Source organism: Brevibacterium luteolum, from assembly GCF_013004595.1.
GTDB lineage: Bacteria > Actinomycetota > Actinomycetes > Actinomycetales > Brevibacteriaceae > Brevibacterium > Brevibacterium luteolum.
On sequence record NZ_JABEMC010000001.1, the window covers coordinates 229049 to 343561 of the forward strand.

104 protein-coding genes, 1 pseudogene and 1 riboswitch (2 of these 106 only partly in view) are annotated in these 114513 nt (G+C 67.6%); of the genes and pseudogenes, 79 read left to right on the forward strand and 26 right to left on the reverse strand.

The window, feature by feature from the left end:
• The 11 genes from HLA91_RS01100 to HLA91_RS01150 form a co-directional block, all read left to right on the forward strand.
• Positions 1 to 67 carry the 3' end of a hypothetical protein gene (locus HLA91_RS01100; protein ID WP_170273182.1) on the forward strand. Its footprint begins 878 nt before the window's first position, so the window shows 67 of its 945 coding nt (coding positions 879–945); its start codon lies beyond the left edge, outside the window; the stop codon is at positions 65 to 67.
• Positions 64 to 987: a phosphotransferase gene (locus HLA91_RS01105; protein ID WP_170273183.1), complete on the forward strand. Its 924-nt coding sequence runs from the start codon at positions 64 to 66 to the stop codon at positions 985 to 987. Before HLA91_RS01100 ends, HLA91_RS01105 begins: the two co-directional genes overlap by 4 nt.
• Positions 984 to 2276: a hydantoinase/carbamoylase family amidase gene (locus HLA91_RS01110; protein ID WP_170273184.1), complete on the forward strand. Its 1293-nt coding sequence runs from the start codon at positions 984 to 986 to the stop codon at positions 2274 to 2276. The genes HLA91_RS01105 and HLA91_RS01110 overlap by 4 nt, the downstream gene beginning before the upstream one ends.
• A 111-nt stretch (positions 2277 to 2387) precedes the next feature.
• Positions 2388 to 3785: a glutamine synthetase family protein gene (locus HLA91_RS01115; protein ID WP_170273526.1), complete on the forward strand. Its 1398-nt coding sequence runs from the start codon at positions 2388 to 2390 to the stop codon at positions 3783 to 3785.
• A complete protein-coding gene (locus HLA91_RS01120) occupies positions 3766 to 4569 on the forward strand; it encodes a gamma-glutamyl-gamma-aminobutyrate hydrolase family protein (protein WP_170273185.1) in 804 nt (267 codons plus the stop codon). The genes HLA91_RS01115 and HLA91_RS01120 overlap by 20 nt, the downstream gene beginning before the upstream one ends.
• Positions 4566 to 5936 (forward strand): aldehyde dehydrogenase family protein, encoded by a 1371-nt coding sequence (locus HLA91_RS01125; protein ID WP_170273186.1) that lies wholly within the window; start codon positions 4566 to 4568, stop codon positions 5934 to 5936. The genes HLA91_RS01120 and HLA91_RS01125 overlap by 4 nt, the downstream gene beginning before the upstream one ends.
• Positions 5937 to 6002: 66 nt before the next feature.
• Complete coding sequence (locus HLA91_RS01130; RefSeq protein ID WP_170273187.1) at positions 6003 to 6782, forward strand: 3-oxoacyl-ACP reductase; 780 nt, start codon at positions 6003 to 6005, stop codon at positions 6780 to 6782.
• A 130-nt stretch (positions 6783 to 6912) separates the two neighbouring features.
• Complete coding sequence (locus tag HLA91_RS01135; protein ID WP_170273188.1) at positions 6913 to 7584, forward strand: GAP family protein; 672 nt, start codon at positions 6913 to 6915, stop codon at positions 7582 to 7584.
• Between the two features lie 27 nt (positions 7585 to 7611).
• Positions 7612 to 8907, forward strand: a complete 1296-nt coding sequence (locus HLA91_RS01140; RefSeq protein WP_249361998.1) for an amidohydrolase — start codon at positions 7612 to 7614, stop codon at positions 8905 to 8907.
• Positions 8908 to 9265: 358 nt separating this feature from the next.
• Positions 9266 to 9583, forward strand: coding sequence for a putative quinol monooxygenase (locus tag HLA91_RS01145; RefSeq protein ID WP_170273189.1), 318 nt, complete (start codon positions 9266 to 9268; stop codon positions 9581 to 9583).
• Positions 9584 to 9641: 58 nt separating this feature from the next.
• Entirely contained in the window at positions 9642 to 11054 is a 1413-nt protein-coding gene (locus tag HLA91_RS01150) for a hypothetical protein (RefSeq protein WP_170273190.1), read from the forward strand.
• 237 nt (positions 11055 to 11291) lie between these two features.
• On the opposite strand, the gene HLA91_RS01155 is transcribed toward HLA91_RS01150, so the two are convergent.
• Positions 11292 to 11558 carry a hypothetical protein gene (locus tag HLA91_RS01155; RefSeq protein WP_170273191.1) on the reverse strand — a complete coding sequence of 89 codons (267 nt, stop codon included), beginning with the start codon at positions 11556 to 11558 and terminating at the stop codon, positions 11292 to 11294.
• A gap of 104 nt (positions 11559 to 11662) precedes the next feature.
• Positions 11663 to 13353, reverse strand: a pseudogene (locus HLA91_RS01160) (AMP-binding protein).
• Positions 13354 to 13571: 218 nt separating this feature from the next.
• Between HLA91_RS01160 and HLA91_RS01165 the strand changes: the two are divergent.
• From HLA91_RS01165 to HLA91_RS01220, 12 genes are all read left to right on the forward strand, one after another.
• Positions 13572 to 16169, forward strand: a complete 2598-nt coding sequence (locus HLA91_RS01165) for a sigma-70 family RNA polymerase sigma factor (protein ID WP_170273192.1) — start codon at positions 13572 to 13574, stop codon at positions 16167 to 16169.
• A 75-nt stretch (positions 16170 to 16244) separates the two neighbouring features.
• Positions 16245 to 16799, forward strand: coding sequence for a MaoC family dehydratase (locus tag HLA91_RS01170; RefSeq protein WP_239557126.1), 555 nt, complete (start codon positions 16245 to 16247; stop codon positions 16797 to 16799).
• Positions 16799 to 17617, forward strand: coding sequence for an HpcH/HpaI aldolase/citrate lyase family protein (locus HLA91_RS01175; RefSeq protein WP_170273528.1), 819 nt, complete (start codon positions 16799 to 16801; stop codon positions 17615 to 17617). Before HLA91_RS01170 ends, HLA91_RS01175 begins: the two co-directional genes overlap by 1 nt.
• Positions 17614 to 18330 (forward strand): peptide deformylase, encoded by a 717-nt coding sequence (locus HLA91_RS01180; protein ID WP_170273193.1) that lies wholly within the window; start codon positions 17614 to 17616, stop codon positions 18328 to 18330. The genes HLA91_RS01175 and HLA91_RS01180 overlap by 4 nt, the downstream gene beginning before the upstream one ends.
• A gap of 57 nt (positions 18331 to 18387) precedes the next feature.
• Complete coding sequence (locus HLA91_RS01185; RefSeq protein WP_170273194.1) at positions 18388 to 19368, forward strand: hypothetical protein; 981 nt, start codon at positions 18388 to 18390, stop codon at positions 19366 to 19368.
• Positions 19369 to 19457: 89 nt separating this feature from the next.
• Positions 19458 to 19670: a hypothetical protein gene (locus tag HLA91_RS01190; protein ID WP_170273195.1), complete on the forward strand. Its 213-nt coding sequence runs from the start codon at positions 19458 to 19460 to the stop codon at positions 19668 to 19670.
• A gap of 10 nt (positions 19671 to 19680) precedes the next feature.
• Complete coding sequence (locus tag HLA91_RS01195) at positions 19681 to 19920, forward strand: hypothetical protein (protein WP_102161271.1); 240 nt, start codon at positions 19681 to 19683, stop codon at positions 19918 to 19920.
• A 246-nt stretch (positions 19921 to 20166) separates the two neighbouring features.
• Positions 20167 to 20688: a peptide-methionine (S)-S-oxide reductase MsrA gene (gene msrA, locus HLA91_RS01200; protein WP_170273196.1), complete on the forward strand. Its 522-nt coding sequence runs from the start codon at positions 20167 to 20169 to the stop codon at positions 20686 to 20688.
• Entirely contained in the window at positions 20688 to 21440 is a 753-nt protein-coding gene (locus HLA91_RS01205; protein ID WP_239557127.1) for a nitroreductase family protein, read from the forward strand. Before msrA ends, HLA91_RS01205 begins: the two co-directional genes overlap by 1 nt.
• Positions 21441 to 22697, forward strand: coding sequence for an MFS transporter (locus HLA91_RS01210; RefSeq protein WP_338076803.1), 1257 nt, complete (start codon positions 21441 to 21443; stop codon positions 22695 to 22697).
• 213 nt (positions 22698 to 22910) lie between these two features.
• Positions 22911 to 26561, forward strand: coding sequence for an efflux RND transporter permease subunit (locus HLA91_RS01215; protein ID WP_170273197.1), 3651 nt, complete (start codon positions 22911 to 22913; stop codon positions 26559 to 26561).
• Entirely contained in the window at positions 26558 to 27340 is a 783-nt protein-coding gene (locus HLA91_RS01220; RefSeq protein ID WP_170273198.1) for a CPBP family glutamic-type intramembrane protease, read from the forward strand. Before HLA91_RS01215 ends, HLA91_RS01220 begins: the two co-directional genes overlap by 4 nt.
• Positions 27341 to 27363: 23 nt before the next feature.
• Here the strand turns inward: HLA91_RS01220 and HLA91_RS01225 are convergent, their stop codons facing one another.
• Together HLA91_RS01225 and HLA91_RS01230 are read right to left on the reverse strand one after the other, a co-directional pair.
• Complete coding sequence (locus HLA91_RS01225) at positions 27364 to 28005, reverse strand: VOC family protein (RefSeq protein ID WP_170273199.1); 642 nt, start codon at positions 28003 to 28005, stop codon at positions 27364 to 27366.
• A 234-nt stretch (positions 28006 to 28239) separates the two neighbouring features.
• Positions 28240 to 28728, reverse strand: coding sequence for an inorganic diphosphatase (locus tag HLA91_RS01230; RefSeq protein WP_170273200.1), 489 nt, complete (start codon positions 28726 to 28728; stop codon positions 28240 to 28242).
• Positions 28729 to 28888: 160 nt separating this feature from the next.
• On the opposite strand from HLA91_RS01230, the gene dacB reads away from it, so the two are divergent.
• From dacB to HLA91_RS01310, 16 genes are all read left to right on the forward strand, one after another.
• Complete coding sequence (gene dacB, locus HLA91_RS01235; RefSeq protein ID WP_170273201.1) at positions 28889 to 30331, forward strand: D-alanyl-D-alanine carboxypeptidase/D-alanyl-D-alanine endopeptidase; 1443 nt, start codon at positions 28889 to 28891, stop codon at positions 30329 to 30331.
• On the forward strand, positions 30328 to 31467 hold the full coding sequence (locus tag HLA91_RS01240) for a zinc-dependent metalloprotease (RefSeq protein WP_170273202.1): 1140 nt from the start codon (positions 30328 to 30330) through the stop codon (positions 31465 to 31467). The genes dacB and HLA91_RS01240 overlap by 4 nt, the downstream gene beginning before the upstream one ends.
• A complete protein-coding gene (gene tilS, locus HLA91_RS01245; protein ID WP_170273203.1) occupies positions 31464 to 32579 on the forward strand; it encodes a tRNA lysidine(34) synthetase TilS in 1116 nt (371 codons plus the stop codon). The genes HLA91_RS01240 and tilS overlap by 4 nt, the downstream gene beginning before the upstream one ends.
• A gap of 71 nt (positions 32580 to 32650) precedes the next feature.
• The gene (hpt, locus tag HLA91_RS01250; protein ID WP_102161284.1) at positions 32651 to 33202 is read left to right on the forward strand and encodes a hypoxanthine phosphoribosyltransferase; all 552 of its coding nucleotides are present in this window, start codon (positions 32651 to 32653) and stop codon (positions 33200 to 33202) included.
• Positions 33203 to 33366: 164 nt separating this feature from the next.
• Positions 33367 to 35574 carry an ATP-dependent zinc metalloprotease FtsH gene (gene ftsH / locus HLA91_RS01255; RefSeq protein WP_212753876.1) on the forward strand — a complete coding sequence of 736 codons (2208 nt, stop codon included), beginning with the start codon at positions 33367 to 33369 and terminating at the stop codon, positions 35572 to 35574.
• A 1-nt stretch (position 35575) separates the two neighbouring features.
• A complete protein-coding gene (gene folE, locus HLA91_RS01260; RefSeq protein WP_180964730.1) occupies positions 35576 to 36139 on the forward strand; it encodes a GTP cyclohydrolase I FolE in 564 nt (187 codons plus the stop codon).
• A gap of 26 nt (positions 36140 to 36165) precedes the next feature.
• Positions 36166 to 37062 (forward strand): dihydropteroate synthase, encoded by an 897-nt coding sequence (folP, locus tag HLA91_RS01265; protein ID WP_170273205.1) that lies wholly within the window; start codon positions 36166 to 36168, stop codon positions 37060 to 37062.
• A gap of 66 nt (positions 37063 to 37128) precedes the next feature.
• A complete protein-coding gene (gene folK, locus HLA91_RS01270) occupies positions 37129 to 38097 on the forward strand; it encodes a 2-amino-4-hydroxy-6-hydroxymethyldihydropteridine diphosphokinase (protein ID WP_170273206.1) in 969 nt (322 codons plus the stop codon).
• Positions 38094 to 38555: a DUF3180 domain-containing protein gene (locus tag HLA91_RS01275; RefSeq protein ID WP_102161292.1), complete on the forward strand. Its 462-nt coding sequence runs from the start codon at positions 38094 to 38096 to the stop codon at positions 38553 to 38555. Before folK ends, HLA91_RS01275 begins: the two co-directional genes overlap by 4 nt.
• A complete protein-coding gene (locus tag HLA91_RS01280; protein WP_165884587.1) occupies positions 38552 to 39106 on the forward strand; it encodes a PH domain-containing protein in 555 nt (184 codons plus the stop codon). The genes HLA91_RS01275 and HLA91_RS01280 overlap by 4 nt, the downstream gene beginning before the upstream one ends.
• Entirely contained in the window at positions 39106 to 40941 is a 1836-nt protein-coding gene (locus tag HLA91_RS01285) for a PH domain-containing protein (RefSeq protein WP_170273207.1), read from the forward strand. The genes HLA91_RS01280 and HLA91_RS01285 overlap by 1 nt, the downstream gene beginning before the upstream one ends.
• Positions 40938 to 41837, forward strand: coding sequence for a Rossmann-like and DUF2520 domain-containing protein (locus HLA91_RS01290; RefSeq protein WP_170273208.1), 900 nt, complete (start codon positions 40938 to 40940; stop codon positions 41835 to 41837). The genes HLA91_RS01285 and HLA91_RS01290 overlap by 4 nt, the downstream gene beginning before the upstream one ends.
• A 97-nt stretch (positions 41838 to 41934) precedes the next feature.
• Complete coding sequence (gene lysS / locus HLA91_RS01295) at positions 41935 to 43467, forward strand: lysine--tRNA ligase (protein WP_170273209.1); 1533 nt, start codon at positions 41935 to 41937, stop codon at positions 43465 to 43467.
• Between the two features lie 132 nt (positions 43468 to 43599).
• Positions 43600 to 43860 carry a hypothetical protein gene (locus HLA91_RS01300; protein ID WP_102161302.1) on the forward strand — a complete coding sequence of 87 codons (261 nt, stop codon included), beginning with the start codon at positions 43600 to 43602 and terminating at the stop codon, positions 43858 to 43860.
• Between the two features lie 22 nt (positions 43861 to 43882).
• Positions 43883 to 44224, forward strand: coding sequence for a histone-like nucleoid-structuring protein Lsr2 (locus HLA91_RS01305; RefSeq protein ID WP_170273210.1), 342 nt, complete (start codon positions 43883 to 43885; stop codon positions 44222 to 44224).
• Positions 44225 to 44460: 236 nt separating this feature from the next.
• Complete coding sequence (locus HLA91_RS01310; protein WP_170273211.1) at positions 44461 to 47082, forward strand: ATP-dependent Clp protease ATP-binding subunit; 2622 nt, start codon at positions 44461 to 44463, stop codon at positions 47080 to 47082.
• A gap of 126 nt (positions 47083 to 47208) precedes the next feature.
• On the opposite strand, the gene HLA91_RS01315 is transcribed toward HLA91_RS01310, so the two are convergent.
• A complete protein-coding gene (locus HLA91_RS01315) occupies positions 47209 to 50094 on the reverse strand; it encodes a hypothetical protein (protein ID WP_170273212.1) in 2886 nt (961 codons plus the stop codon).
• Between the two features lie 223 nt (positions 50095 to 50317).
• On the opposite strand from HLA91_RS01315, the gene HLA91_RS01320 reads away from it, so the two are divergent.
• From HLA91_RS01320 to HLA91_RS01330, 3 genes are all read left to right on the forward strand, one after another.
• Entirely contained in the window at positions 50318 to 51166 is an 849-nt protein-coding gene (locus HLA91_RS01320; protein ID WP_239557129.1) for a hypothetical protein, read from the forward strand.
• Entirely contained in the window at positions 51166 to 51711 is a 546-nt protein-coding gene (locus HLA91_RS01325; RefSeq protein WP_170273213.1) for a hypothetical protein, read from the forward strand. The genes HLA91_RS01320 and HLA91_RS01325 overlap by 1 nt, the downstream gene beginning before the upstream one ends.
• Positions 51712 to 51858: 147 nt before the next feature.
• Complete coding sequence (locus tag HLA91_RS01330; RefSeq protein WP_170273531.1) at positions 51859 to 52359, forward strand: amino-acid N-acetyltransferase; 501 nt, start codon at positions 51859 to 51861, stop codon at positions 52357 to 52359.
• A gap of 34 nt (positions 52360 to 52393) precedes the next feature.
• Here HLA91_RS01330 and HLA91_RS01335 read toward each other — a convergent pair whose 3' ends face one another.
• On the reverse strand, positions 52394 to 53395 hold the full coding sequence (locus HLA91_RS01335) for an HhH-GPD family protein (RefSeq protein ID WP_170273214.1): 1002 nt from the start codon (positions 53393 to 53395) through the stop codon (positions 52394 to 52396).
• 38 nt (positions 53396 to 53433) lie between these two features.
• Between HLA91_RS01335 and HLA91_RS01340 the strand changes: the two genes are divergently transcribed.
• Positions 53434 to 54192 (forward strand): hypothetical protein, encoded by a 759-nt coding sequence (locus tag HLA91_RS01340; RefSeq protein WP_170273215.1) that lies wholly within the window; start codon positions 53434 to 53436, stop codon positions 54190 to 54192.
• 74 nt (positions 54193 to 54266) lie between these two features.
• On the opposite strand, the gene disA is transcribed toward HLA91_RS01340, so the two are convergent.
• Positions 54267 to 55379: a DNA integrity scanning diadenylate cyclase DisA gene (gene disA / locus HLA91_RS01345; RefSeq protein ID WP_170273216.1), complete on the reverse strand. Its 1113-nt coding sequence runs from the start codon at positions 55377 to 55379 to the stop codon at positions 54267 to 54269.
• Between the two features lie 143 nt (positions 55380 to 55522).
• Positions 55523 to 56914, reverse strand: coding sequence for a DNA repair protein RadA (radA, locus tag HLA91_RS01350; protein WP_170273217.1), 1392 nt, complete (start codon positions 56912 to 56914; stop codon positions 55523 to 55525).
• A gap of 367 nt (positions 56915 to 57281) precedes the next feature.
• Between radA and HLA91_RS01355 the strand changes: the two genes are divergently transcribed.
• The gene (locus tag HLA91_RS01355) at positions 57282 to 59489 is read left to right on the forward strand and encodes an HNH endonuclease signature motif containing protein (protein WP_170273218.1); all 2208 of its coding nucleotides are present in this window, start codon (positions 57282 to 57284) and stop codon (positions 59487 to 59489) included.
• A gap of 124 nt (positions 59490 to 59613) precedes the next feature.
• Here the strand turns inward: HLA91_RS01355 and amaB are convergent, their stop codons facing one another.
• Positions 59614 to 61146 (reverse strand): L-piperidine-6-carboxylate dehydrogenase, encoded by a 1533-nt coding sequence (gene amaB / locus HLA91_RS01360; RefSeq protein ID WP_170273219.1) that lies wholly within the window; start codon positions 61144 to 61146, stop codon positions 59614 to 59616.
• A gap of 51 nt (positions 61147 to 61197) precedes the next feature.
• Complete coding sequence (locus HLA91_RS01365; protein WP_170273220.1) at positions 61198 to 62355, reverse strand: NAD(P)/FAD-dependent oxidoreductase; 1158 nt, start codon at positions 62353 to 62355, stop codon at positions 61198 to 61200.
• 243 nt (positions 62356 to 62598) lie between these two features.
• Between HLA91_RS01365 and HLA91_RS01370 the strand changes: the two genes are divergently transcribed.
• The gene (locus HLA91_RS01370; protein WP_239557130.1) at positions 62599 to 63489 is read left to right on the forward strand and encodes a LysR family transcriptional regulator; all 891 of its coding nucleotides are present in this window, start codon (positions 62599 to 62601) and stop codon (positions 63487 to 63489) included.
• Between the two features lie 4 nt (positions 63490 to 63493).
• Entirely contained in the window at positions 63494 to 64093 is a 600-nt protein-coding gene (locus tag HLA91_RS01375; protein WP_170273221.1) for a class I SAM-dependent DNA methyltransferase, read from the forward strand.
• Positions 64094 to 64105: 12 nt separating this feature from the next.
• Here HLA91_RS01375 and HLA91_RS01380 read toward each other — a convergent pair whose 3' ends face one another.
• The 4 genes from HLA91_RS01380 to HLA91_RS01395 form a co-directional block, all read right to left on the reverse strand.
• Positions 64106 to 64909 (reverse strand): energy-coupling factor transporter transmembrane component T family protein, encoded by an 804-nt coding sequence (locus HLA91_RS01380; protein WP_170273222.1) that lies wholly within the window; start codon positions 64907 to 64909, stop codon positions 64106 to 64108.
• Positions 64906 to 66390: an ABC transporter ATP-binding protein gene (locus HLA91_RS01385; protein WP_170273223.1), complete on the reverse strand. Its 1485-nt coding sequence runs from the start codon at positions 66388 to 66390 to the stop codon at positions 64906 to 64908. Before HLA91_RS01385 ends, HLA91_RS01380 begins: the two co-directional genes overlap by 4 nt.
• Positions 66390 to 67031, reverse strand: a complete 642-nt coding sequence (locus HLA91_RS01390; RefSeq protein ID WP_239557131.1) for an ECF transporter S component — start codon at positions 67029 to 67031, stop codon at positions 66390 to 66392. The genes HLA91_RS01385 and HLA91_RS01390 overlap by 1 nt, the downstream gene beginning before the upstream one ends.
• A 29-nt stretch (positions 67032 to 67060) precedes the next feature.
• Positions 67061 to 67166, reverse strand: a riboswitch (TPP riboswitch).
• Positions 67167 to 67706, reverse strand: coding sequence for a DUF4916 domain-containing protein (locus tag HLA91_RS01395; protein WP_170273224.1), 540 nt, complete (start codon positions 67704 to 67706; stop codon positions 67167 to 67169).
• A 100-nt stretch (positions 67707 to 67806) separates the two neighbouring features.
• On the opposite strand from HLA91_RS01395, the gene HLA91_RS01400 reads away from it, so the two are divergent.
• The 11 genes from HLA91_RS01400 (at position 67807) to proC (ending at position 78388) form a co-directional block, all read left to right on the forward strand.
• On the forward strand, positions 67807 to 68748 hold the full coding sequence (locus tag HLA91_RS01400; RefSeq protein ID WP_170273225.1) for a hypothetical protein: 942 nt from the start codon (positions 67807 to 67809) through the stop codon (positions 68746 to 68748).
• A gap of 270 nt (positions 68749 to 69018) precedes the next feature.
• Complete coding sequence (locus HLA91_RS01405; protein ID WP_170273226.1) at positions 69019 to 70515, forward strand: MmgE/PrpD family protein; 1497 nt, start codon at positions 69019 to 69021, stop codon at positions 70513 to 70515.
• Positions 70515 to 71420 (forward strand): methylisocitrate lyase, encoded by a 906-nt coding sequence (prpB, locus tag HLA91_RS01410; RefSeq protein WP_170273227.1) that lies wholly within the window; start codon positions 70515 to 70517, stop codon positions 71418 to 71420. The genes HLA91_RS01405 and prpB overlap by 1 nt, the downstream gene beginning before the upstream one ends.
• On the forward strand, positions 71417 to 72541 hold the full coding sequence (locus tag HLA91_RS01415; protein ID WP_170273228.1) for a bifunctional 2-methylcitrate synthase/citrate synthase: 1125 nt from the start codon (positions 71417 to 71419) through the stop codon (positions 72539 to 72541). The genes prpB and HLA91_RS01415 overlap by 4 nt, the downstream gene beginning before the upstream one ends.
• 1 nt (position 72542) lies before the next feature.
• Positions 72543 to 73334 (forward strand): enoyl-CoA hydratase/isomerase family protein, encoded by a 792-nt coding sequence (locus HLA91_RS01420; protein ID WP_170273229.1) that lies wholly within the window; start codon positions 72543 to 72545, stop codon positions 73332 to 73334.
• A gap of 120 nt (positions 73335 to 73454) precedes the next feature.
• Positions 73455 to 73829 (forward strand): GntR family transcriptional regulator, encoded by a 375-nt coding sequence (locus HLA91_RS01425; protein ID WP_102161342.1) that lies wholly within the window; start codon positions 73455 to 73457, stop codon positions 73827 to 73829.
• Entirely contained in the window at positions 73826 to 74749 is a 924-nt protein-coding gene (locus tag HLA91_RS01430; RefSeq protein WP_170273230.1) for an ABC transporter ATP-binding protein, read from the forward strand. Before HLA91_RS01425 ends, HLA91_RS01430 begins: the two co-directional genes overlap by 4 nt.
• Entirely contained in the window at positions 74746 to 75441 is a 696-nt protein-coding gene (locus tag HLA91_RS01435) for a hypothetical protein (protein ID WP_170273231.1), read from the forward strand. Before HLA91_RS01430 ends, HLA91_RS01435 begins: the two co-directional genes overlap by 4 nt.
• Positions 75442 to 75620: 179 nt before the next feature.
• Positions 75621 to 76598, forward strand: a complete 978-nt coding sequence (locus HLA91_RS01440; RefSeq protein WP_170273232.1) for a Ppx/GppA phosphatase family protein — start codon at positions 75621 to 75623, stop codon at positions 76596 to 76598.
• Between the two features lie 22 nt (positions 76599 to 76620).
• Complete coding sequence (locus HLA91_RS01445) at positions 76621 to 77550, forward strand: TIM barrel protein (protein ID WP_170273233.1); 930 nt, start codon at positions 76621 to 76623, stop codon at positions 77548 to 77550.
• A 22-nt stretch (positions 77551 to 77572) separates the two neighbouring features.
• Positions 77573 to 78388, forward strand: a complete 816-nt coding sequence (gene proC / locus HLA91_RS01450; RefSeq protein ID WP_170273234.1) for a pyrroline-5-carboxylate reductase — start codon at positions 77573 to 77575, stop codon at positions 78386 to 78388.
• 43 nt (positions 78389 to 78431) lie between these two features.
• Here the strand turns inward: proC and HLA91_RS01455 are convergent, their stop codons facing one another.
• The 3 genes from HLA91_RS01455 to HLA91_RS13725 all read right to left on the reverse strand — a co-directional run bounded on the left by HLA91_RS01455 (position 78432) and on the right by HLA91_RS13725 (position 82324).
• Positions 78432 to 80102 (reverse strand): SulP family inorganic anion transporter, encoded by a 1671-nt coding sequence (locus HLA91_RS01455; RefSeq protein ID WP_170273235.1) that lies wholly within the window; start codon positions 80100 to 80102, stop codon positions 78432 to 78434.
• Between the two features lie 148 nt (positions 80103 to 80250).
• Entirely contained in the window at positions 80251 to 80928 is a 678-nt protein-coding gene (locus HLA91_RS01460) for a potassium channel family protein (protein ID WP_239557132.1), read from the reverse strand.
• Entirely contained in the window at positions 80921 to 82324 is a 1404-nt protein-coding gene (locus HLA91_RS13725; protein WP_338076806.1) for a TrkH family potassium uptake protein, read from the reverse strand. Before HLA91_RS13725 ends, HLA91_RS01460 begins: the two co-directional genes overlap by 8 nt.
• Positions 82325 to 82436: 112 nt before the next feature.
• Between HLA91_RS13725 and HLA91_RS01465 the strand changes: the two genes are divergently transcribed.
• The 14 genes from HLA91_RS01465 (at position 82437) to ccsB (ending at position 96820) form a co-directional block, all read left to right on the forward strand.
• Positions 82437 to 83639, forward strand: coding sequence for an acetoin utilization protein AcuC (locus tag HLA91_RS01465; protein WP_170273236.1), 1203 nt, complete (start codon positions 82437 to 82439; stop codon positions 83637 to 83639).
• 143 nt (positions 83640 to 83782) lie between these two features.
• Entirely contained in the window at positions 83783 to 83881 is a 99-nt protein-coding gene (locus HLA91_RS01470) for a 30S ribosomal protein bS22 (RefSeq protein ID WP_005504750.1), read from the forward strand.
• A gap of 90 nt (positions 83882 to 83971) precedes the next feature.
• Entirely contained in the window at positions 83972 to 84238 is a 267-nt protein-coding gene (locus HLA91_RS01475; RefSeq protein ID WP_170273237.1) for a glutaredoxin family protein, read from the forward strand.
• 60 nt (positions 84239 to 84298) lie between these two features.
• The gene (locus HLA91_RS01480) at positions 84299 to 85012 is read left to right on the forward strand and encodes a redox-sensing transcriptional repressor Rex (protein ID WP_278372765.1); all 714 of its coding nucleotides are present in this window, start codon (positions 84299 to 84301) and stop codon (positions 85010 to 85012) included.
• Positions 85009 to 87510: a glutamyl-tRNA reductase gene (gene hemA, locus HLA91_RS14140; protein ID WP_170273238.1), complete on the forward strand. Its 2502-nt coding sequence runs from the start codon at positions 85009 to 85011 to the stop codon at positions 87508 to 87510. The genes HLA91_RS01480 and hemA overlap by 4 nt, the downstream gene beginning before the upstream one ends.
• Complete coding sequence (locus HLA91_RS01490; RefSeq protein WP_102161362.1) at positions 87507 to 89111, forward strand: bifunctional uroporphyrinogen-III C-methyltransferase/uroporphyrinogen-III synthase; 1605 nt, start codon at positions 87507 to 87509, stop codon at positions 89109 to 89111. Before hemA ends, HLA91_RS01490 begins: the two co-directional genes overlap by 4 nt.
• Positions 89112 to 89119: 8 nt before the next feature.
• Positions 89120 to 90172: a porphobilinogen synthase gene (hemB, locus tag HLA91_RS01495; RefSeq protein ID WP_170273239.1), complete on the forward strand. Its 1053-nt coding sequence runs from the start codon at positions 89120 to 89122 to the stop codon at positions 90170 to 90172.
• On the forward strand, positions 90169 to 90696 hold the full coding sequence (locus HLA91_RS01500) for a MarR family winged helix-turn-helix transcriptional regulator (protein ID WP_239557133.1): 528 nt from the start codon (positions 90169 to 90171) through the stop codon (positions 90694 to 90696). The genes hemB and HLA91_RS01500 overlap by 4 nt, the downstream gene beginning before the upstream one ends.
• Positions 90697 to 90761: 65 nt before the next feature.
• A complete protein-coding gene (hemL, locus tag HLA91_RS01505) occupies positions 90762 to 92102 on the forward strand; it encodes a glutamate-1-semialdehyde 2,1-aminomutase (RefSeq protein WP_170273240.1) in 1341 nt (446 codons plus the stop codon).
• The gene (locus HLA91_RS01510) at positions 92099 to 92785 is read left to right on the forward strand and encodes a histidine phosphatase family protein (RefSeq protein WP_102161370.1); all 687 of its coding nucleotides are present in this window, start codon (positions 92099 to 92101) and stop codon (positions 92783 to 92785) included. The genes hemL and HLA91_RS01510 overlap by 4 nt, the downstream gene beginning before the upstream one ends.
• Positions 92782 to 93393 carry a TlpA family protein disulfide reductase gene (locus HLA91_RS01515; RefSeq protein WP_102161372.1) on the forward strand — a complete coding sequence of 204 codons (612 nt, stop codon included), beginning with the start codon at positions 92782 to 92784 and terminating at the stop codon, positions 93391 to 93393. The genes HLA91_RS01510 and HLA91_RS01515 overlap by 4 nt, the downstream gene beginning before the upstream one ends.
• Entirely contained in the window at positions 93390 to 94154 is a 765-nt protein-coding gene (locus tag HLA91_RS01520) for a cytochrome c biogenesis CcdA family protein (RefSeq protein WP_170273241.1), read from the forward strand. Before HLA91_RS01515 ends, HLA91_RS01520 begins: the two co-directional genes overlap by 4 nt.
• A 33-nt stretch (positions 94155 to 94187) precedes the next feature.
• A complete protein-coding gene (gene resB, locus HLA91_RS01525) occupies positions 94188 to 95741 on the forward strand; it encodes a cytochrome c biogenesis protein ResB (protein WP_239557134.1) in 1554 nt (517 codons plus the stop codon).
• A 5-nt stretch (positions 95742 to 95746) separates the two neighbouring features.
• Positions 95747 to 96820 carry a c-type cytochrome biogenesis protein CcsB gene (gene ccsB / locus HLA91_RS01530; protein ID WP_170273536.1) on the forward strand — a complete coding sequence of 358 codons (1074 nt, stop codon included), beginning with the start codon at positions 95747 to 95749 and terminating at the stop codon, positions 96818 to 96820.
• Positions 96821 to 96891: 71 nt separating this feature from the next.
• Here ccsB and HLA91_RS01535 read toward each other — a convergent pair whose 3' ends face one another.
• On the reverse strand, positions 96892 to 97485 hold the full coding sequence (locus HLA91_RS01535; RefSeq protein WP_170273242.1) for a PLD nuclease N-terminal domain-containing protein: 594 nt from the start codon (positions 97483 to 97485) through the stop codon (positions 96892 to 96894).
• Between the two features lie 136 nt (positions 97486 to 97621).
• On the opposite strand from HLA91_RS01535, the gene HLA91_RS01540 reads away from it, so the two are divergent.
• Entirely contained in the window at positions 97622 to 97918 is a 297-nt protein-coding gene (locus HLA91_RS01540) for a DUF4229 domain-containing protein (RefSeq protein WP_170273243.1), read from the forward strand.
• Between the two features lie 30 nt (positions 97919 to 97948).
• Here the strand turns inward: HLA91_RS01540 and HLA91_RS01545 are convergent, their stop codons facing one another.
• From HLA91_RS01545 to HLA91_RS01555, 3 genes are all read right to left on the reverse strand, one after another.
• Positions 97949 to 98884 (reverse strand): 1,4-dihydroxy-2-naphthoate polyprenyltransferase, encoded by a 936-nt coding sequence (locus tag HLA91_RS01545; RefSeq protein WP_170273244.1) that lies wholly within the window; start codon positions 98882 to 98884, stop codon positions 97949 to 97951.
• A 132-nt stretch (positions 98885 to 99016) separates the two neighbouring features.
• Positions 99017 to 100267 (reverse strand): AMP-binding protein, encoded by a 1251-nt coding sequence (locus tag HLA91_RS01550; RefSeq protein ID WP_170273245.1) that lies wholly within the window; start codon positions 100265 to 100267, stop codon positions 99017 to 99019.
• A gap of 19 nt (positions 100268 to 100286) precedes the next feature.
• The gene (locus HLA91_RS01555) at positions 100287 to 101204 is read right to left on the reverse strand and encodes a 1,4-dihydroxy-2-naphthoyl-CoA synthase (protein WP_102161382.1); all 918 of its coding nucleotides are present in this window, start codon (positions 101202 to 101204) and stop codon (positions 100287 to 100289) included.
• Between the two features lie 59 nt (positions 101205 to 101263).
• Here HLA91_RS01555 and HLA91_RS01560 point away from each other — a divergent pair, with 59 nt between their 5' ends.
• Positions 101264 to 102340 (forward strand): o-succinylbenzoate synthase, encoded by a 1077-nt coding sequence (locus HLA91_RS01560; protein ID WP_102161384.1) that lies wholly within the window; start codon positions 101264 to 101266, stop codon positions 102338 to 102340.
• A gap of 95 nt (positions 102341 to 102435) precedes the next feature.
• On the forward strand, positions 102436 to 102735 hold the full coding sequence (locus tag HLA91_RS01565) for a hypothetical protein (protein WP_170273246.1): 300 nt from the start codon (positions 102436 to 102438) through the stop codon (positions 102733 to 102735).
• A 43-nt stretch (positions 102736 to 102778) separates the two neighbouring features.
• Here HLA91_RS01565 and HLA91_RS01570 read toward each other — a convergent pair whose 3' ends face one another.
• Both HLA91_RS01570 and HLA91_RS01575 read right to left on the reverse strand, forming a co-directional pair.
• The gene (locus HLA91_RS01570) at positions 102779 to 104254 is read right to left on the reverse strand and encodes an alpha/beta hydrolase (RefSeq protein ID WP_170273247.1); all 1476 of its coding nucleotides are present in this window, start codon (positions 104252 to 104254) and stop codon (positions 102779 to 102781) included.
• A 97-nt stretch (positions 104255 to 104351) separates the two neighbouring features.
• Positions 104352 to 105311 carry a CPBP family intramembrane glutamic endopeptidase gene (locus tag HLA91_RS01575; RefSeq protein ID WP_170273248.1) on the reverse strand — a complete coding sequence of 320 codons (960 nt, stop codon included), beginning with the start codon at positions 105309 to 105311 and terminating at the stop codon, positions 104352 to 104354.
• A gap of 89 nt (positions 105312 to 105400) precedes the next feature.
• Here HLA91_RS01575 and menD point away from each other — a divergent pair, with 89 nt between their 5' ends.
• Positions 105401 to 107077 carry a 2-succinyl-5-enolpyruvyl-6-hydroxy-3-cyclohexene-1-carboxylic-acid synthase gene (menD, locus tag HLA91_RS01580; protein ID WP_170273249.1) on the forward strand — a complete coding sequence of 559 codons (1677 nt, stop codon included), beginning with the start codon at positions 105401 to 105403 and terminating at the stop codon, positions 107075 to 107077.
• A gap of 27 nt (positions 107078 to 107104) precedes the next feature.
• Here menD and HLA91_RS01585 read toward each other — a convergent pair whose 3' ends face one another.
• Both HLA91_RS01585 and HLA91_RS01590 read right to left on the reverse strand, forming a co-directional pair.
• Positions 107105 to 107620, reverse strand: coding sequence for a hypothetical protein (locus tag HLA91_RS01585; RefSeq protein WP_170273250.1), 516 nt, complete (start codon positions 107618 to 107620; stop codon positions 107105 to 107107).
• Entirely contained in the window at positions 107613 to 109082 is a 1470-nt protein-coding gene (locus HLA91_RS01590) for an isochorismate synthase (RefSeq protein WP_170273251.1), read from the reverse strand. Before HLA91_RS01590 ends, HLA91_RS01585 begins: the two co-directional genes overlap by 8 nt.
• A 113-nt stretch (positions 109083 to 109195) precedes the next feature.
• Between HLA91_RS01590 and HLA91_RS01595 the strand changes: the two genes are divergently transcribed.
• From HLA91_RS01595 to HLA91_RS01605, 3 genes are read left to right on the forward strand one after another with little or no spacing between them, the layout of a single operon-like run.
• On the forward strand, positions 109196 to 109942 hold the full coding sequence (locus tag HLA91_RS01595) for a demethylmenaquinone methyltransferase (RefSeq protein ID WP_170273252.1): 747 nt from the start codon (positions 109196 to 109198) through the stop codon (positions 109940 to 109942).
• Positions 109939 to 111258, forward strand: coding sequence for a geranylgeranyl reductase family protein (locus HLA91_RS01600; protein ID WP_170273253.1), 1320 nt, complete (start codon positions 109939 to 109941; stop codon positions 111256 to 111258). Before HLA91_RS01595 ends, HLA91_RS01600 begins: the two co-directional genes overlap by 4 nt.
• A gap of 38 nt (positions 111259 to 111296) precedes the next feature.
• Entirely contained in the window at positions 111297 to 112307 is a 1011-nt protein-coding gene (locus HLA91_RS01605; protein WP_170273254.1) for a polyprenyl synthetase family protein, read from the forward strand.
• Positions 112308 to 112328: 21 nt separating this feature from the next.
• Here the strand turns inward: HLA91_RS01605 and rarD are convergent, their stop codons facing one another.
• Complete coding sequence (gene rarD / locus HLA91_RS01610) at positions 112329 to 113312, reverse strand: EamA family transporter RarD (protein ID WP_338076808.1); 984 nt, start codon at positions 113310 to 113312, stop codon at positions 112329 to 112331.
• A gap of 121 nt (positions 113313 to 113433) precedes the next feature.
• Here rarD and HLA91_RS01615 point away from each other — a divergent pair, with 121 nt between their 5' ends.
• Positions 113434 to 114513: the 5' portion of an FAD-dependent oxidoreductase gene (locus tag HLA91_RS01615; protein WP_170273256.1), read on the forward strand. It continues 342 nt past the right edge of the window; the window shows 1080 of its 1422 coding nt (coding positions 1–1080); it begins with the start codon at positions 113434 to 113436; its stop codon lies beyond the right edge, outside the window.

Sequence of the window (114513 nt, forward strand, 5' to 3'; positions counted from 1 at the left end):
GACTCTGGCCGAATTGCTCTTCAATGAGGATGCAACCAGAAGAGAACTGAAAGGTGAACTGCTGTGACTTCTGCCAATCTGCCCGAAGCGCTTGTTAACGCTATCAGCACAAAGCCGGAGTGGACTGCAAAGCCTATAAAGGCTGAAATTGTACACGGTGGGATTACTAACTCTAATTATAAGCTCTGGATCGGCGGCGAGGGGCCGATTTTTGCAAAAGTGCCAGGTCCGGGGACCGAGAAGTTTATAAACAGGACTACGGCCAATCAAGCTGCCACTCAGGCGCATGCCGTTGGTATTAGCCCTGCTGTCTTACACTTCGACATCGAAACCGGGATTGAGTTTGCACAATTTGTAGAGGATGGATATCGCGCAGCGACGACTTTAGACTTTCAAAACGAATCGTTTTGCCACTCAGTAATGGAAACCTATCGAGCTTGGCACACCACGGATAGGCTTTCGGAGACCAAAACTATGGTCGATATGGTCGAAGAGCATCTGTCGCAGGTGCGTGACGAGAATATTGCGCTTCCTCATTGGTCTACGGACGTATTGAATAACTACGAGCTGGCAGTGAACGCGTTCATGAAGGACGGCCTCGAACTGGTGCCTGCGCATAATGACCCGATGCCAGGGAACTTTTTGCTTGGCCCTGGAGGCGACGTTAAGCTTATTGATTTTGACTACGCCGCAAATAACGAAGCTAGCTATGAACTTGGACTGATCCTTGCCGAAATGTTTGTTGACGTTGAACGGTCGCGTGATCTTGTTCAGGTCTATCGGGGTGAGCATGATGAGCGATTCTTTGCTAGGGCAATGCTCTCGCGAATGATTGCGGATACCAAATGGGGTCTTTGGGGATTGATCAATAACCATGCCCGTGATGTGGACTTCGATTATTACAAGTATGGCACCTGGAAGCTTTACCGTACCTTCTGGGTTTCCCGCCGCGATGAATATTCGTTCTGGTTGGAGGCTGCCAAATGACGCTACCTGATCTTCCTTCTTTGATGAGTACGTTCTCTTGCATTGGTGCAAAGAATAATACTGGCATTGAGCGGCTCGCGCTCAGCGCTTCGGATATTGAGGCGCGCCTGTTGCTCATTAAGACAATGCTTAATGACGGTCTCCATGTTTATATTGATGAAATCGGCAACATATATGGCCTCGTTAAGGCGCTAACGGACTCGGATCGACTTGTGTTGACCGGCTCGCATCTTGATAGTCAGCCTGACGGTGGGCGGTTTGACGGACAGGTTGGAGTGCTCGCATCGTTAAGAGTTGTGTCCGGTTGTAAAGAGCGTGTTTGGCAGCAATCCGGAATCAACCTCGGCGTTGTGAACTGGACTAACGAGGAAGGGGCTCGATTCCAGCCTAGCCTGATGGGAAGCTCCGTGTTTACCGGAGTACTTTCGATAGAGGACGCTGTCAATTGCATCGACGCTCAAGGTGTATGCGTCTCGGAAGCTCTCGATAGCTTTCGGTCGTCATTGGCTTCAGGATGTGATGGTCTCACACAGCACGAAATGACTTCCCGTGTGAGCTTTGCATCGGCGTCGACCCTGCGCCGGGCCACTGTGGGATACGCTGAGCTTCATGTGGAACAGGGTGATCGTTTGGAGTCTGCCGGCATCGATGTTGGTGTAGTTGACTCGATTTGGTCGGCTTATAAAACTGACATTACGGTTATTGGTGAGCAAACTCATACTGGCTCTACGCCGATGTGTAAGAGGCGAGACGCGCTGTACGCGGCAAGCCGAGCAGTTACTTCAATCTTTGAACTTGGTGCAGGTGATCCTGATGGCCTCCTGCATACCGCCGTAGCGTGGATGCAGATTGTTCCTAATTCTCCTAATGCGACGCCGTCTAAGGTCCGATTTAAAGTTGAGTTAAGGAGTGCATGCGAGGATCGGGTCAGGGCTGCCTTATCGTCGTTCACTGACCAGCTGGAAAGTCTTGGCGAAGCCTGCGGCGTGCAGTTTCAGGTTGAACCTTGGTCTGCGCGTCCCGCGAGCCAGTTGGCGGGATCGCTCTCCGAAGATGTGGCCTCGCTTCTTCGTGACAATGGTCTGAGTGTAATGAGACTTTCGACTATTGCAGGTCACGATGCTGTAGCTCTGAGTAACGCTGGCATACCTTCGATCTTGCTGTTTGTGACAAGCGTTGCAGGCATTACGCATAACCATCATGAGTTCACTTCGGATTCTGACTTAGTGAAGGGTGAAAGTGCCCTCGTGGTGGCCGTGAATCAGCTGATTTTTAACGGGCAGAATTGACGTCTTTTTCTTTTGGCTCCTTCCTGGCTGCTCGGTTACTTTTAGAACGACGCCCCGTCGTTTGTACTGTTATATATCTAATTAATTGAAAGGACTATCGTGGCAATCCCCATGAGTGTTTCGGATCGGCAACGAGTCACGACTGGCTCAAACCCAGCACCAGCCCTCACGCGCGAGGACCTCATCGGCCTCGTCGACGAAGGAACGATCGACACCGTCGTCGTCGCGTTCACCGACGTGCAAGGGCGGCTGCAGGGGAAGCGGCTCGGAGCGCGCTTCTTCGTCGACGACGCCATTGACCACGGTTCGGAAGGATGCAATTACCTCCTCGCCGTCGATGTCGACATGAACACCGTCGATGGTTACGAAATGTCGTCGTGGAGCACCGGTTACGGTGACCTCGTCATGAAACCGGATCTCTCGACACTGCGGCTCATCCCTTGGCAGCCGGGAACTGCGCTCGTCACCTGCGACATCGAATGGACCAACGGTGAGCCCGTCGTCGCCAGCCCGCGGCAGATCCTCGCGGCCCAGGTGAAGCGACTCGAAGAGCGCGGTCTCAAGGCTTTTGCCGGCACTGAGCTGGAGTTCGTCACCTTCGACACCAGCTATGAGGAGTCCTTCAACCGCGGCTATCGCGACCTCACTCCGTCGAACCAGTACAACGTCGACTACTCGCTGTTGGGTACCGCCCGCATCGAGCCGTTGCTGCGCGACATCCGCAACTCGATGGCCGGGGCAGGCATGTACGTCGAAAGCGCCAAGGGCGAATGCAACCTCGGCCAGCACGAGATCACCTTTAAGTACGACGAGGCGATCCGCTCCTGCGACAACCATGCCGTGTACAAGAACGGGGCGAAGGAGATCGCCTCCCAGCACGGCAAGGCGATCACGTTCATGGCGAAGTTCAACGAACTCGAAGGCTCGTCCTGCCACGTGCACCTGTCCTTCCGCGGACTCGACGGCGAACTCGCCATGGCCGGTGACGACGAGCACGGATTCTCCCCGCTCATGGGCCAGTTCATCGCCGGTCAGCTCGCCTGCATCGAAGACTTCACCTACTTCCACGCCCCGAACATCAACTCCTACAAGCGCTTCGTCGAAGGCTCATTCGCCCCGACAGCCGTCGCGTGGGGCTTCGACAACCGCTCGTGCGCCTTCCGCGTCGTCGGCTCCGGCCCGTCGCTGCGCGTTGAGTGCCGCGTCGGCGGTGCCGACCTCAACCCGTACCTCGCCGTCGCCTCGCTCATCGCCGCCGGCATCCACGGCATCGACAACGAGCTCGAACTCCCGCCGGTGACCGACGGCAACGCCTACGCCTCCGACGCCCGCCGCCTGCCGACGAATCTGCGCGACGCCCGCGACCGCCTGGCGAATTCCGAGATCGCCCGCGAGGCATTCGGCGAGGACGTCATCAAGCACTATGTCAACGCCGCGAACGTCGAGATCTCGCAGTTCGAGGCCGCCGTGACCGATTGGGAGCGCTTCCGTGGCTTCGAACGGCTCTGACGCGCCCGAGGCGGCGGTCCCGCCGCGGATCGGGATCACGACGTACATGCAGCCGGCTGACTGGAGTCACTGGCGCGGAGTCGAGGCGGCCCTCATCCCGGCCGAATACGTCCGCATGGTCACCGCGGCCGGCGGCGTGCCGATCCTGCTGCCGCCGCACGGCACCCACCCGTCGATGCTCGACGCGGTCGACGGGCTGCTCATCTCCGGCGGAGCAGACGTCGGCCCGGACACCTACGGGGCTGACGCCCACCCGACGACCGCAGCCCAGCCGTGGCGGGACGAACACGAATTCGCTCTGCTGAAAGAGGCCCGCGAGCGGGGCATGCCGGTGCTCGGCATCTGCCGCGGAATGCAGGTCATCAACGCGGCATTCGGCGGCACCCTGCACCAGCATCTGCCCGAGATCCTCGGCCATTCCGACTATCAGCCCGCCCCAGGCGTCTATGGCGAGGTGACCGTCCAGATCGATCCGGACACCACCGCCGCCGCGCTGCTCGGAACCGAGACGACGGCTCCGTGCTTCCACCACCAGGCCGTCGACCGCCTCGCCCCGGGACTGCACGTCACCGGGCGGGCCGCCGATGGGACGATCGAGATCCTCGAGCCGGCCACCGCCTCGGGAACGGGGGAGCAGGCAGGGCAGGCCACGCTGCCCGGCAACGGCTGGCTGCTCGCCGTGCAGTGGCACCCCGAACACAACAGCGCCGACGCGCGCGTCGTCACAGGACTCGTCGCCGCCGCCCGCAGCTACCGCACCGACATGTCCGGAGGAGGACAATGAGCACCTACGAGGTCATCAACCCCGCCACAGCCGAACCGATCCGAACCGTCGAACTGGCCGATGTCGCCGCTGTCGACGCCGCGATCGAACGGGCCCAGCGGGCATTCGAGCAGTGGCGGGCCGTCGCGCCGAGCGACCGCGCCCGCCTGCTGCGCCGCTTCGCCGCCGTCGTCGACGAGCACATCGACGAACTCGCCGAACTCGAAGTCGCCAACTCCGGGCACACGATCTCCAACGCGACTTGGGAGGCCGGCAACGTCCGCGACGTGCTCGAATACTCCGCCGCCGCCCCCGAGCGTCTCTTCGGCCGGCAGATCCCGGTCGACGGCGGTATCAACATCACCTTCGCCGAGCCGCTCGGCGTCGTCGGCGTCATCGTGCCGTGGAACTTCCCGATGCCGATCGCTGCATGGGGCTTCGGCCCGGCGCTTGCCGCCGGCAACACCGTCGTGCTCAAGCCCGCCGAGGTCACGCCGCTGACGGCCATGCGGATCGGTGAGCTCGCGCTCGAAGCAGGGATCCCCGAGGGCGTGCTCACGATCCTGCCGGGCAAGGGCTCGGTCGTCGGCGAGCGGTTCGTCACCCATCCTGGTGTGCGCAAGGTCGTCTTCACCGGCTCGACCGAAGTCGGCAAGCGGATCATGGCCGGCTGCGCCGACCAGGTGAAGAACCTGACCCTGGAGCTCGGCGGCAAGAACGCCAACATCGTCTTCCCCGACGCCGACCTCGCAGCCGCAGCAGCCGCAGCCCCCGGCGGCGTGTTCGACAACGCCGGCCAGGACTGCTGCTCACGCTCGAGGCTGCTCGTCCACGCCGATGTCTTCGACGACTTCCTCAGCGAACTCAAGGACGCTGTCAGCGGATTCCGCTGCACCGATCCGACCGACCCCGAGGCGGACATGGGCCCGCTCGTGACCGCCGCCCACCGCGATTCGGTCGCCGCCTATGTCGACGACGCCGAGGTGGCGTTCCAGGGTCAGTGTCCGACCGGCCCGGGCTTCTGGTTCCCGCCGACGGTCATCACCCCTGATGACATCACCGCCCGCGACTTCAACGAGGAGATCTTCGGTCCCGTGCTCTCCGTCGTGCCGTTCCGGTCGGAGTCCGAGGCGGTGTCGATTGCCAACAACACCGAATACGGGCTCTCCGGCTCGATCTGGACCCGCGACCTCGACCGGGCGATCCGCGTCTCGCGCGGCGTCGAGGCCGGGAACCTGTCGGTCAACTCCCACTCCTCGGTGCGGTACTGGACGCCGTTCGGCGGCTACAAGCAGTCCGGCCTCGGCCGCGAGCTCGGCCCCGATGCGGTCGCCGCCTTCACCGAGACGAAGAACGTCTTCATCGCCGTCGGCCCCGCCGCGGACTGACGGCACAGACGCAGCAGACTCAACCGAATGAACCCCACTAGCACTTCCTGACAGAAGGAGAATCACATGCACACACCAGTCGCCGGCCGGATGGACGGCAAGGTCTGCGTCATCACCGGCGGAGCCTCGGGCATCGGCCTGGCCAGCGCTCGCCGACTGACCTCCGAGGGTGCGATCGTCGTCATCGCCGACCTTGATGAGACCCGCGGCCCGGAGGTCGCCGAGGAGCTCGGCGGCCTGTTCGTCCGCACGAATGTCGCCGACGAGGACAGCGTCAAGGCACTGTTCGAGCAGACGGTCGCCGAGTACGGCCGCGTCGACGTGGCCTTCAACAACGCCGGCATCAACCCGACTGAGGACAACTCGATCCTCACCACCGGCATCGATGCGTGGGCGAAGGTGCAGACCGTCAACCTCACCTCGGTCTACCTGTGCTGCAAGTACGCCCTTGAGCACATGGTCAAGCAGAAGTCCGGCTCGATCATCAACACCGCTTCCTTCGTCGCCCTGCTCGGCGCGGCGACCTCGCAGATCTCGTACTCCGCCTCGAAGGGCGGCGTGCTGTCGATGAGCCGCGAACTCGGCGTGCAGTTCGCCAAGGAGGGCATCCGCGTCAACGCGCTGTGCCCCGGACCGGTCAATACCCCGCTGCTCGAGGAGCTTTTCGCCAAGGACCCCGAGCAGGCGCAGCGCCGGCTCGTCCACGTCCCGCGCGGACGCTTCGGCGAGCCCGAGGAGATCGCCGCGGCAGTCGCGTTCCTCGCCAGCGACGACGCCTCTTTCGTCAACGCCGCGACGTTCACCGTCGACGGCGGAATCTCCGCAGCATACGTCACGGCTGAGTGACGCACCGGCACACGCCCGCCGCCTGGGAGCACACACTTCCCGAAGCGGCGGGCGTGTCTGCTTCTCGGGCTGCGGCGAGCTACGAGACAAGCCGTGGGTTCGGGGGTCCGGTCGTGCTTGAATGGTGACGATGACTGCCACGCTGCTCCTCCTCGCCGGGCTTGCGCTGCTCGATGCCACGAGTATCGGCACACTCGGCATTCCGCTGTGGATGCTGCTGGCCCAGCGGGTGCGCATCAGCCTCGTGTTCGTCTACCTGGCAGTTCTTGCTGCGTTCTATTGGCTGGTCGGCATCGCGCTGTACTACGGCGGGCTGGCGGCCTTCGGCTGGCTCGGCGAATGGTCAGCCATTCCGTGGATCGAGCTCATCCTCGGTGTCATCTGCCTCGCCTCGGCATTCCTGCCCCGCAGACTGTGGGAGGGCCAGATGGGCTTCGCCAACCGATTCCAGGACAAGGTGGCCGTCACCGGCACCTTCGCCACCGCCTCGGGCCTGGCGCTCATCGCCGGTCTCATCGAGATCACCGGCATGTACCCGTATCTGGCCAGCATCGGCATCATCATCAACAAGAGCCTGCCCGGGGTCCTGACGCTGGCAGCCTACGCGGTGGTCATGGTGCTGCCGGCCCTCATCCTCACGATCATCCGGCTGCTCGTCCACGAGCGGATCGAGCCTGCGCTCGCCGGTTTCCGCGCCTGGGTTGAGCGCAACACCGGGACTGTCACCGCGGTGACCTTCTTCGTCATCGGTGCGCTGCTGATCTTCGACGCGGTGGTCAATCGGTTCGGGTGGATCGGGTAGCGCGGCAGATAGGCTGAAAGGACGCGCATGACCAGCGCTGACCAGACGAGCGCTGACTACGGAAACGGAGGACCTATGCCCATCGACGCGCCGCTCACCTCAGCCGAGATCGACCGTCAGCTCAGCGCCTTGCTGCCGCAGCTCGAAGAAGAGTACCGGGAGTTCCACGCGCATCCGGAACTGTCGATGCAGGAGGAGTGGACCGCCGCTCGCATCGAGGAGCACCTGCGCGCTCTCGACCTGACACCCCAGCGCTTCGGCGGCACCGGCGTCGTCGCCGTCATCGACAACGGCACCGGACCGGTGGTCGCCTACCGGGCGGACACCGACGGCCTGCCGATCGCCGAGGATACCGGCCTCGACTACGCCTCGACCGCCCGGGGCACCCTGCCCGACGGCACCGAAACACCGGTCATGCACGGCTGCGGGCACGACACCCACATCACAGTGGCACTCGGCATCGCCCGGCTTTTGACCGCAAACCGCGGGGCCTGGTCCGGCACCGTCGTGATGATCTTCCAGCCCGGAGAGGAGACCGCCCAGGGCGCACTCGCGATGCTCAACGACGGGCTGTGGGATCAGGTTCCCAAGCCGCAGGCCGTCTACGGCCAGCATGTGTGGCCCGGCCGGGCCGGCCACGTCAGCCTGTCGGTAGGCACTGCGATGGCGATGTCGGACTGTCTGCGCGTGACAGTGCACGGCAAGCAGGCGCACGGCTCCCAGCCCGAGGCGGCGATCGACCCGATCGTGTTGGCGGCGTTCATGATCACGCGCCTGCAGACGGTCGTGTCCCGCGAGATCTCCGCACGCGAAGCGGTGGTGGTGACGATCGCGACGGTCAAGGGAGGGCTGAAGGAGAACATCATCCCGGACTCGGCAGAGTTCACGATGAACATCCGCACCTTCAGCGAAGAGATCCGGGAAGAGGTCCTCGCCGCGATCGAACGGATCATCAAGGCCGAAGCCCAGGCCTCGGGGGCGCCGGAGCCGACGATCGAAGAGATGTACCGGTTCCCGCGCTGCTACAACAGCCCCAGCCATGCCGAGGAGCTGTTGGAGGTGTTCGCTGAGACGCTCGGCGAGGACAAGGTCAAGCAGACCGAGCCGGTGACCGGGTCCGAGGACGTTGGCTGGTTCGGCGACACCATCGACGTGCCCTACGTCTACTGGTTCTTCGGCGCCTACTCAGAGGAGAAGATGGCCACCGAAGGCGGCCCGGCCGGCAATCACTCGCCGTTCTTCGCCCCGGACGAGGTCGGCACGACGCTGGGCACCGGTGTGCGGACCGGGATCGCTGCGATCCTGCACGAACTGCGCCGCTAGAACGAAAGGCCCAAGCGTCGGGGCACAACTACGAGCGCAGCTCGGCTGCCAGGTACCCCATGTCAGCGTCCGAACTCGTCGACCGGGCCGTCTTCAGCCCGTGGAGCCATCCGGCAGGTGCTGGTGCACGGTGGCGATGGTCATCGGTACGGGCACTCATGGTGGTCAATGTGACATAGCTGCCTTGAGGCATCGAGTGTGCCATCGCATCTGATGATACCCGGCTGGTGACAGAGACGACTGTGGTCGGCTGCTGACAGAGACGACAGCGGTGTGGAATCGTGGTGGTTGCAGACATCTGCCGCAACTACCGCGTCTGTGCGGTGTTGCGTGTGATCACTGAGCCTAGGAGGGCACCATGTACTTCATCGTCGTCAAGTTCCCCGTCAAGGATGAGAGCGTCGAACAGTGGCCGGAGATCGTCCGAGAATTCACCGAGGCGACGCGCGCAGAACCGGGCAACCTGTGGTTCGAATGGTCACGCAGCCTCGAGAACCCGAACGAGTTCGTCCTCTGCGAGGCATTCACAGACGACGGCGCCGAACCGCACGTCACGAGCGACCACTTCGCCAAGGGCCTCGAAGCGATGAAGCCGCACCTCACCGCGACGCCGAAGATCCTGTCGCGTCAGTTCGACGGCGACGGCTGGGACGAGATGGGCGAGCTGCAGGTGTGAGCGTGCACTATCCAACTCCGGGCCTAGTCATGTGCCTGTTTCTCAAGGAGAGAAATAAATGCCGTCGATGATAATCGGCGCGGTGGCCGCATTCCTGTTAAAAGCCGTTTTTCAACTAGTCAAAATCCGTTGGCCCGAGAACTATTTTGATAGCTCAACTAGGTCAACTGCATGGTTTACCGATTCTCCCATTAAAGTGTTGCTGTGGAGGGCCGTCCCGTTCTCCTTGGGTGGCATGGTTCTGGTGAGCGTTGGCATCGATGTGAACCTTAATAATAATATATTGATACTTTCCTACTTGTTCTTCCATCTCCTGACTACGAATGGAGTCACGCTTTTCAGGGCGGTAGCAGTCGGCGTAGGCGTGGGGGGACAAGTATTGTACTTCGCGGTGACATTAATTTGCCTTGGGTTTATTTCCGTCTTAATGATTGTTGGAGATGACTACGCCCGACAGTTTTTCCCTAGCTGGGAAAACCTGATGTCCGGCGTTTGGACGGCAATATTAGTTGGAGTAGGTCTCGCTGCTTACAATGTCGCGACTAGATCCTCGCCTGAAGTGCCGGCTCCGGTCTTGGAGCCAAGCAACCTAAAAACGCCGATTTACTATATTGCGACGATTTGTCGGTTCGCCTATCAGAATAGAGTCGACCCATTATTATTGCTCGCAATAATTGAAGTCGAGGTTCAAAACAGGCCTAGTTTTGCCCGTCACGCAGAACTATTTCTTTGCCGAATTGCGCCGAAGTGCCTTCGTCCGTTAAGCCTCGGGGTCGCGCAGCAGCCATTTCCGGATCTTAAGAATCGTAGGGACTTCTGGTCGATTAAGCTTCGTGAACTTGATTTTCGATCGATCGAGATATTGTCTAGCCGGTTAAGTGGTATAAATCCGGGTGATTCCCGGCTTGTCCTCGGCTCTTTCGAGGTAAAAGCCGCTGCTAATAGAATCAATGGTTCTTCTGAAGTTATAAATTCGGTTGCGGAGACATACCGTCGTCTAGTCGATGCGGAAGGAGCTCTCTCAGAATATGTTGATCTAAATCCACCGGACGGAGATCTTGATGTGAATTCGCGGAATCTTTATCAAGGATTTTCGATGTCGGATGCTCTGACAATCACATCGCCGTGGGCGATTCGCTTTGAAGACTCAGTCTACGTTTATTTTCGGGTGGTGGGAGATCAGATTGAGGGAGTCCGTCTCCTTGCCGAGGATGTAGTCTCCGGTTCGATCGTGAGGCGATGGGAGTTTGATAGCTCGCATTGTGATTACATTTTTGGCCTGTACCGAATATCTGCTGTGGGGAGTGGGGTTGTGCTGATGATTGATACAGCCGATGGATCGTCATTGGAATTCGATACTTCCCCCGTGCATTACGAGCCGCCGTTGCGACTGGTTTACTCCGCGTCGTCTGATCTTGTGAGTTTAGGCTATAGCCTAAACGCGGAAGGTGTATCAATGCGTAGAGGGTGAGGAAATTGGCCTCATATGTCCAGGGCGTGGAAACTGTGCCGCCTAAGATACCTATTCCCTGCGCTTGTGAAAGTGAGGCGGTACGTTGGTAGGGCCCTGTCTGCATCGCACCGCTGAAATCGAGCCTTTGGGGCCGAGCGGTGTCGAAGCCACTCTCAGCATGCTTTGGACTGAGATTTTGAATGATTCCTGAGTAGTGAGAAGGCTCGAGTCCATTGTCAGGTTCGCGCCTTCTGCTCATCCTCGTTTCTGTCTGGCGCAGGCCCGAATCGCCTCCGAGACCGAGGTCCCAGGGTGCTCGGAGCGGTAGTTCTTGATGTCCTCCGGAGTGACGCCCTCAGGGAGCTTCGAGACGCCGGCAGGGTTGCCCAGGATCGGCCTGCTGAAGAAAAAGGCCGCCGCCAGCGCCGCGAGCGCTGCGAGCATGGCGGCCGTTGCGTTCCCGGCGAAGTGGAAACCGAGAGCGCCCAGCGATAAGAGGGTGACTGAGATCGCTCTGATCATGCTTCTCCTTCGCTGACGCACGGGTTCGTGATCGGGATAAAGCCGGGGAGCCAGCCCATCTGCGCCGCGCTCCGCTCTCGGTCGCTCGGCGCACGCCCACCCTACTACTTCACCAGCTCCTCAGCCTTCGCCCGCAGCTCGACCTTGCGGATCTTTCCCGAGACCGTCATGGGGAACTCGTCGGTGATCTGCAGGTAGCGGGGGATCTTGTAATGCGCCAGCTGGCCGGAGCAGAACTCGCGCAGCCGGTCGATCGTCAGCTCCTCAGCGCCCTCGCGCAGGATCACCCAGGCCATGAGCTCCTCGCCGTACTTCTCATCGGAGACCCCGACCACCTGCACGTCTCGGATCGCCGGATGCTGGTAGAGGAACTCCTCGATCTCACGCGGGTAGATGTTCTCCCCACCGCGGATCACCATGTCCTTGATCCGGCCGGTGATGTTGAGATACCCGTCGTCGTCCATGATCGCCAGATCCCCGGTGTGCATCCAGCGGGCGGCATCGATCGCCTCGGCGGTCTTGTCCGGCTCCTCCCAGTATCCGAGCATCACGCAGTAGCCGCGCGTGCACAGCTCGCCCTTCTCACCGCGCGGCACCGTCAGCCCGGTGATCGGGTCGACGACCTTGACCTCAGTGTGCGGCATCACCCGGCCGACGGTCTCGGTGCGGCGCTCCAGGCTGTCATCGGTGCGGGTCATCGTCGAGACCGGCGCGGTCTCGGTCATGCCGTAGCAGATCGCCACCTCGGCCATGTTCATATCGCTGATGACCCGCTTCATCACCTCGACCGGGCAGGTGGAGCCGGCCATGACGCCGGTGCGCAGCGTTGAGAGGTCGAAGTCGGAGAAGTTTGCCAGCTCCAGCTCGGCGATGAACATCGTCGGCACGCCGTACAGCGACGTGGCCTTCTCATCGGTCACCGCCTGCAGGGTCGCCTGCGGGTCGAAGCCAGGGGAGGGGATGACCGCGCACGCCCCGTGGGAGTAGATGTCGAGGTTGCCGATGACCATCCAAAACAGTGAAAGAACGGCACCGGCAGGCACACGATGTCCTCTTCGGTGTAGCCGAGCAGCTCGCCGATGAAGTAGCCGTTGTTCAGGATGTTGTGGTGGCTTAAGGTCACGCCCTTGGGGAAGCCGGTGGTTCCCGAGGTGTACTGGATGTTGATCGGCTCGTCGGCTCCCAGCTCGGCGCCAAGCGTTGCCAGCCGCACATCGGCTTTGACCGCTGGGCGGTCCATGAGCTCTCGACCGCGTTCGAGCAGGTGGGCGAACGATTCCGACTCGTCGAGGCCGCCGGCAGGGGAGGCGAGGACCTCCTCGGCGGCGGTGTCGATGAAGACCAGCCGCAGGTTCGCCACCGCACCGGCCACCTCGCGAGCGAGTGCCACGAAGTCCGAGTGCGGGGCGGCCATCTGTGAGATGAGCAGCGTCGTGCCGGACTGCTTGATGACGTATTCGAGCTCATGTGCCCGGTATGCGGGATTGATGTTGACGAGGATCGCGCCGATTTTCGCCGCCGCGTACTGCACGATCGTCCACTCCGGCAGGTTCTGCGCCCAGATGCCGACCCGGTCGCCCTTGGCGATCCCGCGGTCGATGAGGCTCATCGCCACCGCATCGGAGTCGCGATCGAGTTCGGCGTAGGTCCAGCGGCGGCCGGTCGGGGCGTCGACGAGGGCTTCGCGGTCGGCGAACCGGGCGACGTTCTTCTTGAAGTTCGCACCGATCGTGTCGCCGAGCAGCGGCTGGGACGACGTGCCCGAGGTGTAGGACAGTTCTCGTTGCGCACTCACGTGGGGCTCCTCTGAAGGATCGGGGTGTGACTGCCGTCACCGGGTTGTGGTGCTCATCATAAACACCCGAGACGCGACTGACGAGGGCGGGGAGGGTGGGGTGCCGGAGGGGGCTTCGGCGAGCGCTGCGTGCCGGAGTGAGTGTGATGTCCGCCGCGCCGCATACACTCACGTCTAAGTCGGCTGATATAGGTCGCCGGTTACGAAATGAGGTTGCGATGACCATCATGGATCCCACGCCGATCAGGCGGCAGCCCTCGGGGCGCCTTGACGAAATCGAGGCTGTGTTGCCGAGATTGCGAACAGAACCGGCTGAGCCTCACGACCCGTTCCTTGCTCTCGTGCGCGGACGGCCAGCGCGAGAGGTGAACCCCGGCCTGTGGGATTGGCAGGCAGAGGCGTTGGACCGCTGGCACGCATCAGATTGTCGAGGTGTCATCGAGGCAGTGACCGGTGCCGGCAAGACGATGGTCGGCATCACCGCTGCATACGAGGCGTGCCGAATGGGAGTCAAGGTCCTGGTGCTCGTGCCGACTATCGAGCTGCAGGAGCAGTGGTTTTCGCGACTGAACACGACCCTGCCCGATGCTCTCGTCGGCATGTTCGGCAACGGGCGCCGCGATTCGCTTCGGGACTGCGACATCGTCATTGCAGTCGTCCACTCTGCTGCCCGCAGCGAGCAGCTGGCAGATCACCACAGTGGTCTTCTCATCGCTGACGAGACTCATCGCTACGCGGCCCCGTCCTTCGTGCGTGCGCTCAGCGAGCGCTTCTCCTACCGACTCGGTCTGACTGCCACCTATGAGCGGCCGGATGAAGCACACAAGCACCAATTGGATCCCTACTTCGGCGGAGTCATCTTTCGCCTGTGGTACGACCGAGCCCTCGCTGATGGTGTGATCGCTCCGTTCGACCTCGCGTTCGTGCGCATCGATCTGAACGCCGAGGAGCGGTCAAACTATGAACGCTTCAGCAGCCGGATGAGCAAACTCGAAAGGCCACTGCGGCACAAGCTCGGACTAGTCGGCGCGCCGGTGGGGAAGTTCTTCACGGCAGTCTCTCGACTCGCCGGCCGGAAGGACGATCCCAGCCCGGCTGCGATGATGGCACGTCGCTATCTCGACGCGATGAACCGCAGGCAGTCTGTGCTGTCGAATGCCCGATCCAAGCTTCGGCTTTTGGAGGAGCTTGCTCCGGTTGTCGCGAAATCGGATGGAACCCTCGTTTTTGCCGACACGATCGACAGCTCAACTCAAGCCGGCGCTGTCCTCAGTTCGGCAGGGGTCAAGTGTGAGTCGATCAGCAGCGACTCTCCGCCGGAGACCAGGCGCGGGGCTCTCAGCCGCTTCGGCCATGGTCATGCGCAGGCGCTGTGCGCGCCCCGGATCCTCGACGAGGGAATCGATGTGCCCCGAGCCGACCTCGCGATCGTGGTTTCCGGGTCGAGACAGGCCCGTCAGACCATTCAGAGGCTCGGCCGAGTCATCCGGCGCAAGCCGAATGGCGGCAGAGGGCGCTTCGTTCACGTCTTCGCCGCACGGACTGCTGAGGATCCATTCGAGCGCAAGAGCCGCCAGTACGCTGACATCGAACAGTTCGCAGATCGTGTCGGGCACTTCACCGGTGACGAGGTGCGAAGCCTCAGACGCTTCCTCCTCGAAGACCGGCGACAGATGCGGCCACCTCTCGCTGAACCGCACTCCGAAGCGGAGGTGCCGCCGACAGTTGAAACGGTCCTTGTGCCTGAGCCCGTCGAGGCCCCGCACGCTGCGACACCTGAACCTCAGGCGCCCTCGCCATCACCGACAGAACCGGGGCCCGCTGAAGACGGGGCGTTTGAGATCGTCCTTCGGATACCGGATGAACGGAAAGTCGCCGCAGACGAGTTGAGGCCGCAGCTCGGCGGCAAAAGCTTGCACGACAGCACCAAGCTTTATCTGATCGGCATCGGCAAGGCGCCGTTGCTCACCGCTGAAGATGAGGTCGCGCTGGCGAAGACCATCGAAGCGGGACTCTACGCGGAACACCTCTGGCAGAATGAGCGCTACTCCACGCGACGCGGACGCCATGAGCTCGAAGCAGTTGTGCGCGAGGGCCGGGAGGCGAAAGAGAAGTTCGTCAGAAGCAACCTGCGCCTAGTTGCCAGCATTGCAAAGTCCTATGCACGACATTGTCATCACCTGGAATTTCTCGATCTCATCTCGCATGGCCACATCGGGCTTACGCGTGCGGTCGACGGTTTCGACTTCAAGCGAGGACAGAAGTTCTCAACGTATGCAACGTGGTGGATCCGCCAGTCGATCAACCGGGGCATTCAGGACGAGGAACGAACTATCAGGGTGCCCGTGCATGTGCTCGATCGAGTCAGTGAGCATCGCCGGTGCGAAGATGCCCGACTGTGCGACCATGACATCGACCTGATCGAGCGGGTCGACTATATGCAGCCTCGTTCGCTGGATCGGATCCTGGACGATGAGAAGCTCGTGGGCCTTTTCGCTGAACGGTTCAGCCCGGTCGACCTCAATACGGGGGAGAGCCAACACACTCTTCCGCACCCGGAGGACGAGATGCTGCTGTGCGAGCGCAACGCAGCGGTCAATGCAGTCATCGACCAGTTGCTTGGACCCCGCGAGGCTGACATCATCCGACGCCGATTCGGATGGAGTGGCGAGCCGCAGACCCTCGAGGTTATCGGCCAGGCGTACGACGTGACACGGGAGCGGATACGGCAGCTGGAGCGGGACTCGCTGAAAACACTCAGGGAGTTCATGACGCGGGTCCCCGCTGGCGATGAAGAAGACGTTCCGGCCGGCTGATGCTCGGTCGGAGCCGGCCTCAGCATGAGAGCTGCCCGAGTGCCCCGCGTCACCTCCGGCTTGTACGCTTGAGCCATGACTGAGAACACGCCATCGACTGAGCAGAACGGCGCCGCTGATGCCGCCCAGCCGGACGCTGCCGAGCCCACCCACGTCATCCAGCAGCGCGGCCTGTGGTTCGAGGAGTTCGAGATCGGTGCGGTGTACAAGCACGCCCCCGGCCGAACGATCACCGAGGCTGACAACACCTGGTTCACCGCCGTGACGATGAACACCCAGGCACTCCACCTCGACGCCGCTTTCGCTGAGACCGAGCCGTTCGGCCAGCGCCTGGTGAACTCGATGTTCACGCTGGCCACCCTCGTCGGACTCTCGGTCTCGCAGCTGACCCAGGGCACGATCGTCGGCAACCTCGGCTTCTCCGAGGTCGCCTTCCCCAAGCCGCTGTTCCACGGCGATACCCTGTATGCGGAGACGAAGATCGTCGACAAGCGCCTGTCGAACTCCCGCCCCGGCCAGGGCATCGTGAGCCTGGAGCACATCGGCCGCAACCAGCACGGCGACATCGTCGCCAAGGCAGTGCGCAAGACGATGGTCTTCACCGCCGACCACGCTGAGAAGGAGGCATGATGACCTTCGCCTTCGCTCCCGCCTGGCTGTTCGTCCCGGCAGATCGCCCCGACCGCTACCGCAAGGCCGCCGACCGTTCCGATATCGTCATCGTCGACCTCGAAGATGCCGTCGCCGAGGCGGACAAGGCTGCCGCCCGGAAGGCCCTGGCTGAGCACTCCGCTGGCGATGATGCCCTCGATCCTGCCCGCACCGTCATCCGCGTCAACGCCCCGGACACCGAGCACTTCGCCGCTGATCTTGAGCTGCTCGGTCGGCTCCCGTTCACCCACGTCATGCTGCCCAAGGCAGAGGACGCGACCGGGCCCGAGGCGCTGGCCGGCTACCAGGTCATTGCGCTCATCGAGACGGCCGCCGGCGGCATCAACGCCGCCGAGGTCGCCGCTGCTGAGAACGTCGCCGCCCTCATGTGGGGTGCCGAGGACCTGACCGCCGACCTGGGCGGCGGATCCTCCCGCAAAGCCGATGGCACCTACCGGGACGTCTGCCGCACGGTGCGCTCACTCACCTTGCTCGCCGCCAAGGCCCACGGCAAGCGCGCCCTCGATTCGATCTGGGCAGCCATCGACGATCTCGACGGCCTCGCTGTCGAGACCGAGGATGCCGTCGAATCCGGCTTCGACGGGAAGGTCTCGATCCATCCCAAGCACATCGCCGTCGTGCGTGAGGCGTTCGCCCCGACGGAGGAGCAGCTGACCTGGGCGCGTGAGGTGCTCGCACTCGCCGAGACCTCCTCAGGTGCTTTCAGCTATGAGGGCAAGATGATCGACGCCCCGCTGCTCAAACACGCCCAGACGATCGTGGACCGCGCCCGATGACCGCACGGACAACCAGCGCCGCACCGATCACGGACTTCGAACCGACCAGCCGCGTCGAGCCGACCACCGTCGCCGAACAGGTCGAGGCCGCACTGGCCGCCGCAGCCGACAACGACGGGATCATCCCGATCGTCGAAGCGGGGCACCCGGTGCTGCGCCAGCCGACCGAGGAGGTCGACGGGCAGATCGACGACGCGACCCTGACCCAGCTGGCCGAGGCGATGCGGACGACGATGAACGCAGCCCCCGGCGTCGGGCTCGCCGCCCCGCAGGTCGGCATCAGCCTGCGGATGTTCGTCATCGAAGATCCGGCGCCGGTGCTCGGTGAGGTCGCCCGCATCCGCGAGCGCACACCCACCCCGTTCGCCGCGATCATCAACTCCCACTACGCACCCGTCGGCGATGAGCAGGTCGCCTTCTACGAAGGGTGCCTGTCGATTCCCGGTTATCAGGCCGTCGTCGCCCGTCCGCGGACGATCACGCTCACCGGCCACCACCTCGGCGGCGGCAGTATCGAACGGGAGGTCACCGGCTGGGAAGCGCGCATCGTCGCCCATGAGACCGACCACCTCGACGGGGTGCTCTACACCGATTTGGCCGAGATGCGCTCGCTGGCGACTTCGGCTCAGGTGGCGCGCTGGTGGAGCCAGCCGACCGCCGCCGAGGCCGCCCGCGCGCTCGGCTTCGAACTGCCCGACTCTCCGATCCTCTGACCTGCCCGAATCCCTGACTCAACCGATTCAGTCCGCCTACGGCCCAAGGAGCCCCACATGCGACTCAACCCGTTCGTAGCCGCGTCCGTCGACCTCGGCCTTGCCGGTCTTGCCGCGTTCCGCCCCTGGTGGGTGCCCGCAAAGCACCAGCAGACCGCCCGCCTCGTCTACGCCGGCGCCACCGGTGTGTTCTCCGCCGCCTCGGGCACGGACTCCTACACCGGTGTCATGCTGACAGATGATGAGAAGACCGAGAACGCCATCAACGCCGGTGTCGGCGTCGGCAGCGCTGTGCTCGCCTATGCCGCATGGCCGCTCATCACCCGGTTCAACCGGTGGACCGATGACAAGCTCAGCAGCTGGGGCGTGAAGAACCCGCCGCTCGTCAGCGCCGCTGTCTCCATTGGAGCGACGACGTTGGCTCACGTGGCGCTCCTCGCGCTTGACAACAAGTTCGAGTGGGCAGCCGATGGGAGCTGGGACGACCTGTCCGAGCAGAAGATCGTGCTGCCGGCCCATGTGCGCGAGGCCGTCCTCGCACTGCTCGATGACAACCACGCCCTCGATGCGCAGACCGCGCAGGTGCTGCGCGACCAGTTCGCCGCAGCTGAGTTCTGGGCTATGCGCGATGACGAGGCCGGCAGTGAAGAGCCCAGCGAATGGCACGTCAGCACCATCACCGTGCAGGTGCCCGACGATGCCGAACGCGTCGTCCCCTCCCGCCAGGCCTACCCGGTGCGCGGGCACATCATCGCCCCGGACGGCACCGACCTGTACCTCAGCATCGAGACCGCCGACGGCCGGATCGCGAGCATCGACCTGACCGAGGACTACGACGTCTACCCGGACCTCGCCGCCGAGACAGAGGGCGAGGCCTTCGGCATGATCGGCAGCGCCGAGAATGCCGAGGACTGGGACGACGATGCCGCTGAAGCTGACTGGGAGGCCCGCGAAGCACTGTTCGTGCTGCGCAACTGGCCGCGCGCCGGCGAGTTCGAGATCGTCTCCGACGCCGATCGGATGCCGAACCTGAGCTGAGCGCAGTCTGCTGCGCCCAAGATCCGCATGGTAACTGTCGTTGACAACTTGAGTTCCGGTAACTAGAATTACCAAAAAGCAGAGTGTAGATGGAAGTCAAGGACAGTGCTCTCAAGCACGGGGTTCGGCCCGAGGACATTCGTCATGCTCTTGTCAATGTGATAATCGTGCATTTCTTTGATGACTACAGGATGGTGGTCGGGCCCGCTCGGGACGGTTCGCTTCTAGAGGTCGCGGTGAACCGGTCAAGTGAGGTCATCCATGCGATGCCGGTTCGGCCCAAGTTCCTGCGGCGAAAGTGAGGGATCAGCGATGCGCAGCGATGAAGACCGGCTCGCAGAAATCGAATCTGGAGATGGCCCGGATCCGATTGCCTCAGTGTCGGGAGAACTGGCGCGTGTTGCGGTGGCTGCGATGGACGTGGAGGGTGCGGAGGCGTCGCTTAGAGATGCTGTTGCTTCTGCCCGACGGGCAGGACACACGTGGCAGTCGATCGGCGATGTGCTCGGCATGACTCGGCAAGGTGCGCTTAAACGATTTCGGGTGGCCTGACTGTTGCGCCATGCATCACTGGTTCTCATCGGTTGCACGGTGCTGATGTTCGACTCTTGACAGTTGCCGCTTTGAGCCGAAACCCTTACTCGTCCTGCCGTGGTCGCGGCAACTTAGGTTGCATCATTGGTGTTGCGCTTCCGCGTTCAGATGACAAGCACACTCGTCCTGGTCTGCAACTTTCGAGGCGTGCGTCGACTGCAGCACCCCTGGAATAACTCGCCGGCCGGGGTGGTTCCGACGAATATGCAGACTTTGACCCTGGCCGCAGGGTGCTTCTGGTGTTTGGAGGCCATCTACCGGCAGACCCGCGGCGTCGACTCCGTCATCAGCGGCTATACCGGTGGTCACACCTCTGACCCGGACTACTACTCCGTGTGCTCGGGCACCACCGGCCATGCCGAGGCCCTGCAGGTGACCTTCGATGAGGACGTCATCACCGACGACGTGATCCTCTCGATGTTCTTCACCTCGCATGACCCCACCAGCCTCAACCGGCAGGGCAACGACGTCGGCACCCAGTACCGTTCGGCGATGTTCTACCGCGACGAGGACGAACGGCAGCGCTTTGCCGCCGCCATCGAAGACGCCCAGGAGCTCTACGCGGAACCGATCGTCACCACTCTCGAACCGCTGGGCGACTTCCACGTCGCTGAGGACATCCACCAGGACTTCTACCAGCGCAACCGGTTCAACGGATACTGCATGTTCATCGTCGACCCCAAGCTCGCCGCCGCCCGGCGCGCCTACGCAGAATGGATGCAGTGATGAGCCACCCACAGCCTGCCGCCACCCGCTTCGACGACCCGGTGCTGGCCGCGATGGCCGCCCGCCGCTCGATCTCGAAGGTCGGCTCGCAGACCCCGAACGACGACGAGCTCCTCGCCCTCCTCGACGCCGTCACCCCGGTCGCCGATCACAAGGCGCTCAAACCGTGGCGACTGCTGACGATCCGCGGCGACGACCGTCTCCGGCTCGGTGCGGCCCTCGACGCAGCCGCCGGACGCGAACCCGGTGACAAGCCGAACCCCAAACCGCTGCGCGCTGAACTGCTCATCGCCGTCATCGCCTCACCGACCGAGCACCCTAAAGTCCCCGAATGGGAGCAGCACGCCACCGCCGCCGGTGCCGCCCACTTACTCGAACTCGCCCTCTGGCAGGCCGGCTGGGGCGTCATGTGGCGCACCGGGCTTGACGCCAACGCCCCGGCTGTGCGAGCCCTGCACGGGCTGGGGGAGGACGAGCTGTTTATGGGCTGGCTCTACGTCGGCGACATCGACCCTGCCTTCCGCAAGCGCCTGGAGACCTCCCGCCGCCCACCGAAGGACCCCAGCCAGTTCCTCTCCACTCTGCCCGCGCCCGAGGAGGTGACGGCGGAGAGCACCGATGCTGACGATCCAGCAGGGGAGCGCGCCGGCCAGCGCGCCGACGAGAAGGCGGCCACAACTGCGGCGAAGAAGACCGCCAAGAAAGCTGCGAAGAAGGCAAAGAAGAAGGCAAAGAAGAAGGACCGGCGGTAAGTGAGCCACCCCGCATCCGCCGCCTCCCGGCAGCCCCTGCCCGGGGAGATCACCGTCCTCGTCGCCGCGGCCTTCACCGTCGCCATCGGCTACGGCATCATCGCCCCGGTGCTGCCGCAGTTCGCCGAAAGCTTCGACCTCGGCGTCACCGCCGCGACCATCGTCGTGAGCTCATTCGCCTTCTTCCGGTTCGTATTCGCCCCCGCCGGCGGCAGCCTCGTCAACGCACTCGGCGAGCGCCGGGTCTACATCACCGGCCTGCTCATCGTCGCCGCCTCCACCTTCGCCGTGGCACTCGCCCAGAACTACTGGCAGCTGCTGATCTTCCGCGGCCTCGGCGGGCTCGGTTCGACGATGTTCACCGTCTCGGCGATGGCCCTCATCGTCCGCATCGCTCCGGTCCGCCAGCGGGCCCGGGCGACCAGCGCCTACGCCACCGCCTTCCTCGTCGGCAACATCGCCGGCCCCGTCGTCGGCGGGCTCATGGCCGGGTGGGGGATGCGCGTGCCGTTCATCGTCTACGCCGTCGCCCTCGTCATCGCCGCCGCGATCGTGTGGCTGCGCCTCGATGCCACCCGCATCGACGTGCTTGCCACCAGCGCCAACCGCGACGAGGCGACCACCGCCTCGGGTGCGGAGGCGCCGGACACCTCGCGGATGGGCTTCCGCGAAGCCTGGCGCGACTCCGCCTACCGGGCCGCTCTGCTGTCCGGATTCGTCCACGGCTGGGCGTCGATGGGCATCCGCGTGGCCCTCTACCCGCTCTTCGCCCTCCACGTGCTCAGCGCCGGACCCAAGACCGCCGGGCTGGCGCTGACGTTCTTCGCCCTGGGCAACTTCGCCGCCGTGCGCGTCGTCGGCCGCTACTCCGACTTCCACGGCCGCAAGCCCTTCATCGTCACCGGCCTCATCATCATGGGTGCCGCAACGATCGTGCTCGGCCTCAGCCCGTCGGTGTGGGTGTTCTACGCCCTCTCCGTCATCGCCGGCATCGGCGCAGGCCTGCTCAACCCCGCCCAGCAGGCCGCGATCTCCGATATCGTCGGCTCGACCCGCAAGTCTGGAACCGTGTTCTCCCGCTACCAGATGGCGATGGACGCCGGCGCGATCCTCGGCCCGATCCTGGCCGGCATGCTCGTCGACACCAGCGGCTACGCCCTGGCCTTCGCGCTGACCGGGGTGCTCGCGCTGCTCGCAGCCCTCGCGTGGGCTTCCGGACGGGAGACCCTGCCCGCCGGCGAGGCGCCGGCCCGGTGAGCGACCGGCCAGCCGGCAGAGCCGCCCGTTGAATGGTTCACAAGTTCGGTCACTAACCTGGGGGGTGGTCAGGTGGGGGAAACCCGACCCACCCGGCCGGACACCCGCAGTGCCGCTGTGGCAAGCTGTCCCTAGGCTGAAGACAACAGTTGCCGCCGTTGGAGGCCGGCCCTCAGGCAGCCGAACTCCAACACCCACATGTGAAGGACACATATGAACCTGCTCACCCGTGTGAGTCTGCGCAACCGGGCGCTCATCGCCCTCATCTCCGTCATCGCGATCGGCTTCGGCCTCATCGCCACCGCCCAGATGAAGAAGGAGCTCTTCCCCGACCTGCAGATGCCGCAGGCCTTCGTCACCACCTCCTACGACGGTGCCAGCCCCGAAGCCGTCGAGAAGGAGGTCACCGAACCTCTCGAAGCCGCACTGAACAACGTCGCCGAGGTGGAGAAGGTCTCCTCAGTCTCGATGGCCGGGTCCTCCCAGGTCATCGTCGAGACGAAGTACGGCACCTCGTCTGATGAGATCGTCCGGCAGCTCCAGCGCGCCGTCTCCCAGGCTCAGCCGCAGCTGCCCGACGGCTCCGAGCCCGAGGTGTTCTCCGCTTCGACAGCCGACATCCCGATCGCGATGCTCACCGTCACCGGCTCCGATGACCCTGAGGCGCTCGCTCAGGAGCTCGACGACGTCGCCGTGCCTGAGCTCAAGCGCATCGACGGCGTCCGCGCCGTCGACGTCACCGGCGCACCGGTCAAGGAAGTCTCGATCGAAGCCGATGAGGACAAACTCGAAGACGAGGGCTTGAGTCCCGACGCGCTGGCCGGGATTCTGCAGGCCAACGGCATCCCCACCTCGGCAGGCGACCTCGTCGATGAGGGCAAAACCACCCCGGTGTCCGTCGGCGCCCGGCTGACCAGTGTCGACCAGATCGCCAACCTCGCTCTGCCCGGTAAGGACGAACCGGTGCTGCTCAAGGACGTCGCGACAGTCGAGCTGCGGGAGGCGGACTCCCAGTCGATCTCGCGCACCAACGGCGAACCGGCGCTGTCACTGATGGTGATGAAGAAGCCCGATGGCAACATCGTCGAGATCTCCGATGCCGTGGCGGAGAAGCTGCCGCAGCTCAAGGAGCGGATGAGCGAGAACGTCGAGTTCCACACCGTCTTCGACCAGGCGCCCTTCATCAAGCAGTCGATCGACGACCTCGTAGGCGAGGGCGTCTTCGGCCTCATCTTCGCCGTCCTCGTCATCCTCGTGTTCCTGCTCTCGGTGCGCGCGACGATCATCACCGCGATCTCGATCCCGCTCTCACTGCTTGTCACCCTCTTGAGCCTGTGGCTGAGCGGCTACAGCCTCAACATGCTCACCCTGGCAGCACTCACGATCTCGATCGGCCGTGTCGTCGACGACTCGATCGTCGTCATCGAGGCGATCCGCAGACGCCACGCCCAGGGCGGGACGAAGTTCACCTCGATCATGGGAGCCGTCTCCGAGGTCGCCGGCGCCATCACCGCCTCGACCCTGACGACGATGGCCGTGTTCGTGCCGATGATCTTCGTCTCCGGTCAGACCGGTGAGATGTTCCGGCCCTTCGCCCTGACCGCAGCGATCGCGCTGGCCTCTTCGCTTCTCGTGGCACTCACGATCGTCCCGGTGCTCGCCTACTGGTTCCTGCGCGCCCGCGAATCCCGCGTCAAGCTCACCCGCGCGCAGAAGCAGCAGATCCGCGCCGACCGCAAGGCCAACCTTCGGCAGTGGAAAGCCGAACGCAAAGCCGCCCGCAAGCGTCCGGTCTCCATCGGGGCTCCCGCCGGAAGGCATGCGACCAGCGAACTGCCGATCGTCGGCGAGTCCGCGGCAACCGCAGCCGGTGGTACCGCCGCGACCACCGCCTCGGGCACGGCGACCGGTGGGCAGCCCGGCAGCGAGGTCGACGAGCTCGCCGCGCTGCGCTCGCCGGTCACCCGGCTGCAGAAGACCTACGTTCCGTTCATCTCCGCCTCGACGAAGCACCCGGTCATCACTCTCATCATCGCGGTGCTCGTGCTCGCCGGCACCGTGTTCATGATCCCGCAGCTGAAAACCGAGCTGTTCCCCGACACCGGGCAGGACTTCCTGCAGGTCGAGCAGAGCTTCGAAGCCGGCAGCTCACTGGAAGAGTCCGGCGAGCAGGCCGCGATCGTCGAGGACGTGTTCGACAAGTACGACGAGATCGAGTCCTACCAGCTCTCGATCGGCGACAACTCGATGGGCGGCGACGCCGCAGCCGGCACCCACCTGCTCAACCTCAAGCCCGGCACGAGCATCAAGAATCTGTCCGCGAAGCTGGAAGACGACTTCGAGGACCTCGACGGCGCCGGTGAGCTCACCATCCAAAGCGAAGGCGGCGGCATGAGCAACGACATCGAGGTCACGGTCACCGGCTCGGACACCGACAAGCTCGCCACCGCCAGTGAGGACATCGCCGATGCGGTGCGCGACCTCGATGAGGTGCAGTCGGTGACCACCGACCTGGAGGCCACCCAGCCGACCCTCGAAGTCGACATCGACCGCAAGAAGGCCGCCGAAGAGGGCCTCGACGAGGCCACCGTCGGCCAGGTGGTGCAGCGGGCGATGAACGGCCAGCAGATCGGAAACGTCGTCATCGACAACCTCGGCCACCGCGTCGTGCTGCACGCCGGCGACGTCTCGACGGTGGGCGAGCTCGAAGACCTCGAAATCCCCGTGACGGCCCAGGCGGCCGGCGGTGCTGGTGCCTCAGGCACCGGCCAGGATGGTATCAGTGACATGGGCCAGGACACCGGTGCGGGCATGATGCCCGGCGCACCGGCCCCAGCCCCCGCGCCGGAACCGGAGACGGTCAAGCTCTCGGAGATCGCCGAGGTCAATCGCACCGAGACGCCCGCTGAGATCCGCCACACGGAAGGCCAGCGCTCGGTCACGGTGACGATCACCCCGGCCGGCAACGACCTGGGTGCAGCCAGCCAGGCGGTGCAGAAGGCCGCTGCCGATGTCGACACCCCGCAGGGTGTGACCGTCGACTTCGGCGGTGCGACAGCCGAGCAGCAGGAGGCGTTCACGCAGATGGGACTCGCGCTGCTGGCGGCGATCCTCATCACCTTCGTCATCCTGGTGGCAACCTTCAAGTCGCTGCTGCAGCCGCTCATCCTGCTCGTGTCGATCCCGTTCGCCGCGACCGGTTCGATCGGCCTGTCGCTGCTGACCGATACGCCGCTGGGCATGACGTCGATGGTCGGTCTGCTCATGCTCGTGGGCATCGTCGTGACGAACGCGATCGTGCTCATCGACCTCATCAACCACTTCCGCCGTCACGGCGTGGAGCTGCGTACTGCGATCATCCATGGTGCCCGGCTGCGCTACCGGCCGATCCTCATGACCGCTGCGGCGACGATCTTCGCGCTCGTGCCGATGGCGCTGGGGATCTCCGGTGAGGGCATGCTCATCTCCAAGCCGCTGGCGATCGTCGTCATCGGCGGCCTGGTGAGCTCGACGGTGCTGACCCTCATCCTCGTGCCGGTGCTGTACCTGCTGCTCGAAAGCGTCAAGGAGCGCCGCACCGAACGCCGGGTCATCTCGGACATGACCCGCTCGCACGTCATCGACCAGGCCGAGGCTGAGGCCGAACGCAAGGAGACCGCAGCCGCCATGGCAGGCACCGGCAGCAGGACGGTGGGAAGCACAGCAGCTGATGCTGTCCCCGCCTCGCGTGCGGATGGCGCCGCCAGCGCTGTGGACGTGGGCGAATCTGCTTCCACCGGCGCAGCTGAGACCCAGGCGAAGGAGACCGGTGAGCCCCGGGCGGACGAGGCCGAGACCTCGGGACCGGAGCAGAAGCCGGAGTGATCCGCCCGCGCTTCGGTGTCGAGCTGCTCGTCGTCGCTGCGCTGTCGCTGGGAAAGTCGGCGGCGTATGCGGTGGTGAACCTGCTCGACACCGTCTCGCGGGGGCCGCTGGCTGAGGCGCAGGCGAAGCTCAACACTGAGGCCTCGCCCCGGCCGTGGTTCGACCTGACCTACCAGCTCATGGGCATCGGGTTCGCGCTCGTGCCGGTGCTGCTGGCGATCTGGCTGATGAACCGCGATGTGCTCTACATGCAGTCAGACAGCCTCGACCCCTCCGCCGACACCCGCCCGGCGCTCACCCGCATGGGCCTGGACTTCCGGGCACCGGGCCGGGACGCCGGGTGGGGACTCGGGCTGTTCTTCATCATCGGCATCGGCACGCTCGGGGTGTACTTCGCCGGGCGGCTGGCCGGGGTCACCGCCGAGGTGCTGCCGAACAACCTCGGCGCCTACTGGTGGACGATCCCGGTGCTCATCCTGTCGGCCGCCAAGAACGGCATCCTCGAAGAGGTGCTGCTGCTCGGCTACGGCTTCGACCGGCTCGCCAAGCTCCGCTGGGCACCGTGGGCCATCATCATCGCCCTCGCGCTCGCCCGCGGCAGCTACCACCTGTACCAGGGCATCGGCCCGTTCATCGGCAACGTCGTCATGGGCCTCATCTTCGGCGCGGCCTACCTGCGTATCCGCCGGGTCATGCCCTTCGTCGCGGCTCACACGGCCATCGACATCGTCGGATTCCTCGCTCCCGAGGTGCTCGCCATGGTCGACCCGCGGCTCTGAGGGCCGCTCCCAGGGCGCCCGTATCAGATCGTGACGGTGCCGTTCGGGGTCTCGAAGGTCACCGACATGAGACCGGGCGTGCCGTGCGGGGAGTCCCAGTCGATGCCGATCTCGGAGATCGGCTTCTTGTCCTGGGTGCCGAGCCAGTCGCGCAGCCGGTCGCGGTCGCCGGCGATCTTGAGCGAGGTGATCGACACCCCGCAGCCGGCGCCGCGGGCAGACGGATGCTCGTCCGCCGAGGAGACCCAGCGGATGAAGAACGGCAGCTGCGGATCGGCGATGAGGCCTTTGATGCCGATCTGCTTCCACAAAAGCTCGACACCGGTGTCGGGCGTGCGGTTGCCGTCCACGGCCTTGCGCTCGAGGCGCTCCTCGACCGGGTCGAGATCATCGACGGCGACACACCAGCCCATCCAGCCGCCGCCGAGTTCGCTGCGGGCGCGCACCGCCTGACCGAACGGCGTCGACAGGGCTGCGGGATGTTCGAGGGCTTCGACGACCTCGACATAGTGCCCGTCGGCGAGCGGGAAGATGAGATTGCGGGTGCCGAAGCGCGGATGCACGCCGCCGTCGTAGGCCTCGATGCCCAGCTTTTCGGCGATTCTGGCCGCGGTCTTCTCGTAGCCGTCGGGTTCGCTTGCGAAGGAGACGTGGTCAAGATGCATACGTGAAGAATCCCACACTGGCAATACCTGTGCTCCTTAGCCTTGCCTAAGTCGTCTGCCGGCGGCGGTGCGCGTCGTCACGGCTCACCGGGGCCGAGGCGGTGAAGCCCCAGGTGGCACCGGCACCTCTGCTGACCGGCAGGGTGAGCAGACGTGTCCGGCGGCCTGTCCACCTCGTGGAACAGGCCGCCGGAATCAGGTGCGTCTCAGCGCCTCAGCGGGCTCAGCCGGGGGTCAGTGTCCTTCGGACTGGAAGCGCTTGATCGAGGCTTCGACCTCCGCCTCGGCTTCGGCACGGCCGACCCACGAGGAGCCCTTGACGTACTTGCCCGGCTCCAGGTCCTTGTAGTGGACGAAGAAGTGCTCGATCGCATCGAGGGTGAACTTATCGACGTCCTCGATGTCGGTGTAGGCATCCCAGCGCGGGTCGCCTGCGACCACACCGAGGACCTTGTCATCGCCGCCGGCCTCGTCTTCCATCTTGAACATGCCGATCGGGCGCACATCGACCTGGCAGCCGGGGAACACCGACTCGGTCAGCAGCACGAGCACGTCGAGCGGGTCGCCGTCCTCACCGAGGGTGTCCTCGAAGTAGCCGTAGTCGGCCGGGTACTCCATCGAGGTGTAGAGGTAGCGGTCGAGCTTGACCCGGCCGGTCTCGTGGTCGACTTCGTACTTGTTGCGCGACCCCTTGGGGATCTCGACAGTTGCGAGCAGTTCCATTGCGTCTCCTTGGTCAGCTCTGAGGTGACATCGGTCGGATGGGCGGTCGGCGGCGCTTCGGCAATCGCACCGAACTCACTTAGCATAGTGAATGCGCCGCCGGCACACAGCACCGCCCCACAGGCCGCGCTCCCTGACCGCAATGCGAAAGAACCCGACAGTGGCCCACACCCGATCCACCCGGCGCGCAGCCCGCAGCCGCCGCCGGCTCACTGCTGGCATCGCAGCTGGAGCTGCGCTGGCGCTGCTGGCCGGATACGGAGTCGCTGACGCTTACGACCGGGTGCCCGGCATTCTGACGGTGGCCGAACCGATCCACATCGACCCTGTGCCCAAACCCGAGGCGAACGCCGGCCAGCAGCAGCTCGCCAGCCCGCTGGACACCTCGGCGCCGGTGCCGGCAGACCTGGCCAGCCGGCTCGATGAGCTGTTCGACGACGAGCGGATGACCGGCCAGCTCAGCATCGACATCCGCGATGCGGCCACGAACGTCGTCCTCTACACCCGCGGGGAGGCCAGCGCGAAGACCCCGGCCTCGGTGACGAAGGTGCTCACCGGTGCGGCCGCGCTCTTAAGCCTCGGCGGCGAATCCCGGTTCACCACCACGGCAGCGCTGACCAGCACAGACGGCGGTCCGGCCCAGCTGCACCTCATCGGCGGCGGCGACGTGCTGCTCGGACTCGGCGAGTCCGATCCCATGCAGGTGATGGGCCATGCCGGCCTGGCGACCCTGGCCGAGGAGACCGCCGAACAGCTCAGGGCGCGCGGCATCAGCTCCGTGCAGTTGTCAGCCGACGTCTCGCGCTACACCGGCCCGACCTACAACGACGGCTGGGAGCCTGGCGACATCGGCCATGGCTTCATCACCCACATCAGCCCGCTCATGACCGAATCCGGCTGGACGAAGCTTGAGCGCGGGGCGCCCCGGCACGCCGATCCCGTGCAGGTGGCCGTCGACCAGTTCGCCGAGGCGCTCGCCGCCCACGGCATCGACGCCGAGGTGGGCGAACCGGCCGCGGCCGGCGACGGTGCCGAACAACTCGCCCAGGTCGAGTCCGCGCCGGTCTCAGCGGTCGTGCAGAACATGATGCTCGCCAGCGACAACGTCTCCGCCGAGGTGCTCGGCCGGGAGGTCGCGCTCGCCGCCGGCAAGCCCGGCTCCGGTGCCGAGTCGCCGCTGGCGGTCATCGAGACGCTGCGCAGCGCCGGACTCGACACCGGGTCGATCGCACTGGAGGACGTCTCCGGGCTCAACTACGGCAACCGGATCTCCGCCCACGACCTCACCACTCTCATCCGGGCCGCGGCCGCCTCCGACGGCGACCTCTCCAGGCTCATCCCCGGCATGCCCGTCGGCGGGCTGTCGGGCACCCTGGCCGAACGCTACGAGGACCCGGAGACGACACCGGCCGCCGGGCGGGTCAACGCCAAGACCGGCACACTGCGCACGGTCACGAGCCTGGCCGGCACCGTGCTCACCGCTGACGGCCGGCTGCTCGTCTTCTCCCTCATGGCCGACGACCTGCAGCCGGGCACGGCCGGACGCGGACGCGAGGTCTTCGACGAAGCCGTCACCCTGCTCGCAGAATGCGGCTGCTCATGACCACACCTCGCCCTCACGACCCGGCAGCTTCCGGCTGGGTGTCCGTCGACGCCGTCCGCCAGACTGCAGCCGAACTCCTCGGCGCCGGCCGGCTGCCCGAACCGGACGATGCGGCAGCGCTGGTCGAGGAGCTGCGCGAGGACGCTGAGACCGCTATCGACCTCGTGCTCACCGTCATGCGGATGGACACCGAGACCGACACCCGGATCCGGCGCCGGCTGGCCGAAGGCCGCACGCTCATCGTCGACCGGCTCAGCTGGGTCGAGGCCAACGCCCAGTCCTTCGGCCGCGTGCTTGCCGACGCCGCAGCAGCCACCGGGACGCCGGACCCCAGCCGCGCCCAACGGTGGGCGAGCTCGGTGGAGATGGGCGCAGCTCTGGCGATCGTCGGTTCGCGGGTGCTCGGCCAGTTCGACCCCTTCACCGCTGACGGCCGGCTGCTGCTCGCAGCCCCGAACATCCTCACCGTCGAACGCGAACTCGGCGTCCCCGCCCGCGACTTCCGGCTGTGGGTCGCCGTGCACGAACGCACCCACCACGTCCAGTTCGCCGCCGCCCCCTGGCTGCAGGCACACCTGCAGGAGCGGATGCAGGCCTTCCTCGCCCCCGTCATCACCGGCAGTCTGCCCGGCCGATCCCGTCAGCCCGGCGGCATCGAGAACCCCGGGCTCGTCGAGACCCTCGCCGCGCTCGCCCGCGCGCTCAGAGACGACACGAGTATCATCGACACGCTCATCGGGCCCCGGCATGCCGAGCTGCTCGATGAGGTCACCGCGCTCATGAGCCTGCTTGAAGGCCACGCCGATGTCGTCATGGACGCCGTCGGCCCCGGCGTCATCCCGAGCGTGCGCCGCATCCGCGCAGCCTTCGACACCCACCGGCATTCGGCGACCGGCATCAAGGCGATCGTCAACCGGGTCCTCGGCATCGACGAGAAGCTCGCCCAGTACACCCGCGGCGCCGCGTTCGTCCGTGCTGTCGTGCGCAAGCACGGGCATGCCGGGCTCAACCGCGTGTGGGAATCCCCGGAGAACCTGCCGAGCCTGCACGAGATCGAACACCCCGCCGACTGGGTCGCCCGCGTCCTCGACGCCCCGGAGCAACCAGGCCCGCTGAGCCCGCCGGAGCAGATGTGACCGGCAGGCGCCCGCGGCTCGATGCGGCCACGGCCGCGATCCGGAATGCGCTGCGCAGCTTCCTCGACACCGCCGTCGCCCGCCTGCCCGCCTCTGATTCCACGGCTGAGCCTGCCGCCGGCGATCCGGTCCGGCTCATCATCGCCGTCTCCGGGGGAGCCGACTCCCTGGCCCTGGCCGATGCCGCCGCCTTCCTCACCACCCGCCCCGCAGGCCTGACAGCAGCCGGCCGGCCCATCGAGATGACAGCAGCGACCGTCGACCACGGCCTGCAGCCAGCCACCGCCGAGGTGTGCGCGACCGTGCGCGATCACCTCACCGACCGCGGCCTGCCGACCACCGTCCTCACCCACCCGGTCACCACCGGACCGGAGGGCCTCGAAGCCGCCGCCCGCACCACCCGCTACACAGCACTCGACGAGCACCGCCGCCAGCTCGGCGCTGCCGCCGTGCTCACCGCCCACACCCGTGACGACCAAGCCGAAACCGTGCTCCTCGGCATGGCCCGCGGGTCCGGCGCCCGCTCACTGGCCGGGATGCGGGCTGTCAGCACCGTCGCCGGGTGCCCGGTGTGGCGGCCGCTGCTGGACATCACCCGTCAGCAGACCACCGCCTCGGCTGCGGCACGGCACCTGCCCGTCTGGCACGACCCGATGAACGACGACCCCGCCTACGCCCGGGTGCGGGCCCGCCAGCAGGCATTGCCGGCACTCGAAGCCGCGCTCGGCCCCGGCATCGCCGACGCACTCGCCCGCACCGCCGGGCAGCTCGCCGCCGACACCGACGCACTCGATCACTGGGCCGCAGGCGCCAGCGCCACCCACACCTCGGGCACGGAAACCCACGCGAGCCTGGCCGCGCTGCCGGCAGCGATCCGCACCCGCGTGCTGCGCGCCTGGCTGCACACGGGCACTGGCCGGGCTCAGGAGGTCACCGCGGCCCACATCTTCGCCGTCGACGATCTGGCCACCGGCCGCAGGCTCGGCAAGGTCTCCGTGCCAGCCGCCGCCGAGGTGGTGCGAACCAGGCGCGGACAGGGTCCGGCAGGCCTGCGGTTCCAGCCGGCCGACCGCCGTGAGAACGATGCGCCACCGGCTGCCGATAGGCGCTAGTGTTGGTCACGAACGGCAACAGGCATCAGCGCAGGGCGAGGAGTCGCCGGCGGACAAGGAGCTGACCCACTGTGGATGAAAAGGACCTCGGCACCGACATCGAGCGGATTCTCGTCACCGAAGCACAGATCAAGCACCGGCTCGTCGAGCTGGCAGCCGACATCGACCGCGACTACGAAGGCAAGGACGTCCTGCTCGTCGGCGTGCTCAAGGGCGCGGTCATGGTGATGGCCGACCTCGCACGCGCGCTGCACTCGCCGCTGCGGATGGACTGGATGGCAGTCTCCTCCTACGGCTCGGGCACCAAGTCCTCCGGTGTCGTGCGGATCCTCAAGGACCTCGACACGGATCTGAAGGACCAGCATGTGCTCATCGTCGAGGACATCATCGACTCCGGCCTGACCCTGTCCTGGCTGCTGGCGAACCTGCGCTCGCGCGGGGCCGCCTCCGTCGAGATCTGCACGATGCTGCGCAAGCCCGAGGCCCTCAAGGTCGACATCGACGTCCGCTATGTCGGCTTCGATGTGCCCAACGAGTTCGTCATCGGCTACGGCCTCGACTACGCCGAGAAGTACCGCAACGTGCCCTTCGTCGCCACCCTGGCGCCGCACGTCTACGCCTGAGCCGAGGCGGTCGCCGGCCTGCATGGGCAGGTGCGGGTGTGATTCAGCGGCTTTCCGGAATATCCCACTAGGCTGAGCTCTTGTATCCTCAGGGGGTCACGCCTCAGCGGGCCTTGCACCCGGCGCACCTGAGCCCTGAGCACACATGAGTCCTGGAAGGATCAATGGCAGAAACGAAGAAGAACCGCCCGACGATGAAGAAGCTGGCGCGCGGACCGCTCGTGTGGATCCTGCTGGCGATCATCATCGTCTCGATCGGCACGATGCTCATCGGCGGCGGCGGATTCCAGCGCATCGACACCAACCAGGGCCTCAAGCTGCTCGCCGATGACAAGGTCGAGCAGGTCAAGATCATCGACAACGACCAGCGCGTCGACCTCGTGCTCAAAGAGGAGTTCAAGCACGAGGACAAGAACTACGGCAAGAACGTCCAGTTCTTCTATGTCGAACCCCGCGGCGAGGACGTCGTCAAGGCCGTCAACGATGCCGCACCTGAGAAGGGCTACACCGATGAGGTGCCCAAGCAGGGCTGGTTCACCAGCCTGCTCATCAACCTGATCCCCTTCGTCATCATCTTCCTGGTCTTCTGGTTCCTGCTCTCCCAGATGTCCGGTGCCGGGCGCGGGATCATGAACTTCGGCAAGTCGAAGGCCAAGCTCGTCAACAAGGAGCACCCCGACGTCACCTTCGCCGACGTCGCCGGTGTCGACGAGGCACTCGAGGAGCTCGAGGAGATCAAGGAGTTCCTCGCCGAGCCGAAGAAGTTCCAGGACGTCGGCGCGAAGATCCCCAAGGGCGTGCTGCTCTACGGTGCACCGGGCACGGGCAAGACCCTGCTCGCCAAGGCCGTCGCCGGTGAGGCAGGGGTGCCGTTCTACACGATCTCCGGTTCGGACTTCGTTGAGATGTACGTCGGTGTCGGCGCCTCCCGTGTGCGCGACCTGTTCGAACAGGCGAAGAACAACTCGCCGTGCATCATCTTCATCGACGAGATCGACGCTGTCGGCCGCCAGCGCGGCGCCGGCATGGGCGGCGGTCACGATGAGCGCGAGCAGACGCTCAACCAGCTGCTCGTCGAGATGGACGGCTTCGACGCCACCACCAACGTCATCCTCATCGCCGCGACCAACCGCCCTGATGTCCTCGACCCGGCGCTGCTTCGCCCGGGCCGCTTCGACCGGCAGGTCCAGGTCGAGGCTCCGGACATGAAGGGCCGCCAGCACATCCTGCAGGTCCACGCCCGCAATAAGCCCCTGGCCCCGAACGTCGACCTGGCGATGGTCGCCAAGCGCACCCCGGGCTTCTCCGGTGCTGATCTGGCCAATGTGCTCAACGAGGCAGCCCTGCTGACGGCGCGTTCGTCGAAGACCGTCATCGACATGGAGATCATCGACGAGGCCATCGACCGCGTCATCGCTGGCCCGCAGAAGCGCACCCGTCTCATGAACGACAAGGAGCGCCTCGTCACCGCCTACCACGAGGGCGGTCACGCACTCGTGGCAGCGGCGATGAACGACACCGACCCGGTGACGAAGGTGACGATCCTGCCGCGCGGACGGGCCCTGGGCTACACGATGGTGCTGCCGAGTGAGGACCGCTACTCGACGACCCGCAATGAACTGCTCGACCAGCTCGCCTACGCGATGGGCGGCCGGGTGGCTGAGGAGATCGTCTTCCACGACCCGACCACCGGCGCCTCGAACGACATCGAGAAGGCGACCTCGATCGCCCGCAAGATGGTCACCCAGTACGGCATGAGCGAGAAGCTGGGCATGGTCAAGATCGGCGATGAGTCCTCCGAGCCGTTCGCCGGCAAGGGCTACGGCCACGACGACACGTATGCGGATCAGACGATGCAGACCATCGACGCCGAAGTCCGCGCCCTCATCGACGACGCGCATGCCGACGCCTACTGGGCGCTGACAGCCAACCGCGACATCCTCGACCGGCTCGCCTACGAGCTGCTCGACAAGGAGACCCTCGACCAGCACCAGCTTCAGGAGATCTTCGCCGAGGTGCGCAAGCGCGACAAGCGCGAGGTGTGGCTGGCCCACGACGACCGGCCGGTCTCCGACCGTCCGCCGATCGAGGTGCCCCCGCGCCGCCAGACCGACGAGGACGCCCGCACCGGTTCGCACGCCAGCGGCCTGGACGCACCCGGCACACCGGGCGCACCCGCCGGCCAGCCCGGCCAGCCGGGCTACCCGCAGCCAGGTCACCCGCAGCCCCCGCATGAAGGCCAGCCGGGCACCCCGGGACAGCCGGGACCGGCCCAGCCGCCGCAGCCCCCGCACCCGGGTCAGCCGGGCCAGCCCCCGCATCCGGGTGAACCTGGCCAGCCGCCGCAGGGCCCCTGGCAGGACGGGCGCTGAGATGGTCGACCAGCCGCGCATCGAGGCGGCGGTCAGGGAGATCCTCCTCGCAGTCGGGGAGGACCCTGACCGCGACGGCCTGCGTGACACCCCCGCCCGGGTGGCGCGCTCCTATGAAGAGGTCTTCTCCGGCCTGCACAAGGACGCCGCCGATGTCCTCAGGGTCGTCTTCGACGTCGGTTACGACGAGATGGTGCTCGTGCGTGACATCGAGATGTACTCGACCTGCGAGCACCACCTCGTGCCCTTCCACGGCTCGGCCCACATCGGCTACATCCCAGGACCCGAGGGCAAGGTGACCGGGCTGTCGAAGCTCGCCCGCCTCGTCGAGATCTACGCCCGCCGCCCGCAGATCCAGGAACGGCTCACCAGTCAGATCGCCGACGCGATCGTCGAGCACCTCGAACCGAGAGGTGCGATCGTCGTCATCGAAGCCGAGCACCTGTGCATGTCGATGCGCGGGGTGCAGAAGCCTGGGGCGACGACGATCTCCTCAGCCGTGCGCGGCCAGCTGCGCGACGCCGCCTCCAGGGCAGAGGCGATGAGCCTCATCCTCGGCCGCTGAGCCCACCTCAAGCGAAGGAGCAGCTGATGCGCACCCAGATCATGGGCGTCCTCAACGTCACCCCCGACTCGTTCTCCGACGGGGGCCGGTGGTTCGACTTCAGTGCGGCCGTCGACCACGGCCTCCAGCTGCTGGCCAACGGTGCCGACATCATCGACATCGGCGGCGAATCGACCAGACCCGGCAGCACCCGGGTGTCGGCCGAGGAGGAAGCCCGCCGCGTCATCCCCGTCATCAGGAAGCTCGCCGCCCAGGGCGCGGTCATCAGCATCGACACGATGCGCGCCGACATCGCCCGCCAGGCCATCGACGCCGGTGCGGCGATCATCAACGATGTCTCCGCCGGCCAAGCCGAAGCCGCGATGCTCAAAGCCGCAGGCGAAGCCGGCGTGCCGATCATCCTCATGCACTGGCGCGGACTGCTCTCCGACGCGACCGCCCGCTACCACTACGACGACGTCGTCGCCGAAGTCCAGGCCGAACTCACCGAGCGCATCGAGGCCGCCCGCACCGCCGGAGTCGCCGATGAGGACATCATCATCGACCCCGGCATCGGGTTCTCGAAGAACGCCGAGCACAACTGGCAGCTGCTCGCCCAGATCGAACGCTTCACCGAACTCGGCCCCCGCCTGCTCGTGGCTGCCAGCCGCAAACGGTTTATCTCCACCCTGCTCGGGGCCGAGAAGTCCGATGACATCCCGCTTGCCGACCGCGATGCCGCGACCGCCGCGATCACCGCGATCTCCGCCCAGGCAGGTGCGTGGGCGGTGCGCGTGCACGAACCGCGCGCCTCACTCATCGCCGCACAGGTCGCCGAGGCGATCAGCGCCCACCGGCCCCACACGCGCCCGCTGCCACTCGACCTGCCGGAGAACCCGGCCACCGCCTCGGGCACGGAAATCCGGCCCCCCTGGCCGACCTGAGCCCAGAGCGCGAAACCGCCGGGCGCAGTACGGTAGAGACCAACGACGACACGACAGGGAGACACAGTGGCCGACCGCACGCGCGCAGGCGACGCCATCACGCTGACCGGGCTGAAGGTCTACGGCTACCACGGCGTGTTCGACTTCGAGCGCCGCGAAGGCCAGGACTTCATCGTCGACGTCACCCTGCACACCGACACCCGCGCGGCAGCCGCCTCCGATGCGCTCGTTGACACCGCCGACTACGGCACCCTGGCCGAGGACATCGCCGCGATCATCGCAGGTGAGCCGCTCAACCTCATCGAAACGCTCGCCGAGCGCATCGCCGATCACTGCCTCACCGTCGCGGATTCCGCGACCGTCACCGTGCACAAGCCCGCCGCGCCCGTGCCGGTCGCCTTCGACGACGTCAGCGTCACCATCACCCGCCCCGCACCCGAGACGCCGGCCGGCTCCCTGCCCGCGCCCGAGGCGGGGGACACCCGCGCCGAGAGCACCGGCCTGCAGGCGGTGCTCGGGCTCGGTGCCAACCTCGGCCAGCCGCTCGAGGCGCTGCGCGCAACCGTGACCGCCCTCGACACCCATCCCGACATCAGCGTCGAGGCGTGCTCGACGGCGTTTGCGACGAAACCGGTCGGTGGAATCGACCAGCCCGACTTCACCAATGCCGTGGCGATCGTGACGACCGAACTGTCACCGCTGCAGCTGCTCGGTGTGTGCCAGGGCATTGAACTCGCCCACGGCCGGACCCGTGAGACCCGCTGGGGCCCGCGCACCCTCGACATCGACCTCATCCGCTGCACCCGCACCGGCAGCCTCGACGACGCGGCCGCCGAGATCACCTGCGAGACCGGCCAGCTCGTCCTGCCTCACCCGCGGGCCGCCGAACGCGCCTTCGTGCTTGCCCCCTGGGCCCAGCTGCGCCCTGATGCCACGGTGGCCACCGCCTCGGGCACGGTGCCGCTCAGCACCGCCCTCACCCGCGCTGACGACGGCGGCGGGCTGCGCGATACCGGTGAGGCGATCGGGTTATGACGCAGACGAAACCGGCCCAGCTGCTGACCTGGGGGATCCTCGGCATCATAGTGGCGCTCGGCTTCAACTACATCTGGGAGTCCCTCGGCCAGGCGCTGCCGGGCCTGCCGTGGCCGGCGATCATCGGCATGCTCGCACTGTCGATCGTGCTGCTGATCCTCGGCTGGCCGATCAAGAAATGGAACGACGGTGACCGCACCAAGGAACTCGACCACGTCAAAGCCGCCCGCGTGGCGATGATGGCCAAGGCCGCAGCACTTGCCGGGTCGCTGCTGACCGGCTGGTACCTCGGAGGCACCATGTACCTCGTCGTCAGCGCCGCCGGCGTGCGCGCCGAACAGGCCGGCGGGATGCTGCTGGCCGTCGCAGCCGCCGCCATCGTCATGGTCGTCGGGCTCGTCGTCGAGTCCTTCTGCCAACTCCCACCCGACGACACTGCAGGAGCAGATACCGCATGAGCATCCCCGCCCCACCACCGCAGCCGCCCCGCCAGCCGGAGCCACCCCAACGCCCGGTGCAGCCGGGCCCGCTGCCCCCGCCCGAGGCCGGGGTCGCCTTCCAGCCGGTGGACCGCAAGTACGCCTACGCCCGGCTGCTGACCGAGGCGATCTTCCTGGTCGGCGCACTCATCGTCGTCCTCGTCGTCGGCATCCTGTTCTGGAAGCCGCTGATGTGGATCGGCCTGCCGGTCATCGCCGCCTGGGCGATCTTCGCCGTGTGGCTCATCTTCCGGCAGACGAAGGCTCTCGGTTACGCCGAACGCGCCTCCGATCTGCTCGTGCGCCACGGCATCATGTTCCACACCACCTCAGTCGTGCCCTACGGCCGGCTGCAGTACGTCGAAGTGTCCTCCGGGCCGATTGAGCGGATGTTCGGCCTGGCTGGCGTCGAGCTGCACACCGCCTCGGCCTCAACCGACGCGACGATCCCCGGCCTGCCGCGCGCCGAGGCCGAACGGCTGCGCGATGAGCTGGCCACTCGCGGTGAGTCCCAGCTGGCAGGCTTGTGATGGCCCATCCCGAACCCGGCCAGCCCCAGAACGTCCAGCCGGACGTCCCGCCGTCGGTTGTCGACGCCCCGACCGGTGACGCCGGCTGGACGCGCGTCCACCCGCTGACCCCGGCGATCAACCTCGTCGCGATCATCGTGGCGGTCATCGCCGGCCTCATCGCCTTCGGCCAGTCGGTCCTCGACTCGATCATCCGGGCGATCCGCGAAGGCCGCCCACCGGACATGGGCTTCTTCGCCTGGATGGGCCAGAACGGGCTGCTGTGGGTGGCCGCGGCAGCACTGGCTGTCCTGCTCATCATCGGGCTGCTCAACTACCTGCTGTGGCGGGCGATGGCCTACCGCGTCGACGACGAAGCCGTCTACCTGCGCGAGACCCTCATCAGCCGCAAACTGCGCTCCGCCCGCCTCGACCGCGTCCAGTCGATCGACGTCTACCAGAAGATCCTCCCGCGCATCTTCGGGCTGGCCGGCCTCGTCTTCGACGTCGCCGGCGGCTCGGATTCGAAGATCGAGATCGCCTACCTCACCCGCAGCCAGGCCGAGAGCCTGCGCGCGGAGATGCTCACCCGGGTGCGGGCAGCCAAGCAACGCACCGCGCCCGAGGCGCCGGGCACCCAGGCAGGCGCGCCCACCCCCGCAGACGGTGCCGTCGACGGCCAGGTGCCCACCGCCTCGGGAACGGGGGAGGGGACCGCGATCACCCAGCCGGATGTCCATGCCCGTGAGCTGCGCACCGGCGACACGCTCGGTGCGCGCGTCATGCGCGCCGTGCACGGGGCCGCCGGCGAGGTGACCGCCGATGCCGAGCAGACGCTGCACGAGGTGCTCGCCCCGTACCGGGTGAGCCCGCGCACCGATGCCGAGGGGCGGATCGTGCGGATCCCCGCCCACATCGTCATCCTCTCCCAGCTCTTCACCCTCGGGGTGATCCTCTTGGGGCTGCTGCTCATCGCCGCGGCCGGGTTCTTCATCGTCATGGCCGTCTTCTTCCCCGGCCGGATCAGCCTCACGATCGCGCTGAGCTTCCTGCCGGCGATCTTCGGCCTCCTCGCCTACGCGCGGAGCACCTTCACCAACGCGAACTTCTCCGCCAGCCTGTCCGAGGACGGCCTGCAGGTGGCCCGCGGGCTGCTGTCGACCTCCCGGCGCACGATCCGGCTTGAGCGCATCCAGGCGGTGCGGATGAGCCAGCCGCTGCTGTGGCGGCTGACCGGCTGGTGGAAGGTCGAGTTCAACATGGCCGGCGGGGAGACCGGCGACGGGGACGGCGACAACGTGCTGCTGCCAGTCGGCAGCCGCGAGCAGGCGCTCATGATGCTCGCCCTCGCCCTGCCCGATCCGCAGCCGTCCGACGGCATCGACGCCCACACTCTCTTCGCCGCCGCGATGTACGGCGATGAGGCTGCCAAGATCACCGATGCCGACCCGGCTGCGCTCGCCACTGTCGAGCAGCGCTTCGTCGGCCAGCCGCCCTCCAGCCGGTGGCTCGACCCGCTGACGTACAAGCGCAACGGGTGGACGGTGACCGGTTCGATGCTCATCATCCGCTCCGGCTGGCTCACCCGCCAGGTCACCTGCACCCCGCACGCCCGCGTGCAGTCGATGCGCTGGCACCAGGGCCCGCTGCAGCGCCGCTTCGATCTCGCCAGCATCAACCTCGACTCGACCGCCGGGCCGATCGCCGCCTGCGTGCTGCACCAGTCGATCCCGGTCAGCTGGCAGTTCTTTTTCGACCACGCCGAACGCACCCGCTCCGCCCGCGAAGTCCTCGACGGCCGGACACCGGCAGCAGCACAGCAGACGACACCACAGCACGAGGGAGGAACGGTATGAACCACGAGGACCAGACCCGGCTGGGCATCGGCATCGTCGGCTGCGGACGAGTCGGAGCCGTCATGGGCAATGCGCTGCGCGCAGCCGGACACGCGATCATCGGCACGACCGCCTCCTCCCAGGCCTCCCGCGACCGCGCCGAGGCGATGCTGCCCGAGGTGCCGATCCTCGAGATCGAGACCCTTGTCGAACGCGCCGAACTCGTCCTGTTCACCGTCAGCGACGATGTGCTGGCCGAACTCGTGGCCGGGCTGGCGAAGCTCGGCTGCTTCAAACCCGGCCAGATCGTCATGCACTGCGCGGGCATGTACGGCACCGAGGTGCTCGGCCCCGCCGCCGCATCCGGAGCCTTCACCATCGCCCTGCACCCCTCCCTGTCGTTCACCGGCACCTCCGTCGACCTGCCGCGCCTGCGGGAGGCGACGATCGCAGTGACCGCGGCCAAGCCGGTGCTGCCGATCGGACAGGCGCTCGTCGTCGAGATCGGCGCTGAGCCGATCATCGTCGCCGAAGCCGACCGGGCGCTCTACCACGCGGCCATCGCCCATGCCGCCAACCACACCGTCGCCACCCTCAGCCAGTCACTCGACGTGCTCACCAGCCTCGGCATCGACGACCCCGCCCGGGTGCTGCGCTCACTCGTCGAAGCGAGCGTGTCCAACACCCTGCAGGCCGGGCCCTCGGCACTGACCGGGCCGGTCAGCCGCGGCGACACCGGCACGGTGGCCGCCCACCTCGACGCCCTGGCTGAGTACAGTGTCGCCGCAGGCTCCCTCGACGTCGCTGACGCCTACACCGCGATGGCCAAGGCCACGATCGCCCGGGCGCTGACCAACGGAACCATCACCACCGAGCAGGCCCGGGCCATGCACGAGCTGCTGACCGAACGCGACTGACCTCCCGAACGTGACCCACGCCTCGGGCGCGGGCCCCGCAGCGGCAGGCGAACCTGTGGATTCGTTGACAGGCGGGCGCACTTAGTACCCTGGAGGCATGCCAGAGAACGTCACGGCACCGGCTGGTGCGCCCGAAGAGATCCCAGAACATCTCGACCCCGAACAGCAGCGCATCCGCAAGGCCAAGCGCGCCCGGCTGCTCGAGTCCGGTCAGCAGGCGTACCCGGTCACCGTCAACCGCACCCACACGCTCGCTGAGGTGCGCGCTGCCCATCCGAATCTCGAACCCGGTGAGGAGACCGAGGACGTCGTCGGCGTGGCCGGCCGCGCCGTGTTCGTGCGCAACACCGGCAAGCTGTGCTTCGTCACGCTGCAGTCCGGCGACGGCACCCGCCTGCAGGGGATGCTCTCGCAGAAGGTCGTCGGCGCCGAACGGCTCGAAGACTGGAAGTCCGACGTCGATCTGGGCGACCACGTGTTCCTGCACGGCAACGTCATCAAGTCCAAGCGCGGCGAGCTCTCCGTCATGGTCGACGAGTGGGCGATCGCAGCCAAGGCGCTGCGCCCGCTGCCGGCCCTGCACACCGAGCTGACCGACGAGACCCGGATCCGCCAGCGCTACCTCGACCTCATCACCCGCGAGCAGGCGCGCTCGACCGTGCAGACCCGGGCGAAGATCGTCAAGTCGCTGCGCTCAACCTTCGACGACGCCGGCTTCACCGAGGTCGAGACGCCGATGCTGCAGACCCTGCACGGCGGTGCCGCCGCCCGGCCGTTCCGCACGCACATGAACGCCTACGACATCGACCTGTTCCTGCGCATCGCCCCGGAGCTGTACCTCAAGCGCGCCGTTGTCGGCGGACTGGAGAACGTCTTCGAGATCAACCGCAATTTCCGGAATGAGGGTGCTGATTCCACGCATTCCCCGGAATTCGCAATGCTGGAGGCATATCAGGCATACGGCGATTACCATTCGATCGCCAAGCTCACCCAGGAGCTCATTCAGAATGCCGCCAAGGATGCGGTGGGATCGCTCACCGTCACCTTGTCCGACGGCACCGAATACGACTTCGGCGGTGACTGGGCTGTCGTGAGCATGTACGAATCGCTGTCCGAGGAAGCCGGGCGCGACGTGACCCCGGACACAAGCATTGAAGAGCTCTCCGCCATTGCCGATGAGCACAATGTCGATCTCGAAGGAGTATTCCGCTCACACGGCAAATACGTCGAAGAGCTGTGGGAGCACTTCTATTCCGACCGTCTGTGGGCACCGACATTCGTCGTCGATTTCCCCGTCGACACCTCACCGCTGGTCCGCGCCCACCGGGACAAGCCCGGCGTGGTGGAGAAATGGGATCTCTATGTGCGCGGCTTCGAACTGGCCACCGGCTATTCCGAGCTCGTCGACCCGGTCGTGCAGCGCGAGCGCTTCGAAGCCCAGGCCAAGGATGCTGCCCGCGGTGACGACGAGGCGATGCGCCTGGACGAGGACTTCCTCATGGCCATGGAATACGGCATGCCGCCCAGCGGCGGAATGGGCATGGGAATCGACCGGCTCATCATGGCGCTCACCGGCCTGGGAATCCGCGAGACCATTCTCTTCCCATTCATCAAGCCGATTGAGAATTGAGCGCAGTCGGGCAGATGAAAGACCAATGCACATTGAGTCAGGCGACCGGGAGCTGAACGATATTCGTGTGATTCACACCCAGACAATGTCGATAAAGATATGCAAAAGGGCCGTCAAGGGTTAGGATCAGTTGTGGAATACATCAAAGTCCTTCTGCCATCGCTGTGTGTGGCGCTGCTGTTCTGGTACGTTATTCGTGCCATCATCCGCGCCGACAGCATCGAACGGCGGGAAATGGATCGGTATTACGCCGATCTAGAAGATTCGGAGAAACAGGGCGAGAACCGCCCGGGCGATTCCGCTGCTGCAGCGCCGAACACGGTGACAGAAACAGAACCTGAACCTGAATCCGGCTCCGTGACCCGGGATGCAGAGGACACCTCGCCTCATTGATCAGCATCGACGAAAGGCTCTTATGGCACGCGAAATGAAGCTTGTGCTCACCGACGACTTCGACGGCACGGACGCAGCCGAGACGGTGTCGTTCTCCATCGACCAGGGACACTACGAGATCGAGCTCTCGAGCGAGAACGCAGCCAAGCTGCGTGAAGCCCTCGCCCCGTTCATCGAGCGCGCCCGCCGGGTCGCCAACCCGGCACGCGGCACCCGCAGCGGCAACGGACGCAGCCGCCGCTCGGCAGGCTCGCGCTCGGACACCGCCCAGATCCGCAAGTGGGCCCAGGACAAGGGCTACGAGGTCTCCGACCGCGGCCGGATTCCCAGCGAGATCATCGAGGCCTACGACAACGCCCACTGACCCCAGGCCAGCGGCACTTTCTGTGCCGACCTGAGCACCGCCTCGGGAACGGAGCCTGACATAAGCGGGCCCAGCCACTCCGGCTGGGCCCGCTGCGGTGTTGTTAGGGCGGATTCCCAGCCGATCCGCACAGAATTTCGCCATGAGCCGAATGGCGTTCGGCTGACGGCGAAACGGCAATAAATCCGGCGCCGCCTTGGTTAGAGTCAGAGGAATCGACAGACCGAGGAGGGCAAATGTTTGAGCGGTTTACGGATCGTGCCCGTCGCGTAGTGGTGCTTGCGCAGGAAGAGGCAAAGATCCTCAAGCACAACTACATCGGCACGGAGCACATCCTGCTCGGCCTCATCCACGAGGGTGAGGGCATCGCAGCAAAGGCTCTGGAAGGTATGGGCATCTCACTCGAGCAGGTGCGCGACCAGGTCACTGAGATCATCGGCCAGGGTCAGCAGGCCCCCAGCGGCCACATCCCCTTTACCCCACGGGCCAAGAAGGTCCTGGAGCTCAGCCTGCGCGAAGCGCTGCAGCTGGGCCACACCTACATCGGCACCGAGCACATCCTGCTCGGCCTCATCCGCGAAGGCGAAGGCGTCGCCGCCCAGGTGCTCGTCAAGCTCGGAGCGGACCTGGCGCGCGTGCGCCAGGAAGTCATCAAGCTCATCTCCGGCTACCAGGGCAAGGAGCCGGTCGGTGCGACCAGCGGCGGCCGCGAAGAGGGAACCCCCTCCGGCTCGCTCGTACTCGACCAGTTCGGCCGGAACCTCACCGCTGCCGCCCGTGAGGGCAAGCTCGACCCGGTCATCGGCCGCACCGAGCAGATGCAGCGGGTCATGCAGGTGCTCTCGCGCCGCACGAAGAACAACCCCGTCCTCATCGGCGAGCCCGGTGTCGGCAAGACCGCCGTCGTCGAGGGCCTGGCCCAGGCGATCGTGCGCGGCGACGTGCCTGAGATCCTCGAGGACAAGCAGCTCTACACGCTCGACCTCGGTTCGCTCGTGGCCGGCTCGCGCTACCGCGGCGACTTCGAGGAACGGCTGAAGAAGGTGCTCAAGGAGATCCGCACGCGCGGTGACATCATCCTGTTCATCGACGAGATCCACACGCTCGTCGGCGCTGGCGCTGCCGAGGGCGCGATCGACGCCGCCTCGATCCTCAAGCCGATGCTCGCCCGCGGTGAGCTGCAGACGATCGGTGCGACGACTCTCGATGAGTACCGCAAGAACATCGAGAAGGATGCCGCTCTCGAACGCCGCTTCCAGCCGATCCAGGTGCCGGAGCCGACCCTGTCGGATGCGATCAAGATCCTCAAGGGCCTGCGGGACCGCTACGAGTCCCACCACAAGGTCACGATCACCGATGCTGCACTGGCTTCGGCGGTCAACCTCTCCGACCGCTATGTCAACGACCGGTTCCTGCCGGACAAGGCGATCGACCTCATCGACGAAGCCGGAGCGAAGCTGCGCATCTCGCGGCTCTCAGCCCCGCCGGAGCTCAAGGAGCTCGATGAGAAGATCACCGAGGCCCGCCAGCGCAAGGAAGCTGCGATCGACAAGCAGAACTTCGAGCTGGCTGCCGATGAGCGCAACACCGAGATGCAGCTGCAGGCCGAGAAGGACAAGGCTGAGAAGGAGTGGCGTTCGGGCAAGAAGGACCACTCAGCGATTGTCGACGAGGAGCTCATCGCCGATGTGCTCGCCTCGGCGACCGGCATCCCGATCTTCAAGCTCACCGAGGAGGAGTCCTCGCGGCTGCTGCGGATGGAAGACGAGCTGCACAAGCGCATCATCGGGCAGAACGATGCCATCAAGTCGGTCTCGCGTGCGATCCGCCGCACCCGTGCCGGCCTGAAGGACCCGAAGCGCCCGTCCGGTTCGTTCATCTTCGCCGGCCCGACCGGCGTCGGCAAGACCGAGCTGGCCAAGGCACTGGCGGAGTTCCTGTTCGGCGACGAGTCCGCGCTCATCTCACTTGACATGAGTGAGTTCTCTGAGAAGCACACCGTCTCGCGGCTGTTCGGTTCGCCTCCGGGCTACGTCGGCTACGAAGAGGGCGGCCAGCTGACCGAGAAGGTCCGCCGCAAGCCGTTCTCGGTCGTGCTCTTCGATGAGGTCGAGAAGGCGCACAGCGACATCTTCAACTCGCTGCTGCAGATCCTCGAAGACGGCCGTCTGACCGACTCGCAGGGTCGTGAGGTCGACTTCAAGAACACGATCATCATCATGACCACGAATCTCGGCACCCGCGACATCGCCAAGGGCCAGCAGATGGGATTCCAGGTCGAGGGCGACACGACGACGAACTACGAGCGCATGAAGCAGCGCGTGAACGAAGAGCTCAAGCAGCACTTCCGTCCGGAGTTCCTCAACCGTGTCGACGACACGATCGTGTTCCCGCAGCTGCAGAAGGAGGAGATCGTCAAGATCGTCGATCTGTTCCTCGCACGCCTCGACGAGCGGATGGCCGATCAGGGCATGCGCATCGAGCTGACCCAGAAGGCCAAGGACACGCTCGCCGACCGCGGCTACGACCCGGTGCTCGGTGCGCGTCCGCTGCGCCGCACCATCCAGCAGGAGATCGAGGACCAGCTCTCCGAGCGGATCCTGTTCGACGAGCTGCGCTCCGGTCAGACGGTCTATGTCGACGTCGAAGGGGAGGGGACCGATGCGGTGTTCACCTTCCGCGGCGTTGAGGAGGACCGCGCCCCGGTGAAGGTCGGTGCGGACTCGGCTGAGGACGAGGAGGGTACGGGAGCCATTCCCGAGGCGGACTCCGCCAATGCCGCTGCCGCCCGATCCGATGACACGCCCGATGACGGCGGCCACGCGCACGCCGAATCGGCAGGCACCCAGGAGCTCTGAGCCTGAGCAGTGAGAAGGGGCCGGTGAGGTTCATCCCCGCCGGCCCCTTTCGCGTCCCCGCTCAGCTGTCGTCCGCGTTGATCCTGACGGCGGGCGATCAGTATCAGCTGTGACGGTGGCCGACGATCAGTATCCGCTGCCTTCCTCGACGCTGATGACGACCTTGCCGTCGATGATCTCGGCGGTGCCGAAGACGTCGATGCTCACCGTATCGTCATAGCTCTCCGTTTCCCCGAACAGGCTGTATTTGCCGGTGATGAGCGCGGATCCGCTGGATTCTGAGGTGATGTGCCACTTCGAGGCCTCGTCCGGCTCGGAGCCGCCATAGTAGCCGTACCCGTAGCCGCCGTCGCTCAGGCTGATCTCCGGGTACTCCTCGATCGACCACTTGACGTCTGTGACCTCGGAGTAGGTTGCCGACCGGGAGCCGAACGGGCATCCGGCCGGCTCGGTCTCCGCCTTCCCAGCGCACGAGTCCAGCAGGCTGCGCACCTGCTTGTTGACCTCATCGGTGAACGCCTGCGTCGGCGTGGCCTGCAGCACCGGCAGCTCCCCGCCGGCTTCCTCTGCGGAGGTGCCTTCGAAGAACGCCCGCGTCTGCACCTCGTCGGCCTCCAGATAGTCCGAGGAGTCGGCCAAGCTGACGGTGTAGAGCGCCGGGAAGGCCGGCAGGCTGAGCATCCCGTCGGCGGTCGGGACGGTCACGCCGTTGACGTTGACCTGGCTGAGGTTCGGGGTCTCGACGACGACCTGGCCGAGCCCCGGGGAGGCCAGCCGCCAGTCGTTGAAGAAGATTCCGCGCTTGCCGACCTTGCGCACGTCCATCGTGACGTCGCTCTTCGAACCGCCGAGGTCGAATTCGGCGGTGACGACGGCGGTGTCGCCATCGACCTCCGTGTCGGTGATCGAGATGCTGTCCGGACGCGCGGCGGCGTTGCTGAGCACCTCGTTGGTCAGCAGTGTGCGCTCCTCGGCAGGCACGTCGACATCAGCTAGGGCCAGGGCCCCTTCGGCGTCGCCGCTGGAGAGCTTCGACAGGTAGGAGCGCACGACCCCGTCGGGGCCGTAGAGTCGTGAGTTGATCTGCCCGACAGCGATGACGCCGGCGATGAGCGCGAGGACGAGCGCTCCAGCAGTGATGCCCCAGATCTTGGCTCTGCGCCGGTCGATCGGCTGCGGCGGGCCCATCGGCGCGGCCGCGTATCCCGGCGGTGGCGGCGGGGCGGCCTGCACCGGTCCCGAGGCGGTGTAGGGTGCCGCTGCCACAGCCGGTGCCGAGGTGGCAGGTGGGGCGCTCGGCGGAGGTGGCGTCACTGCTCCACCCGGGGCCGCTGGTCCGCTTGGGTCCGCCGGCCCGCCTGGGGGTGCGACCGGGGTAGGAGGTGTCTTCATGTCCGGGTGGCGGAGCGCACCGCGCGGTTCACTGATGCCCAGCGGCTGGCCCCAGTATGGGTGGACGGCGCGACCGCCCAGCCAGGCGGCCAGCTGCGGCATCGTGAGCGCGATGCGGGGTGCGATCGTGATGACGAGGACCTCGATGAGCAGACCCCAGAGGGCGAAGATGAGGAACGTCCACGGCAGCAGGCCGACACTGAGGTTCAGCATCGCCGGGATGTCGCTGCCGAGCAGGTCAGCACCCTGTCCGCTGGCCCGGCCGCTGACCTTGACTGGCAGAAGCACGAGTGAGAGCAGTCCCCACAGCAGGCCGAAGGCGACCGGCAGGTGCCAGATCGACGTCCACGGACTGGAGACGCCGGGCTGGTGGGCCCAGCTTGGCCGGCGCGTGACGGCTGCGGCGATCGCAGCGATGAAGACGGCCAGCAGCACGGCGAGCAGACCGAGCCACAGGGTTCCCGGGATCGTGTCGCTGAACATCGTGACGGCCGACGAACCGCCCTCGTGGCTGTCTCCGGCCAGTGCGCGGCCGCTGGCGGACAGGCCGCCGAAGTGGGTCAGCGCTGCCATCATGAGGGCGGCGGTGCCGGCGAGCAGCGGCACGAAGCTGCCGTGGACATCGAAGTGCAGCGGCAGGACGAAGAAGCTGACGATGAGGAAGATCGCGCCGACGATGACGAGATGCAGCAGCGCGGTGCGCGCAGGGGCAGCGGCGTAGCGCAGCCACGGGAGGCCGGCGGCATCGCAGCCGCGGTGGTGGCCGAGGATCCGGCCGATGGTCGTGGCGATGAGGATGAAGATGAGCGGCAGGAAGAACGTCCGCGGGGTCACGGCGGAGAATTCGAGGGAGGCTGAGAAGTAGTCCTCGGTGATGTTCGAACGCGAGGCGAAGATGAGCTGGAGCAGGAACAGCACAGTGGTCAGCGCCAGGGTCGTCAGGCCGATGCGGATCCAGAACCCCGCGACGGTGCGCGAGGGGTGGCGCCGTTCGCTGAACATCGACCACCACACCAGGGCGCTCGTGAACACGGCGGTGATGAGCAGCGGCGCGCCGGCGAAGTGCACTGCCGCTGAGGCGCTCAGCTCGTCGAAGGCCTGACCGCTGAAGCGCAGGGCGGCTGACCCGCCGAGGGCGAGGGCGAAGAGGATGAAGGGCAGCACGAAGCCGAGCGATCCGGTCGGCAGGTCCTCACCGAAGTCCGTGATGGCGTCGTTGATGGTGGAGACGACGATGACGGAGATGATGAGCGAGGCGATGAAGCCGGCTGCCAGTCCGATCGCCGCGGTCACGAGGCCCTCGCGGATCGTCGCCCCGTCGATGGGGCCCTGGCGGGCCGGGAACTGGCCGGTGGGGTAGCCGTAGGCTCCCTGCTGCGGCTGCGAGCCCGGGTAGGGCCCGGCGGGCTGGCTGTACGCCTGCTGCCCGTAGGGCTGTTGGCCGTAGACCGGCTGCGAACCGGTCATCGGCTGTCCGGAGGCAGGCTGGGAACCGGGGGCTGGCTGCGGGCCGGTGGCCGACTGCGGCGGAACGGGAGGGGGCGACGGGATGCCCTGCTGACCGGGGTTCGAGCCGGGGGTGTTCTCGGGTGGCTGTTCCGGTGGCAGCTGGTCGGTCATGACGGCTCCTTGGCTCAGTCGCCTTCGCCTGGGGAGGGGCGAAGCTGCTGCGACGTCGATTCAGTTCTCGTCTCCCACTGGGCGCCGAGTGATTCGCGCGACGGTGAGCGAATCACAAGGCACCTTGGCGCCCACCATACAAGAACCTGAGCGTGCTGTGTATGGTTCATAAGAGAACAGTCAGTCCATGGGTGAGGTGCCGCCGAGGACAGGAGACAGAGCCATGAGTGTTCCGCCCCAGGGAAATCCGCAGCACAACGGCTGGAACCAGCCGCAGGGCCACTGGCCTGCGCCACAGCAGCCCCAGCAGCCGCAAGGCCACTGGCCGACGCCCCCACAACAGCCGCAACAGCAGCCTGCACAAGCACCCCAGCAGCAGCCCCACCCCCAAGCCGGCTACCCTCCCTATGTCCAGCAGCCCGGCCAGCCCTACACCGCCGGCCCGCAGCCTCCGCAGCAGCGCAAGAAGCGCGGCCCCTGGCCGATCATCCTCGGCATCCTCCTCGTCCTGGCGCTCGGTGGCGGCCTCGGCTGGGGCGCCATCCAGCTGTTCGGCAAGGACGACGAATCCGATGCCACCGCAGCCCCGAGCGCACCGCCGTCTGCCGCTCCGACCGAGGACCCAACCGGTGCGGAAACCGGCGACCAGGGTGAGGACGCCACCGGTGATCCGACCGACGGCGCCCTGCCCGACGACCCGGCTGAGGCGCTCAAACAGCGCATCGACACCGACGCCTCGGCGGTGGCCGCCGACATCGAGGGCAGCTGGGTGCCGCAGCTGAGCTCGAAGAAGGTCGGCCTCGAAGCCGAGGGCCGCACCTGGGATGAGCAGGCGATCCTCGATGAGCACGAGCGGCTGCGAGAGGAGCACCCGCGCGTCAAGCTGCTGTGGTCGGGGGACTACGCGAGCTTCAAGAGCAAGGACTTCTACGTCACGATCGTCGGGATCACCTTCGACGACCCCGACCAGGCGCTCGCCTGGTGCGGTTCGCACGGCCTCGATGCCGACTCCTGCTACGCGAAGAAGATCAGCACCACCGGCGGCCACGACGGCACGACGAAGACGCGCTGATGACCACCCGCAGCCAGGACACCGCGGCGATCGCACGCGCCACCGGCCGCAGGTGGGCCGAGATCACCGACACCTTCGCAGCTGCCGGCGGTGAGTCGCTGTCCCACCGCGAGCTCGCCGACGTCGCGGCAGGGCTCTTCACCGGCGTCGACAATCCCGACTGGTGGGCCCAGGGCGCGGCGGTGGCCTCTGAGCAGCAGATCGGCCGCCGGCTGCCCGGCCAGCGCGTCGACGGGACCTTCGAAGTCAGCGTCACGAAGACCGTGTCCGGTGATCCCGATGATGCGCTGGCGGCCTTCGAGGCGCTCATGGCCGGTCGCAGCGAGCTGGGCGGGATCCCCTTCGCCGAGGCGCCGGTGACCTCGCGGACGCAGAAGTGGCGGTACTGGCGGGTGCCGTTGTCAGACGGCACCCGGATCGCCGTGACGATCGGCACCCGCCGGCCCGGCGCCTCGGGCGTGGCCGTGCAGGTCAGCCGGCTCACCGGCCCCGAGGCGGTCGAGACGTGGCGGGAGTGCGTGCGCAGTCTGCTGGCTGGGATGTGAGCAGACAGCCCGCTGCGCCGGGACTACCATGACGACATGACCGGCCACCAGCCCCACCTGCACACGGATGAGAACGAGCCCACCGCCTCGGCGCCGGTGTGGGCCGAACGCGACTTCGCCCACCGGCGGCTCCCCGGCGGGCTCATCATGCGCAGGGCGCGCACAAGCGATGTCGCTGCGATCCGCAGGCTCGTCCAGCCGCTGGTCGATGAGCGGATCCTCGTGGCCAAGGAGGCCGTCAACTACTTCGAGGGCCTGCACGAGTTCCGGCTCGTCGCCGACCCGGACGCTCCCGGTGGGGAGCGGGTCGTCGGCTGTGCGGCGCTGCACGTGCTGTGGGAGGACCTCGCCGAGGCACGCACCGTGGCGACCGACCCGGACTACCGGGGGCGGGGGATCGGACGGATGCTCATGGAGCAGCTGCTGGCCGACGCCCAGGCGATCGGGGTGAAGCGCGTGTTCTGCCTGACGTTCGAGACCCGGTTCTTCGCCTCGCTCGGCTTCGAGGAGATCACCGGCACCCCGGTCTCACCGGAGGTCTACGTCGAGCTGCTGCACTCCCATGACGAGAACACCGCCGAGTTCCTCGACCTCGCCCGCGTCAAGCCGAACACCCTGGGCAACTCGCGGATGATGAAGCACCTCTGAGCCGCCGGTGCCAGGGCCCCGGGGCCCTACGGCTTCAGTGCGGCAGGTGCAGCCCGGCTCGGCTCTCGGCGGCCAGCCCGTCGGCGATGAGTGCGTCGATGAGCCGGCCGATCCGCTGCCCGTCGCCGAGCTCGCGCACCCGCAGGATCGCCGTCTCCACCGCCTCGTGCGTGGCGCCCTGCGCATCGAACGTGCCATCGGGCCCGCTGTCGAATTCCGTCGCCGAGGCGGTGAACAGGTCGCGGGCGACCGGCGCCTCGGCGGCCTTGAGGACGGCCATGATCGCCCCGCGCAGCTGCCGGTCCGTGCCGTGCCACGCCTGGGTTTTGGGTTTCCGGGCCGGGTCGTCGCCGGCGGGGCGGCCGGCGGCCAGCCAGTGGCACTGCTCGGCCAGCGGGCAGACCTCACACGCCGGGTTGCGGGAGGTGCACACGAGCGCGCCGAGCTCCATGACCCCGGCGTTCCATGCCACGTGGCGGGCGTCCGGTCCGTCGGCGGGCACGAACTCGGCGGCCCAGGCGGTCTCGGACTTGGTCAGCGCGCCCTTGGGGTGGGCGTGGCCGTCGAAGACGCGGGCGAGGACGCGGCGGATGTTGACGTCGAGGACGGTGGTGCGCCGCCCGCAGGCGAACGAGGCGACTGCGGCGGCGGTGTAGGCGCCGATGCCGGGGAGTGCGCGCAGCGTCTCCTCATCACACGGCACCCGGTCGCCGTGCTCGGCGGCGATGACGGCCGCGCACTCCTTCAGGCGCAGGGCCCGGCGCGGGTAGCCGAGCGAATCCCAGGCGCGCAGCACCTCGGCGGTGGGCGCGGCAGCGAGGTCGGACGGGGCCGGCCAGCGGGCCATCCAGTCCCGCCACCGGGGCACGACGCGGGCGACCGGGGTCTGCTGGGACATGATCTCGGAGACGAGCACCGCCCACGCCGAGGTGCCCGGCGCTCGCCACGGCAGGTCGCGGGCGTGGGCGTCGAACCAGGTGAGGACCGCCTCGTGCGCGGCGGCGAGGTCGGTTTCGGCAGGTGTCCGGTGTGTCATCGTCGTCGCTTACAGCTGCAGCCCGTAGGCTTCAGGTGATGTCTCCTTCTGCGCGTGGTCAGGGTTCCCAGCGGCGCCGGCCGAGTTCGGCTCGCGGCGCGCGCCCGGCAGCCCGCTCGACGGCTGGCTCCGGTGGCGGCGGCCCGCGCCGCCCCGACCCTGCAGTCTATCGCCGCCGGCGCATCGTCGTCGGCGTGCTCGCCCTCATCGTCGTCTGCCTGCTCGTGCTCGGCATCGTGCTCATGGTCAAGGCGATCCAGAAGGTGCGCCAGGACTCCCGCGATCAGGCCGCAGCCGAGGCGGCGGCCGCCCAGTCGCCGGAACCGACCCTCCCAGCCCCGACCGGGGACGAGGCCTCGGGCGCCTGCCCGGCCGATGCCGTGGAGATCATCGCCGGGACCGATGAGGGATCCTACGCGCCCGGCGCCTCGGCGACCCTGGAGCTGACGGTGAAGAACAACCACGACGTCGCCTGTGCGATCTCGGTGGGCCCGGAGCATCAGGTCTTCGAGATCCGCCAGGACGGCAAGACGCAGTGGTCGACGGAGTACTGCACGCCGGGTGGCGACGAGGCGGATGAGGACGTGCGCGTCTTCGCCCCGGGCACCGAGCGCAAGTCGACGCTCAAGTGGCAGATGATCCCAACGGACAAGAACTGCAACCGCACCGGTGACTCGTTCAAGGCAGGCGAGTACGAACTGGTGACGAAGCTCGGTGAGGTGGAGAGCAAACCCGCGCGGTTCACCGTCGAGGAGCCGTCGCCGGAGCCGACCGAGAAGCCCGAAGGCGAGGGCTGAGCGCAGGGCTGACGTTGAGGGCTGACCGACGCTGACCGACGCGGTCAGGGCTGACCGACCCGAATGAGTTGTCGTCAGTTCTCGTGGACTTCCTCTTCGATGCGGTTGAGGCCCTCGCGCACGATCCGCGCGCGGTGCTCGCCGACGCCCTCGACGGATTTGAGCTCTGAGAGCTCAGCAGCCAGCAGCTCGGTGAAGCGGCCGAAGTGCTCGGCGAGCCGGTCGACGACCATCGGGGGCACGCGGCGGATGGTCGAGAGCAGCCGGTAGCCCAGCGGGTAGACGTAGCGGTCGAGGGATTCGCTGGCAGCTGAGGATCCGATGGTGCGGGCGACGATGTCGATGTCGATGAGGTCGTGGCCGGGCAGCGCGGCGAGATTGAGCAGGACGTCCTCGATCGAGTCGTGTTCGGGGATCGCGTCGATGTAGTCGCGCAGCAGGTGGTACTGGCTGTCATTGCGGGGCCCGACGAGCTCATCATGCTGCAGGGTGATGAGGCGGGCGTCGTCGCCGAGTTCGAGGATGTAGGTCTGGATCTCCTCCGAGATCCGGCGCACCATCTCCTGGCGCTGTAGAACGACGAGCATATCGGCCAGGGTGGCCCGGTCGACGATCTCCAGGTACGTCAGCGTTGCGGTGACCTCGTCGAGGCGGTGCTTGTAGCGCTCCAGGGTGTCGAGGGCCTGGTTGGCGCGGGCGAGGATCCTGTCGGAGGTCTCGAGCACGTGCCGGATGCTGTGCACGTAGACCTGGATGATCTGCATCGACTGGCTGACGGAGATGACGGGGAATCCGGTCTGCTTGGCCACGCGCTCAGCGGTGCGGTGGCGGGTGCCGGATTCCTGTGTGTCGATCGAGGGATCGGGCAGCAGCTGCACGCCTGCGGTGTGGATGTGGGAGGCGTCGCGGCTGAGCACGATGGCGCCGTCGAGCTTGGCGAGCTCGCGCAGGCGGGTGGCGGAGAATTCGATGTCGATGTTGAACCCGCCGGTGGAGATCGAGTCGACGACCTTCGATGAGCCGAGCACGATGAGCGCACCTGTGCGGCCGCGCAGCACTCGTTCGAGGCCGTCGCGCAGCTCAGTGCCCGGAGCGACTGCTGCGAGAGTGGAGAGGACGAGATCGTAGCTGGTCTGGTCGACCTCGCGCTGAGCGTCAAGGAAAAGGGGATTTCGCGCCGCGCGCACCTATGCTCTCCGATCAATGTCTACGGTCCTCTCAGTAGGCTAGCGAACCGTGTGGCACCCCGGCGGGGAATACTGTTGCGAATGAGCAACAGTTGTGTTGCCGATCTGCCGCAATCGTCGGGGCAAGGGGTGTTGTTGTGTGGTCAGCGCGTCGTGTTGTTGAGTTCGAGGCCCATGGCAGCTTCGACGGCCTGCCGGATGCTGTCGCATTCGCTCACATCCATCCCGCGCGGGACGGTGACGTTGTTGAGCCCGCCGGCGGCGACGATCGCATGGCTGACGCCCTGCCGGTATGCCTCTTCCAGCCGTTGTTCGATGCCGGGGACATTGCGGATCTCACCGGACAGGCTGATCTCTCCGATGCCGATGACCCGATTCTCCAACGGCCGGAACTGCCAAGCGGACTCCAGCGCGAGTGCCAGCGCCAGGTCGGCCGCCGGCTCGATGACTTTGGCACCGCCGACAGTAGAGGCGTAGACATCGCATTCGGCGAAGCTGTGCAGCATCGGCTCGCTGTTGAGCACTGCGAGCGTCATCGCGAGCCGGTTGGCATCGAGCCCGCTGACCGTGCGCCGCGGCGCCCCCTTCGTCTGCTTGTCGACAAGCGTCTGGATCTCCACGAGCAGATGGCGCTTGCCCTCCTGCACGACCGTCAGGCACGAGCCCGGCGCATGCCCGCTGCCGCGTGAGAGGAACAGACCGGTGGGGTCGGGCACCGACTGGATGCCGAGCTCGGTCATGTCGAAGCAGCCGACCTCATCGGTGGGCCCGTAGCGGTTCTTCACCGCGCGCAGCAACCGCAGGCGGGAGTGCTTATCGCCTTCGAACTCGCACACGACGTCGACGAGGTGCTCCAGCAGCCGCGGGCCGGCGACGGTGCCGTCCTTGGTGATGTGCCCGACGAGCACGGTCGGCACGTCGAGCGACTTTGCTGCGCGGATGATCGCCGCCGCCACCTCGCGCACCTGCGTCACGCCGCCGGGCACGCCCTGCACCTCGGCTGAGGCCAGCGTCTGCACCGAGTCGATGATGAGCAGCTCCGGCTGGATCTCGACGATCATGCCGAGCACCGTGGCGAGATCGGATTCCGCGGCCAGCAGGAGGTCGGGGTGCATGGCGCCGATGCGCTCAGCGCGAAGCCGCACCTGACCGGCCGATTCCTCACCGGTGATGTAGAGGGCACGGCGTCCCTCACCTGACTCGCGCGAGGCCCGCCCGGCCACGTCGAGGAGAAGGGTGGATTTGCCGACTCCCGGCTCGCCGGCGAGCAGGATGACCGCACCGGGGACGACGCCGCCGCCGAGGACCCGGTCCAGTTCGGAGACCCCGGTGCGGAATGCGCGGGTGCGAGTGCCGTCGACTTCGGTGATCGGCTTGGCGAGCTTGCTCGCCGGCACCTCCTTGGCCTGTGTCTTGATCGCTGTTGCGCCGCCGGCGGCTTCGGACTGCTCGAGAGTCCCCCATTCGCCGCAGCGCGAGCATCTGCCCAGCCACTTGATGCTGCTGTAGCCGCATTCCGTGCAGGTGTATGACATGTGCCCAAGTCTGGCATGAGCCACGGACATCACGGCCTCGACTGTGGATAACCGCTGGTCAGGAAGCGATGTCAGTGCCCTCGCCTAGTGTGGGAAGCAGATCGGAAGCCGGTTGTTTCCGGCTGTCGACAACAGGGGAAATACACCTAGACATCACACTTAAGCACGATTATAATCGAACGAAAGAGGTGCTCTTCACCTCTTGATCGTCCACGAGGAGGTGGCGGCAATGAGAACTCGGACTCCCGATCCTGAGGAAAAAGAGCCATTGATCGAGGCCGCCCTCCGTTCGCACATCAGCCGCCCGCGGTACAGAGGAGTTCTGCCCGGCCGGGCTGCCACGGGGCGCAGAAGTCACGGCGAGGCTGTGCGCGGAGACCTCGATGACCGGCTCAACCGGCTGCACGCCAGCCGCGTCGCCCAAGGACTGCTCAAAGTGCACGAGTTCGAGGACGTGCTCGCGAGCTACAGCGCGCGCCTGGACCGTGAGCCTGAGTACCGCGAGCTCGCCGCCACCGTAGACACGTGGATCAAGTACCGGCCAGCGCGATTCCGGCACGTGCGACCGGCTTCTACGTCCTCAGAGACGATCGAGTGGACGGTCCCCTGCACCGAAGAACAGCTCATGGAGTTCATGCGAGGCCACCAGGGGATGGAAGATACAGACGTCGAGACCTTGAAGTCAGGCAACGAGGCGATGGATCACGTCACCTTCGTCATCGATCCCTCCGCAATGCATCGCATCGAGGCGGACCTCAGCTGGGATCGCGGACTGCCCGACCTCAGCGATACCGACAGCATCCACAGCACGCTGATCCACCAGAACCTCGACATCCGCCCCCGCCGCAAAGGCAAGCTGCGACCGCGTACGATCATCGGCCACAGCGCCCACGGACGCTTCTCACGCCTCGGCGCTGTCAGTGCGGATGACCGCACGCGCGGCAAGAAGAAGGCGAAGAACCAGTTCCGCCCGATCGCCGACGGGGTCAAAGCGCAGGTCGCAGAGAGCATGGCCGCCACACTCGCCCAGGTTGAGGACACCTTCACAAGTGAGCTGCTCCTCGGCCTCACCGAAGTGTATGACTGCACCACGCAATCGGCCGTGACCAAGGTCAAGCGCGCGGCACGCGCCATCCTCGGCACACCCCGGTTGCTGTCGATGGTGCGCGCAGGTGAGCTCTCCTTCGATCGTCTGGAATATGCAGTGCGTGCTGCATGCAAGCTGCCGGCGCGCAAGATGCCGATCTTCGACGACAAGATCTCCCAATGCCGGGCGACGAAGATGGTCTACTTCCGCCGCGCAGTCAACGAGCTGATCGCCGCGCTCATGACCGATGATGAGCGCAACGAGGAAGCCTTCTCCAGACGCCGCGTCGTCACACACCACAACGCCAACGGCACCAGCGAGATGACGCTCATCGGCCCCACACACTCTCTCGTGCTCCTGGAAGCGCGTCTCGCAGGCATGGCCAAAGCGATCCGGCGCGGCCAGCTCTCAGTCTTCGGCGAAGAACTGCCAGAAGGGCACGTCTCGGTCGAGGAGCGCACACTCGAGCAGCTAAAATTCGACCTGCTGGCCGGCGCGATTCTCGCCACCGAGTCCGAATGCGCCCCGGCTGACGAAGCAGGCGCGGAGTCCATCCCCGGTGTCGAATCAGACCGCACGCGCGTGCGCTTCACCTGCCCAACCGACACCGAATGGCTGCGCCGCCAGGCGCGCGTGAACATCACCGTGCCGATGATGACGATGCTGAACGAGGACGCCGATATCCCCGGCACGCTCAACGGCATCCCCATCAATCCCGAGGCCGCACGCCACATCGTCGGGTCCGGGCCGAAGACCGTCTATCGCATCCTCACCGACCCTGAAACCGGAAAGGTGCGCGACGCGCAGGCGCAGACCTACGCCATTCCCGAGGCGATGCGCATCGCTTTGGTGGAGAAGTGGCAGTACTGCACCGCGCCAGGTTGCCACCAACCAGCGCGCAAGGCTGAACTCGATCACCAGCGGCCTTTCGACCACAGGCACCCGGCAGCCGGTGGGCTCACGACGATGAAGAACCTGCACCCGCTGTGCAAGATGCACCACCAGCTCAAGACACAGGGCGTGCTGCGCCTCTCATCCTGCGGAAACACCGAGATGATCTGCTGGGAGATGGAGGGCCGCACATGCGATCCGGTGACCATTCCCGAAAGCCTGCTCGGAGTCCTCAACGCTGAGCACTTCGCCGCTATGGCTGAAGGGCGGCTGCCCAATCCCAGCCCGGAACCGGTTCTGCGAATACCGGATCGCTCCGGCGGAGACGATGACCCAGACGATTCCGCCGGATCAACCACCGCGCGGACACACCGACCTGCTGATTCCACACCAGCAGCTGAGTCAGAGCGCCCACCGCGCCCTTCACGCCCCAAGCGGCCGGTGAAGTCGGAGAATCCAAGTGACCCGGCGGAGACAGCCCCGCAGCCGGCGCCAGGTTCCGAGCGAAAGCCACAGCAGCCGCGGAACGTCGTCGACTACGTCAAGGGTGAACCGATCGGCGGCTGGGAGAACTCGATTGACCCACCGCCGTTCTGATCGATTCCCACCACCCGGATACGTTCATCGCCCCGGTCCGAACTCAATGCTCGAACCGGGGCGATGACAGCGGTGATCAGCCCACCTGCAGCTGAAGCTAGCCGCTGATCAGGTCAGCTCCAGATCAGAGGAACTTCACTCCCTGGGCCAGCGGCAGCTCACCTGAGTAGTTGACGGTGTTCGTCGCTTGGCGCATGTACGCCTGCCACGAATCCGCGCCGGACTCGCGTCCGCCACCGGTCTCCTTCGTGCCACCGAAAGCACCGCCGATCTCAGCACCGGAGGTGCCGATGTTGACGTTGGCGATGCCGGTGTCCGAACCGGCGAGGAAGCGCTCGGCCTCAGCCTGATCCTGCGTGAAGATCGCTGACGACAGGCCCTGCGGCACAGCGTTGTTCAGCTCGATCGCATCGTCGAGATCCGTGTACTCCATGACGTAGAGGATCGGTGCGAACGTCTCCGCCTCGACGATCTCCGTCTGACCAGGCATCTTCACGACCGCCGGCTCGACGTAGTACGCATCCGGCGCGTCATCGGCGAGCACGCGGCCGCCGCCGCACAGCACCTCGCCGCCCTGAGCCTTCGCGGCCTCAAGCGCCGACTGCATGTCATCGAAGGCCTTCTTGCCGATGAGCGGCCCGACGAGCACACCATCCTCCGTCGGCGCACCGATGCTGAGCGTGCCGTAGGCGTCGACAATCTTGCCGACGAGCTCGTCGACGATATCGGCGTGCACGATGAGGCGGCGCAGCGTCGTGCAGCGCTGACCGGCCGTACCGGCAGCAGCGAACACGGCGCCGCGCAGCGACAGGTCCATGTCCGCGCTCGGGGCGACGATCGCAGCATTGTTGCCGCCGAGCTCCAGCAGCAGACGGCCGAAGCGCTGCTGCACCTTCGGGCCGACAGCCCGGCCCATCGGCACCGAACCGGTCGCCGAGAGCAGCGCGACGCGCTCATCCTCGACGAGCACCTCGCCCACAGACCGATCGCCGACGAGCAGCAGATTGAGGTTCTCTGGTGCGCCCTCTTCCTTCGCGGCCTGCGCCAGCAGCGCATTCGCGCCCAGGGCCGACAGCGTCGATGCCTCCGAGGGCTTCCAGATCACCGTGTCACCGCAGGCGATCGCCAGCGCGGTGTTCCACGCATACGGGGCAACCGGGAAGTTGAACGCCGTGATGATGCCGACGACACCGAGCGGATGCCAGGTCTCCATGAGCCGGTGGCCCGGGCGCTCACTCGGCATCGTCTTGCCGTACATCTGCCGCGACTGGCCGACGGCCAGCTCACAGATGTCGATCATCTCCTGCACCTCGCCGGCCGCCTCGGACGGGGTCTTGCCGGCCTCGACGGTGACGAGCTTGGCCAGCTCGTCCTTGTGCTCTTCGAGCAGGCGGCCCCAGCGCTGCACCACCTTGCCGCGCACGGGAGCCGGCACGTCCTTCCACTGGCGGAACGCCTGCTGGGACTTGGCCACCGCCTCGGCGGCGGATTCCGGGGTGTCGACGGCGATGTGGCCGAGGATCTGGCCGGTGATGGGGGAGGGCAGCGGCATCGACTGCGCCGACCCCTCGGTCAGCAGCGAATCGAAGTCGATGCCGCAGGCTGCCAGTCCTTCGCGGGTGAGCTGGATGATGGCGTCCTGGCTGGGAAAGGTCATGGATGCTCCTTCTCTTGTGGGGGTGTCTTCAGTGTGTCGCAGATCGCTGGCTTATACGACGTTCATCTCGACGCGCAGCTCCTTGCGGTCGAACCGCTCGACGCTCAGGCCGCTGACGTCGACGAACGGTTCGCGGCCGAGGTAGAGGTCGCGCACGACCTCGCCGACGGCCGGGCCCTGCAGGAACCCGTGGCCGGAGAACCCGGTCGCGTAGATGAATCCGGGCAGCTGGGCGGCGGTGCCGATGAGCGCGTTGTGATCGGGGGTGCACTCGTACAGGCCGGCCCAGCCCTTGCCGATTCCGACGTCGCCGAGGGCCGGCGCGCGGTGCTCGATGAGCTCGGCGAGCCGGTCGAGCCAGGCGGGGTCGGTGTGCAGATTGAAGTCGCGGACGTCGTCGACCTCCGGGGCGCCCATGAGCAGTCCGCGGCACTCGGAGTGGAAGTAGAACGAGGTGGTGAAGTCGATGGTGAACGGCAGCTTCGTTGCATCGAAGTCGACCGGCTCGGTCACCGCGACGTGCCGGCGCAGCGGGGTGACCGGCAGATCGACGCCGGCCATCTCGCCGATCCGCTGCGACCATGCGCCGGCGGCGCACACCACGTGCGAGGTGGCGATCTCGCCCTTCGACGTCGTCACCCCGTGGATCTCGTCGCCGGTGGTGACGATGTCGGTGACCTCGCAGTTCTGCACGAACGTCACCCCGCGCTTGCGCGCCGCGCACGCGAACCCGCTGACCGCCGCCTCGGGCGTGCAGTGGGCGTCCTCGGGGTTGAAGGCCGCTGCCACCAGGCCCGAGGTGGAGATCACCGGGGAGAGCTCGTGGGCTTCGGAGACGGTGAGCATCCGCGAGGACTGGCCGAGGGAGCGCTGCAGCTCGACGTTGCGCTCGAACGCTGCAGCATCAGCGTCGTTGTCGAGCAGGAACAGGTAGCCGCTGGTGACGAGATCGAGGTCGGTGTCGAAGTCGGTCTCGAACCGGCGGAATGTCTCCAGGCTGCGGGCGCCGAGCATGATGTTGGTCTCGTCGGAGAACTGAGTGCGCAGGCCGCCGGCGGCTTTGCACGTCGATCCGGAGCCGAGCTGGCCGCGTTCGATGACGACGATGTCCTCGACTCCCGCCTCGGCCAGGTAGTATGCGGCTGCCACGCCCATGATGCCGCCGCCGATGATGACGATCGAAGCACTCGGGGGCAGGGGAACAGTCATGATGAACCTCCTCCTCTTCAGGCCGGCGCGGCCTGCCGGGACCGTGTGGGTCCGCCAGTCTGCGCCGGGAGCACAGGCCCGACGACTGTGTCGGGTCTCACAACTGCGTGTGCTGTCATCTTCCGCCAGCCAACCGGCTCCAGGCAACGTCCTGACAGCGATGAACTGTGAATGCAGCGTTTAGTATTACTGAAAGGCGGCCGGTGCGGCCGATGGAGAATGTGGCAGAACGGGGGAGTGCCGATGGCGATGAACTGGACGCTCGTGCAGCTGCGCGCCTTCGTCGCCGTCGCCGAGCTCGGCACCATGAGCGCGGCCGCCCGCGCGCTCGGTTACACGCCCGGGGCGGTGAGCCAGCACATGGCGACCCTGCGCCGGGTCATCGGCGCCGATCTGCTCGTCGCCGCCGGTCGCGGCTTCACCCTCACCGAGGCCGGCCGCACCCTGCTCGAGCGTGCGCGGGCGGTCATCGCCGCTGAGGAGCAGGCCGCCGAGGCGGTGCGCGGTCAGGACTTCGGTCGCGTCGGCGCGGTGACCCTGGGGGTGTTCGGCTCGGCTTCGGTCGTCGCCTTCGCCGCCGCGGCCAGCCGGTTGACCGGCTCGGGCGTGCAGGCCCGTGAGATCGATGTCGAGCACATGCCCGAGGCGGTGCTCGCCGGCCGCATCGACGTCGGCATCGGCATCGATTATCCGGCCGCTCCGATTGCCCCGCAGCGCGGGTTGCGGGTCAAGCGCGTGCACAGCGAGGAGTTCTCCGTCGTCGCCCCTGCCGGGCAGGCGCCGTCGCATGAGGAGCTTGCCGGTGGCACGTGGATTCTGCCGCCGAGCCGGTCGCTGCAGGGCCGGGCGGTCCGCTTCGCGATCGCAGGCCTCGGGTTCGCCGCCCGCGAGACCCACATCATCACTGACACCTCCGTGGCCCTGGCGATGGTGCACTCAGGGCTCGGCTACACGCTCGGCACCCCGGTCATGATGGCGCTCGCCCCGGGCGGGCTGCAGCTGGTCGACGGCACCGAGGCAGGCGGCCGGCACATCGTCGTCATCAGCCGGGAGGAGCAGGCCGACCGGCCCGACATCACCGCCGTCACCGATGTGCTCACCGAGGTCTTCGCCTCGGGCGCGGGGATACGATGAGCCCATGAGCTACCAGCACCAGTGGGCGCAGATGATCGCCAAGGATCCCGAGCACTCGCACCGCTACGCCGAGCGCTGGCGCAGCCTCGCCGCCGCCGGCCACGACCTCGACGGCGAGGCCCGGCTCATCGACGCGATGGCCGAACGCGGAAGCCGCATCCTCGACGCCGGCTGCGGCACCGGCCGAGTCGGAGCATACCTGGCTGAGCGCGGCCACAGCATCGTCGGCATCGACCTCGACGAGGTGCTCATCAGCGAGGCGCGCGAGACCTGTCCGGCAGGCGAATGGCACGTCGGCGACCTCGCCGAGACCGGCCCCGAGCAGCTCGGCGACGGCTTCGACATCGCCGCCAGCGCCGGCAACGTCATGACCTTCCTCGACCCCGCCTCCCGCTCAGCCGTCATCGCCAACCTCGCCTCCGTGCTCGCCCCCGGCGGGCGGCTCATCACCGGTTTCGGCGCCGGCCGCGGCTACGACTTCGACGAATACGCCGACGACCTCACGCAGGCCGGCCTGCGCATCGAGCACCGCTTCGCGACCTGGACGCTGCAGCCGTTCGCAGCCGACAGCGACTTCCTCGTCTGCGTCTCCGTCCGGGCCTGAACACGGCGGGTGTCACGACCCGATCGTGAAGATGAAGTTCCAGGTCCCAGCCGCCACCGCCGCACCGATCGTGACGGCAGCGGCGATGATCGCACCGGCGACGAGGGCTCCGTCGCGGGGATGGAATGTCGAGCCCCGCGCCCACGTGCGGTTCTGCGCACCGAAGCCGCGGCCCTCCATCGCCATCGCCAGCCGGGTGCCGCGCCGGATCGCCTGCACGAGCAGTGCGAACGAGGTCTGGAAGAACCCGCCGATCCGGGCGAACACGTTCCCGCCGGCCACACCTCGGGCCCGGCGCGCCTGCGCAAGCGTCTGCCATTCGGCGATGAACAGGGTCACGAGCCGGGCGGCGGCGAGTGCCGCGAGCACGAAGGTCGCCGGCAGCCGCAGGTGCTGGATGAGGCTGTCGGCCAGGTCGGTCGGGTCGATCGTCGCGATGAGCATGACCGCCGGCAGCGCGAGCGCGAGCGCGCGCAGCGCCACCGCAGCACCCATCGTCAGCGAGTCGCTGGTGAGCAGCAGAGGGCCGGCATCGACGATGACGGTGCCGGTCTTCTGCGACAGCAGCGCGGTGCCCCAGCCGGCCATGAGCGCGGCCAGCGGCAGGAACCACAGCCGCTTGACGAGCACGGCCAGGTCGAGGCCGGTGAGCGGCAGCATGAGGATGACGAGTCCGAGCATGACCGCGGCGGAGACGACGTCGATGCTGAGCACGACCGCGATGGCGAGCACTGCACCGGCGGCGAGCTTGGCGACTGGATTGCAGCGCACGAGCGGGGTCTCCCGGACGACGGGGACGAGGAGGTAGGCGTTCATGCGCGCACCGCCTGTCCGCGGCCGAAGAGCATCCGCTCAGCGGCGATCGCCTGGAGGAACTCCGCATCATGGCTGACGGTCAGCAGCGCGGTCCCAGCATCGAGCAGCTCGCAGCTGAGCGCCGCGAGCTCCCGCCACGTGTTCGCATCCTGGCCGAAGGTCGGTTCGTCGATGATGAGCACCGGCGGGCGGGTCGCCATCATGCACGCCACCGACAGCCGCCGCTTCTCCCCACCGGAGAGCGTGTGCGGATGCGCATGCGCCAGCCGGGTCAGCCGCAGGCGTTCGAGCAGCTCGGCCACCCGCGCCTCGGTTTCGGCCTGGGCACAACCGGCCTGGCGCGGACCCAGCCGCAGCTCATCGGCGACCGTGGTCGTGAGGAACTGATGCTCCGGCTCCTGGAACACCGTGCCGATCCGGGCGACGAGGTCAGCCGCCGGCCACCGGTGCGGGTCGTCGCGGCGGGGCGCCCCGCGCCCGAGGTCGAGCAGCCGCGGCGTGGCCCGTACCCTCCCAGCACGGGCAGGCAGCAGGCCGCCGAGGGTGAGCGCGGTCGTCGACTTGCCAGCTCCGTTGTGCCCGACGAGTGCGAGCGCCTGGCCTTCGGCGAGGTCGACGCTGAGGTCACTGACGGCGACCGGGCCACGGCGGGAGCGGGCGACGGCGAGCTTCTCGGCCTCCAGCAGCACCGCACCCGCCGGCCGCGGGACGCGCGGCTGGGGGAGTGCGGCACCAGGCAGCCAGACCCCAGCGCCAGCCAGGGTGCCGCGCAACGCCGGGTCGTGCAGCACCGCATCGGGCGCACCGTCGGCGACCAGCCCGGACTCGCCGAGCACGATGATCCGGTCGACGTGATCGGCCCAGATGTCGACCCGGTGTTCGACGATGAGCAGGGTCGCACCAGAGGCGGCCTGCGCGTCGAGAACCGCCTGGCACACCTCGGGAACGGCGGCCGGATCGATGTTGGCCGTCGGCTCGTCGAGCACCATGAGCCCGGGAGCCATGGCGAGCACGCCGGCCAGAGCAAGGCGCTGCTTCTGCCCGCCGGACAGCGCCGACGTCGGATGATCCCACGGCAGATCGAGGCCGACGGTGGACAGCGCCTTGCGGGCGCGGGCGGGCATCGCGGCCGGGTCGACGCCGGTGTTCTCCATCCCGAAGCACACATCGTCGCCGAGCCGGGCGAGCACCACCTGCGCGTCCGGGTCCTGCAGGACGAGCCCGGTGGTGCCCGAGGTGGGATCCGGTGGGCGGCCGCCGACGAGCAGCTCGCCGGTCCGGTACCCGGACTCGGCCGGCAGGACTCCTGCGATCGCATGCAGCAGCGTCGACTTCCCAGCCCCTGAGGAGCCGAGCAGCAGGACGCGCTCACCGGCCTCGATGCGCAGGTCGATGTCGCTGACAGCGGCGCGCTTGCGCCCGGAGTGCCGCCAGCCGAAGCCGCGGGCGAGGACGTCGACGCCGCGGGTCGCGGCGGCCATCAGACTTCTCGCGCGCTGCGTCCGGACGCGAAGGCGCCCAGCGCACCGGTGCGGGCGATCGCCTTGAGCGCGAACCACGAGACGAGGCCGGCGAGCACCATGCCGGAGATGCCGGCGAAGGCGGTGTAGAGCGCCTTGTGCTCAAACGTCCAGGCGGCGTTGTAGAGGATGTTCTCGCCGATCGCCAGCGACAGCCCGGCACCCAGGCCGGCGAACAGCGTGGCGATGAAGGTGTAGCGGCGGTAGCGTAGCGAGGCGAAGATGATCTCAGCGCCGAAGCCCTGGATGAGCCCGGAGACGATGACCATGAGCCCGAAGTAGTTGCCCGGCACCGCCGAGACAATCGCAGCGAGCACCTCGACGTACAGCGCTGCACCGGGCTTGCGGATGATGAGCCCGCCGAGCACGCCGCCGAGCACCCACACGCCGGTCAGCAGTCCCTTCGTCGGCGGGTAGAGGGCCTGGAACGGGGCGCTGATCGTCTCCCAGGAGTTCGACCAGGCCCAGAACACGATGCCGATCGCGACGGCGAGCACGGAGGCGACGACAATGTCGACGACCCTCCAGCGCATCGTCGCCGGAACTCCGGCAGGCATGTTGTTGGGTTCGTGATGGGTGTGGCGGGTCTGGACGTCAGACATCGCAAATCCTCCTTCAATCAGGCAAGGAGGGGTGAAGAGACTCGACTTCCTCCGGCGGTATGAACCGCGTCAGGTTCGAGGGTCTGCAACTGTGCACTCTCAGCGCTCCTCATGAGCGCTCCCCTGTCGTCGCGTCTACGGTAGCAGACCCATGTACGCCAGGGCGGCTTTGACGATGTGCTCCTGTCCGTGGTTCATCTCCGCCACGATGTCCTCGCGCAGTGCTTCGTCCGGGGTCAGCCAGTCGAGGCTGAGCGCATCCTGGCGCGGTGTGCACTCACCCTGCACCGGCAGGATGTAGCACAGGGCGATCGCATGCTGGCGCGGATCGTGGAGCTTGGAGGCACCTTCGGTCGGGAAGTACTCGGCGACGTGGAACGGGTTGAGCGAGCTCGGCAGCGACGGAAACGCCAGCGGCCCGAGGTCCTTCTCGGCATGGCGCATGAGCGCCGCCCACAGGGTCTCGTGGAAGCGCACCCGCCCGCCGATCACCTCGCGCACGAGCGAGCCGTCATCGCCGGTGCGCAGCAGCAGCCCGACCTTCTCCGGCACACCGTGGTCGTCAAGCAGCACCGGCACCGCATTGATGTAGGCCATCGGCAGGCGTCTGCGCAGCCGGGCCAGCTCATCGGGTTCGAGCCAGTTCTCATCGAAAGCCAAAGCGGTGCGTGTCATAGTCCCATGGTTCCACACGGGCTCTGGTCAGGCCAGACTCCAGGCGCATGTCCGCAGGAGCGGGAAGCGTGAACCGCCGGGGCTGCGATAGGTTCGGGGCATGAGCGATGACATGAACGAGCAGCCCACCGGCGCCGACCAGCATCTCGCCGACGAGATCAGCGCCCACTACCACCCGATCGCCATGACCCTCTTCGGCCTCCTGGACGCCGAGGACCAGATCGACCAGCCCGAATCGCAGGCTGTCGACGCCGCCCAGATCGCCGAGGTGTCGGTCGTGGCCGCCGCGCTGCGGATCTGGCACTGGGTCGCCTCCGGTCCGAACGCGCAGCGCCCGGCCGCCGAGACCGGCGAGCTGAGCGGTGAGGAGCTCGCCGCTGTCGCCGAACTCGCCGGACTCGAAGAGGCCGGTGGCGCCAAGACGCTGGCTGAGCTGCCGCTGACCGAGCGGGCCTGGGCGACGCTGCTGCTGACCGGCATGCTCGAACAGGCCGGGTCTGAGTCGGTGACCGTCGGCCTGCCCGAGCTGTTCGGCCCCGTCGCCGAGGCGGTGGCTGCCGGCCGTGCGATCGAGCCCAGTGACGAGCAGGCCGGGGCGCTCGCCCGCTGGCTCAGCGTCTGGGCGCTCGCCGCGGCGAACCACTGGCAGCAGGTCAACACCCAGGTCACCGGCGCCGGTGACCTCGATATCCCGCTGTTCTCGACCCTGGCGATGTACCTCGGTGCCGGCGGGCGGGTGAGCCTGCCCGAATCCGAGCAGATCCACGCTGTGCTCGAGACCGACGAGCGGCTCAAGGCCCACACCGCCGAGTTCTTCCGGCTCCTCGGCTACGCCCCGGAGACGATCTCCGGGGAGAGCTTCGCCCATGTCGTGCTCGCCGGCACGTCTGAGACCCTGCTGCGGATCCTCGGCGACTGGCGCTCCGGCGGCGTGCTCATCGACGCCGGAGACAGCAAGCTCCGGGCGCATCCGGGAGCCCGGCTGTCGCTCATCACCCTCGTCTCGATCATCCAGGGCACCGGACAGCCGGCAGAGGACTGAACCGGCAGGGCATCAGCGCAGGCCAGCGGGCTGGCCGCGCAGCTGGGACGGGACCCGGTGAGCGAGGCCATATGTGCGCGTGGCATCCTAGAGAACGTACGGCGTTTGTGCTGCCCCTGCTCATGTTTTATCTTGATATCAAGATAAAGTGTGGCGTGGCGCTCAGCCCGCGCCGCTCATACAGTTGAATGCAGCCCGCGAACACCTCGGGCCCTGACGGTCAGCGTCGCCGACACCTCGGCTGCCGACGTCGAGATAAGGAGAATCTCCATGATCAACCATGAAGTCCGCACGTATAAGAGCTCGGAAAACCTCCCCCGCGAAGATCAGCTGGCCTGGAAGATCGCAGAAGTCGCATCCGATCCCGTCGCCGTCGAAGCCGACGTGACCGACATGGTCATCAACCGCATCATCGACAACGCCGCCGTCGCCGCCGCCTCGGTCCGCCGTGACGCACCGACCCACGCCCGCGAGCAGGCGCTGCCGCACAAGTCCAAGCCCGGCGCCACCGTGTTCGGCCAGCCGCTCGACGACACCGTCTCCCCGGAATGGGCCGCCTGGGCCAACGGCGTGGCCGTGCGCGAGCTCGACTTCCACGACACCTTCCTCGCCAAGGACTACTCGCACCCCGGTGACAACATCCCGGCCATCCTCGCTGTCGCCCAGCACCTCGGCATCGACGGCAAGGACCTCGTCAACGGCATCGCCACCGGCTACGAGATCCAGGTCGACCTCGTCAAGGGCATCTGCCTGCACGAGCACAAGATCGACCACGTCGCCCACCTCGGCCCCTCTGCCGCAGCCGGCATCGGTGCGATGCTGCACCTGCCGACCGAGGTGACCTTCCAGGCCGTGCAGCAGGCACTGCACGTCACCACCGCCACCCGCCAGTCCCGCAAGGGCGAGATCTCCTCGTGGAAGGCCCACGCACCGGCATTCGCCGCCAAGATGGCCGTCGAGGCCGTCGACCGCGCGATGCGCGGCGAAGGCGCCCCGAGCCCGATCTACGAAGGCGAGGACGGCTTCATCGCCTGGATCCTCTCCGGCCCCGAGGCCCGCTACACCGTGCCGCTGCCCGAGAAGGGCGAAGCCAAGCGCGCGATCCTCGACACCTACACCAAGGAGCACTCGGCTGAGTACCAGGCCCAGGCGCTCATCGACCTCGCCCGCAAGATGGGCAAGGAGATCGACGATCTGACCAAGATCAAGAAGATCGTCATCCACACCTCGCACCACACCCACAACGTCATCGGCACCGGCGCCAACGACCCTCAGAAGATGGACCCGAAGGCCTCCCGCGAGACGCTGGACCACTCGATCATGTACATCTTCGCCGTCGCCATGGAGGACCAGGGCTGGCACCACGAGGACTCCTACGCTCCCGAGCGCGCCGCCCGTCCCGAGACCGTCGCGCTGTGGCACAAGATCGAGACCACCGAAGATCCCGAGTGGACCCGCCGCTACCACTCGACCGACCCCGACGAGATGGCCTTCGGCGGCCGCGTTGAGATCGAGTTCGAGGACGGCTCGACGATGGTCGACGAGATCGCCGTCGCCGACGCCCACCCGAATGGTGCGCGCCCGTTCGTCCGCGAGGACTACGTCGAGAAGTTCCGCACCCTGGCCAAGGGCATCATCGCCGACGAGGAGCAGGACCGCTTCCTCGACCTCGTCCAGCGCCTGCCGGAGCTGTCTGCCGATGAGGTCCGCGAACTGTCCTTCGTCGTCGAGGGCCTCGAGCACACCGGATCGAAGGGAATCTTCTGATGCTCGGCGCCACAACACCAGCAGCTCAGCGCCGCAAGCGGTTCCGCGAACTGCTCGCCGGCAGCGAGATCGTCCAGTTCCCGGGCGCGATCAACCCGATCAACGCCCAGATCATCGAGCAGCTCGGCTTCGAAGGCGTCTACATCTCCGGCGGTGCGTTCTCCGCAGCGCAGGGCCTGCCCGACATCGGGCTCACGACGCTGACCGAGGTCGTCGCCCACGGCCGCAACATCTCGCGGGTGACGAACCTGCCGACCTTCATCGACGCCGACACCGGCTGGGGCGAGGCGATGAACGTCGCCCGCACCGTCCAGGAGTTCGAGGACGCAGGCCTGGCGGGCATGCACCTGGAGGACCAGGTCAACCCCAAGCGCTGCGGCCACCTCGACGGCAAGGAGGTCGTGAGCACCTCCGAGATGGTCAAGCGGATCTCCGCGGCCGTCAAGGGCCGCCGAGATGAGAACTTCGTCATCTGCGCCCGCACCGACGCCCGCGCCGGAGAGGGCCTTGATGCCGCGATCGACCGGGCGAAGGCCTACGCCGACGCCGGCGCGGACCTCATCTTCCCCGAGGCCATGCGGGACCTGTCAGAATTCGAGACCTTCGCCTCGGCGGTGGACGTCCCGATCCTGGCCAATATGACCGAATTCGGCAAGAGCGAACTGTTCACCACCGAACAGCTCGCCGGTGCCGGCGTGCGGCTCGTCATCTACCCGGTGACGACGCTGCGCATCGCGATGGGCGCCATCAAGCGCGGACTCGAGACGATCCGCGCCGAAGGCACCCAGGAAAGCATCGTCGAGGGCATGCAGACGCGTGCCGACCTGTACGAGACCATCGACTACGGTGCGTACAACGACTTCGATGCAGACATCTTCAACTTCTCACAGGAGGGTCACCAGTGACCGAGAACGACATCAAGAAGGGCCTGGCAGGCGTCGTCGTCGACACCACGGCTGTCTCCAAGGTCGTCCAGGAGACCAACTCGCTGACCTACCGCGGTTACCCCGTCCAGGAGCTGGCCGCCAACTGCACCTTCGAGGAGGTCGCCTACCTCATCTGGAACGGTGAGCTGCCGACCAAGGACCAGCTGGCCGAGTTCACCGAGCGTGAGCGCTCCCAGCGCCAGGTCGATGACAAGCTCGTCGACCTCATCCTCGGCCTGCCGAAGGACTGCCACCCGATGCACGTCGTGCAAACCGCCGTCGCCTACCTCGGCGCCGTCGACCCGGAGGCAGACGTCGAAGGCGAGGAGGCCAACCGCGCCAAGTCCGAGCGTCTCTACGCACAGCTGCCGACGATCGTCGCCATCGATCACCGCCGCCGCCACGGCCTCGACCCGGTCGCCCCGACGACCGACCTGTCCTACGCCGCGAACTTCTTCAAAATGGTCTTCGACGAAGTCCCGGCCGAAGAGGTCGTGCGCTGCTTCGACATCTCGATGATCCTCTACGCCGAGCACTCCTTCAACGCTTCGACGTTCACCGCCCGCGTCATCACCTCGACGACGTCCGACCTGTACTCGGCCGTCGCCGGTGCTGTCGGTGCACTCAAGGGACCGCTGCACGGCGGCGCCAACGAGGCCGTCATGGCGATGCTCGAAGAGGTCGGCACCGCCGACAAGGCCTCGGCATGGATCGACAACGCCCTGGCCAACAAGCAGAAGATCATGGGCTTCGGACACCGCGTCTACAAGAACGGCGACTCGCGCGTGCCCACCATGCGCGCCGCCTTCGAGGACATGGTCCAGGCCAAGGGAGCAGACGACCTGCTCGCCCTCTACAACGCCTTCGAAGAGGACTTCGTGTCCCGCAAGGGCATCTACCCCAACCTCGACTACCCGTCGGGACCGGCCTACCACCTCATGGGCTTCGACACCGAGCAGTTCACGCCGATCTTCGTGATGGCCCGCATCACCGGCTGGACTGCCCACATCATGGAGCAGCAGGCCAATAACGCACTCATCCGCCCGCTCTCGGCCTACAGCGGCGAAGAGCAGCGCGAAGTCCCGGCAGACCGCGGCTGACATGAGCGTGCTGGACCAGCTGCGCCGGCCCATCGAGAGCATCGAGGGTTTCGGCTTCACCGTCACCGGTGGAGTCGGGACCCTCGTCCTCGATCGGCCCGAGAAGCGCAACGCCCTCTCCCGCCGGATGTGGAAGGCCCTGCCGGGGATCCTTGCGGCCATCGATGCTGCTGAGGAGATCGACGTCCTCATCCTCACGGGTGCTGGCGGGCACTTCTCGGCAGGCTCCGACATCCATGACCTCAATGTGCCGTTGGCGGACTTCTGGGAGACGAACTCCGCGGCCGAGGCGGCACTCGCCTCGGTCTCGATTCCCACCATCGCCGCGATCGAGGGCAATTGTGTGGGCGGCGGCACCGAGCTTGCGGCTGCCTGCGATGTGCGGGTGGCAGCACCCGGCACCATCTACGGGGTGACAGCCGCGAAGCTCGGCCTCGTCTACCCGCCGGGGCCCACCAAGCGGCTGGCGGCGATCATCGGCGATGCATGGGCGAAGTACTTCCTGCTCACCGCCGAGATCATCGACTTCGACCAGGCCGTCAACCTCGGCTTCATCCACACCGTCTCCGACCACCCGCTGGAGACGGCCCGGGAGATCGCTGCGACGATCGCCAGCCGCTCGCCGCTGTCCCAGACCGGGGCCAAGCGAATCCTCTCAGGCGAGGTGCCCGACGTCTCTGACGGTTCGTGGCTGGCTGAGGCGTATGCCACCGAGATCGTCGAAGGGCAGGAAGCGTTCTTCGCCAAGCGCCGGCCCGACTTCTCGTTCACCCGCCAGGACTGGCAGGACTGACCCGCTCCCGAGGCGATTCTCCAGTCCCGGCCGACGCCCCCGCATCCGTGCGGGGGCGTTCTTGTATCTCCTCGCGTTGAATGGTCTACTAGTTGAGTAGCTAACCAATGAGGAAGATCGATGATCGAAGAAGGCCGCGCGCTGTTCCTGCAGATCGCAGAGAACATCGAGAACACCATCGTTGACGGCTCACTGGCTGAGGAGTCCCGGGCTCCGTCGACGAACGAGCTCGCCGCCTTCTACCGCGTCAACCCGGCCACCGCCGCCAAAGGGCTGACGGTGCTCGCCGACAAGGGCCTGCTGACCAAAAAGCGGGGGATCGGCATGTTCGTCACCGCCGGCGCCCGCGAGAAGCTGCGGGCCGAACGCCGCGCAGTCTTCGCCGAGCGCTACGTTGAGCCGCTGATGGTCGAAGCCGCCACCATCGGGCTCAACGCCGGTGAGGTCATCGCCATGGTCAAGGACCGCGCAACGTCGGTCGGAGCCCAGGCATGAACCCCGTCGTCAGCGTCCGCGACCTCGTCAAGACCTACCCGTCGGGCAATGCGCTCGACGGCGTGAGCTTCGACCTGGAACCCGGCGCCATCTACGGCTTCCTCGGCCGCAACGGCGCCGGCAAGTCGACGACCATGGCGATCCTCACCGGCCAGCTCTTCGCCACCTCGGGCACAGTGCGCGTCTTCTGCGAGAACCCCTATGAGAACCCGCGCGTGCTCGGCCGGATGTGCTTCGTGCGCGAGAACCAGAAGTACCCCGAATCGATGACCGCCGCCCAGGCGCTGCGCGCAGCCAGCCTCTTCTACCCCGGCTGGGACCACGACTTCGCCGAGCGCCTCGTGGCCGACTTCCGGCTGCCGCTGAAAACGAAGGTCAAGAAGCTCTCGCGCGGCCAGCTCTCGGCTGTCGGCGTCATCATCGGGCTGTGCTCGCGGGCCGAGATCACCTTCTTCGACGAGCCCTACCTCGGACTCGACGCCGTGGCGCGGCGGATCTTCTACGACCGCCTCATCGCCGACTACGCCGAGCACCCCCGCACGATCCTCATGTCCTCGCACCTCATCGACGAGATCGCCAACCTCATCGAGCGCGTCCTCGTCATCGATGCCGGCCGCATCATCATGGACGAGACCGTCGAAGAGGCCACCTCGGCCGTCACACGCGCCTCAGGACCCACCGCCGCACTCGACCGGCTCGCCCGCGGCCACCGGGTGCTCCAGCGCAGGACCATGGGCAGTGCCGGCGCGCTCGTCTTCCACGGCATTCCCAATGAGTCCGAGTCGGACATGGCCGCCCAGTCCGGCGTGCGCCTCGAACCAGTCGGGCTGCAGGAGTCGATCGTCCACCGCACTGCGGCCGCCGCCACGGCGACCGGCCCCGAGCTGACCCCCTCCAGCATGGAAGGAGCGCTGTCATGAGCCAGACCGAGCGCATCGTCAATGTCATCCGCCTGCAGTTCGTCAACCGGCAGCCGTTCCTGTGGGTGCCGCTCATGGTCTTCGGCTTCGCCATTGCGCTGTCCCTCGTCATCTACGCGATCATCCCCGAATCCGGGCCCAAGTACGGCGGGGCGAGCCAAGCGCCGATGTGGTCGTTCCTCTTCGTCGGCGTGTCCGCGATGACCCTGACCTTCCCGTTCTCCCAATCGGTGGGCCTGGCCCGCTGGGAGTTCTACCTCGGCAGCCTGGCAGCGGCGGCTGTCACCTCCGCCGTGCTGGCCACGGCGCTCGTCATCCAGGGCGTCATCGAACAGGTCACCGACGGATACGGCATCAACGGCTTCGTCGCCTACCTGCCGTGGGTGTGGGAATCGGGCTGGTGGAGTGCGTGGCTGACGTTCTTCGTCTTCACGCTCATGGCCTTCGTCCTCGGCTTCTGGGGTGCGACCGTGTTCAAGCGGTGGGGGATGACGGTGCTCGTCGCCGTCCTCGGCAGCCTTGGTCTCGCTCTCGCCGCTGCGCTGCTCGTCATCTCCCGCCGCGAAGCCTGGGGTGAGGTCATCGCCTGGTTCGCCACCGCCGGCTCCCTGCAGCTGACCGGCTGGCTTGCGCTGCTGACCGCCGTCCTCGCCGGCCTGTCCTACCTCACCCTGCGCCGCGCGGTGCCCTGAGCATCCGCATCGACCCGGCCGCCCGCGCCGCCCACATCCGGGCCAGCGGGCGGCCGGCGGCACCGGTTCCGGCTCCGGTGCCCCGTGCCCGAGGCGGAACCCGCCTGCGCAGATGGGCAGGTCGCCTTGTGCGACGGACACCGGATGAGCCGAGGGCCATGTGACTGTAGGATGAACCCGTGCGCCTTGCAGTTCTCGATATCGGATCCAACAGCATCCACCTCCTCGTCGTGGATGCCCACGTCGGTGCCCCGCCGATGCCGGCCACCTCGCATAAAGAGGTGCTGCGCCTAGCCGAGCACCTCAAAGACGACGGATCGATCACCTCGTACGGCCAGCAGCGCCTCGTCGACTTCTGCAAGGAGTCGATCACCATCGCCGAAGAGCAGGGCTCCGAGCAGATCCTCGCCTTTGCCACCTCGGCGATCCGCAGCGCACCCAACGGCGATGAGACGATCGAACGGATCCACAGGGAATCCGGGCTCACCCTCAACGTCATGAGCGGGGAGGAGGAAGCCCGCATCACCTTCCTCGCCGCCCGCCGCTGGTTCGGCTGGTCAGCCGGCAACATCCTGCTCCTCGACATCGGCGGCGGCTCACTGGAGATCGCTGCCGGCACCGACGAATACCCCGACATCGCGCTCTCCCTGCCGCTGGGTGCTGGGCGCATGCACAGCCGGTTCCTCTCCGCCGACCAGCCCAGCGAGGACGACATCGCCGCCCTGCGCCACCTCGCGCGCAAGGAGATCGGCCGGATCGCCGGTGACGTCAACCGCGTCGGCAAGCCGGAGAAGATCGTCGGCTCGTCGAAGACCTTCCGGTCCCTGGCCCGCATCGCCGGTGCCGCGCCGAGCGGCGACGGCATCTATGTGCCGCGCAAGCTGCAGCGCAAGGACATGCCCGGCATCATCGACACGCTGCTCTCGCGCACTCCCGCACAGCGCGCCGAGCTGCCCGGCGTCTCCGCGGCCCGCTCCGGGCAGGTGCTCGCCGGCGCGATCGTCGCGGATGTCGCGTTCACGATCTTCGGCATCGAATCGATGAAGATCAGCCCCTGGGCGCTGCGCGAGGGCATCATCATGCGCAAGCTGGACCTGCTCGACTCCTCGGAGTCCGTGTCCATTCCGCGCGGCCGCCCGCTCGCCCTCGACCTGTAGGCCGCGTACTAGACTGTTCGGTGTGACACCGAGAGCATCGCGACCCCGACGGACGTTCCGCAAGGCGCTGACGACGCCGAACTCCGCGCGCGCGAACTCCCGCCGCCACCGCGAGTTCTTCGAACGCGTCCCGGTCTACGAGTTCGGCGTCAGACACGTCTCCGACCACCCGATCCGGCTGGGCCTGTCGACCTCCTCGGTCTATCCGATGACGGTCACCACCTGCTTCGACACCGCCGCCCGCCTCGGCTACGAGGGCGTCGAGATCATGATCACCAACAGCGCCGAGACCCAGGACGTCGACTTCATCCGCTCCGAAGTGCAGCGCACCGGCCTGCCCGTGCTCTCGCTGCACGCCCCGACCCTGCTGTTCATGCCGCGGGTGATGACGAGTGATCACTGGGAGAAGCTGCGCATCACCTGCCGGATCGCCGCCGAGGTCGGCGCCCGCTCAGTCGTCCTCCACCCGCCGTTCCGCTGGCAGGGCGACTACGCCCGCAACTTCGTCACCGGAGTGCGCGAGATCAGCGAGGAGACCGGCATCACCCTGGCCGTGGAGAACATGTACCCGTGGCGGGCCGGCATCCGCGAAGTCCAGGTCTACCTGCCCGACTGGAACCCGATCGGCTACGACTACGACGCCGTCACCTTCGACTTCTCACACGCCGCGACCGCCGGGATGAACGCACTCGAAGCGGTCCAGGAGCTGTTCGGCCGGCTCCACCACATCCACCTGACCGACGGGGTCGGATCGCTCAAGGACGAACACCTCGTGCCCGGTCGCGGCCACATGCCCGTCGCCGAGGTGCTGCAGTACCTGGCCAAGGAGAACTGGTCCGGCGACGTCGTCGTCGAGGTCAACACCCGCTTCACCACCAGCTCCCGCAAGCGCGAGGAGATGCTCATCGAATCGCTCGAGTTCGCCAAGCGCCACCTCGGCCTGCGCGACTGAACCGAACCGACAGGAGGACGTCATGACACTGGCATTCATCGGCACCGGATCGATGGGCACCGCCCTGCTGGCAGGAGTGATCGCCGGTGGCTGCGACCCGGCTGAGACCATCGCGACGACGAAGTCCGCCGACAGCGCCCGCAGGCTCGAACGCGAGCACGGGGTCCGCGCCCTGGCCCTTGATGACGATCCCGATGCCAATCGCAGCGCTGCCGCCGAGGCGGACTGCGTTCTCCTCGGCGTCAAACCGTGGATGGTCAAGGACACCGCCGCCGAGGTGGGTGCTGCGATGGCAGCCGACGCGATCCTCGTGTCGATGGCCGCAGGCGTCACCCTCGACCAGCTGGCAGCCGCCTCCGGGCGCGAGGCGGTGGTGCGGATCATGCCGAACACGCCCTGCCAGATCGGCTGCGGGGTCATCTCACTGTCCCCGGCTGAGGCGGTCAGCCCGGACAGGGTCGAGACCCTGCGGCAGCTGCTGTCGGGTGCCGGTGATGTCGTGCCCCTTGACGAAGACCTGATCCCGGCGATGACCGGGATCTCCGGTTCGGGAGTCGCCTACTTCTTCCTGCTCGCCGAGGAGATGGTCAAGGCCGGCGTGGCGATGGGACTCGACGAGGAGACCGCTGCCGGCATGGTGGTGCGCACCGCTGAGGGCGCCGGCCGGCTGCTGGCGAAGCACCCGGACCCTGAAGCGCTGCGCACCGCGGTGACGAGCACCGGCGGGACGACCCACGCGGCGATCACGACCTTCCAGGACGCCGGATTCACCGGCCTCGTCGAACGCGCGGCCCAGGCTGCCGGGCAGCGGGCCATCGAGATGGCCGACGAGTACTGAGCCGACGAGTACTGAGCCGGCGAGCACTGAGCCGGCGAGCCGGTCAGCCGGCGCGACCCTCCCGCTCGATGTGGCTGCGCGCGTGCGCGACTGCGGCATTGAGGTCGTCGAAGAGGTGCTTGGGGTGCCGCAGAGCCGCTGACAGCCCGCCGGTGCGGGCCAGCCGCTCATGGCGGGCCTGGATGCCCTTGACGAGCACCGTGATGCCGCGGCGCTCGAGTGTGGTGACGAGTTCGGTGATGACCCGAGCGCCGGTCGAGTCGAGCATCCGGATCTGCGACATCCGGAGGATGACGACCGAAACGTCCTCGATATCGGCCAGCTCGGTCAGCAGCCGGTCGCCGACACCGAAGAACAGCGCTCCGTCGAGCCGGAACAGGGCGATGCGTTCATCGCCGGGCTGCGCCGTGCCCGGCAGCTCCTCCCGCGTCGTCGTCGACTGCGCCGACAGGGTGCGCAGCGCGAAGAACGCGGTGGCGACGATGCCGATGCCGACCGCGATGATGAGATCGAAGGACACGGTGATGAGCGCGGTGAGCCAGAAGACGAGCGCATCGGCACGCGAGGCGCGGCACACCTCGGCGGCCACAGGCACATTCACCATCCGCACCGCCGTCAGCAGCAGCACCCCGGCCAGCGCGGCGAGCGGGATCTGGGAGACGAAGCGGGCGGCGAAGAGCACCACGCCGATGAGCACGAGGGCGTGGACGATGGCCGCCAGTCGCGTCTGTGCACCGGATCGGATGTTGACGGCCGTGCGCGCGATCGCACCGGTGGCTGGCATGCCGCCGAAGAACCCGGCGCCGATCGACGCCAGCCCTTGGCCGACGAGCTCCCGGTCGCCGTTGTAGTGCCCGACCGGGCTGAGTGTCGACGCGACGCGGGCCGAGAGCAGCGACTCGATCGCCGCCAGTGCTGCGACCGTGAGCGCCGGACCGGACAGGGCGGCGATGAGGTGAAGATCGAAGGCCGGCAGATGCGGCAGCGGCAGCGTCTCGGGCAGGGCGCCGATTCGCTCGAGCGGAGCATCGAGCCAGGCGGCGAGCAGCGCGGCAACGATGATCCCGATGATCGAGCCGGGCAGCTGCGGGTGGATGAGCGGGGCCAGCAGCATGATGCCGATGACAAGTCCCACGGTGCCCAGCGTCCAGCCGAGCTGCGGCCAGCTGGCCCCGGCAGCGGCCTGCACGGCATGGACGACGGCGTTGCGGGACTGCCCGGTGTCACTGCCGAGGGCAGCCGGGATCTGCTGGAAGAAGATGATCGTCGCAATCCCGAGCGTGAAGCCCTCGATGACGGGAAACGGGATGAACGCGACGCTACGGCCCAGCCGCAGCAGCCCGGCGAAAACGACGAGGACACCGGCCATGAGGGCGACGACCGGGATCGCGGCAGGACCGTGGGCAGCGGCGATCGGGGCGAGCACGACGACCATCGCACCGGTCGGCCCGGACACCTGCACATGCGAACCGCCGAAGACCGCGGCGATGAGACCGGCGACGATCGCCGTGACGAGGCCGGCCTCGGCGCTGAGCCCTGAGGAGATCGCGAATGCCAGTGCCAACGGCAGCGCGACGATGCCGACGGTGAGACCGGCGAGCAGATCCCGCCGCCACGTCTGCGGCAGCCGCCGGTAGTCCGCGGCATTGGGCAGCAGTGAGGCGCGCGGCAGCAGCGCGCGCAGGCGGCTGGGCTCAGGCGGCACAGGCACCATCACACCTCCGGCAGTCGACACGGGTCCCCACAGCGACCCGCTGGGGGCAGCGGCCCGCTGGGGGCCGAGCATCCTCATCCAAGCATGCCTGCGGCCGCGGCGGGGGCAGTGTCAGGAAGCTGAGACCGCCGGGCTCAGCGCGTGGGGTTCAGGGGCGGCCGGCGAAGCGGCCGAGCAGCTCGACGTGACCGGCGACGATGAGGACATCCTGGCTGCCGACGCGGGAGGACGGCTCCGCGTAGGTGAAGTCCCGGCCGGGGCTCTTGATGCCGACGACGGTGACGCCGTAGGTGTCGCGGATGCCGGATTCGGCGAGCGTGAAGCCCTGCACCTCCTTCGGCGGGCGCATCTTGACAACCGCGAAGTGGCCGTCGTCGAACTCGATGTAGTCGAGCATCTGCGAGGACACGAGGTGGGCCACGCGCGCTCCGGCCTCGGATTCGGGAAACAGCACATGCTCAGCGCCGATGCGGCGCAGGATCTTGCCGTGGGAGTTCGAGATCGCCTTCGCCCACACCTGGTCGATGCCGAGGTCGACGAGGTTGGCCGTCGAGAGCACACTTGCCTCGATTGAGGTGCCGATGCCGACGACCGCGGTCGAGAAGTCCTGGACACCCAGCTGGCGCAGCGCTTCGATGTTCGTCGCATCCGCCTCGACGACGTGGGTGAGCCGGCCGGACCACTCCTGGACCATCTCCGCATTTCGCTCGACAGCCATCACCTCGCGGCCGAGCCTGATGAGGTTCTCAGCCGTCGAAGCGCCGAAGCGGCCGAGGCCGATGACGAGGATCGCATCGTTCGCGGGTTTTCCCGACTGCTTAGCCAATGATCGGCCTCTCCTCCGGATAGCGGAACAGACGTTGCTGGTGTCTGGCGGACAGCGAGGCCGCCAAGGTAATCGTACCGAGCCGGCCGAGGAACATGAGAGCACTGAGGACGTACAGACCGGCATCAGGGGACTTCTCCGTCACCCCGGAGGACAGCCCGCAGGTGGCGAAGGCGGAGATGACATCGAAGATGACAGCGTCGAGCGGCAGCCGCGTGATGTGCAGCATCAGCAGGGTGCCGACGAAGACGAGAGCGGCGCCGGCGAGCGTGATCGAGATCGCCACGCGCACCGCTGCCGGGTCGATGCGCCGGTGGAAGACGGTGACGTCCCTGAGCCCGCGCGCCTCGGCGAGCGCGGCGAGGACGAGCACCGAGATCGTCGTGACCTTGATACCGCCGGCGGTCGAGGACGAGCCGCCGCCGATGAACATGAGGACGTCGATGAGCAGATGGCTGGTGCCGTACATCTGGGTGACGTCGATCGAGGCCATGCCCCCAGACCGCGGCATCGCAGCCATGAACAGGGTGTTGGTGATCGAATCGCCCAGGCTCAACCCGCCGATCGTCTTCTCGTTGCCGGATTCGAAGATGTACAGCAGCACGAAGGACACGAGCAGCAGCAGTCCGGTGGTCGCCAGCGTCAGCTTCGTGTGCAGGTCCCAGCCGCGCGGGCGATTCCACGTGATCGCGACCATGAGCACCACCGGGAAGCCGAGCGAGCCGATGAGCATCGAGACCATGAGCACCATGAGGATCCACGGATCGTCGGCGAAGTACTCGATGCCCCCGGTGTGCAGCGTGAACCCGGCGTTGTTGAAGGAGGTCACGGCATAGAACAGGCCGTGCCACAGCGCTTCGCCCAGCGTCTCGCCGCGGATGAGGAAGCGGGGGGTGAGCAGGGCCATGATGACAGCTTCGACGGCGAAGATCGTGATGAGCACTGCGCGCAGCAGCGTGCCGACCTGGCCGATCTGGAAGGTGTTCGTCGCCTGTGCGGCGATGAGCCGCTGACGCACGCCCAGCCGTTTCGACACCGCCATCCCGAGCAGCGACGCCAGTGTCAGGATGCCGAGGCCGCCGACCTGCATCGCCGCGACCATCACCCAGTGGCCGAACGTCGACCAGTACTCCTCGGTCACGACCGGGGTCAGGCCGGTGACGCAGACGGTGGACACAGCGACGAACAGGCTGTTGGCGAACGAGTAGTCGGACGTGTCGGCGTGGGCGACCGGCAGCGACAGCAGCACCGTGAAGATCGCGATCGCGATGACGAACGAGGCGATCGCCAGCCGTGCCGGCGAGGCCTCGGCGACCTCGTCGAGGACGTCGCGCAGCCGCCGCCCCGGGTGGAACACCCGGTCGGTGAAGGTCGTCTTCGGTCGCTGATGAGCCACAGCATCAGTGTAGCCGGGGGCGGCGCGGCTGCCGCGGCGCTGGCGGGCAGGCGTATGGCGGCTGTGGCGGGGCGCTGTTCCGCAGCTCACACCGAACCAGTAGAGTGTGGCCATGGCCAAGCGAGAGACAGAAGTCTTCGTCATCTGGGACGAATCCTTCACGCAGTACAACTTCGGACCGACCCATCCGATGAACCCGCTGCGCCTCGACCTGACCGCGAAGCTCGCGACCGAATTCGGTCTCTTCGACCACCCTCGCATCCACATCTCCGGCGTCGGCGGCGTCGACGAGGACGCGCTCGCAGCCCTGCACACCCAGGACTTCATCGACGCAGTCAAACGCGCCGAGACGACCACGGACATCGCCCCTGACGTTGCGCAGACCTTCGGAGTCGGCACCGATGACGTGCCCCGCTTCGACAGGATCCACGAAGCCTCCGGACGGATCTTCCAAGGCAGTCTCGAAGCCGCCCGCGCCATCACCTCGGGACGCTATGAGCGGGCGGTGAACTTCTGCGGCGGGATGCACCATGCGATGCCGGGCAGGGCCGCCGGATTCTGCATCTACAACGACCTCGCCGCCGCCATCCAGCATTTCCTCGACCACGGCTATGAGCGGGTCTGCTACATCGACCTCGACGCCCACCACGGTGACGGCACCGAGCGCTTCTACTGGGACGACCCGCGGGTTATGACGATCTCCGTGCACGAGAACGGCCGCTTCCTGTTCCCCGGTACCGGCTTCGCCAACGACATCGGCGGACTCGACGCCGCCGCCTCAGCGGTCAACATCGCCCTGCCCCCGCGCACCGACGACCACGACTGGCTGCGCGCCCTCGACGCCGTCGTCCCGGCCGTCATCCGCGAATTCGACCCGCAGGTCATCGTCAGCCAGCACGGCTGCGACGGTCACTCCGCCGACCCGCTCACCCACCTGCGGCTCAGCGTCGATGCGATGCGGGTGGCCACTCAGTGGGTGCGCGACCTTGCCGACGATTACGCCAACGGCAAGTGGCTGGCCACCGGCGGCGGCGGATATGCGCTCGTCGAAGTGGTGCCGCGCGCCTGGACGAACCTCGTCGCGATCGCGGCTGGAGCCGACATCGACCCCGCCACCGCGCTGCCGGAGCGCTGGCGGACCTACGTCGAGGACGTCACCCGCATCACTGCCCCGCATATGATGACCGACGGCCACGACGGCACCTTCGACCCGTGGGCCAACGGCTACGATCCTGAATCCGACCTCGACCGCACAGTCATGTCGACACGGAAGAACATCTTTCCCTTCTACGGCCTCGACGCCCACTTCGACTGACATCCGACCCGCCGCGCAGGCGGCCTCCTTGACTCGAGTGCGCAGTTTTGGAATAGCTCCAGGCAACGATAGAATTAAGCGGTTACGTCTGACAGGCGAACGATCAGTGTTCGCCCCGATCGCCTACCCGTGAGGATTTATCTATGGGCTCAGTCATCAAGAAGCGCCGCAAGCGGATGTCGAAGAAGAAGCACCGGAAGCTTCTGCGCAAGACCCGCCACCAGCGCCGCAACAAGAAGTAAGCGGCTGCGTGCGTCCCCGTCGTTTCGTGCGGCGGGGTTTCGTGCTGATAAGGCCCCGGCACGCAGGCCGACAGCGAGGAGGATGACCGGATGAGCGTCGAGCTGACGTTCCTCACCCGCCCCGGATGCGGGCTGTGCGTCACCGCCATGGACGTCATCGAGGACACCCTCGGCGAGCACATCGCCGCAGGCGACGTCACGGTCACCACCGTCGACATCGAAACCGACGCCGACCTCCTCGCCCAGCACGAATGGGACATCCCCGTCGTGCTGCTCAACGGCCGCAAGCACTCCAAGCACCGCATCGACGGGACCCGGCTCAAGCGCACCGTCGAGACACTGCTCGCCCACGGCTGAGACCGCCGGCGGGCCACACACCATACGGCATCGTGACACAGACAGGGGGTGAGGTCGTTGGTGAGCACCGCTTCGCAATCCGGCGGCACCGGACTGTCCTCCGTGCCCGCCCCGGTCGTCGCCCGCATGCCCGGCTACCTGCAGGCCCTTGATGAACTCGCCGCCGCCGGCCAGCAGACCGTCTCCAGCGAAGAGCTCGCCGGACGCTGCGCCGTCGGCTCGGCGATCCTGCGCCGCGACCTGTCCCACCTCGACTTCGCCGGCCGCCGCGGCGTCGGCTACGACACCGCCGCCCTCGGCGGCGCGGTGCGCCGCTTCCTTGGCCTCGACCGCACCCGCCGCATCGCCATCGCCGGTGCCGGCCGCCTCGGCTCGGCGATCGCCGACTACGCCGCCGTGCGCTTCAGCGGCTTCGAACTCACCGCAGTCTTCGACACCGCACCCGAGGTGGTGGGCACCACCGTCGGCGGCGCACCCGTCCTGCCGGTCGAGCAGCTCGCGTCCGTCACCACCGAGACCGGCATCGAGATGCTCATCATCGCCGTGCCCGCACCGGCCGCCCAGGCTGTGGCCGACGCGGCTGTGGCCGCCGGCATCACCGGGCTGCTCAACTTCGCCCCCACCATGGTCACCGTGCCCGAGGACGTGCACGTGCGCCATGTCGACCTCGCCACCGAGCTGCGGGTCCTCGCCCACTACACCGCCCCGGCCCAGCCGGCCGGAATCGACTCGACCGACCTCCGCAACACACGTCCTAGGGAGCATGCACTGTGACATTCCTCGTGCTCGGGATCTCACATCGGTCCGCACCGATGTCCGTCCTCGATGCCATCGCCCTCGACTCAGATGGAGTCGAGGCGCTGCGCTCCGGGGTGCGCGCCGGTGACTACGTCGACGGCGCCTGCGTGCTCTCGACCTGCAACCGGCTCGAGGTCATCGCCGACGCCTCGGCCTTCCACGGCGGCCTGGCCGACATCGGCTCCGCCCTCGTCGACGCCACCGGCCTGGACTGGACGAGCCTGTCCGAGCACGTCTACGTCTACTACGACACCAAGGCCGTCGAACACCTCCTGACCCTGGCCTGCGGGCTCGACTCGATGGCCGTCGGCGAAGCCCAGATCCTCGGCCAGCTGCGCAGCGCCTACGTGCACGGCCAGCAGGCAGGGGAGCTGACGAAGGAGCTTGGCATCGTGCTGCAGCAGGCGCTGCGCGTCGGCAAACGCGCGCACGCCGAAACCGAACTCGACTCCGTCTCCCAGTCCCTGCTCGACAAGGCGCTGACCTCCGCCGAAGCCCACATCGGCAGCCTCGAGCGCTCCCGCGCACTCGTCGTCGGCGCCGGCGCGATGTCCGGACTGACCGTCGCGACCCTGCAGCGGGCGGGTGTTGCCCGCATCACCGTGATGAACCGGACCCTGGAGAAGGCCGAACGGCTCGTCGCCCCCGTCGGCGGCCGTGCTGTCGAGCTCACCGCCGAGACGCTCACCGCGGAGATCGCCGATGCGGACCTCATCGTCTCCGTCACCGGTTCGCGCGGCACCGTGCTGAGCCGGGAGGACATCATCACCGGCATGCAGGCCGACTTCGACCAGCAGCCCAACAAGTTCCTCGTCGACCTGGCACTCCCGCACGACATCGACCCGAGCGTGCGGGAACTGCCCCACATCCGGCTCATCGGCCTCGGGGAGCTGTCCGAGATGTTCGCCGAATCCGATCTGCGCAGCCCGTCCGGCGTCGTCGAAATCGTCGCCGAAGTCCGCAGCATCATCCGCTCAGAGCTCGCCGCCTACCGCGCTGAGCACAAGGCCCGCTCGATCGCCCCGACCGTCACCGCGCTGCGCTCGCATGCCGAGACCACCGTGGCCGGCGAGTTCGAGCGACTGAGCCGCAAGATCGGCGCGAAGGTCGACAGCGAGGTGCTCGACGAAATCCGCACCGCGCTCAAGCGCACCGCCGACAAGCTCGTCCACACCCCGACCGTGCGGGTCAAGCAGCTGTCCGTGCAGGACTCCGACGTCGACTACGCCGCAGCCCTGACCCAGCTCTTCGACCTCAGTGCCACCTCCGGCCGCCGAGGAGAGCCCCAGCGCATCGACCGGTCGAAGGTCTCGGTCACCGCTCCCGGTGTCGCACCGGTCAGCGCACGCGATGACCACCACGTCGAAGCCGACGGGCTGCGCCCGGTCGCCGACCACACCCTCGACGTCGTCGAACCGGCCCACTACACCGGCCGCACCGTCAAGCTCGGCACCCGCCGCTCACGGCTGGCCCGCTCCCAGTCGACCGCCGTCGCCCAGCAGATCGCCGCCCAGACCGGCTGGCGTGTTGAGATCGTCGAAGTCGTCACCGAAGGCGACGTGAATATGAGCCCGCTGGCCGCCATGGGCGGCTCCGGCGTCTTCGTCTCCGCCGTGCGCACCGCACTGCTGACCGGCAAGATCGACATCGCCGTCCACTCGCTCAAGGACCTGCCGACCGCCCCGGCCGCCGGCATCGACCTCGTCGCCGTGCCCCCGCGCGTCGACCCCTCCGATGTGCTCATCGCCCGCGACGGCATGACCTTAGCCGAACTGCCGGCCGGTGCTGTGCTCGGCACCGGCTCGCCGAGGCGCGCCGCCCAGCTGCGCGCCGCCCGGCCCGACATCGAAGTCCGCGGCGTGCGCGGCAACGTCGACACCCGCATCAAGCACGTCACCGACGGCCGCCTCGACGGCGTCGTCCTCGCCGCAGCCGGCGTGCGCCGCATCGGCCGGCTGGTCGAAGTCACCGACGTCCTCGACGCCGCCGTCATGCTCCCAGCCCCCGGACAGGGCGCCCTGGCCGTCGAATGCCGGGCCGCCAACGCCGATGTCGGCGAATTCGACACCGAGCTGCGCACAGCCCTGTCAGGCATCCACGATGCCGACACCGCCCTGGCCGTGCAGGCCGAACGCGCGATCCTCGCCCACGCCGAAGCCGGCTGCTCAGCCCCGATCGGCGCGCTCGCCGAGATCGACGGCAATGCCCTCACCCTCACCGGCGTGATGGCAGACGACACCGGCCGCCTGCAGCGGGCGACCCGCACCGCCGACCTCACCACCGCCTCGGGCGCGGAGGACCACCCGCTCATCGCCAAGGAGCTCGGCAGTGCGATCGCCGACGAGCTGCTCACCATCCTCGGGGTCGTCCCCGACACCGTCACCGGCGCCAACGCTCCCAGCGAGCACATCGACCCGCGCAGCGAGCACGCCGCGGCAGCCGACCGGCAGCCCGTGAGCGAGGTGAGCCGATGAGCAAGGACTCCCGTCCCGAGGCGCAGGCCGCCGTCCGCCCGATCGTCCACTTCCTCGGCGCCGGACCCGGCGACCCGGGCCTCATGACGTACAAGGGCGCTGAGCTGCTCGAACGCGCCACCCTCGTCGTCTACGACGCAGGCGAACTCGACGACATCGTCGACGCCTACGTGCCCGCCACCGCCACCCGGCTCGACTCAGCCGAACTCGGCGCAGCGGCGACCACCCGCGGGCGCAAGCTCGCCCAGCTGGCCCGCGAGCACACCCGGGTCGTGCGCATCGTCCCGCACGACGGCGTGCTGTTCTCCACCACCACCGATGAGGCCGCCGGCTGCAAGCGCAACGGTGTCGACTTCGAGATCGTGCCCGGCGTGGGCCTGACCTCGTCGATGTCGGCCTACACCGGCACCCCGATCACCACGAGCCGGGTGCGCTCGGTGCGCTTCATCGAGGCGAGCCCGCAGACCTACGTCGACGTCGCCCGCCACCGCAACACCGGCCACGTCATCACCGGCAGCGTCGACGAGGTCTCGGTGGCCATCGACAGCCTGCTCGGCGACGACTGGGATGCTGACACCCCGATCCTGCTCACGATCGAGGTCTCGACCCTCCAGCAGGTCTCCGTGGAGACGACGCTCGGGGATTCCGGCCCGCACCTGGCCAAAGCGCGCCCCGACCAGCGGGTCGTCATGCTCATGGGCCAGGGCATCGACATGCGCAAAGAGCTGTCCTGGTTCGAGACGAAACCGCTGTTCGGCTGGAAGGTGCTCATCCCGCGCACCCGCGAACAGGCCTCTGCCACCCAGGACCTGCTGGCCGAGTACGGTGCCGAGGGCACGATCGTGCCGACGATCGCGATCCAGCCGCCGCGCACCCCGAACCAGATGGAGAAGGCGATCCGCGCGCTCGTCGAAGGCGACTACCAGTGGGTCGGCTTCACGTCTGTCAACGCTGTGACCGTCGTGCGCAACTGGCTCGAGGACCTCGGCCTCGACGCCCGCTGCCTGGCCGGAGTCAAGGTCGCCGCCGTCGGCGACCAGACCGCTGCCAGCCTGCAGGAATGGGGTGTGATCCCCGACCTCGTGCCCTCCGGTGAGCAGTCCGCCCGCGGCATGCTCGAAGACTGGCCGCCCTTCGACGACGGCTACCACGCGATGAACCGGGTGCTGCTGCCGCGCGCCGACATCGCCGGCGAGGTGCTCGTCACCGGGCTGCGCGAGGAGGGCTGGGAGGTCGACGACGTCACCGCCTACCGCACCGTGCGCGCCGCCCCACCACCGGCCCCCGTGCGCGAGGCGATCAAGCGCGGCGACTTCGACGCGGTGCTCTTCACCTCCTCATCGACCGTTCGCAACCTCGTCGGCATCGCCGGCAAGCCCTTCCACACCACCGTCGTCGCCTGCATCGGCCCGGCGACGGCACAGACCGCCGAAGACCACGGACTGCGCGTCGACGTCATGGCAGATGAGGCCAACCTCGGCTCCGTCGTCGCCGGACTCGTCGAGCACGCCCGCGCCCGCCGCGAGGAGATGCTCGCCGCAGGCCGCACCCCGCTGCGCCCGTCGCAGACCCGCCGACGCAGCTCACGCCGCAAGAAGTGAGGATGCACATGACGCCCACCCCCTCCGCACACACCGCTGACCGCACCATCGGCCTGGCCCCGGGCGCGATCCGCCCGCGCCGCCTGCGCACCACCCCGGCCCTGCGCCGGCTCGTGGCCGAACACCGCCTCGACCCCGCGCAGCTCATCCTGCCGATGTTCGTCAAGGAGACCCTCGACGCCCCCGTCGAGCTGCAGGGCATGCCCGGGGTCTTCCAGCACACCCTCGACTCGCTCGTTACCGCGGCCCGGCAGGCCGCAGCCGCTGGAGTCGGGGGAATCATGCTCTTCGGCATCCCCGCCGAACGCGACCCCGAGGGCAGCCAGGCGTGCGCCGCTGATGGGATCCTCAACCGCGCCATCACGGCTGTGGCCGAGGCGGTCGGCGAGGACACCGTCGTCATGGCCGATCTGTGCCTCGACGAGTTCACCTCCCACGGCCACTGCGGCGTGCTCGCCGATGATGGCAGCGTCGACAACGACGCCACCCTCGACCTGTATGCCCAGATGGCGCTCGCTCAGGCCCGCGCCGGCGCCCACGTGCTCGGGCTGTCGGGCATGATGGACGGCCAGGTCGCCGCCGTGCGCGCCACCCTCGATGCCGCCGGATTCACCGACGTTGTGGTGCTCGGCTACACCGCCAAGTACTCTTCGGCCTTCTACGGGCCCTTCCGCGAAGCCGTCGAATCCCAGCTCGAAGGCGACCGCCGCACCTACCAGCAGGATCCGGCCAACGGCCGCGAGGCGATGCGCGAACTCGAACTCGACCTCGCCGAAGGCGCTGACATCGTCATGGTCAAGCCTGGTCTGCCCTACCTCGACGTCCTCGCCCAGGTCGCCGAGGCCTCCCCGGTGCCGGTGTGGGCCTACCAGATCTCCGGCGAATACGCGATGGTCGAGTTCGCCGCCCGGGCAGGGGCCATCGACCGGATGCCGGCGATCCTCGAAAGCCTCACCTGCTTTGTGCGCGCCGGCGCCGATGCGGTGCTCACCTACTGGGCGACCGAAGTCGCCGAGCACCTGAACGCCGCGGCCGCCGGAACGGCAGGCAGGCGAGGATGATGGAGCGCGACCGGGTGTGCGACGGCGAGCGGGTCCCGCACGTCTCACCGGTGACCGAGGCGCCGGATGAGCCGCGGTGGCTCAGCGCGGACCAGCAGGTCGCCTGGCGCAGCTTCCTCATCGCCCACCAGCTGCTCATGAGCCAGCTCGACAAGGAGCTGCGCCAGACCCACCGCATCGGGCTGCCCGAATACGAAGTCCTCGTCCACCTCTCCGAACAGGCCGGCCGCTGCATGCGCATGGCCCTGCTCGCCGACGACATGGGCATGAGCCGCTCCCGGCTGACCCATATCGTGTCCCGGATGGAGAAGCGCGGGCTCGTCGAGCGCACCGCGATCGCCGAGGACGGCCGCGGCATCAACTGCTCCCTCACCGACGACGGCTGGACGCTGCTCAAGCGCTCCGCCCCGCTGCACGTCGAAGGCGTGCGCCAGCACCTCATCGACCTGCTCGACGACAGTGAGATCGAGACGATGCGCTCGATCTTCCTCAAAGTGAATTCCCATATGCGCGACGTACCGTAAGAGCCGCGTGCGCCCTGGCCAGCGGCCGGGCACCTCACCGTGACGAACTGCCGAAAAGGAGCTCCATGACCTCGCAGAACCTGACAGCCTCCCAGCAGCTCTTCGACCGGGCGCTGACCGTCACCCCCGGTGGCGTCAACTCACCGGTCAGGGCTTTCGGAGCTGTCGGCGGCACCCCGCGCTTTATCGACTCGGCACAGGGTGCGACGCTGCGCGATGTCGACGGCAACGACTACGTCGACCTCATCGGCTCCTGGGGGCCGATGATCCTCGGTCACGCCCACCCGCAGGTGCTCGCCGCCGTCACCGAGGCCGCGCAGAAGGGATTCTCCTTCGGCACCCCGTCGGCCAATGAGGTGGCGCTGGCTGAGGAGATCGTCTCCCGTGTCGAACCGGTCGACGAGGTCCGCCTCGTGTCCTCGGGCACCGAGGCGACGATGTCGGCGATCCGCCTGGCCCGCGGCTTCACCGGCCGGGCGAAGGTCGTGAAGTTCGCCGGCTGCTACCACGGGCACGTCGACGCGCTGCTGGCCGCCGCCGGCTCCGGACTGGCGACCTTCTCCCTGCCCGACACCCCCGGTGTCACCGGCGCAAGCGCGGCCGACACGATCGTGCTGCCCTACAACGACCCAGACGCCCTGGCTGCCGCGTTCGCCGAGCACGGTCAGGACATCGCCTGCGTCATCACCGAAGCCAGCCCCGGCAATATGGGTGTCGTGCCCCCGCGTGACGGCTTCACCCAGATGATCAGGTCGCTCACTCGCCAGCACGGGGCACTCATGATCTCCGATGAGGTCATGACCGGCTTCCGCGTCTCCGCAGCCGGCTGGTACGGCTACGAATCCGCAACCGCCGGCTACCCCGAAGGCCCCGCCGACCTGTTCACCTTCGGCAAGGTCATGGGCGGCGGCTTCCCGGCCGCAGCCTTCGGCGGCCGCGCCGAGGTCATGCAGCACCTCGCCCCGGCAGGCCCGGTCTACCAGGCCGGCACGCTGTCGGGGAACCCGGTCGCCACAGCCGCCGGAATCACCACGCTTAAGCTCACCACCGAACTCGACGTCTACTCCCACCTCGAGCGCGCCGCCGACATCCTCCGCCCAGCCGTCAGCGAGGCGCTCACCGCCGCCGGTGTGCCGCACCGGATCCAGAGCGCGAACTCGATGTTCTCGGTGTTCTTCACCGACCGCGAGGTGCGCAGCTACGACGACGCCCGCGCCCAGGACTCCGCCGCCTACGGGGCGTTCTTCACCAGCATGCTCGAATCCGGCATCCACCTGCCCCCGAGCGCCTTCGAAGCCTGGTTCCTGTCCCTGGCCCACACCGACGAGGTGCTCGAGCGGATCATCGCCGCCCTGCCAGCCGCCGCCTCGGCCGCGGCCGCCCACAGCGCAGGAGAGAAGGCATGAGTCAGGTGCGCATCCACCTCACCCGCCACGGCGAGGTCCACAACCCCGAAAGGCTGCTCTACGGCCGGCTGCCCGGCTACGGGCTCTCATCGCGCGGCCACGAGATGGCCGGCCGGCTCGCCGAGCACTTCACCAGCCCGGACTTCGCCGTTGCGGCACTTGTGAGCTCGCCGTTGCAGCGCGCCCAGGAGACCATCGCCCCGCTCGCCGGCGCCCTGGAGATGACCCCGCGGATCGATGAGCGGGTCATCGAGGCCGCCAACAGCTTCGAGGGCATGGTCGTCGACCGCTCGCATCTGACGCAGCCGGCCAACCTCGTGCGCCTGTACAACCCGCTGCGCCCCTCCTGGGGCGAGCCGTACCAGCAGCAGGTGATGCGCATGCGCGCCGCGATCGCCAGCCTGCGCCGCCAGCTCGAACCGCTCGCCGCAGGCGACGGCGTGGCCGGCGGCGTGGCCGGGGGAGACGGCAGCGTCGACGGCGTCATCGTCTCCCACCAGCTGCCGATCTGGGTGACCCGCCGGGCCGCTGAGGGCCAGCGGCTGTGGCACGATCCGCGCGAACGCGAATGCGCGCTCGCCTCCGTCACCACCTTCACCTATGAGGCAGGAGAGCTCACCGGCATCGAGTACACCGATGTGTGCGCTGATCTCCAGCCGGTCAAGGCGGTGCCCGGGGCATGAATGACCAGCCCTTCGGCCGCCGTCCGCTCAGCCGGCGCGGACTGCTGACGCTGGCCGCCTCGGCCGCCGGAACGATCGTGCTCGCCGGCTGCGCGAGCGAGAACGACGAACTCGCCCAGCAAGCCGGCAGCGAACAGGGATACGTCTCCGGCTCCGGAGTCATCACCCAGGTCGCCCCCGGCGACCGAGGCGAACCGCTCGACCTCGACTTCGAGACCCTGGACGGCCAGCAGCAGTCCCTGGCCGGGCTGCGCCCGAAACTCGTCGTCATCAACCTCTGGTACGCCGCCTGTCCGCCGTGCCGCAAGGAGGCCCCGGATCTCATCGAGGTCTCCGAGACGTTCGCCGACGACACCGTGTTCCTCGGCGTCAACGTCCGCGATCAGGCAGGGGCAGCCGAGGCGTTCATCAGGAACTTCGATGTGCCGTACCCGAACATGCTCGACACCGACGGTGCGATGGTCGCCCTGCTCTCGGACATCCTGCCGCCGCAGGCCACCCCATCGACCGTCATCCTCGACACCGAGGGCCGCGCGGCCGCCCGCGCCGTCGGTGCCGTCGACGCCTCGACGCTGAGCGGGATGATCGAAGACGTGCTCGGCGAATGACCGATATCGGCAACACCTTCGCCCAGACGATCCTCGACGGGCCGCTGCTCATCGCGATGCTCGTCGCCGCGCTCGCTGGCGCGGTGTCCTTCGCCTCCCCGTGCGTGCTGCCGCTCGTGCCCGGCTACATCGGGTACGTCACCGGGCTGACCGGCACCTCGATCGAGGACAAGCGCACCTCGACGGTGCTCGGAGGAGTCGCCCTCTTCGTCCTCGGCTTCGCCGTCGTCTTCGTCGCCCTCGGCACCGCCTTCTCCGGGCTCGGCGCTGCAGCGGGGGAGTGGATCGGCCTGCTCACCCGGATCATGGGCGCTGTCGTCATCATCGCCGGCATCGTATTCATGGGCGGCTTCGGCTGGCTGCAGCGCGACCGCCGGCTTCAGAAGAAGCCCAAGGCCGGACTGTGGGGCGCACCCGTGCTCGGGGCGACCTTCGCGCTCGGCTGGGCGCCGTGCATCGGCCCGACCCTGGCCGCTGTGCTCGCCCTGTCCACCGGTTTCGGCGCTGAGGGGCAGGTGTGGCGCGGCACGCTGCTGACCTTCGTCTACTGCCTCGGCCTCGGCATCCCGTTCCTCATCGTCGCCTTCCTCCTCCACCGCGGCGCCGGCCGGCTGGCCTGGGTGCGCGAACACCAGCAGACGATCGTGCGGACCGGGGGGATCATGCTCATCCTGCTCGGCCTGCTGCTCGTCACCGGTGTGTGGAACGCGTGGATCCAGCAGCTGCAGGGCACCATCGGCGACTTCGACCTGCTGATCTGACGGCCCCGACCATCTGCCACACTTGACGAGGATATGAGTACGAAGACCGCGAAACCCGCCCCGCCCGACATCGGCGCACTCGGCATGCTGCGCTGGGCCTGGCGGCAGCTGACGACGATGCGCACCGCACTCATCCTGCTGCTCATCCTCGCCCTCGCCTCGATCCCCGGATCCCTGCTGCCCCAGCGCATCCAGGACCCCGCCCAAGTCACCCAGTACATCGAGGACAACCCGCGGATCGGCCCGTTCCTCGACGCCGTGCAGCTCTTCGACGTCTACGCCTCCGTGTGGTTCGCCGCGATCTACATCCTGCTCATGGTCTCGCTCGTCGGCTGTGTGCTGCCGCGCAGCAAGCAGCACTACAAGGCGATGCGCCAAGCCCCGCCACCGGCGCCGCGCCGGCTGTCCCGGATGCCCGGCTACCAGGCCTTCACCGCCTCGGGCACGGCCGAGGACATGCTCACCGCCGCCGAGGCGAGGCTGAAGAAGCTCGGCTACCGCACCACCCGGCGCGGCGACGCAGTCTCAGCTGAGCGCGGCTACCTCCGCGAGACCGGCAACCTGCTCTTCCACATCTGTCTGCTCGGCGTCACCGTCACGATGGCGGTCGGCGCGCTCATCGGGTATTCCGGCCAGCGCATCCTCGTCGAAGGCGAGACCTTCACCAACTCGCTCGTCGCCTACGACTCCTTCGAACCTGGCTCGTACTTCTCCGCCGACCGGCTCGACGACTACCGGCTGCGGCTCAACAGCTTCGATGCCAGCTTCGACGACACCGCAGCCGGCAACCAGTTCGGCCAGCCGCGCGCGTTCAACGCCGACGTCACCACCATCCAGCACGGCCAGGAGACCGACCACAGCCTGCGGGTCAACGAACCGATCCGGATCGACGGCTCCCGGGTCTACCTCACCGGCAACGGCTACGCCCCGGTCATCACCGTGCGCAACGGTGAGGGCAACGTCACCTACTCAGGACCCGTCGTGTTCCTGCCGCAGGACGGCGTCTACACCTCCCGCGGGGTCGTCAAGGTTCCTGATGCCAGCCCCGATCAGCTCGGCTTCGTCGGCATCCTGCTGCCGACCGCCTCACAGAACGAAAAGGGCGAACTCGTCTCCCAGTTCGCCGAACTGCGCAACCCCTACCTCGTGATGAACGTCTTCGCCGGCGACCTCGGCCTCGATGCCGGCATCGCCCAGTCGGTCTACGAACTCGACACCGACAACCTCGACCAGCTCGCCGGGCCCGATGGGCAGCCGCTGCAGCTGTATCTCAAGCCCGGGGAGACCGCCGAGCTGCCCGATGGGCTCGGCAGCGTCGAACTCGAAGAGATCAAACGTTACGTCGCGCTCGACGTCCGCCACGACCCCACCCAGGGGGTCATGCTCGTCTTCACCATCTTCCTGCTCGCCGGCCTCGGGCTCTCCCTGTTCGTGCCGCGCCGGCGCATGTGGGTCCGTGCCGCCGACACCGACGACGGCGTCGCCACCGAGGTCGCCTCCCTGGCCCGTGGAGAGGACCCGCGGGTGGTGCAGGCGGCTGAGAGCCTTGCAGTAGAATTGAACAACTCACCCAGTCGAAAGGCATGACCTCCATGGACGTCAACGTCACGCTTGCGACGTGGTCGAATCTCCTGATCTACTCGGCGATGGCCGTGTACGCGATCGCCTTCCTCCTCTACTCCAGCGACCTGTTCGCCGGCCGCACCCTGGCCAGCAGCGGGAAGCAGACCGCATCCGGCAGGGCCGGTGCGAAGACGAACGCGAAGGCCGGAACGCCGGTGCGCACCTCACGCAACTCCTCCGTCGCCGTCCTCGACCGCGAGGACGACGCCGAGACTGCTGATGCAGGGGCAGCAGAGGCTGAGACCGGCGGGCCCGAGGAGAAGGCGACCGGCGCCTCGGGAACGGCCGGACGCCGCACCGCCGCCCGCATGGCGACCGCACTGACGGTGCTCGCGACCGGCCTGCACGTGGCCGCCGTGCTCACCCGCGCGCTCTCGGTCACCCGCGTGCCGTGGGGCAACATGATGGAGTACGCGCTCACCGCCTCCGCACTCGCCGTGCTCGTCTACATCGTCGTGCTGTACTTCGCCGACATCCGCTACCTCGGCACCTTCGTCGCCGGTGGCGCGCTTGTGACCCTGGGCCTGTGCATCACCGTCTTCTACACCCCGGCCGCGCAGCTCGTGCCGGCGCTGCAGTCGTACTGGATCTGGATCCACGTGCCGATCGCGATCCTCTCGACCGCACTGCTGAGCGTCTCGGCGATCCTCGCGATCTTCCAGATCCTCAAGGCCCGCACCGAGAAGAAGGACACCGTCACCGGGCTTGCGCGCATGTTCAACCGGGTGTCGGCCAGCGAGGCTGTCGAGCAGCTGTCCTACCGGATCGCCGCCGTCGGATTCGTCACCTGGACGTTCACCGTCATCGCCGGCGCGATCTGGGCTGAGGTCGCCTGGGGCCGCCCGTGGGGCTGGGACGCCAAGGAGATCTGGTCATTCGTCGTCTGGGTCGTCTACGCCGCCTACCTCCACGCACGCGCGACCCGCGGCTGGTCAGCCACCCAGGTGGCCGTGCTCAACATCGTCGGCTTCTCCAGCCTCATCTTCAACTTCGCCATCGTCAACGTCTACTTCGACGGCCTGCACTCCTACTCCGGGCTGTGATCGGCCGTGGCGTGAGCTGAATGCAATGATCCGCAGGACCCCACGGTCCTGCGGATCATTCTTCTGTCTGCTTATGATGAGCGGCCGTTGGCGGAGTTGGCGCCGTTCTCGCCGCTCTCCGGGTGATCGTCCGGGGTTTCGCCGGCGGCGCGCTCCTCGCGTTCGCGTTCGGCCAGCCAGCGCTCGAACTGCTCGTGCGGGCTCAGCTCCTCTTCCGGGGCCTCCGGCTCGGCTGCCGGTTCGGACGCCGGCCGTGTGGCCGGATTTTCAGCGGGCTCGGGTGTGGCCGATGCGTCCATGTCCTCCTGCGACTGGGCCCGGGTGCCGTGCGCTGCAGCAGTGCTGCCGGTGGACTTGCGGCGGCGCTCAAGCTCCTCACGGCGCTTGCGGCGCTCAGCCTGCTCGACCTCATCGGCGATCTTCTGCAGATAGTCCGGATCGTCATCCGGGGCGACCGGGCCAGCAGAGCGACGCTGGCCGAAACTGGAACGGCCGAACAGGAACCACAGCAGCAACCCGAAGACCGGCACGAAGAGGATGACGAGCAGCCAGCCCCATTTGGGCAGGACTCGAATGTGGGCGCGGTCGCGGACGACGCAGTCGAAGAAGCTGTACAGCGTGACAGCGACGAGAATCAGTGCGGCGGCTACCAGAATCCTTGTCATATTGCCTATCAGGATAGTCGATCGGCGCAGGCGGACGGAAACGACCCAGCGTCTCAGATGCGGCCTCTCAGCGCGGACTCAGGTGCGCCTCCCGCGTGCGGGACGGACCGTCGGCACCGGTACACTGGTGGGCATCATGCGTGACTATCTGATGTACCTGCTTGCCCGCCTCGCTGTGCTCATGGGCACGATCGTCGTCGTCTGGTGGATCGCGGGCCCCGGCCTCATCTCGACGATCGCGGCGATCATCATCTCCGCTCTCATCAGCTATCTGGCGCTCAGGCCGCTGCGCGATTCGGCGACCGGTTCGCTCATCGCCTGGCAGGAGCGCCGCCGGGCCCGCAGCGGGAAGGTCAAGGCGCGCACCGTGAAGAAGGGCAGCGACGAGGACCTGGAGGACCGGGAACTCGACCGCAGAGATCCTGACCGCTGACGTCTTCTGGCCCAACAGCCGTCTGCACGCCTACAGTGCCAGGCCGAGCGCCAGCAGCGCCGCATAGGCCAGTGCCGCCAGCCCCGTGTGCTTGATCGGCGGGATGAGTGCTGTGCCCTCCGAACCGGAGAGCACCACCTGCAGGGGTGAGATCGTGAGCACCAGCGACAGCGCTGCGAGCACCGCAGCCGGATGTCCGGTGAGAATCGGTACGAGCAGCAGCGCATACGGGATGAACACGAGCAGCGTGTAGGCAAGCCTGGCCCGCTTCTCACCCAGCAGCACCGCTAAAGTCAGTTTGTCGGCCTGCCGGTCGGTGGGGATGTCGCGCAGGTTGTTGACCATGAGCACCGCGCAGGCGAACAGCCCGATCGCGACGGCACCGGCGATCGCGGCCGCTGAGATCGTCGAGACGAGCGCATAGGTCGTCCCGAGCGTGGCGACGAGGCCGAAGAAGATGAAGACGAACAGCTCGCCCATCGCCCGGTAGCCGTACGGCTTCGAACCGCCGGTGTAGAACCAGGCCGCCCAGATCGCGGCGGCACCGACCGGGATGAGCCACCACGCCTGGGAGATGATGACGAGGATCGCACCGGCGGCCACAGCGACGCCGAAGCTGATGAATGCCGCCCCCTTCACCGCCTCGGGCGCAGCTGCCCCGGAGGCGGTCAGCCGCAGTGGTCCGACTCGCACGTCGTCGGTGCCGCGCACGCCGTCGGAGTAGTCATTGGCGTAGTTCGACCCGATCTGCAGGGCCAGGGACACGATGAGTGCCAGCGCCGCCTTCAGCAGCAGGAACGACAGTGAGACATCAGGGTCCGGGTCGTCGAGCATGCTGCCGATGACGAGGGCCGACAGACCGCCGAGCACACCGAGCGCGGCTCCGGTCCCCAGCAGCACGGGGGCGACAGCCAGCGGCAGGGTGCGCAGCCGAGCTCCCTCGACCCACTGCTGGAAGGTTGCCATCGACGTCCTCAATGTCTAACAGATCATGCCATGGTCAGTGCGCTGGCCAGCAGTTTCGCTGGCCGCAGACCAGTCTAGTCTGCCACTGCGTCAGGCCGTTTCCCAATGCGGCGCATCACAACTCGGTTGCAGTCAGGTGCGCTCGGCCAGCCCGAGACGCTCAACCAGCTGGCGGCGCAGGGCGCGCCTGTCCGGTTTGCCCAGACCGGTCGCCGGCAGCGCATCGAGTTCGACCGCATAGACCGGCCGGTGCAGGCTCGGCAGGTCCGGCACCGAGGCGGTGAGCTGCTCGGCGAGCGCGCGTGCGGTGGCGACAGGGCCGCCGTCAGTCGTGCCGGGACGGTCAGTGACGATCGCGCAGGCGAGCACCTCACCCCATTCGGCATCCGGCACGCCGGTGATGAGCACCTCGCGGACGCCAGCGGCTTCGAGGGCGGCAAGCAGCGTGTTCTCGACGGCCAGCGGGCTGATGTTCTCCCCACCGGAGATGACGACGTCATCGGCCCTGCCGAGGACGCTCAGCACCCCGTCGGTGATCGTCCCCAGATCGCTGGTGACGAACCGGCGGGCCCCGTCGTCACCGGTGGTGAACCCGCTGCCGGCCACCTCCTCGGGATCGGGGAGTGCGCGCAGCCGACCGCCGGTGACATCGACATAGCCGTCGGCGAGCACATCGCCGGCCAGCACCACCCGGCCGGTGTCGTCGATGCTGATGTCGACGTCTGCGAAGGGGACCCCGTCGTAGACGCAGCCCCCGCAGGTCTCGCTCATCCCGTAGGTGCGCACGATGTTCAGGCCGGCTGATGCGGCGCGGGCGAGCAGGCTGGGGGAGATCGCCGCCCCGCCGAGCAGGATCGCGTCGAAGGAGCGCGCGAGCTCAGCGGCGACCGGATCGGCCATGATGCGGGTGAGCTGGGTGGGCACGAGCGCGGTGTAGAGCGGTCCGGGCGGGCCGGATGAGGCGATTATGTGCAGGGCCGCCTCCTGCAGCGCCATGACATCGGCGCTGAAGGACTGCGCGGTGAACGACCCGCGGGCGGCGAAGGGCACCGTCTGGGCCTGCAGCGAGCGCAGCACCACCTGCGTGCCGGCGATGTGGTTGACCGGCAGCGCCAGGTACCAGCGGCCGGGCCCGCCGAGGATTCCCTCGGTCGCCCGCGCCGAGGCGGTGAGTGCCTGAGCAGAAAGCGCCACTCCCTTGGCCGGCCCAGTGGTGCCCGAGGTGTGCACGACGAGGGCCGGGGGTCTGCGGCCGGTGCCGGCGTCGTCATAGCGGTGCGGGTCGATGACCGAGACCTGCCCGTCGCGGGTGGGCGGCAGCACGACGGTGTGCGCGCCTGTCATCGCCCGGCGCAGCAGTTCGGCGAGTTCGGTGTGGTCCATCGAGCGGGCCCTCACCGGCTCAGTAGTACCAGGGGAACGGCGACCAGTCCGGGTCGCGCTTCTCCAAGAACGCATCCCGGCCCTCGACGGCCTCATCGGTCATATAGCCGAGGCGGGTGGCCTCACCGGCGAAGACCTGCTGGCCGACGAGACCGTCGTCGACGAGGTTGAAGGCGAACTTCAGCATCCGCTGGGCGTTCGGGGACTTGCCGAGGATCTCGCTGGCCATCGTCAGGGCCGCGTTTTCGAGCTCGGCATGGTCGACGACCTCGTTGACCGCGCCCATCTCGGCCATCTCCTGGGCGGAGTAGGTGCGGCCGAGGAAGAAGATCTCCCGGGCCCGCTTCTGCCCGACCATCTTCGCCAGATACGCCGAACCGTAGCCGGCATCATAGGAGCCGACGTCGGCGTCGGTCTGCTTGAACTTCGCATGCTCACGCGAGGCGATCGTCATATCGCACACGACGTGCAGGCTGTGCCCGCCGCCTGCCGCCCAGCCGGGAACGACGGCGATGACGATCTTGGGCATCGTGCGGATGAGCCGCTGGACTTCGAGGATGTGCAGGCGCCCGGCGCGCGCCGGGTCGACGGTCTCGGCGGTCTCGCCAGCGGCGTACTGGTAGCCGGAGCGGCCGCGGATACGCTGGTCGCCGCCGGAGCAGAACGCCCAGCCGCCGTCCTTCTCGCTCGGGCCGTTGCCGGTCAGCAGCACACAGCCGACGTCGGGAGTCTGCCGGGCGTGGTCGAGTGCGCGGTAAAGCTCATCGACGGTGTGCGGACGGAAGGCATTGCGCACCTCGGGCCGGTCGAAAGCGATGCGCACACAGCCGATGTCGGCACCGTCGGCGTCGATGGCGCGGTGGTAGGTGATGTCGGTGAAGTCGAAGCCGGGGACCGCACGCCAGCGGCTGGGGTCGAAGATCTCAGAGACAGACATGTCCTAACCCTAACGCTTGGGCCCGTCGCAGGTGCCGGTGCGCGGCGTAGTGTGGAGGCATGATCCCAGACTGGCTGGCCGACCTCGTCACCGGCACCGACGACCTCAATGAACTGCTGCCTGAGCGCCGCGTCGTCGAGCTGCCGATGATCACCCGCTTCCGCGGCATCACCTCCCGGCAGGCACTCATCTTCCAGGGGCCTGCCGGCTGGTCGGAGTTCTCACCGTTCGTCGAATACGCCGCGCCCGAGGCGGCACGCTGGCTGGCAGGTGCGCTAGAGTTCGGCCACCGGCCGGCTCCAGAACCCCTGCGCGATGCCGTCCCGCTCAACGGCACCATCCCCGACTGCCCGCCCGAGGCGGTGCCGGGTCTCATCGCCCGCTACCCGGGTGCCGGAACCTTCAAGATCAAGATCGCCGCCCGCGGGATCACGAGCCTGGACACTGATCTTGCGCGCATCCGCGCCGTCCGCGCCCACGCTCCGGCAGCCCGGCTGCGCTTCGACGCCAACGCCGGCTACCCGCTCGCAGACGCCCAGCAGCTGTGTGCCGCCATCGCTGAGCTGCCGGAGGTGGGCGACTGGCTGGAGTACATCGAACAGCCGGTCGCCGCGGTCGAGGATCTCGCCCGGCTGCGGGAGTGGATCGCCGCCCGCGGGCTGCCTATCCGCATCGCTGCCGATGAGTCGATCCGCAAGGCCGATGACCCCTACCGGGTCGCAGCTCTCGGGGCGGCCGATGTCATCATCGTCAAAGCCCAGCCGCTCGGCGGCGCCCAGCACGCTGCCGAGGTCGTCACCGGATGCGGGCTGCCCGCTGTCGTGTCATCAGCCCTGGAGACCGGCATCGGGCTGCGGGCAGGCGCGCTGCTGGCCGCCAGCCTGCCGGTCGACGCCGCTGCAGAGGCGATCTTCACCGGCCCACCGGCCTGCGGGCTGGGCACCGGGGCGCTCTTCACCGAGGACATCCTCAGCGCACCCGGCCCAGGCGGTGCAGCAAATGCCGCAACGCTGCCGGCAACCCGCACGACACCTGATCTGCTGCTGCTCGCCGCCCACACCGCCGACGACGAAACCTGCGCCTGGTGGGACGCCCGAGTGCACGACTGCCTGACCGAACTGCGCCGCCTAGCCTGAACTCTCAGCCGAGTGGGCGGAGACGAGCGTATTGCCGGCCTGGGCATAGATGTAGAGGAACACGAACCCGTCCGCCTGCTTCTCCGCATAGCCGAGTGCCGCATCGCACCGTCGACCTCCACGTCGAAAGGCGTAAGCGTCGAGGACGCACAGGTCTCGCCACCGCTCGTGCGCTCGCAGCCGGCACACGCCTCGACATAGACACGCGCCTGCTCGATGCCCGCCTCGGCGGCATGGAGCTGGCTAACCGGATGCCCGCCGCAGGCGAAGCCCACACCCTGACGCAAGGGGTGGAAGCGTTGCTCATCGGCGACGCGGCACAGAGGCTGCTCTCTGGCCCCTTGTCGAAGCGGTGTGACTTCCGGCAGTCGGCACACGTGCTGCTGCGCCAATAGCCGCCACCCGGTGTCTGCTGCCGGGTCTCAGCGTGCCCTGACGTCAGCGCTGATCATCGGCGTCCCCGCGGCGACGCTTCCAGGCCCTGGATGCGGCCGGCACCGGTGCACAGGGGGCGATCGTCACATGCGTGATCTCATCCTGGCCCCAGGTGCGGTAGTGGCGGGTGCGTCGGCCGGGCACGATCGGATCGTGCAGCGCTCCGGCCATCCGTCCGGTGAAGTCGAGTCGGCCCTGCGCATCGGCGCGCAGCCTCGAGACAGACGCCGACAGCGGCGAAGAGATCCGCAGTTCATACTTCTCACCCGGGTGGTACAGCGCAGGAGTGCGGATGCGGAACGTGCCCGCCCCGTTGAGGGTGAACCCGGCAGTCGTCACCTGCCCGAAGGTCACCAGCTGCGCGCGCCTGCGCGAGATCGAGACCTCCCAGCCGTGCACGGAGAACACCGGCAGACCGGTGATGAAGGTGAACGCCCTGCCATCGGCGACGTGGCCACCACCTCGGGAACGGCGGCCGGCGGCACCCTGGGCGGCCAGGCGCTGCGGCAGCGCGGTGAGCCACTCGCCGAGTTCGCGCTGCCAGGCGAACCAGTTGTGCAGGCCGGTGGCGCGCGGCGTCCACATGTGCCTGATGCCCAGCTCGCTCAGCCGCTGGTGGAAGGACTCACCGTGGTGGCTGACGCTGGCCTCCAGCACGTCGACGTGCTCCTCGGCCTCCTCGGGGTCCGGGTCGCCGGAGCCGGCGGTGAACCACAGATCGGTGGCGGCGAGGTTCTCCGCCAGGTGCAGCGGGGAGTTGGCCAGCCATTCGGCCTTGTCGCGGCGCGGATCGCCGAACAGCGAACGCGGTTCGCCGCCCTCGCGCAGCGAGATGATGTCCATGAGCGGCACGGCGGCCAGCGGGTCGAGCGGGGAGGAGAATGCGGCAGCCGCGCAGTAGCGGTCGGGATGCCAGGCGGCGTACTTCATCGCCGCATATCCGCCCATCGACAGGCCGGCCAGGATCTGGCCGCCGCGTTCGGCGTTGACGGAATAGCGGCCGGTGACGAAGTCGACGAGCTCCCCGGTGTGGAACTTCGGCCAGTCGAGCAGCGTATCGCCGAAGGCATGCGTCGAGTAGCTCGCCGCCCCGGCATCGGGCATGACGACGAGATACGGGCTCTCAGCGGTGATCCGCTCAGCAGCCCCGAGGTCGGTCCAGGAGCGGAAGTCATCGCCGGAGCCGTGGAAGAGGTAGATGACGTCGGCGACCTCGCTCGGGGTGCCCGGCAGCAGCACCCGCAGCCCGACAGTGCGCGACAGGGCGGGGGAGTAGACGAAGAACTCGCGCAGCCGGCGGGAGAGTTTGCGCTTCTCCCGCACATGGAAGCGGGCGGCGTCCTCGCCGGTGGGTTCGGGGCCGAGGAAGGTGAGCGTCTGGTTGCGGCCGGGGAACTCGCCGGCCCGGTTGCGGGCAGCGGTCAGGGCGCGCACGGCGCGCGCGCCGACGGAGAGCATGATGTGACGTCGCTGGATCATAAACGTCCTCGCAGGGGTCGGCAGAGGTGGGCGCGACACGGGGTCTCACCGCTCACGATAGGACGTGTGGGTGAACGGGAGGAGACGGGCGTGCGACTCAGTGCTGGGGATTGGCTGCCCGGCGGCGCTCGGTGCGCACGCTCGGCAGCAGCTGGCCCTGCCGGTGGGCGAGGAAGAGCATCGCCAGGCTGGCCAGCGAGCACACCATGACGGTGATGACCGATCCCTCCATGCCGAGGTCCCCGCCGGTCAGCCAGTCCGGCCCGGAGAATGTCGCAGCGAACAGACCGTCCCCGGAACCGACGCCGGAGACCGGGGAGCTGAAGATGCCACCGGAGAGGAAGTTCCACGTGGCGTGGATGCCGATCGGCAGCCACAGCCGGCGGGTGAGCAGATAGGCCCCGCCCAGCAGCAGACCGGCCTCCACCGCGATCGCGGTCGCACCCCACCAGCTGGAGCCGGGATTGCCCAGATGCGCGGCACCGAACAGCGCTGAGGAGATGATGAGTGCTGCCCATGAGCCGAACCACGCATCGAGGATCCGCAGCAGGATCCCGCGGAAGACGATCTCCTCGACGACGCCGGCGCTGATCCCGCTGGCCAGGCCGATGAGGATCCCGTCACTGAGCTGGATGCCGGTGATCCGGTAGCCGCCGAGCAGCGCGATGATGCCGATCGCTGCGAGGATGACCGCGACACCGACGGTGATGCCGAAGAGGAACTCGATGGTCTTCGAACCGCCGCGCAGCCCCTGACCCGGATCACCGCCGATCCAGCCGACGATGAGCCGGTAGAGCAGCAGCGCAACGGCGGCGGCCGCGCAGGCGCTGATGACGGCGATCCAGCCGGGCCGGGCGATGGTGCCCGGATCGGTGATCTCGATAGGGTGGCCGGAAAGGTTCAGCAGCGCCCAGTCGACGGCGAGCAGTACGACGCTCGTGATGATGAACAGGACGATCCCGGCGAGCAGCTGCAGGATCCGCCGCCGGTCCGTGCGCTGCGTCGTGGGCTCCTCAGGCTCAGAGCGCAGCAGATAGGGATGCGGCGGGTAGGTCATGAGCACATTCTAAGCGGTCCCGCAGAGCGCCCGGCACGCTGCCACCGGAGCAGGAACAGCTTTCGGACGGGCGTGGTTGAATCGAGGTGATGAACACCTCTCCTGATCAGCAGCTGCAGCCCTCGACCGCGGTGGCCCGCGCCGTCGTCCGCGCCCTGACCGCCGCTGGGGTGCGCGATGTCGTCATCTGCCCCGGCTCCCGGTCAGCACCCCTGACCTATGCGCTCGCGCAGGCAGCCGCGGCCGGCCGGATTGACACGTTCGTGCGCATCGACGAGCGCTCGGCAGCGTTCCTCGCCCTCGGCCTGGCCAAAGGCCACCGGATCGCAGGGCACCCCCGCCCGGTCGCCGTCGTCACCACCTCGGGTTCGGCGGTCGCGAACCTCCACCCGGCGTTCGTCGAAGCCGCCTACGCCCACCTGCCGCTCATCGCGCTCACCGCCGACCGGCCTGCCCGGCTGCGCGGCACCGGCGCCAATCAGACTCTCGATGCCCAGGCGACGATGCTGCCCGAGGCGCTCACCGGCTGCGACATCCCCGTCGGCGCCGCTGATGCCGAGGCGATCGCCGGGCGCTGCCTGGCAGCGGCCTGCGGTGCCGGGCCGGGTGGGCAGCCGGGACCGGTGCAGATCAACGTCCAGTTCGACGTCCCGCTCGTGCCCACCGCCGCCGAGGCGGCAGACGACTGGACAGCAGAGCTCACGTGCCCGCCGGTCCCCGCGCCGATCCCCGTGACCGAGATAGTGGAGACGGCGCAGATCACCGCCGCTGCCGAAGCGCTGACTGCCGCGGCCGGGGAGACGATCGTGCTCGGCGGGGATGTTCACGGCTTCCCGCTTGCAGGTCTCGCCGCAGCATTGGAAGCCACCGGTGTGCCGATCCTGGCCGAACCCTCCTGTCCGCTCGTCGACTCCAGCGCCGCGGTGCCGACCCACCCGCAGGTCCTCGAGGCGCACCCACAGCTTCTCGACGAGTGCCGGCGGGTCGTGGTCATCGGCAAACCGACCCTGTTCAGGCCCGATGCGAAGCTGCTGGCCTCCGACCGGCAGATCATCCGCATCCCCGCCGGCGCTGAGGTGGGCCTCGCCTCGGCACTCGACGCCGAACGCGACGCCGAATGCGATGCCGAACGTCCTGCTGGTGCGGGCCGCTGGTCGGGCCGCTGGATCGAGGCCGGCCGGAAGCTCACCGGAACCGGCGGCAAGCGGGCGGAGATCGTGCAGGCGGCGCTCACCGCTGCGCCTGATGCGGTGCGCCCGCACGTCTATGCAGCCAGCTCCTCGGCCATCCGCGTCATCGCCGAGACCATCCACGCCGTACCGGTCGACCGGCGCGCGCAGGTGCATGCCTCGCGCGGACTGGCCGGCATCGACGGGCTCATCTCGACAGCCACCGGGTTCTCCCGGGCACTTGACCCGGCCGTGCCGGTGCGGCTCATCATCGGGGACCTGGCGATGCTGCATGAGATCGGCGGGCTGCTGCGCGAAGCAGGCGAGGAGCTGCCGGCGCTGCAGATCATCGTGCTCAACGATGACGGCGGGCAGATCTTCGCCGGACTCGAACACGGCCAGGATCACCTCGTGCCCTACTTCGAACGCTACTTCGCCACCCCGCACGGCCGGGGCTTCGCCACCCTGGCTGCCGGCTACGGCTGGCCGCACACACAGGTCGACAGTGCCGAGGCGCTCGCCCGGGTGCTCGCGGCTGGCGAGCCGGGCATCATCGAGGTGCCGCTGCCGTCCGTGGCCAGCCCAGCAGCCAGCTGAGTCTGGCGTCAGCCACCGCCGCAGGATTCAGGCGCTGCCGCGGCGCTGCGCGCGCCTGCGGGCAGCAGCGATGAGACTGAGAGCCACTCCGGCGATGAGGATGCCACCAGCAGCGAGCATGATGACCGCGGCGGTGGTCGCCCCGCCGTCGGATGGGGCGAAGAGGTCGGTGACATAGCCGATGAGGAACGTCCCGGCCCCGGCGTAGACGACGATGTTGGCGACCTTGCCGAGTCCGGTGGCCGGGTTCTCGGCTGAGTCGGTGAACTCGCGGCGCGAATCGTCGTGCCGGGTGCCGCCGGAGGTGACGTCGTGCTCGGCATCACCGTCATGGTCACCGGTGCCGTCGTCGAAGGACCCGGCGACCGTGCTCGCCACCTGCAGGCCGAAGCCGGTGGCGATGAGCACGGCGGCGACGGTGAGGACGAACTCCTGACCAGCCGGCGGCTCGTCACCGAAGAACCTGAGCAGGAAGCTGATGAGCGCACTGAACGCGACGATGACCGCACCTGCGAAGATCGCCAGATACCCGGACCTACGCATGACTTCCCTCCCGCTCAGCAGCCGTAGGTGCTGCATCCGTCGGCATGGCCGCCGCGCGCTCCTCGGCGATCGCGGCCTGCGGGTCGATGCCGAGCGCGGTGCGCATCGGCGCGAACTTCGCACCGGTCTCGACCAGCTCGGTCAGCGGATCGGAATCGGGCATGATCCCAGCCCCGGCGAAGAGCCGGATGCGGTTGCGGGCCTCGAACTGACCGCACCGCAGCGCGATGCCGAACTGCCCGTTGCCGGCCGCATCCATCCAGCCCACCGGCCCGGAGAACCGGCCCCGGTCGGTGCGCTCGTACTCTGCGATCGTCGCGGCGGCCAGCTGCGTCGGCACCCCGCCGATCGCAGCAGTCGGATGGACCGCCTCGGCGACGGCCAGCGCGGTCGGCACCCGCCCGTCGCGGGCTGTCAGCGTGCCGTGGGCGTCAGAGGCCAGGTGGATGACATTGGCCAGCTGCAGCAGGTGCGGCTCCTCGTCGACGTGCAGCTGATCGGTCAGGCGGGTCAGCGGCGCGACGATCGACTCGATCGCATACCGGTGCTCCTCCTGATCCTTGGCCTTGCCCAGCAGTTCGCGGGCCGCGGCGAGTTCGGCGCGCGGATCGTCCTCGACCCGGTAGGTGCCGGCGAGCACCCGAGTGGTGACCCGGCCGTCCTCGACTCCGACGAGCAGCTCCGGGGTCGCGCCGATGAGGCCGGCGACATCGAAGGTCCAGCAGCCCGGATACGCGGTGTTGAGCGCCGCGAGCAGCGCACGCACGTCGATCTCGTCGGGGGTCTCGATGAGCTCATCGCGAGCGAGCACGACCTTCTTCAGCGCCTGCGCACCGGTCTGCTCCCGCATGAGAGCGCTCGCCTGGGCGACGATGTCGAGGTAGTCCGCCCCGGTCGTATGCCCGGGTTTCCGGGTCGCGCCGACCGGCCGGCGGATCGGGGTCGGGGCGAGGACGAGCTCCCCATCGTCACTGCCATCGCCGTTGCCGGCCGGGTCAGCTGTGCGAGCACCGGCACTCAGCGGTTCGATCGAGGTCAGCCACACGCGCCCATCGCGGCGGCCGAGCAGATAGCGGGGGATGTCGATGACCGAGGTGGCCTGCGACTGGGCGGAGAACGTCACCGCCGAGAAGCACGCCAGGCCCGAACCCGGCAGGCCGACCGGATCGTCGATCGTCGAGGTCGCCACGATCTGCTGCCAGGCCCGGTCGAGGTCAGCGAACCGGCGGGCACCGGTGGCGGTCAGCCGGGCTGCCCGGCCGAACCCGACGAGCCCGGAGGTATGCCGCACCCAGCAGGAGAACCCTGCAGCCGGCAGCTGGGAGATGAACTCCTGCGGCGTTGTCGGCAGCCCGTGGGTGAAGGGCACCGGGGCATGAGGGCTGAGGCCGTCGATGAACCATGAACGCACCGCAAACCGCGGCAGCCCAGGGTCGTCATCGCTCACATCGATCCTGTCCATATTCATGCCATCCTACGTGCTCACCGGCCCCGGCGGCAGGCACCTTGAGCACACTGCGCCACGACACCGGGCCCCGATTGGCTCCCGGGCGGCTCAGTTGAGACGATAGGGCAATGAACCGGGCCCAGCTGGACAAACAGGCCGCCGACGTCGCGTCGATGTTCGACGACGTCGCCGAGCGCTACGACCTCACCAACGACGTCATGACCTTCGGGATCTCACGCCTGTGGCGCATCGCCAACACCGAGGCGGTCGACCCCAAGCCGGGTGAGCGGATCCTCGACCTGGCCGCCGGGACCGGCGCCTCGTCCGTTCCGTATGTGCGCGCCGGCGCCGAGGTGGTCGCAGGCGACATCTCCGAGGGCATGCTCGCAGTCGGTCGGAAGCGCTACCCGGACATCGAGTTCGTCTACGCCGACGCCCTCGACCTGCCGTTCGCCGCTGAGACCTTCGATGCGGTGACGATCACCTACGGCATCCGCAACTTCCAGGACGTCGACGCGGCCCTCACGGAGATCCTGCGCGTCCTCAAGCCCGGCGGCCGGCTCGTCATCGCCGAGTTCTCCACCCCGACGTTCGCGCCGTTCGCCGTGGCGTACAAGGAGTACATCATGGCCGCGCTGCCGGCCCTGGCGAAGGCCGTGAGCTCGAACCCTGAGGCCTACGTCTACCTCGCCGAGTCGATCCGCACCTGGCCGGACCAGGACACCTTCGCCCGGCAGATCTTCGCTGCCGGCTACGACCAGGTGAAGTACCGCAACCTCACCGGCGGCATCGTCGCCATCCACCACGCCCTCAAGCCCGCCGCCGGGCCCAACCCGGCTGCTAGGCCCAACCCCGCCGGCGGCCCGACGGCATGACCCACATCGACGCCGACGTCGTCATCGTCGGTGCAGGACCGGCCGGCTCGACCGCAGCCGCCCACCTCGCCCAGGCCGGCTTCGAGGTCGCACTTCTGGAGAAGGCCTCCTTCCCGCGCGACAAGATCTGCGGCGACGCCCTCACCCCCAGGGCCGTGCGCGAAACCCAGCGTCTCGGCATCCCGACCAGGGCCGCGGACGGCTGGCACCCCAACCGCGGGCTGCGGCTCATCGGCGCCGGCCACCGCCTGGAGATCGACTGGCCCGATGTGCCGGGCATGCCCGATCACGGGCTGACACGCCCGCGCATGAAGCTCGACGCCGACCTCGCCGGCTTCGCAGCCGCGTGCGGCGCGCGCCTGCACGAGAACACGATGGCCACCCATCCGCTCCTCGGTCCCGACGGCTGGGTCACCGGGGTCGCCGCCCGGGCCACCGATGAACGCGGCCGCAGGACCGGCCCCGAGCTGACCTTCCGCGCCCCGGTCGTCATCGCCGCCGACGGCGTCTCCTCCCGCATGGCCGTGGCACTGGGCATCGAGAAGCGCGATGACCGCCCGATGGGCGTGGCCGTACGCACCTACCATTCCTCCCCGCGCCATGACGACGACTACATCGAAAGCTGGGTCGAGCTCACCGCACCCACCCAGACCACCGCCTCGGGCCAGGCGACCGGCGGTGAGGTGATGCCCGGCTACGGCTGGCTGTTCCCGCTCGGCGACGGCACCGTCAACGTCGGACTCGGGATGCTCAACACCTCCCCGGCCTTCGGCCAGGTCGACTACCGGGCCGTGCTGCGCGACTGGATCGCAGCGATGGGCCACGAGTGGGACATCGACGAGACCACCGAACTGACCCCGGTGCGCTCAGCGGCCCTGCCGATGGCCTTCAACCGCACCCCGCACTTCGACCGCGGCATGCTGCTCATCGGCGACGCCGGCGGAATGGTCAACCCCTTCAACGGCGAGGGCATCGACTACGGCATGGAAGCCGCCCGCATCGCCGCCGAGGTGATCTCCACCTACGCCCGCTATCCCGAGGCCGCCCGCCGGCGCCGCCTGGCCGAATACCCGGCCGCCGTGCGCGAGAGCTTCGGCTCCTACTTCACCCTCGGACGGGTGTTCGCCGAGCTCATCGGACGCCCCGAGCTCATGAGCCTCGGCATCAAGTACGGTATGAGTAGCAGACTGGTGATGACCTTCGTGGTCAAGCTGCTGGCGAACCTCTACGACGACGGATCCACCACCGACCGGGACGCCTACGACTATGTCATCACCGCACTGACGAGGCTGACACCGGCGACGACGAACGACTGAGGGCTGACGAAACGGACATGACGAAGCATTCGACACCCATGACGGGTCCGCTGTCGCCGGTCTCCTTCACCGGCGCCGGATCCGAACTCAGCGCTGCCCTGACAGCGCGCCTGGACGAGGTCGAGGAGTTCCTCGACATCGCCGTCACGCAGACCGACAAGCTGCCGAACGAGACGTCCCATCATCTGCTGCGCGCCGGCGGCAAGCGTGTGCGGCCGATGCTCGTGCTGCTCGCCGCCGAATACGGCGACTCCAGCACCCGCGATGTCGTCAAGGCCAGCGCGGCCGTCGAGCTCATCCACCTCGCGACCCTCTACCACGACGACGTCATGGACGACGCCCCGGTGCGCCGTGGCGCCCAGGCCGCGCACGAGGTGTGGGGCAACTCGGTGGCGATCCTCACCGGTGATCTGCTCTTCGCCCGCGCCTCGCTGCTCTCAGCCGAACTCGGCATCGCCGCCGTCGAGCTGCAGTCGCGCACCTTCGAGCGCCTCGTCCTCGGCCAGCTCAACGAATTCGCCGGCCCCCAGCCCGGTGACAACCCGATCGAGCACTACCTCAAGGTGCTGGCTGACAAGACCGGTTCGCTCATCGCCGGCTCCTGTGAGTTCGGGCTGCTCGCCTCCGGGGCCCCAGCCGAGCTCGTGCCGGTGCTGCGCGACTACGGCGAACGCGTCGGGGTGGCCTTCCAGCTCGCCGATGACATCATCGACCTGACCTCTGATGCGCAGACCTCCGGCAAGACGCCCGGCACTGACCTGCGTGAGGGTGTGCCGACCCTGCCGGTGCTCTACCTGCGCCGGGCTGCCGCGGCCGGTGACGCTGAGGCGCAGCGGATCGTCGAACTGCTTGCCGCCGATCTGTCCTCCGATGAGGCGCTCGAGACCGCCCGTGCGGCGCTCGCCGCCCATCCGGTGACCGCTGAGGCCCGTGCCGAAGCGCGCCGCTGGTCCGATGCCGCGGTCAGCGCCCTCGCTGCGCTGCCGGCCGGCTGGATCAAGGACAGCCTCGCCGCGTTCGCCGACACCGTCGTCTCCCGCGTCGCCTGAAGCTCACCCGGCTGCCGGGTCCTATGCGCGGTGACCGGCTGCCGCCGGTGGGGGAGGTTCGGGCCGGTTGGCCTTGCGGATCTCGCGGCGCCGCTGCGCCTGGGTGGCGCGCAGCATGTCGATGGTGAGCATGACGACGGCGATCCAGATGATGATGAACCCGATCCAGCGGGCCAGCGGCATCTGCTCGCCGAGCACCGTGATGCCGAGGATGAACTGGATTGTCGGGGTGACGTACTGCATGAGCCCCACCCACGACAGCGGCACCCGCCGGGTGGCGGCACCGAAGAGGATGAGTGGGATCGCGGTGATCGGGCCGAGTGCGAGCATGACGAGCAGATGCCCGGTGCCCTCGGTGCCGAAGTGCGAGGCACCGGTGACGGTGAGGTAGATGATGTAGGCACCGCAGACCGGGGTGAGCACCGCAGTCTCGACTGTCAGCCCCTCGAGCGCGCCGACCTTCCCGCCGACCCGGTTCTTGATGAGCCCGTAGAGGCCGAAGGAGAACGCCACGAGCAGCGCCAGCCACGGCATCTGCCCGTAGCCCACGGCGATGACGACGACAGCCAGGCAGCCGACGATGACTGCCGCCCACTGCAGCCTGCGCAGCCGCTCGCCGAGGAAGACCACCCCGATGAGCACGGTGACGAGCGGATTGAAGAAGTAGCCGAGTGAGATCTCGACGACCCGGTTGAGGCTGACGCCGAGCAGGAAGCCGAACCAGTTGATCGAGACGACGATCGCGGCCAGGGCGAGCGTGCCGAGCACGCGCAGGTCGCGCACCGCGGCCAGGACGCGGCGGAACCCGCGGGCGACAATGAGCAGGATGGTGCAGAACACCAGAGACCACACGATCCGGTGGGCGAGGATCTCGGTCGGCGTCGCCGGGGCCGCAGCGGCGAAGACGAGCGGCATCCCTCCCCAGAACAGGTAGCCGGAGAGAGCGAGCATCAGGCCCGAGCGGCGGCGGGCGGATTCCTCGTCAGTCAGCGGGCGTTCAGTCACGAACGGCAGTCTAGTCCACAGCAGGATCGCTGCTGTGACTTCCCGCATACTGGCCGCTCGAGATGTCGACATCAGGCGCGTGGACGTTAGAATCGTGAGTTGACTAGGTGAAAGGTGTGTTATGACTCGTCCTCTCCGGGTAGCCATCATCGGCGCAGGCCCGGCCGGCATCTACGCCGCAGACCTGCTGACCAAGGCTGAACGGGAATTCGACGTCAGCATCGACCTCTTCGAACGCCTCCCCGCCCCCTTCGGGCTGGTGCGCTACGGTGTGGCCCCTGACCACCCGCGCATCAAGGGCATCACCAACGCCCTCATCAAGGTGCTCGACCGCGGGGACATCCGGCTGTTCGCCAACGTCGACTACGGCACCGACATCACGCGTGAGGAGCTGCAGGAGCACTACGACGCCGTCATCTTCTCCACCGGCTGCTTCGTCGACGCCAAGCTCAACATCCCCGGCATCGACCTGCCCCGCTCCTACGGTGCGGCTGACTTCGTCAACTGGTACGACGCCCACCCCGATGTCTCCCAGGAGTGGCCGCTGGACACCAAGGAGGTCGCCGTCATCGGCAACGGCAACGTAGCCCTCGACGTCGCCCGGGTGCTGGCCAAGCAGGCCGACGACATGCTCACCACGGAGATCCCCGACCACGTCTACGAGGGACTCAAGCGCTCCGAGGTGACCGACGTCCACGTCTTCGGCCGCCGTGGCCCGGCCCAGGCGAAATTCACGCCGCTGGAGCTGCGCGAACTCGGCCATGTCAAGGACGTCGACATCATCGTCTACCCCGAGGACTTCGAGTTCGACGAAGCGTCGATGGCTCAGATCCACTCGAACAACCAGACCAAGCAGGTCACCAAGACACTGACGGACTTCACGCTGCGCGAGCCCACCGGCGCCAAGCGCCGCCTGCACCTGCACTTCCTCCACGCCCCGGTCGCCGTGCTCGGCGACGAGGACACCGGCGTCACCGGCCTGCGCACCGAACGGCAGGAGCTCGACGGCCGCGGCGGGGTCAACGCCACCGGCACCTTCGTCGACTGGCCGATGGACGCGATCTACCGGGCGGTCGGCTACTTCGGCACCCCGCTGACCGAACTGCCCTTCGACGAGCTCAAGGGCGTCATCCCGAACCACGAGGGCCGCGTCGTCGATGCGCTCTCGCAGTCGGAGTCGGCTGATGCGCCATGGATCCCC

Bases quoted from the DNA above. Each gene is read 5' to 3' on its own strand.
- HLA91_RS01110 (WP_170273184.1), top strand. From the start codon at position 984: ATGACGCTACCTGATCTTCCTTCTTTGATGAGTACGTTCTCTTGCATT.
- HLA91_RS01115 (WP_170273526.1), top strand. From the start codon at position 2,388: ATGAGTGTTTCGGATCGGCAACGAGTCACGACTGGCTCAAACCCAGCA.
- HLA91_RS01125 (WP_170273186.1), top strand. From the start codon at position 4,566: ATGAGCACCTACGAGGTCATCAACCCCGCCACAGCCGAACCGATCCGA.
- HLA91_RS01130 (WP_170273187.1), top strand. From the start codon at position 6,003: ATGCACACACCAGTCGCCGGCCGGATGGACGGCAAGGTCTGCGTCATC.
- HLA91_RS01135 (WP_170273188.1), top strand. From the start codon at position 6,913: ATGACTGCCACGCTGCTCCTCCTCGCCGGGCTTGCGCTGCTCGATGCC.
- HLA91_RS01140 (WP_249361998.1), top strand. From the start codon at position 7,612: ATGACCAGCGCTGACCAGACGAGCGCTGACTACGGAAACGGAGGACCT.
- HLA91_RS01145 (WP_170273189.1), top strand. From the start codon at position 9,266: ATGTACTTCATCGTCGTCAAGTTCCCCGTCAAGGATGAGAGCGTCGAA.
- HLA91_RS01150 (WP_170273190.1), top strand. From the start codon at position 9,642: ATGCCGTCGATGATAATCGGCGCGGTGGCCGCATTCCTGTTAAAAGCC.
- HLA91_RS01155 (WP_170273191.1), bottom strand. From the start codon at position 11,558: ATGATCAGAGCGATCTCAGTCACCCTCTTATCGCTGGGCGCTCTCGGT.
- HLA91_RS01165 (WP_170273192.1), top strand. From the start codon at position 13,572: ATGACCATCATGGATCCCACGCCGATCAGGCGGCAGCCCTCGGGGCGC.
- HLA91_RS01170 (WP_239557126.1), top strand. From the start codon at position 16,245: ATGACTGAGAACACGCCATCGACTGAGCAGAACGGCGCCGCTGATGCC.
- HLA91_RS01175 (WP_170273528.1), top strand. From the start codon at position 16,799: ATGACCTTCGCCTTCGCTCCCGCCTGGCTGTTCGTCCCGGCAGATCGC.
- HLA91_RS01180 (WP_170273193.1), top strand. From the start codon at position 17,614: ATGACCGCACGGACAACCAGCGCCGCACCGATCACGGACTTCGAACCG.
- HLA91_RS01185 (WP_170273194.1), top strand. From the start codon at position 18,388: ATGCGACTCAACCCGTTCGTAGCCGCGTCCGTCGACCTCGGCCTTGCC.
- HLA91_RS01190 (WP_170273195.1), top strand. From the start codon at position 19,458: ATGGAAGTCAAGGACAGTGCTCTCAAGCACGGGGTTCGGCCCGAGGAC.
- HLA91_RS01195 (WP_102161271.1), top strand. From the start codon at position 19,681: ATGCGCAGCGATGAAGACCGGCTCGCAGAAATCGAATCTGGAGATGGC.
- msrA (WP_170273196.1), top strand. From the start codon at position 20,167: ATGCAGACTTTGACCCTGGCCGCAGGGTGCTTCTGGTGTTTGGAGGCC.
- HLA91_RS01205 (WP_239557127.1), top strand. From the start codon at position 20,688: ATGAGCCACCCACAGCCTGCCGCCACCCGCTTCGACGACCCGGTGCTG.
- HLA91_RS01215 (WP_170273197.1), top strand. From the start codon at position 22,911: ATGAACCTGCTCACCCGTGTGAGTCTGCGCAACCGGGCGCTCATCGCC.
- HLA91_RS01225 (WP_170273199.1), bottom strand. From the start codon at position 28,005: ATGCATCTTGACCACGTCTCCTTCGCAAGCGAACCCGACGGCTACGAG.
- HLA91_RS01230 (WP_170273200.1), bottom strand. From the start codon at position 28,728: ATGGAACTGCTCGCAACTGTCGAGATCCCCAAGGGGTCGCGCAACAAG.
- HLA91_RS01240 (WP_170273202.1), top strand. From the start codon at position 30,328: ATGACCACACCTCGCCCTCACGACCCGGCAGCTTCCGGCTGGGTGTCC.
- ftsH (WP_212753876.1), top strand. From the start codon at position 33,367: ATGGCAGAAACGAAGAAGAACCGCCCGACGATGAAGAAGCTGGCGCGC.
- folE (WP_180964730.1), top strand. From the start codon at position 35,576: ATGGTCGACCAGCCGCGCATCGAGGCGGCGGTCAGGGAGATCCTCCTC.
- folP (WP_170273205.1), top strand. From the start codon at position 36,166: ATGCGCACCCAGATCATGGGCGTCCTCAACGTCACCCCCGACTCGTTC.
- HLA91_RS01275 (WP_102161292.1), top strand. From the start codon at position 38,094: ATGACGCAGACGAAACCGGCCCAGCTGCTGACCTGGGGGATCCTCGGC.
- HLA91_RS01280 (WP_165884587.1), top strand. From the start codon at position 38,552: ATGAGCATCCCCGCCCCACCACCGCAGCCGCCCCGCCAGCCGGAGCCA.
- HLA91_RS01285 (WP_170273207.1), top strand. From the start codon at position 39,106: ATGGCCCATCCCGAACCCGGCCAGCCCCAGAACGTCCAGCCGGACGTC.
- HLA91_RS01290 (WP_170273208.1), top strand. From the start codon at position 40,938: ATGAACCACGAGGACCAGACCCGGCTGGGCATCGGCATCGTCGGCTGC.
- lysS (WP_170273209.1), top strand. From the start codon at position 41,935: ATGCCAGAGAACGTCACGGCACCGGCTGGTGCGCCCGAAGAGATCCCA.
- HLA91_RS01305 (WP_170273210.1), top strand. From the start codon at position 43,883: ATGGCACGCGAAATGAAGCTTGTGCTCACCGACGACTTCGACGGCACG.
- HLA91_RS01310 (WP_170273211.1), top strand. From the start codon at position 44,461: ATGTTTGAGCGGTTTACGGATCGTGCCCGTCGCGTAGTGGTGCTTGCG.
- HLA91_RS01315 (WP_170273212.1), bottom strand. From the start codon at position 50,094: ATGACCGACCAGCTGCCACCGGAACAGCCACCCGAGAACACCCCCGGC.
- HLA91_RS01320 (WP_239557129.1), top strand. From the start codon at position 50,318: ATGAGTGTTCCGCCCCAGGGAAATCCGCAGCACAACGGCTGGAACCAG.
- HLA91_RS01325 (WP_170273213.1), top strand. From the start codon at position 51,166: ATGACCACCCGCAGCCAGGACACCGCGGCGATCGCACGCGCCACCGGC.
- HLA91_RS01330 (WP_170273531.1), top strand. From the start codon at position 51,859: ATGCGCAGGGCGCGCACAAGCGATGTCGCTGCGATCCGCAGGCTCGTC.
- HLA91_RS01335 (WP_170273214.1), bottom strand. From the start codon at position 53,395: ATGACACACCGGACACCTGCCGAAACCGACCTCGCCGCCGCGCACGAG.
- HLA91_RS01340 (WP_170273215.1), top strand. From the start codon at position 53,434: ATGTCTCCTTCTGCGCGTGGTCAGGGTTCCCAGCGGCGCCGGCCGAGT.
- radA (WP_170273217.1), bottom strand. From the start codon at position 56,914: ATGTCATACACCTGCACGGAATGCGGCTACAGCAGCATCAAGTGGCTG.
- amaB (WP_170273219.1), bottom strand. From the start codon at position 61,146: ATGACCTTTCCCAGCCAGGACGCCATCATCCAGCTCACCCGCGAAGGA.
- HLA91_RS01365 (WP_170273220.1), bottom strand. From the start codon at position 62,355: ATGACTGTTCCCCTGCCCCCGAGTGCTTCGATCGTCATCATCGGCGGC.
- HLA91_RS01370 (WP_239557130.1), top strand. From the start codon at position 62,599: ATGGCGATGAACTGGACGCTCGTGCAGCTGCGCGCCTTCGTCGCCGTC.
- HLA91_RS01375 (WP_170273221.1), top strand. From the start codon at position 63,494: ATGAGCTACCAGCACCAGTGGGCGCAGATGATCGCCAAGGATCCCGAG.
- HLA91_RS01380 (WP_170273222.1), bottom strand. From the start codon at position 64,909: ATGAACGCCTACCTCCTCGTCCCCGTCGTCCGGGAGACCCCGCTCGTG.
- HLA91_RS01385 (WP_170273223.1), bottom strand. From the start codon at position 66,390: ATGGCCGCCGCGACCCGCGGCGTCGACGTCCTCGCCCGCGGCTTCGGC.
- HLA91_RS01390 (WP_239557131.1), bottom strand. From the start codon at position 67,031: ATGTCTGACGTCCAGACCCGCCACACCCATCACGAACCCAACAACATG.
- HLA91_RS01395 (WP_170273224.1), bottom strand. From the start codon at position 67,706: ATGACACGCACCGCTTTGGCTTTCGATGAGAACTGGCTCGAACCCGAT.
- HLA91_RS01400 (WP_170273225.1), top strand. From the start codon at position 67,807: ATGAGCGATGACATGAACGAGCAGCCCACCGGCGCCGACCAGCATCTC.
- HLA91_RS01405 (WP_170273226.1), top strand. From the start codon at position 69,019: ATGATCAACCATGAAGTCCGCACGTATAAGAGCTCGGAAAACCTCCCC.
- prpB (WP_170273227.1), top strand. From the start codon at position 70,515: ATGCTCGGCGCCACAACACCAGCAGCTCAGCGCCGCAAGCGGTTCCGC.
- HLA91_RS01420 (WP_170273229.1), top strand. From the start codon at position 72,543: ATGAGCGTGCTGGACCAGCTGCGCCGGCCCATCGAGAGCATCGAGGGT.
- HLA91_RS01425 (WP_102161342.1), top strand. From the start codon at position 73,455: ATGATCGAAGAAGGCCGCGCGCTGTTCCTGCAGATCGCAGAGAACATC.
- HLA91_RS01430 (WP_170273230.1), top strand. From the start codon at position 73,826: ATGAACCCCGTCGTCAGCGTCCGCGACCTCGTCAAGACCTACCCGTCG.
- HLA91_RS01435 (WP_170273231.1), top strand. From the start codon at position 74,746: ATGAGCCAGACCGAGCGCATCGTCAATGTCATCCGCCTGCAGTTCGTC.
- proC (WP_170273234.1), top strand. From the start codon at position 77,573: ATGACACTGGCATTCATCGGCACCGGATCGATGGGCACCGCCCTGCTG.
- HLA91_RS01455 (WP_170273235.1), bottom strand. From the start codon at position 80,102: ATGGTGCCTGTGCCGCCTGAGCCCAGCCGCCTGCGCGCGCTGCTGCCG.
- HLA91_RS01465 (WP_170273236.1), top strand. From the start codon at position 82,437: ATGGCCAAGCGAGAGACAGAAGTCTTCGTCATCTGGGACGAATCCTTC.
- HLA91_RS01470 (WP_005504750.1), top strand. From the start codon at position 83,783: ATGGGCTCAGTCATCAAGAAGCGCCGCAAGCGGATGTCGAAGAAGAAG.
- HLA91_RS01475 (WP_170273237.1), top strand. From the start codon at position 83,972: ATGAGCGTCGAGCTGACGTTCCTCACCCGCCCCGGATGCGGGCTGTGC.
- HLA91_RS01490 (WP_102161362.1), top strand. From the start codon at position 87,507: ATGAGCAAGGACTCCCGTCCCGAGGCGCAGGCCGCCGTCCGCCCGATC.
- hemB (WP_170273239.1), top strand. From the start codon at position 89,120: ATGACGCCCACCCCCTCCGCACACACCGCTGACCGCACCATCGGCCTG.
- HLA91_RS01500 (WP_239557133.1), top strand. From the start codon at position 90,169: ATGATGGAGCGCGACCGGGTGTGCGACGGCGAGCGGGTCCCGCACGTC.
- hemL (WP_170273240.1), top strand. From the start codon at position 90,762: ATGACCTCGCAGAACCTGACAGCCTCCCAGCAGCTCTTCGACCGGGCG.
- HLA91_RS01510 (WP_102161370.1), top strand. From the start codon at position 92,099: ATGAGTCAGGTGCGCATCCACCTCACCCGCCACGGCGAGGTCCACAAC.
- HLA91_RS01515 (WP_102161372.1), top strand. From the start codon at position 92,782: ATGAATGACCAGCCCTTCGGCCGCCGTCCGCTCAGCCGGCGCGGACTG.
- HLA91_RS01520 (WP_170273241.1), top strand. From the start codon at position 93,390: ATGACCGATATCGGCAACACCTTCGCCCAGACGATCCTCGACGGGCCG.
- resB (WP_239557134.1), top strand. From the start codon at position 94,188: ATGAGTACGAAGACCGCGAAACCCGCCCCGCCCGACATCGGCGCACTC.
- ccsB (WP_170273536.1), top strand. From the start codon at position 95,747: ATGGACGTCAACGTCACGCTTGCGACGTGGTCGAATCTCCTGATCTAC.
- HLA91_RS01535 (WP_170273242.1), bottom strand. From the start codon at position 97,485: ATGACAAGGATTCTGGTAGCCGCCGCACTGATTCTCGTCGCTGTCACG.
- HLA91_RS01540 (WP_170273243.1), top strand. From the start codon at position 97,622: ATGCGTGACTATCTGATGTACCTGCTTGCCCGCCTCGCTGTGCTCATG.
- HLA91_RS01545 (WP_170273244.1), bottom strand. From the start codon at position 98,884: ATGGCAACCTTCCAGCAGTGGGTCGAGGGAGCTCGGCTGCGCACCCTG.
- HLA91_RS01550 (WP_170273245.1), bottom strand. From the start codon at position 100,267: ATGGACCACACCGAACTCGCCGAACTGCTGCGCCGGGCGATGACAGGC.
- HLA91_RS01555 (WP_102161382.1), bottom strand. From the start codon at position 101,204: ATGTCTGTCTCTGAGATCTTCGACCCCAGCCGCTGGCGTGCGGTCCCC.
- HLA91_RS01560 (WP_102161384.1), top strand. From the start codon at position 101,264: ATGATCCCAGACTGGCTGGCCGACCTCGTCACCGGCACCGACGACCTC.
- HLA91_RS01570 (WP_170273247.1), bottom strand. From the start codon at position 104,254: ATGATCCAGCGACGTCACATCATGCTCTCCGTCGGCGCGCGCGCCGTG.
- HLA91_RS01575 (WP_170273248.1), bottom strand. From the start codon at position 105,311: ATGACCTACCCGCCGCATCCCTATCTGCTGCGCTCTGAGCCTGAGGAG.
- menD (WP_170273249.1), top strand. From the start codon at position 105,401: ATGAACACCTCTCCTGATCAGCAGCTGCAGCCCTCGACCGCGGTGGCC.
- HLA91_RS01585 (WP_170273250.1), bottom strand. From the start codon at position 107,620: ATGCGTAGGTCCGGGTATCTGGCGATCTTCGCAGGTGCGGTCATCGTC.
- HLA91_RS01590 (WP_170273251.1), bottom strand. From the start codon at position 109,082: ATGGACAGGATCGATGTGAGCGATGACGACCCTGGGCTGCCGCGGTTT.
- HLA91_RS01595 (WP_170273252.1), top strand. From the start codon at position 109,196: ATGAACCGGGCCCAGCTGGACAAACAGGCCGCCGACGTCGCGTCGATG.
- HLA91_RS01600 (WP_170273253.1), top strand. From the start codon at position 109,939: ATGACCCACATCGACGCCGACGTCGTCATCGTCGGTGCAGGACCGGCC.
- HLA91_RS01605 (WP_170273254.1), top strand. From the start codon at position 111,297: ATGACGGGTCCGCTGTCGCCGGTCTCCTTCACCGGCGCCGGATCCGAA.